This is a genomic window from Labrys sp. LIt4, assembly GCF_017813775.1.
GTDB classification, from domain to species: Bacteria; Pseudomonadota; Alphaproteobacteria; order Rhizobiales; family Labraceae; genus Labrys; species Labrys okinawensis_A.
Genome location: NZ_JAGIPY010000001.1, coordinates 453,082 through 565,250 on the forward strand (window position 1 = coordinate 453,082; position 112,169 = coordinate 565,250).

Annotated in this window: 106 protein-coding genes, 1 tRNA gene and 1 pseudogene (2 of these 108 only partly in view); 58 read left to right on the plus strand and 50 right to left on the minus strand. The window is 64.8% G+C overall.

From position 1 onward, the window contains the following. The 4 genes from J8I29_RS02105 to ftrA form a co-directional block, all read left to right on the plus strand. On the plus strand, positions 1–414 hold the 3' end of the coding sequence (locus J8I29_RS02105) for a lytic murein transglycosylase (RefSeq protein ID WP_209430452.1). 567 nt of this gene lie to the left of the window's left edge; only the last 414 of its 981 coding nucleotides appear in the window; its start codon lies beyond the left edge, outside the window; the stop codon is at positions 412–414. Positions 415–654: 240 nt separating this feature from the next. After that, positions 655–1,425: a transporter substrate-binding domain-containing protein gene (locus J8I29_RS02110; RefSeq protein WP_245196602.1), complete on the plus strand. Its 771-nt coding sequence runs from the start codon at positions 655–657 to the stop codon at positions 1,423–1,425. An 89-nt stretch (positions 1,426–1,514) separates the two neighbouring features. Then, on the plus strand, positions 1,515–2,348 hold the full coding sequence (locus J8I29_RS02115) for an amino acid ABC transporter permease (protein ID WP_209430453.1): 834 nt from the start codon (positions 1,515–1,517) through the stop codon (positions 2,346–2,348). A gap of 130 nt (positions 2,349–2,478) precedes the next feature. Then, entirely contained in the window at positions 2,479–3,477 is a 999-nt protein-coding gene (gene ftrA, locus J8I29_RS02120) for a transcriptional regulator FtrA (protein ID WP_209430581.1), read from the plus strand. 85 nt (positions 3,478–3,562) lie between these two features. Here ftrA and J8I29_RS02125 read toward each other — a convergent pair whose 3' ends face one another. After that, the gene (locus J8I29_RS02125; RefSeq protein WP_105861527.1) at positions 3,563–3,862 is read right to left on the minus strand and encodes a metalloregulator ArsR/SmtB family transcription factor; all 300 of its coding nucleotides are present in this window, start codon (positions 3,860–3,862) and stop codon (positions 3,563–3,565) included. A gap of 144 nt (positions 3,863–4,006) precedes the next feature. On the opposite strand from J8I29_RS02125, the gene J8I29_RS02130 reads away from it, so the two are divergent. Next, positions 4,007–5,071, plus strand: a complete 1,065-nt coding sequence (locus J8I29_RS02130) for an alkene reductase (RefSeq protein WP_209430454.1) — start codon at positions 4,007–4,009, stop codon at positions 5,069–5,071. 271 nt (positions 5,072–5,342) lie between these two features. Here the strand turns inward: J8I29_RS02130 and J8I29_RS02135 are convergent, their stop codons facing one another. Continuing rightward, positions 5,343–6,950 (minus strand): peptide chain release factor 3, encoded by a 1,608-nt coding sequence (locus J8I29_RS02135; RefSeq protein ID WP_105861529.1) that lies wholly within the window; start codon positions 6,948–6,950, stop codon positions 5,343–5,345. A gap of 222 nt (positions 6,951–7,172) precedes the next feature. On the opposite strand from J8I29_RS02135, the gene J8I29_RS02140 reads away from it, so the two are divergent. Together J8I29_RS02140 and J8I29_RS02145 are read left to right on the plus strand one after the other, a co-directional pair. Beyond that, positions 7,173–7,247, plus strand: a tRNA-Gly gene (locus J8I29_RS02140). Positions 7,248–7,397: 150 nt separating this feature from the next. Continuing rightward, complete coding sequence (locus tag J8I29_RS02145; RefSeq protein WP_209430455.1) at positions 7,398–7,862, plus strand: MerR family transcriptional regulator; 465 nt, start codon at positions 7,398–7,400, stop codon at positions 7,860–7,862. 123 nt (positions 7,863–7,985) lie between these two features. Here J8I29_RS02145 and J8I29_RS02150 read toward each other — a convergent pair whose 3' ends face one another. The 4 genes from J8I29_RS02150 to J8I29_RS02165 form a co-directional block, all read right to left on the minus strand. After that, positions 7,986–8,477, minus strand: coding sequence for a hypothetical protein (locus J8I29_RS02150; protein WP_209430456.1), 492 nt, complete (start codon positions 8,475–8,477; stop codon positions 7,986–7,988). A gap of 80 nt (positions 8,478–8,557) precedes the next feature. Beyond that, the gene (locus J8I29_RS02155) at positions 8,558–9,739 is read right to left on the minus strand and encodes a PLP-dependent aminotransferase family protein (RefSeq protein ID WP_245196604.1); all 1,182 of its coding nucleotides are present in this window, start codon (positions 9,737–9,739) and stop codon (positions 8,558–8,560) included. A gap of 231 nt (positions 9,740–9,970) precedes the next feature. Next, on the minus strand, positions 9,971–12,367 hold the full coding sequence (locus J8I29_RS02160; RefSeq protein ID WP_209430458.1) for a glycoside hydrolase family 15 protein: 2,397 nt from the start codon (positions 12,365–12,367) through the stop codon (positions 9,971–9,973). Further along, positions 12,364–13,272 carry an ROK family protein gene (locus tag J8I29_RS02165; RefSeq protein WP_209430459.1) on the minus strand — a complete coding sequence of 303 codons (909 nt, stop codon included), beginning with the start codon at positions 13,270–13,272 and terminating at the stop codon, positions 12,364–12,366. Before J8I29_RS02165 ends, J8I29_RS02160 begins: the two co-directional genes overlap by 4 nt. Before the next feature lie 332 nt (positions 13,273–13,604). On the opposite strand from J8I29_RS02165, the gene J8I29_RS02170 reads away from it, so the two are divergent. Continuing rightward, positions 13,605–13,769 (plus strand): DUF1127 domain-containing protein, encoded by a 165-nt coding sequence (locus tag J8I29_RS02170; RefSeq protein WP_082979645.1) that lies wholly within the window; start codon positions 13,605–13,607, stop codon positions 13,767–13,769. 218 nt (positions 13,770–13,987) lie between these two features. Here J8I29_RS02170 and J8I29_RS02175 read toward each other — a convergent pair whose 3' ends face one another. From J8I29_RS02175 to J8I29_RS02195, 5 genes are all read right to left on the minus strand, one after another. Next, the gene (locus J8I29_RS02175; RefSeq protein WP_105861535.1) at positions 13,988–14,200 is read right to left on the minus strand and encodes a hypothetical protein; all 213 of its coding nucleotides are present in this window, start codon (positions 14,198–14,200) and stop codon (positions 13,988–13,990) included. Continuing rightward, positions 14,197–14,913, minus strand: coding sequence for an aldolase (locus J8I29_RS02180; protein WP_105861536.1), 717 nt, complete (start codon positions 14,911–14,913; stop codon positions 14,197–14,199). Before J8I29_RS02180 ends, J8I29_RS02175 begins: the two co-directional genes overlap by 4 nt. A gap of 105 nt (positions 14,914–15,018) precedes the next feature. Next, the gene (gene mbfA, locus J8I29_RS02185; RefSeq protein WP_209430460.1) at positions 15,019–15,972 is read right to left on the minus strand and encodes an iron exporter MbfA; all 954 of its coding nucleotides are present in this window, start codon (positions 15,970–15,972) and stop codon (positions 15,019–15,021) included. 75 nt (positions 15,973–16,047) lie between these two features. Beyond that, positions 16,048–16,623 carry a Yip1 family protein gene (locus J8I29_RS02190; protein WP_209430461.1) on the minus strand — a complete coding sequence of 192 codons (576 nt, stop codon included), beginning with the start codon at positions 16,621–16,623 and terminating at the stop codon, positions 16,048–16,050. An 83-nt stretch (positions 16,624–16,706) separates the two neighbouring features. Beyond that, a complete protein-coding gene (locus tag J8I29_RS02195; RefSeq protein WP_209430462.1) occupies positions 16,707–17,870 on the minus strand; it encodes a dihydrodipicolinate synthase family protein in 1,164 nt (387 codons plus the stop codon). A gap of 328 nt (positions 17,871–18,198) precedes the next feature. On the opposite strand from J8I29_RS02195, the gene J8I29_RS02200 reads away from it, so the two are divergent. The 17 genes from J8I29_RS02200 to J8I29_RS02280 all read left to right on the plus strand — a co-directional run bounded on the left by J8I29_RS02200 (position 18,199) and on the right by J8I29_RS02280 (position 39,454). Continuing rightward, complete coding sequence (locus J8I29_RS02200) at positions 18,199–19,257, plus strand: LacI family DNA-binding transcriptional regulator (protein ID WP_105861540.1); 1,059 nt, start codon at positions 18,199–18,201, stop codon at positions 19,255–19,257. Further along, on the plus strand, positions 19,257–20,279 hold the full coding sequence (locus J8I29_RS02205) for a Gfo/Idh/MocA family oxidoreductase (RefSeq protein WP_209430463.1): 1,023 nt from the start codon (positions 19,257–19,259) through the stop codon (positions 20,277–20,279). Before J8I29_RS02200 ends, J8I29_RS02205 begins: the two co-directional genes overlap by 1 nt. A 4-nt stretch (positions 20,280–20,283) precedes the next feature. Beyond that, positions 20,284–21,876 (plus strand): acyl CoA:acetate/3-ketoacid CoA transferase, encoded by a 1,593-nt coding sequence (locus J8I29_RS02210; protein ID WP_209430464.1) that lies wholly within the window; start codon positions 20,284–20,286, stop codon positions 21,874–21,876. Between the two features lie 201 nt (positions 21,877–22,077). Then, positions 22,078–22,851, plus strand: coding sequence for an enoyl-CoA hydratase/isomerase family protein (locus J8I29_RS02215; RefSeq protein ID WP_209430465.1), 774 nt, complete (start codon positions 22,078–22,080; stop codon positions 22,849–22,851). An 80-nt stretch (positions 22,852–22,931) separates the two neighbouring features. After that, positions 22,932–24,377, plus strand: coding sequence for an aldehyde dehydrogenase family protein (locus tag J8I29_RS02220; protein ID WP_348535974.1), 1,446 nt, complete (start codon positions 22,932–22,934; stop codon positions 24,375–24,377). A gap of 54 nt (positions 24,378–24,431) precedes the next feature. Beyond that, positions 24,432–25,712 carry an ABC transporter substrate-binding protein gene (locus J8I29_RS02225; RefSeq protein ID WP_105861545.1) on the plus strand — a complete coding sequence of 427 codons (1,281 nt, stop codon included), beginning with the start codon at positions 24,432–24,434 and terminating at the stop codon, positions 25,710–25,712. Between the two features lie 137 nt (positions 25,713–25,849). Then, the gene (locus tag J8I29_RS02230; RefSeq protein ID WP_209430467.1) at positions 25,850–26,779 is read left to right on the plus strand and encodes a sugar ABC transporter permease; all 930 of its coding nucleotides are present in this window, start codon (positions 25,850–25,852) and stop codon (positions 26,777–26,779) included. Continuing rightward, entirely contained in the window at positions 26,779–27,714 is a 936-nt protein-coding gene (locus tag J8I29_RS02235; RefSeq protein ID WP_105861547.1) for a carbohydrate ABC transporter permease, read from the plus strand. The genes J8I29_RS02230 and J8I29_RS02235 overlap by 1 nt, the downstream gene beginning before the upstream one ends. A gap of 4 nt (positions 27,715–27,718) precedes the next feature. Then, positions 27,719–28,831: an ABC transporter ATP-binding protein gene (locus tag J8I29_RS02240; RefSeq protein ID WP_105861548.1), complete on the plus strand. Its 1,113-nt coding sequence runs from the start codon at positions 27,719–27,721 to the stop codon at positions 28,829–28,831. Between the two features lie 278 nt (positions 28,832–29,109). Next, positions 29,110–30,600, plus strand: coding sequence for a GMC family oxidoreductase (locus tag J8I29_RS02245; protein WP_209430468.1), 1,491 nt, complete (start codon positions 29,110–29,112; stop codon positions 30,598–30,600). 15 nt (positions 30,601–30,615) lie between these two features. Next, entirely contained in the window at positions 30,616–31,392 is a 777-nt protein-coding gene (locus J8I29_RS02250) for a 3-ketoacyl-ACP reductase (RefSeq protein WP_105861550.1), read from the plus strand. Between the two features lie 100 nt (positions 31,393–31,492). Continuing rightward, positions 31,493–33,124 carry a GMC family oxidoreductase N-terminal domain-containing protein gene (locus tag J8I29_RS02255; protein ID WP_209430469.1) on the plus strand — a complete coding sequence of 544 codons (1,632 nt, stop codon included), beginning with the start codon at positions 31,493–31,495 and terminating at the stop codon, positions 33,122–33,124. Between the two features lie 89 nt (positions 33,125–33,213). After that, positions 33,214–33,522 (plus strand): Dabb family protein, encoded by a 309-nt coding sequence (locus J8I29_RS02260; protein ID WP_209430470.1) that lies wholly within the window; start codon positions 33,214–33,216, stop codon positions 33,520–33,522. A 302-nt stretch (positions 33,523–33,824) separates the two neighbouring features. Beyond that, on the plus strand, positions 33,825–34,529 hold the full coding sequence (locus J8I29_RS02265; RefSeq protein WP_209430471.1) for a TetR/AcrR family transcriptional regulator: 705 nt from the start codon (positions 33,825–33,827) through the stop codon (positions 34,527–34,529). Next, positions 34,516–35,877 carry an efflux RND transporter periplasmic adaptor subunit gene (locus J8I29_RS02270; RefSeq protein WP_209430472.1) on the plus strand — a complete coding sequence of 454 codons (1,362 nt, stop codon included), beginning with the start codon at positions 34,516–34,518 and terminating at the stop codon, positions 35,875–35,877. The genes J8I29_RS02265 and J8I29_RS02270 overlap by 14 nt, the downstream gene beginning before the upstream one ends. A gap of 7 nt (positions 35,878–35,884) precedes the next feature. Next, complete coding sequence (locus J8I29_RS02275; protein ID WP_105861555.1) at positions 35,885–39,028, plus strand: efflux RND transporter permease subunit; 3,144 nt, start codon at positions 35,885–35,887, stop codon at positions 39,026–39,028. Positions 39,029–39,157: 129 nt separating this feature from the next. After that, positions 39,158–39,454, plus strand: coding sequence for a hypothetical protein (locus J8I29_RS02280; RefSeq protein WP_105861556.1), 297 nt, complete (start codon positions 39,158–39,160; stop codon positions 39,452–39,454). 22 nt (positions 39,455–39,476) lie between these two features. Here the strand turns inward: J8I29_RS02280 and J8I29_RS02285 are convergent, their stop codons facing one another. The 4 genes from J8I29_RS02285 to J8I29_RS02300 form a co-directional block, all read right to left on the minus strand. After that, a complete protein-coding gene (locus J8I29_RS02285) occupies positions 39,477–40,499 on the minus strand; it encodes a magnesium transporter CorA family protein (RefSeq protein ID WP_209430473.1) in 1,023 nt (340 codons plus the stop codon). Positions 40,500–40,533: 34 nt separating this feature from the next. Continuing rightward, positions 40,534–41,154, minus strand: coding sequence for a hypothetical protein (locus tag J8I29_RS02290; RefSeq protein ID WP_209430474.1), 621 nt, complete (start codon positions 41,152–41,154; stop codon positions 40,534–40,536). Positions 41,155–41,244: 90 nt separating this feature from the next. Next, a complete protein-coding gene (locus tag J8I29_RS02295; RefSeq protein ID WP_209430475.1) occupies positions 41,245–41,727 on the minus strand; it encodes an energy transducer TonB in 483 nt (160 codons plus the stop codon). Positions 41,728–41,940: 213 nt separating this feature from the next. Beyond that, positions 41,941–43,749 carry an ATP-binding cassette domain-containing protein gene (locus J8I29_RS02300; RefSeq protein WP_209430476.1) on the minus strand — a complete coding sequence of 603 codons (1,809 nt, stop codon included), beginning with the start codon at positions 43,747–43,749 and terminating at the stop codon, positions 41,941–41,943. Positions 43,750–43,981: 232 nt separating this feature from the next. Between J8I29_RS02300 and J8I29_RS02305 the strand changes: the two genes are divergently transcribed. The 3 genes from J8I29_RS02305 (at position 43,982) to J8I29_RS02315 (ending at position 47,325) form a co-directional block, all read left to right on the plus strand. Next, a complete protein-coding gene (locus J8I29_RS02305; protein WP_105861561.1) occupies positions 43,982–44,770 on the plus strand; it encodes a L,D-transpeptidase in 789 nt (262 codons plus the stop codon). Between the two features lie 292 nt (positions 44,771–45,062). After that, a complete protein-coding gene (locus tag J8I29_RS02310; RefSeq protein ID WP_209430477.1) occupies positions 45,063–46,124 on the plus strand; it encodes a sugar phosphate isomerase/epimerase in 1,062 nt (353 codons plus the stop codon). 28 nt (positions 46,125–46,152) lie between these two features. After that, the gene (locus tag J8I29_RS02315; RefSeq protein WP_105861563.1) at positions 46,153–47,325 is read left to right on the plus strand and encodes a Gfo/Idh/MocA family oxidoreductase; all 1,173 of its coding nucleotides are present in this window, start codon (positions 46,153–46,155) and stop codon (positions 47,323–47,325) included. A 263-nt stretch (positions 47,326–47,588) separates the two neighbouring features. Here J8I29_RS02315 and J8I29_RS02320 read toward each other — a convergent pair whose 3' ends face one another. Further along, positions 47,589–48,191, minus strand: coding sequence for a TetR/AcrR family transcriptional regulator (locus J8I29_RS02320; protein WP_209430478.1), 603 nt, complete (start codon positions 48,189–48,191; stop codon positions 47,589–47,591). Between the two features lie 122 nt (positions 48,192–48,313). On the opposite strand from J8I29_RS02320, the gene J8I29_RS02325 reads away from it, so the two are divergent. After that, on the plus strand, positions 48,314–49,531 hold the full coding sequence (locus tag J8I29_RS02325; RefSeq protein WP_209430479.1) for an MFS transporter: 1,218 nt from the start codon (positions 48,314–48,316) through the stop codon (positions 49,529–49,531). 3 nt (positions 49,532–49,534) lie between these two features. Here the strand turns inward: J8I29_RS02325 and J8I29_RS02330 are convergent, their stop codons facing one another. From J8I29_RS02330 to J8I29_RS02350, 5 genes are all read right to left on the minus strand, one after another. Beyond that, the gene (locus tag J8I29_RS02330; protein WP_209430582.1) at positions 49,535–50,485 is read right to left on the minus strand and encodes a branched-chain amino acid ABC transporter permease; all 951 of its coding nucleotides are present in this window, start codon (positions 50,483–50,485) and stop codon (positions 49,535–49,537) included. After that, positions 50,485–51,372 carry a branched-chain amino acid ABC transporter permease gene (locus tag J8I29_RS02335; RefSeq protein ID WP_105861567.1) on the minus strand — a complete coding sequence of 296 codons (888 nt, stop codon included), beginning with the start codon at positions 51,370–51,372 and terminating at the stop codon, positions 50,485–50,487. Before J8I29_RS02335 ends, J8I29_RS02330 begins: the two co-directional genes overlap by 1 nt. 89 nt (positions 51,373–51,461) lie before the next feature. Beyond that, positions 51,462–52,679, minus strand: a complete 1,218-nt coding sequence (locus J8I29_RS02340; RefSeq protein WP_105861568.1) for an ABC transporter substrate-binding protein — start codon at positions 52,677–52,679, stop codon at positions 51,462–51,464. Positions 52,680–52,710: 31 nt separating this feature from the next. Further along, positions 52,711–53,433 carry an ABC transporter ATP-binding protein gene (locus J8I29_RS02345; RefSeq protein WP_209430480.1) on the minus strand — a complete coding sequence of 241 codons (723 nt, stop codon included), beginning with the start codon at positions 53,431–53,433 and terminating at the stop codon, positions 52,711–52,713. Further along, complete coding sequence (locus J8I29_RS02350; RefSeq protein ID WP_209430481.1) at positions 53,426–54,181, minus strand: ABC transporter ATP-binding protein; 756 nt, start codon at positions 54,179–54,181, stop codon at positions 53,426–53,428. The genes J8I29_RS02345 and J8I29_RS02350 overlap by 8 nt, the downstream gene beginning before the upstream one ends. Positions 54,182–54,742: 561 nt before the next feature. On the opposite strand from J8I29_RS02350, the gene dhaL reads away from it, so the two are divergent. The 6 genes from dhaL (at position 54,743) to dhaK (ending at position 59,349) form a co-directional block, all read left to right on the plus strand. Further along, a complete protein-coding gene (gene dhaL / locus J8I29_RS02355; protein ID WP_105861571.1) occupies positions 54,743–55,354 on the plus strand; it encodes a dihydroxyacetone kinase subunit DhaL in 612 nt (203 codons plus the stop codon). Beyond that, complete coding sequence (gene dhaM, locus J8I29_RS02360; RefSeq protein WP_209430482.1) at positions 55,351–55,734, plus strand: dihydroxyacetone kinase phosphoryl donor subunit DhaM; 384 nt, start codon at positions 55,351–55,353, stop codon at positions 55,732–55,734. Before dhaL ends, dhaM begins: the two co-directional genes overlap by 4 nt. 16 nt (positions 55,735–55,750) lie before the next feature. Beyond that, positions 55,751–56,032: an HPr family phosphocarrier protein gene (locus J8I29_RS02365; RefSeq protein ID WP_209430483.1), complete on the plus strand. Its 282-nt coding sequence runs from the start codon at positions 55,751–55,753 to the stop codon at positions 56,030–56,032. A 126-nt stretch (positions 56,033–56,158) separates the two neighbouring features. Further along, positions 56,159–57,751, plus strand: a complete 1,593-nt coding sequence (locus tag J8I29_RS02370) for a putative PEP-binding protein (RefSeq protein ID WP_209430484.1) — start codon at positions 56,159–56,161, stop codon at positions 57,749–57,751. Beyond that, on the plus strand, positions 57,744–58,202 hold the full coding sequence (locus J8I29_RS02375; RefSeq protein ID WP_209430485.1) for a hypothetical protein: 459 nt from the start codon (positions 57,744–57,746) through the stop codon (positions 58,200–58,202). Before J8I29_RS02370 ends, J8I29_RS02375 begins: the two co-directional genes overlap by 8 nt. Positions 58,203–58,359: 157 nt before the next feature. Beyond that, positions 58,360–59,349, plus strand: coding sequence for a dihydroxyacetone kinase subunit DhaK (dhaK, locus tag J8I29_RS02380; RefSeq protein WP_209430486.1), 990 nt, complete (start codon positions 58,360–58,362; stop codon positions 59,347–59,349). A gap of 96 nt (positions 59,350–59,445) precedes the next feature. On the opposite strand, the gene J8I29_RS02385 is transcribed toward dhaK, so the two are convergent. Continuing rightward, complete coding sequence (locus tag J8I29_RS02385; protein WP_209430487.1) at positions 59,446–59,994, minus strand: cysteine hydrolase family protein; 549 nt, start codon at positions 59,992–59,994, stop codon at positions 59,446–59,448. Positions 59,995–60,098: 104 nt separating this feature from the next. Here J8I29_RS02385 and J8I29_RS02390 point away from each other — a divergent pair, with 104 nt between their 5' ends. From J8I29_RS02390 to J8I29_RS02400, 3 genes are all read left to right on the plus strand, one after another. Continuing rightward, a complete protein-coding gene (locus J8I29_RS02390) occupies positions 60,099–61,058 on the plus strand; it encodes a GlxA family transcriptional regulator (RefSeq protein ID WP_209430488.1) in 960 nt (319 codons plus the stop codon). A 110-nt stretch (positions 61,059–61,168) separates the two neighbouring features. After that, positions 61,169–63,856 (plus strand): tetratricopeptide repeat protein, encoded by a 2,688-nt coding sequence (locus tag J8I29_RS02395; RefSeq protein WP_209430489.1) that lies wholly within the window; start codon positions 61,169–61,171, stop codon positions 63,854–63,856. 238 nt (positions 63,857–64,094) lie between these two features. Next, positions 64,095–64,739 (plus strand): trimeric intracellular cation channel family protein, encoded by a 645-nt coding sequence (locus J8I29_RS02400; protein ID WP_209430490.1) that lies wholly within the window; start codon positions 64,095–64,097, stop codon positions 64,737–64,739. 286 nt (positions 64,740–65,025) lie between these two features. Here J8I29_RS02400 and J8I29_RS02405 read toward each other — a convergent pair whose 3' ends face one another. Next, positions 65,026–65,622, minus strand: coding sequence for a TetR/AcrR family transcriptional regulator (locus J8I29_RS02405; protein WP_209430491.1), 597 nt, complete (start codon positions 65,620–65,622; stop codon positions 65,026–65,028). 78 nt (positions 65,623–65,700) lie between these two features. Between J8I29_RS02405 and J8I29_RS02410 the strand changes: the two genes are divergently transcribed. Further along, positions 65,701–66,975 carry an MFS transporter gene (locus tag J8I29_RS02410; protein WP_209430492.1) on the plus strand — a complete coding sequence of 425 codons (1,275 nt, stop codon included), beginning with the start codon at positions 65,701–65,703 and terminating at the stop codon, positions 66,973–66,975. Between the two features lie 103 nt (positions 66,976–67,078). Further along, positions 67,079–68,524 (plus strand): aldehyde dehydrogenase family protein, encoded by a 1,446-nt coding sequence (locus tag J8I29_RS02415; RefSeq protein ID WP_105861583.1) that lies wholly within the window; start codon positions 67,079–67,081, stop codon positions 68,522–68,524. Here the strand turns inward: J8I29_RS02415 and J8I29_RS02420 are convergent. The 3 genes from J8I29_RS02420 to J8I29_RS02430 all read right to left on the minus strand — a co-directional run bounded on the left by J8I29_RS02420 (position 68,509) and on the right by J8I29_RS02430 (position 71,394). After that, entirely contained in the window at positions 68,509–69,147 is a 639-nt protein-coding gene (locus tag J8I29_RS02420; protein ID WP_209430493.1) for a hypothetical protein, read from the minus strand. The genes J8I29_RS02415 and J8I29_RS02420 overlap by 16 nt on opposite strands. A gap of 135 nt (positions 69,148–69,282) precedes the next feature. Continuing rightward, entirely contained in the window at positions 69,283–70,074 is a 792-nt protein-coding gene (gene attM / locus J8I29_RS02425; RefSeq protein ID WP_105861585.1) for an N-acyl homoserine lactonase AttM, read from the minus strand. Positions 70,075–70,107: 33 nt separating this feature from the next. Further along, positions 70,108–71,394, minus strand: a complete 1,287-nt coding sequence (locus J8I29_RS02430; RefSeq protein ID WP_209430494.1) for a hydroxyacid-oxoacid transhydrogenase — start codon at positions 71,392–71,394, stop codon at positions 70,108–70,110. A 256-nt stretch (positions 71,395–71,650) separates the two neighbouring features. Between J8I29_RS02430 and J8I29_RS02435 the strand changes: the two genes are divergently transcribed. After that, positions 71,651–72,436 carry a FadR/GntR family transcriptional regulator gene (locus tag J8I29_RS02435; RefSeq protein WP_209430495.1) on the plus strand — a complete coding sequence of 262 codons (786 nt, stop codon included), beginning with the start codon at positions 71,651–71,653 and terminating at the stop codon, positions 72,434–72,436. Positions 72,437–72,443: 7 nt separating this feature from the next. On the opposite strand, the gene J8I29_RS02440 is transcribed toward J8I29_RS02435, so the two are convergent. Then, positions 72,444–73,469 carry an extensin family protein gene (locus J8I29_RS02440; protein WP_105861588.1) on the minus strand — a complete coding sequence of 342 codons (1,026 nt, stop codon included), beginning with the start codon at positions 73,467–73,469 and terminating at the stop codon, positions 72,444–72,446. 144 nt (positions 73,470–73,613) lie between these two features. Here J8I29_RS02440 and J8I29_RS02445 point away from each other — a divergent pair, with 144 nt between their 5' ends. Both J8I29_RS02445 and J8I29_RS02450 read left to right on the plus strand, forming a co-directional pair. Continuing rightward, entirely contained in the window at positions 73,614–74,237 is a 624-nt protein-coding gene (locus tag J8I29_RS02445) for an NTP transferase domain-containing protein (RefSeq protein WP_105861589.1), read from the plus strand. 370 nt (positions 74,238–74,607) lie between these two features. Further along, entirely contained in the window at positions 74,608–75,783 is a 1,176-nt protein-coding gene (locus J8I29_RS02450; RefSeq protein ID WP_105861590.1) for a fumarylacetoacetate hydrolase family protein, read from the plus strand. 80 nt (positions 75,784–75,863) lie between these two features. On the opposite strand, the gene J8I29_RS02455 is transcribed toward J8I29_RS02450, so the two are convergent. Both J8I29_RS02455 and J8I29_RS02460 read right to left on the minus strand, forming a co-directional pair. Next, positions 75,864–76,769 carry a metallophosphoesterase gene (locus J8I29_RS02455; RefSeq protein ID WP_105861591.1) on the minus strand — a complete coding sequence of 302 codons (906 nt, stop codon included), beginning with the start codon at positions 76,767–76,769 and terminating at the stop codon, positions 75,864–75,866. Positions 76,770–76,931: 162 nt separating this feature from the next. Further along, positions 76,932–77,219, minus strand: a complete 288-nt coding sequence (locus tag J8I29_RS02460; protein WP_209430496.1) for a hypothetical protein — start codon at positions 77,217–77,219, stop codon at positions 76,932–76,934. 82 nt (positions 77,220–77,301) lie between these two features. On the opposite strand from J8I29_RS02460, the gene J8I29_RS02465 reads away from it, so the two are divergent. Both J8I29_RS02465 and J8I29_RS02470 read left to right on the plus strand, forming a co-directional pair. Further along, the gene (locus tag J8I29_RS02465) at positions 77,302–77,730 is read left to right on the plus strand and encodes an NUDIX domain-containing protein (protein WP_245196551.1); all 429 of its coding nucleotides are present in this window, start codon (positions 77,302–77,304) and stop codon (positions 77,728–77,730) included. Positions 77,731–77,970: 240 nt separating this feature from the next. Continuing rightward, the gene (locus tag J8I29_RS02470) at positions 77,971–78,468 is read left to right on the plus strand and encodes an N-acetyltransferase (protein ID WP_105861593.1); all 498 of its coding nucleotides are present in this window, start codon (positions 77,971–77,973) and stop codon (positions 78,466–78,468) included. A gap of 33 nt (positions 78,469–78,501) precedes the next feature. Here the strand turns inward: J8I29_RS02470 and J8I29_RS02475 are convergent, their stop codons facing one another. The 4 genes from J8I29_RS02475 to J8I29_RS02490 all read right to left on the minus strand — a co-directional run bounded on the left by J8I29_RS02475 (position 78,502) and on the right by J8I29_RS02490 (position 81,421). Beyond that, entirely contained in the window at positions 78,502–79,719 is a 1,218-nt protein-coding gene (locus tag J8I29_RS02475; RefSeq protein WP_245196553.1) for a CCA tRNA nucleotidyltransferase, read from the minus strand. Positions 79,720–79,832: 113 nt separating this feature from the next. After that, a complete protein-coding gene (locus J8I29_RS02480) occupies positions 79,833–80,093 on the minus strand; it encodes a DUF6111 family protein (protein ID WP_209430499.1) in 261 nt (86 codons plus the stop codon). Between the two features lie 64 nt (positions 80,094–80,157). Beyond that, positions 80,158–80,823, minus strand: coding sequence for a CoA pyrophosphatase (locus tag J8I29_RS02485; RefSeq protein WP_209430583.1), 666 nt, complete (start codon positions 80,821–80,823; stop codon positions 80,158–80,160). A gap of 1 nt (position 80,824) precedes the next feature. Then, on the minus strand, positions 80,825–81,421 hold the full coding sequence (locus J8I29_RS02490; RefSeq protein WP_209430500.1) for a DUF1285 domain-containing protein: 597 nt from the start codon (positions 81,419–81,421) through the stop codon (positions 80,825–80,827). A gap of 154 nt (positions 81,422–81,575) precedes the next feature. Between J8I29_RS02490 and J8I29_RS02495 the strand changes: the two genes are divergently transcribed. The 5 genes from J8I29_RS02495 (at position 81,576) to J8I29_RS02515 (ending at position 88,866) form a co-directional block, all read left to right on the plus strand. Further along, positions 81,576–82,574 carry a MoxR family ATPase gene (locus tag J8I29_RS02495; protein ID WP_209430501.1) on the plus strand — a complete coding sequence of 333 codons (999 nt, stop codon included), beginning with the start codon at positions 81,576–81,578 and terminating at the stop codon, positions 82,572–82,574. Positions 82,575–82,578: 4 nt separating this feature from the next. After that, a complete protein-coding gene (locus J8I29_RS02500) occupies positions 82,579–83,502 on the plus strand; it encodes a DUF58 domain-containing protein (protein WP_209430502.1) in 924 nt (307 codons plus the stop codon). A gap of 40 nt (positions 83,503–83,542) precedes the next feature. Then, complete coding sequence (locus tag J8I29_RS02505) at positions 83,543–86,332, plus strand: DUF4159 domain-containing protein (RefSeq protein ID WP_209430503.1); 2,790 nt, start codon at positions 83,543–83,545, stop codon at positions 86,330–86,332. Next, positions 86,332–88,407 (plus strand): hypothetical protein, encoded by a 2,076-nt coding sequence (locus J8I29_RS02510; RefSeq protein ID WP_209430504.1) that lies wholly within the window; start codon positions 86,332–86,334, stop codon positions 88,405–88,407. Before J8I29_RS02505 ends, J8I29_RS02510 begins: the two co-directional genes overlap by 1 nt. A 216-nt stretch (positions 88,408–88,623) precedes the next feature. Further along, on the plus strand, positions 88,624–88,866 hold the full coding sequence (locus tag J8I29_RS02515; protein ID WP_105861601.1) for a hypothetical protein: 243 nt from the start codon (positions 88,624–88,626) through the stop codon (positions 88,864–88,866). A 44-nt stretch (positions 88,867–88,910) separates the two neighbouring features. Here J8I29_RS02515 and blaOXA read toward each other — a convergent pair whose 3' ends face one another. From blaOXA to J8I29_RS02530, 3 genes are all read right to left on the minus strand, one after another. Next, positions 88,911–89,753, minus strand: a complete 843-nt coding sequence (gene blaOXA, locus J8I29_RS02520; RefSeq protein ID WP_209430505.1) for a class D beta-lactamase — start codon at positions 89,751–89,753, stop codon at positions 88,911–88,913. A 206-nt stretch (positions 89,754–89,959) separates the two neighbouring features. Then, positions 89,960–90,883, minus strand: coding sequence for an oxygen-dependent coproporphyrinogen oxidase (hemF, locus tag J8I29_RS02525; RefSeq protein ID WP_209430506.1), 924 nt, complete (start codon positions 90,881–90,883; stop codon positions 89,960–89,962). 76 nt (positions 90,884–90,959) lie between these two features. Next, a complete protein-coding gene (locus tag J8I29_RS02530) occupies positions 90,960–91,439 on the minus strand; it encodes a tRNA (cytidine(34)-2'-O)-methyltransferase (RefSeq protein ID WP_209430507.1) in 480 nt (159 codons plus the stop codon). 311 nt (positions 91,440–91,750) lie between these two features. Between J8I29_RS02530 and petA the strand changes: the two genes are divergently transcribed. From petA to J8I29_RS02570, 7 genes and pseudogenes are all read left to right on the plus strand, one after another. Continuing rightward, the gene (gene petA / locus J8I29_RS02535; RefSeq protein WP_209430508.1) at positions 91,751–92,305 is read left to right on the plus strand and encodes a ubiquinol-cytochrome c reductase iron-sulfur subunit; all 555 of its coding nucleotides are present in this window, start codon (positions 91,751–91,753) and stop codon (positions 92,303–92,305) included. Between the two features lie 11 nt (positions 92,306–92,316). Further along, positions 92,317–94,467: pseudogene (locus J8I29_RS30240) on the plus strand (cytochrome c1). Positions 94,468–94,738: 271 nt separating this feature from the next. Further along, positions 94,739–95,302 (plus strand): adenine phosphoribosyltransferase, encoded by a 564-nt coding sequence (locus J8I29_RS02550; RefSeq protein ID WP_105861607.1) that lies wholly within the window; start codon positions 94,739–94,741, stop codon positions 95,300–95,302. A gap of 211 nt (positions 95,303–95,513) precedes the next feature. After that, positions 95,514–96,134 (plus strand): 50S ribosomal protein L25/general stress protein Ctc, encoded by a 621-nt coding sequence (locus tag J8I29_RS02555; RefSeq protein WP_209430510.1) that lies wholly within the window; start codon positions 95,514–95,516, stop codon positions 96,132–96,134. Positions 96,135–96,303: 169 nt separating this feature from the next. After that, positions 96,304–96,906, plus strand: a complete 603-nt coding sequence (gene pth / locus J8I29_RS02560; RefSeq protein ID WP_209430511.1) for an aminoacyl-tRNA hydrolase — start codon at positions 96,304–96,306, stop codon at positions 96,904–96,906. A gap of 186 nt (positions 96,907–97,092) precedes the next feature. Beyond that, positions 97,093–98,190 carry a redox-regulated ATPase YchF gene (gene ychF, locus J8I29_RS02565; protein WP_105861610.1) on the plus strand — a complete coding sequence of 366 codons (1,098 nt, stop codon included), beginning with the start codon at positions 97,093–97,095 and terminating at the stop codon, positions 98,188–98,190. 186 nt (positions 98,191–98,376) lie between these two features. After that, positions 98,377–99,417 (plus strand): LacI family DNA-binding transcriptional regulator, encoded by a 1,041-nt coding sequence (locus tag J8I29_RS02570; RefSeq protein WP_105861611.1) that lies wholly within the window; start codon positions 98,377–98,379, stop codon positions 99,415–99,417. A gap of 21 nt (positions 99,418–99,438) precedes the next feature. Here the strand turns inward: J8I29_RS02570 and phnN are convergent, their stop codons facing one another. The 9 genes from phnN to phnG are packed head-to-tail and all read right to left on the minus strand — an operon-like array spanning position 99,439 to position 106,340. Then, positions 99,439–100,044: a phosphonate metabolism protein/1,5-bisphosphokinase (PRPP-forming) PhnN gene (gene phnN, locus J8I29_RS02575; RefSeq protein WP_209430512.1), complete on the minus strand. Its 606-nt coding sequence runs from the start codon at positions 100,042–100,044 to the stop codon at positions 99,439–99,441. Continuing rightward, positions 100,041–101,204: an alpha-D-ribose 1-methylphosphonate 5-triphosphate diphosphatase gene (locus tag J8I29_RS02580; protein WP_105861613.1), complete on the minus strand. Its 1,164-nt coding sequence runs from the start codon at positions 101,202–101,204 to the stop codon at positions 100,041–100,043. The genes phnN and J8I29_RS02580 overlap by 4 nt, the downstream gene beginning before the upstream one ends. A 15-nt stretch (positions 101,205–101,219) precedes the next feature. Beyond that, the gene (gene phnL / locus J8I29_RS02585) at positions 101,220–101,930 is read right to left on the minus strand and encodes a phosphonate C-P lyase system protein PhnL (protein ID WP_105861614.1); all 711 of its coding nucleotides are present in this window, start codon (positions 101,928–101,930) and stop codon (positions 101,220–101,222) included. Beyond that, positions 101,927–102,709, minus strand: coding sequence for a phosphonate C-P lyase system protein PhnK (gene phnK, locus J8I29_RS02590; protein WP_105861615.1), 783 nt, complete (start codon positions 102,707–102,709; stop codon positions 101,927–101,929). Before phnK ends, phnL begins: the two co-directional genes overlap by 4 nt. After that, a complete protein-coding gene (locus J8I29_RS02595) occupies positions 102,706–103,176 on the minus strand; it encodes a GNAT family N-acetyltransferase (RefSeq protein ID WP_209430513.1) in 471 nt (156 codons plus the stop codon). Before J8I29_RS02595 ends, phnK begins: the two co-directional genes overlap by 4 nt. Then, positions 103,173–104,153, minus strand: coding sequence for an alpha-D-ribose 1-methylphosphonate 5-phosphate C-P-lyase PhnJ (locus J8I29_RS02600; RefSeq protein WP_348535970.1), 981 nt, complete (start codon positions 104,151–104,153; stop codon positions 103,173–103,175). Before J8I29_RS02600 ends, J8I29_RS02595 begins: the two co-directional genes overlap by 4 nt. After that, positions 104,150–105,262, minus strand: coding sequence for a carbon-phosphorus lyase complex subunit PhnI (locus tag J8I29_RS02605; protein ID WP_209430514.1), 1,113 nt, complete (start codon positions 105,260–105,262; stop codon positions 104,150–104,152). Before J8I29_RS02605 ends, J8I29_RS02600 begins: the two co-directional genes overlap by 4 nt. Continuing rightward, a complete protein-coding gene (phnH, locus tag J8I29_RS02610; RefSeq protein WP_209430515.1) occupies positions 105,262–105,882 on the minus strand; it encodes a phosphonate C-P lyase system protein PhnH in 621 nt (206 codons plus the stop codon). Before phnH ends, J8I29_RS02605 begins: the two co-directional genes overlap by 1 nt. Then, a complete protein-coding gene (gene phnG, locus J8I29_RS02615) occupies positions 105,882–106,340 on the minus strand; it encodes a phosphonate C-P lyase system protein PhnG (RefSeq protein WP_280869739.1) in 459 nt (152 codons plus the stop codon). Before phnG ends, phnH begins: the two co-directional genes overlap by 1 nt. Positions 106,341–106,567: 227 nt before the next feature. Here phnG and phnF point away from each other — a divergent pair, with 227 nt between their 5' ends. Then, positions 106,568–107,296, plus strand: coding sequence for a phosphonate metabolism transcriptional regulator PhnF (gene phnF, locus J8I29_RS02620; RefSeq protein ID WP_105861619.1), 729 nt, complete (start codon positions 106,568–106,570; stop codon positions 107,294–107,296). 96 nt (positions 107,297–107,392) lie between these two features. On the opposite strand, the gene J8I29_RS02625 is transcribed toward phnF, so the two are convergent. The 5 genes from J8I29_RS02625 to phnC all read right to left on the minus strand — a co-directional run. Then, on the minus strand, positions 107,393–108,430 hold the full coding sequence (locus J8I29_RS02625) for a lysine-2,3-aminomutase-like protein (RefSeq protein ID WP_209430516.1): 1,038 nt from the start codon (positions 108,428–108,430) through the stop codon (positions 107,393–107,395). A 174-nt stretch (positions 108,431–108,604) separates the two neighbouring features. Then, positions 108,605–109,498 (minus strand): phosphonate ABC transporter, permease protein PhnE, encoded by an 894-nt coding sequence (phnE, locus tag J8I29_RS02630; RefSeq protein ID WP_105861621.1) that lies wholly within the window; start codon positions 109,496–109,498, stop codon positions 108,605–108,607. After that, a complete protein-coding gene (gene phnE, locus J8I29_RS02635; RefSeq protein WP_209430517.1) occupies positions 109,495–110,376 on the minus strand; it encodes a phosphonate ABC transporter, permease protein PhnE in 882 nt (293 codons plus the stop codon). The genes phnE (J8I29_RS02630) and phnE (J8I29_RS02635) overlap by 4 nt, the downstream gene beginning before the upstream one ends. A gap of 106 nt (positions 110,377–110,482) precedes the next feature. Continuing rightward, positions 110,483–111,415: a phosphonate ABC transporter substrate-binding protein gene (gene phnD / locus J8I29_RS02640; RefSeq protein ID WP_105861623.1), complete on the minus strand. Its 933-nt coding sequence runs from the start codon at positions 111,413–111,415 to the stop codon at positions 110,483–110,485. A gap of 61 nt (positions 111,416–111,476) precedes the next feature. Further along, positions 111,477–112,169, minus strand: the 3' portion of a protein-coding gene (gene phnC, locus J8I29_RS02645; RefSeq protein ID WP_105861624.1) for a phosphonate ABC transporter ATP-binding protein. It continues 114 nt past the right edge of the window; 693 of the gene's 807 nt are visible here — the last part of the coding sequence; its start codon lies beyond the right edge, outside the window; its stop codon occupies positions 111,477–111,479.

The following is a 112,169-nucleotide window of genomic DNA, read 5'->3' on the forward strand; positions in this document are numbered from 1 at the left end:
GGGGCCAATGTCGGCAAGTTCGAGAGCATCCGCTCGCTGGCGACCCTCTCCTTCGACTGCCGGCGCGGCGACAAGTTCCGTCCCGAATTGTTTGCCGCCCTCACCATCGTCGACAAGGGCGATGTGCCGCTGCACGAGATGCGCGGCGCCTGGGCCGGGGAGATCGGCCAGGTCCAGTTCATGCCGACCTCCTATCTCAAGCATGCGGTGGATTTCGACGGTGATGGCCACAAGGATCTGGTCAAGAGCCAGGCCGACGTGATCGGCTCGGTGGCCAAGTTCCTGTCGGGCCGCTGGCAGCGCGGTGCCGGCTGGAATCCCGGCGAGCCGAATTTCGATGCCCTCAAGGCCTGGAACGGCAGCGAACTCTATCGCAAGACGGTGGCGCTGCTCGCCAGCAAGATCGCGGAATAAAAGCGGAGCGCGGGCTTCTAGCCCGCTTCTTCCCTTCCCCTACGAGCCGCCGCAAGGGCGGACGTCGCGACATGCAGGCATGTCGCTGAGATGTCCCCGCTCCGGCCTTTTCCATGTGGGGACCGCGAAAATACCCTGTTCGGCATGAAACCCGCGTGGCAAGGTTGCGCCTCGAGCTTGCCACACCGGAGTTTCCCGATGCTTCGCCGCACCTTTCTCGCCCTTGGCGCCCTTGCCGCCATGGCCGTTCCCCTTGGATTGGCCCAGGGGCGGGCCGAGGCCCAGACGCTGCCCGACCTCAAGGGCCGCACCATCGTCGCCGTGACCGAGAACGCTTACTTCCCGCTGAACTTCACCGATCCCAAGACCGGGCAGGGCATCGGCTGGGAATATGATGCGATCAACGAGATCGGCAAGCGGCTCAATGCCAAGATCGAGTGGAAAACCTCGTCCTGGGACGCCATGATCCAGGCGGTGCAGAACGGCCAGTTCGACATCGGCATGGACGGCATCTCCATCACCGACGAGCGCAAGAAGCAGGTCGCCTTCACCGATCCCTATATGGTGTCCGAGCAATTCATGCTAGTGAGGGCCGACGAGAAGCGCTTTTCCGATGCCAAGAGCTTCGCGGCCGATGACAAGCTGCTCGTCGGCGCGCAGTCCGGCACCACCAATTTCTTCGTCTCGGTCACCGATCTGCTCGGCGGCAACGACAAAAGCCCGCGCCTCAAGCTGTTCGAGACGTTCGGGGCCTCGGTGCAGGCGCTCAAATCGGGCGACGTCGACACGGTGCTGATGGACAAGGCCGGCGCCGAGGGCAACATCGCCGCCTCGCCGGATAGCTTCAAGATCGTCGGCAGTGGCCTTGGCCATGACGAGTTCGGCTTCATCCTCAAGCAAGGCTCCGATCTCATCGGCCCGGTCAACGCCGCCCTGGCCGCGATGAAGGCGGACGGGACGCTGAAGGCCCTCGATAAGAAGTGGTTCTTCGACTACAAGACCGCGAACTGAGCCCGGATCGGTCTGCCGCAATGACGAAAATGTCCATCGGCGCCGGTGCTTGAGCCGCCTGCCTTACTCCAGGATCTCCCCGCCTTCATATGACGACGTCTCACGCGCCACCGCCGCCGCCCTCCTTTCTGTCGAAAGTCCCCTGGTGGCTGGTGATCCTCATCATCTTGGGGGCCGCCGTCCTGATCGGCGGTCTCGCCAGCGAGCAATATCGCATCATCTTCGGCGTGGTCGGGCAGGGCCTCTTCGTCACCATCCGGGTGACGGTGATCGCCTTCGCCGCTTCGCTGGTGCTCGGCACCATCCTGGCGCTTGGGCTGGTGTCGCAGTCGCGCTGGCTGGGGGAGGGGCTCAAGGCCTATGTCGAGATCATGCGCGGCGTGCCCATGATCGTGCTGCTCTATTATATCGCCTTTGCAGTCGGACCGGCCTTGATCGAGGGTTATGTCACCCTGTTCGGCCCGGCCATCGCCGCCGGCTTCATGCCGCAGGTCACCATCCGTGATTTCAGCTTCGAATGGCGGGCGATCTTCGCGCTGACGCTGGCCTATTCGGCCTTCATCGCCGAGATCGTGCGCGGCGGCATCCAGTCGATCCCGGCCGGGCAGTTCGAGGCGGCCCAGGCACTCGGCCTGACGCGCTTCAAGACCATGCGGCTGGTCGTGCTGCCGCAGGCCTTCAAGACGATGACGCCGCCGCTCGGCAACGACCTCGTCTCCATGCTCAAGGATTCCTCGCTCGTCTCCGTGCTCGGCATCGCCGACATCACCCAGAACGGCAAGACCTACACGGCCTCGACCTTCCGCTTTTTCGAAACCTATACGGTGGTCGCTTTCTTTTATCTGGTGATGACCATCGGCCTGACCCTCCTGGTGCGCCGGCTGGAGCAGCGCATGCGCCGCAACGAGGTGAGGCAGGACTGAGGGGTAGCGGAGGGTCGATCTCCAGATCGACCTCTTTACCCGCACGCTCGGCGTTTCCAAGAGGTCGATTTGGAGATCGACCCTCCAAGGCGGTTGAAGACCCGTACTCCCTTGCATCCGCTTGGCCAGGCTGCCACACTCCGTCAAGATCATGCCAAACATGCCCTCCCTCACCGGCCCCCTCGTGGCCGTCCTCGTCTATGACGGCCTGTGCACCTTCGAATTCGGGGTTGCCTACGAGGTCTTCGGCCTGCCGCGCCCGGAGATGGGTCCCTCCTGGTATCGCTACGCCACCTGCGGCATCGAGTCCGGCCCGCTGCGGGCGGCAGGCGGCCTGACTGTCGAACCCCACGCCGGGCTGGACTTGCTGGACGAGGCGGATCTCGTCGTCGTGCCGGGCTGGCGCGGCATCGACAGTCCGGTGCCGGCGGATCTCACCGCCAGGCTTCAGGCGGCACACCGGCGCGGCGCTCATCTGATGTCGTTCTGTTCCGGGATCGCCGTGCTGGCGGCCTGTGGCCTGCTCGACGGCCGGGAGGCGACCACGCACTGGCGCTATGCCGCCACGATCTCTGCCCGTCATCCCAGCATCGCGCTCCACCCCGACCGGCTCTATGTCGACCTCGGGGATGTGCTGACCGCGGCCGGCAGCGCAGCGGCGCTGGATCTGTGCCTGCATGTGATCCGGCGGGACTTCGGCCCGGATGCCGCCAATATGGTGGCACGCCGGCTGGTGGTGCCTCCGCATCGCGACGGCGGCCAGGCCCAGTTCATCGAGCGGCCGGTGCCGCGTGAGCGCGAATCCGCGCGGCTTGCGCCGGTGATCGACTGGCTGCGCCAGAATTTGGCTGCGCCCCATCGCATCGAGACGATCGCTGCGCGTTCCGGCATGAGCCAGCGTACCTTCCAGCGCCGCTTCGAGGAAACGACGGGGCTGCCGCCTGGCGAATGGCTGGTGGCCGAGCGCGTGCGACTGGCCCGCGAACAGCTCGAACGCAATCTCGGCGCTTCGCTCGGGGACATTGCCGCAAGCTGCGGTTTCAACTCGCTGGAGACGATGCGTCATCATTTCCGGCGTCGGGTGGGCGTCAGTCCTGCCGCCTATCGGGCGCGCTTCTGCGCGGAGTAACTCTTGGGATCGCAGGCTTCCAGCCTGCCTCTTCTTCGCCAGGGCGTCGCCAGGAGCAGGCTGGAAGCCTGTGGTCCTAAGAGAATTAGCCGGCAAACTTCAGCACGGACTGCAGCAATCCCGGGAATTTCTCCTCGACATCCGGACGCAGGGCAACGAAGCAGCGCGTGCCTTCCTTGCGATGGTTGACGATGCCGGCCTCGCGCAATTGCTTGATGTGATGGCTCAGGGTCGAGTTGGCGACCTGGCAATCGAATTCCGTCGATCCCTTTTCGCCTTCCTCGATCAGCGTGGTGACGATGTGCAGCCGCACCGGATCCCCCAGGGCGGCCAGAACGCCGATCAGATTGATGTCGTTCACATCAGGGTGAGGGTGTTGCTTCATGCGCTCTTCTACCTATATTCGACGAACATCGAACTTTGAAACTTTAACGCCTCGGCGAGCCAACCACCAGTTAAGTCTGTGTAAGCCAGGTGCAGGAGTGTCAATCGATCGCCCAGAAAAGCCATTTGGAACAAGGTTCTTCCAATGCCCTCCTTACTTGATCCTATTCGTATCGGCGCGCTCGACCTGCCCAACCGCGTCATCATGGCCCCACTGACCCGCACCCGGGCCAGCGAGGGCCGCGTACCCAACACACTGATGCGCGATTACTATGTCCAGCGCGCCTCGGCCGGCCTGATCCTGACCGAAGCCACTGCCGTCACGCCGATGGGCGTGGGCTATCCCGACACCCCCGGCATCTGGTCGCGGGAGCAGGTCGAGGGCTGGAAGGTCATCACCAAGGCCGTACATGAGGCCGGCGGGCGCATTGCCCTGCAGCTCTGGCATGTCGGCCGCATTTCCGATCCGATTTATCTCGACGGGGCCCTGCCAGTCGCGCCGAGCGCCATCGCTCCGGCGGGTCATGTCAGCCTGATCAGGCCAGAAAAACCCTATGTCACCCCGCGAGCGCTCGAACTCGACGAAATCCCCGCGATCGTCGACGCCTATCGCCAGGGTGCGGCCAATGCCAAGGAGGCCGGCTTCGACGGCGTCGAAATCCATGGCGCCAACGGCTATCTGCTCGATCAGTTCCTGCAGGATTCCACCAACAAGCGCACCGACGCCTATGGCGGCTCGATCGAGAACCGGGCCCGGCTGATGCTCGAGGTCACCGATGCGGTGATTTCGGTCTGGGGTGCCGATCGCGTCGGCATGCATCTCGCTCCGCGGGGCGATTCGCATTCGATGGGCGATTCCGATCCGCCAGCCTTGTTTGGCTATGTCGCCCGGCAATTGGATGCCCGCGGGATCGCCTTCATCTGTGCTCGCGAATATACCGACGGCTCCAGCGTCGCGCCGGTGATCCGCGGCAATTTCAAGGGTGTCTTCATCGCCAATGAGAAGCTGACGGCGGAAAGCGCCGAAGCCTTGGTCGAGAGCGGCGCGGCCGACGCGGCGGCCTTCGGCAAGCTCTTCATCTCCAATCCGGACCTGCCCAGGCGCCTGTCCCTCGGCGCGCCGCTGGCCCCGTGGAACGCCGCGACCTTCTACGCCAAGGGCGCCGAAGGCTATACGGACTATCCGGCGCTGGAAGAAGTGCCGGCGTGATCTTCCTGGGAGCGCAGACACCTAGTCCATGAGCGCTAACTTAAGTCGGACAAGGCATGACCATACCCTCCCCTCGATGGGGAGGGTCGACGCGTAGCGTCGGGGTGGGGTGACTTCTTTGCAAGAATCTACCGCTTCCGCTGTGGAGACCTGCGTATTTTCACCCCACCCCGGCCTTTCAGGCCGACCCTCCCCATCGAGGGGAGGGTAAAGAACCCGCGCCTCCAACCTTATGTTAGCGCCTATGGACACCCAGTCCGCGCTCCAGAAATCACTTCGCCTTCTTCACGTCCTTGATGTCGGCGAACACGATGGAAGGCGAGCGCTCGCCCTGGTAGCGCAGGTCGAAGGCGGATTTGGCCATGAATACCGGATCGCCGTCGAGATCGTCGGCGATCGAGAAATTATGGGAGGTGACGAAGCTGTCGAGTTCGGCCTTCGTCGGTGCCGAGATCCAGCGCGCCAGCGCGAATTCGGACGGCTCGAAGCGGATCTCCAGCCCATATTCGGCGGCAAGTCGGCCCTGCAGCACGTCGAGCTGCAGGGCGCCGACCACGCCGACCAGCGCCGGCGAGCCGTCACGCGGGCGGAAGACCTGCACCACGCCTTCCTCGGCAAGGTCCTGCAAGGCATCCTTGAGCTTCTTGGCCTTCATGGCGTCGGGCAGGCGCACCCGGCGCAGGATTTCCGGGGCGAAGCTGGGCACGCCGAGGAAAGCGATCTCCTCGCGCTCGGTGAGCGTGTCGCCGATGCGCAGCGCCCCATGGTTGGGAATGCCGACGACGTCGCCCGCATAGGCTTCCTCGGCCAAAGCGCGATCCTGGGCGAAGAAGAATTGCGGCGCGTTGAGGCTCATCGACTTGCCGGTGCGCACCTGCTTCACCTTCATGCCGCGCGTCAGCTTGCCCGAGCACAGGCGTACGAAGGCGATGCGGTCGCGGTGATTGGGATCCATATTGGCCTGGATCTTGAAGACGAAGGCGGAGAGGTTGTCCTCCGTCGCCTCGACCATGCGGGTGGCGGCTGCCTGGTCGCGCGGCTGGGGCGCGTAGTCGCCCAGGCCCTTGAGCAGGTCGCCCACGCCGAAATTCTTGATGGCCGAGCCGAAGAACACCGGCGTCATATGGCCCTCGCGGAAGGCGGCGAGATCGAACTCGCCGCAGGCTTCCTGCACCAGCGCGATCTCCTCCGAGGCCGCCTCGGCGTCGATGGAGGGCACGGCGCGGGCCAGCGCGGCCGCATCGCCGGCCTCGACCGGGATCGGCGCCGTATCCTTGTCGAGCAGGCGCACATGGCTGGCCGTCAGATCATAGGTGCCGGCAAAGTCCCGGCCGCGGCCGAGCGGCCAGGTCATCGGCACGGTGGAGAGCGCCAGCGTCTTCTCGATCTCGTCGAGCAGTTCGAAGGGGTCGCGCCCCTCACGGTCCATCTTGTTGATGAAGGTGACAATGGGAATGTCGCGCAGGCGGCAGACCTCGAACAATTTGCGCGTGCGCGCCTCGATACCCTTGGCCGCATCGATCACCATCACCGCCGAATCGACGGCCGTGAGCGTGCGATAGGTATCTTCCGAGAAGTCCTCGTGGCCCGGCGTATCGAGCAGGTTGAAGACCAGGCCCTCATATTCGAAGGTCATCACCGAGGTGACTACGGAAATGCCGCGCTCGCGCTCGATCGACATCCAGTCCGAGCGGGTATTGCGCTTTTCGGCCTTGGCCTTGACCTGGCCGGCGAGCTGAATCGCGCCGCCGAACAGCAGCAGCTTTTCCGTCAGCGTGGTCTTGCCGGCGTCCGGATGGGAAATGATGGCGAAGGTGCGCCGCCGCTCGACTTCACGGGCGAGGGGGGTGAGGGCCGAAGTGTGTGACAGATCGTTCAAGGCGGACCTAAGCAAAAGTTTGAAGCCCGGAAGGAGGGCCGATCATCGGGAATTGGCGCGCTTTTGGCACGAAACGGGGCTCGCGTCACCCCCGGCGATACCAGCGCAGCCTGTGGATTGATCACGCAATGCAAAAAAACTGAAACTTGCCTGTTGCAATCCGTCACGGGCTTTGGCATAGAGCGCCCACGCCGATGCAACGAGCATCTGCGGCCCACGGAAGCGGGTGTAGCTCAGGGGTAGAGCACAACCTTGCCAAGGTTGGGGTCGAGGGTTCGAATCCCTTCGCCCGCTCCAGTGGTCCCTTCGGGGAAAAACAAAAAAGCGGTCCTTCGGGGCCGCTTTTTGCTTTGGGGGGGCATGCTCGCGAACGCTCGCGTATGCGATCCGACGCGGCAGCAATGAAGTTACCATTGTAATCTTCCGGTTCACTGGTAGATTATATCTATGGCTGATAACCCGAAGAAATTGCGGTACACCACCGGCGATCTTGCCATGCGGGCCGGCGTGTCGGAGCGGACAGTCCGCTATTACCTGGAGGAGGGCCTCCTGCCGGCGCCGGCGGGCCGGGGCCGCGGCGCCCATTTCGGCGAGGGGCATCTGGTTCGCCTGCGGCTCATCCGGGCCATTCAGCAGGCCGGCAATGACCTTGAGACCATACGCGAATATCTGGACGAATTGGGGCCAGAGGATGCAAAGGCTGAGGCTGCCTTGCATGTCTGGGAATACCGCCAGGAACAGGCGCAATGGGGCGAGGCTTGGCGTGAAAGATTCGGAATGCCGGCCACGCTCTACCGTTACCGCATTGTCGACGGCGTCGAACTCCTGGTGGAGAGCAAAGCGGCGCCGAGCCGCGAGCAGATGCTTGCCATTCTGCGCGATCTTCGAAAGTCCTTTGCGGACGAGGAATGAGTCGTCATCCGCTATCGGCCGTTTGCCGCCACGTCTGCCATTTGCCGCACCGCTGCAAGAGTTCGCCGTGGTGCGCGCCAGGGTAATTGTGCAGAGGTTCGGGCTTGATTGCGCCCAGTCGCCTCACGGCCCGATCTGCCGGGCCTTGGCGAAGGCTTCGGCCTGCCGTTCTGCCTCTTCGCGCTCCGCCGCCAGGCGCTCGGCACGCTTTTCGCGCCGCCAGGCGATCAGGCTGTTGATGGTGAGCGCGGCGAAGCCGAGCGTGTAGACCGCAGCGACGAAGGCGCTGAACCAGGCATTGTTGTCGCCGGTCCGCAAAGCGCGCTGGATCTCGATGGTGGTGGCGATGCCGTAGATCAGCACCACCAGCATGATGAAGTTCTGCACCCGCGCGCCGAAGCGCCGGAGCAGCAAATGCAGGCACAGATAGAAGAACGGCATCACCACCGCATTGGCGACGATGCGGCCGATCGGGTGGAAGACCGCGGGCAGCATCTCGCCGAGCCAGCGTGCGCCGAAAAACGGGACGGCCAGGAGCAGGGCGTAGAGCAGGCCGAGGCCGGTCCAATCCAGCAGGCGATTGGAAAATGCCGGTCTCGTCGGTTCTGCCGTCATGTTCCCGTTCCGTGGACTGTAGCTGCTCCGGATTTAAGCACATTCCGGAGCTGATAACAGAGGAAACAGGGCCGTTGCGATCAGGCCGTGCCAGCTTCGCGGATGACGCGGCCGAGGCGCTCGATGCCTTGGTCGATCGCGGCATCATTGGCCAGCGAAAAGCTGAGCCTGAGCGTGTTGGCGCCCGAACCATCGGCATGGAAGGCCCGGCCCGGCACGAAGGCGATGCGGGCGGTCTCGATGGCGCGGGCGAGAAGGCGGGCACCGTCCATGCCGTCCGGCAGCGTCACCCAGACGAACATGCCGCCCTCGGGGCGCGACCAGTGCACACCCTCGGGCATGTGGCGTTCGAGGGCGGCCAGCATGCGGTCGCGCCGATGGCGATAGGCACCGCGGATCTTCTCGACCTGGGCGGGGAAGGCGTGCTCGGCCACATGGTGCATCACCATCTGGTTGATGGTGGGGCTGTGCAGGTCCGAGGCCTGCTTCATCAGCACCAGCTTGCGGATCACGCCGGCGGCGGCGCAGATCCAACCCATGCGCAGGCCCGGTGCCAGCGTCTTGGAGAAGCTGCCGCAGGAGATGGTGCGGGTCGAGTCGATATGGCCCTCGCGGGCAATGTCGAGCGCCAGGATCGGCGGCACGTCGGCGCCGTCATAGCGCAGCGACTGGTAGGCCGTATCCTCGATCACCACGATGTCGAGCTCGCGGGCGAGATCGAGCACGCGTTCTCTCCCGGCCCGATCCAGCGTCTCACCGGTGGGATTGGCGAAATCCGGGGTCAGATAGGCGAACTTCACCCGGCCGCCTGCCTTCGCGGCAGCGTCGGCATAGGCGGAAGGCGTCATGTTGCCTTCCACCGGTGCCAGCCTGTCATAGCGCGGCTCATAGGCATTGAAGGCCTGCAATGCGCCGAGATAGGTCGGCCAGGTGACGAGGGCGGTGTCGCCGTGCGAAAGCAGCAGTTTGCCGAGATAATCGAGCGCCTGCTGCGAACCGGAGGTGATCAGGATGTTCTCCGGGCCGCAGGCGACACCAATACGCTGCATCTGCCTGACCACCCAGTCGCGCAGCGGCGGAAAGCCTTCGCTGGTGGAATATTGCAGCGCTGCGCCGGCGCTGGCATCGCCGAGCACGCTGGCATAGGCGGCTCGGAAGGCTTCGTTCGGAAACAAGGCGGGGTCGGGAATGCCGCCGGCAAAGGAAATGATATCCGGCTGCTCGAGCAGTTTCAAAAGTTCGCGGATTTCAGAGGCACGCATCCGTCCCGCCCGCGTGGCGAAGATCGCTTCCCAGTCCAAGGTCCAGTTCTCCTGACAAACGGCGGCAAGGCGCATGCCGTCATACGATCACGGCATCGTTTCCTGGCGGGATTTGCCCCTTTTCTGGGCGCGATGCTCATGTTGCGTGCAGCATCCTCCCTGCGAAAAAATATGTCAATAATACTGACATATTTTTTCGCTTGTTGCGCTGCAAGGCCGCAGCGCGGCCGGTCAGGCCTTGACCGTCACGAGATAGTCCGCCTCCAGCCAGGGGCCGCCGATCGGGGCGAGGCGGAAGCGGATCTCGCTGCCCTCCGGCAGGGGCGAGGTCGGCAGGTCGAGGACATGGAGGGAGAGGCCCGCGTCATGGGTTCTGCCTTCGTCATGGCTCGCCCATCCGTCGAAGCTCCAGCGAATCGCCGAGAGGTCGGCAAGCTCGATGCGCAGGATCTGGCCGGGGGCAATGGCTCGGCGCCGATGGTTGAGCCGCCAGAAGCGGCGGTTGCTGATGGTCTTGCGTGTGAGATAGCGCTCGACCGTCTGGGGCGGAGTGTCGAACACGGCGCCGTCCCGCAGCGAGCGCAGCAGCTTGATATGCTCGCCATGGGCCCAGACCAGCGGCATGGCGCTGCCGGTCGGCTTGCCCAGGAAGAGTTCGTGTTCCGGCCTGTCGGTGCTGTCCCAGATCTGCTCGGGCAATTGGCCGCCGGGACCTGCCGACGCCTCCAGCGCGGCCAGCAGGCGCCGGGCTTCCTCGGGCCGGCCGGCGGCGAGTTCGTAATGCGCCCTCTCGCCGGTCAGAAGCGGCCAGAGCCGGCCGATGCCGGTGCCGTCGAAGGCAGAGCCGTCCTCATGCTCGCCATAGCCGTCATTGTTGTAGCGATACCAGCAGGGGCCGTTGGGCAGGTCGCGTTTCAACAGATGATCGATCGCCTTCACGGTCGCCACCATGCGCGGGTCGTCGGCGGCCCTGAGGCCGAAGCGCACCAAGGCGAGGGCATCGGGACTGAGCAGCATCTTGGCACTGAGCACGGCCTCCTGGGCGGAGCGGTTCTTGATGGCGACGTTGCCGCCGAGGCCGGGCCCGTCCTCGCCGTCGCCCGGACCGATGCGGACATAATAGCCGGGAATGTCGAGCGCCCTGGCAAGCTCGGTGTCGCTGGCGAAGGTCCAGTCGTCGATTTCGGCATGCCATGCGTCGGCCGTCTCGCGCAGCAGCGTTGCGGCGTCAGGGCGGTCCGCCGCGTCCATGGCGTCGGCGGCGGCGAGCAGGGCGGCGATCTCCACGGCAAGCGTGAAGGGCGAATAGCCGGCATCTTCTTCCCAGCGGTCCTCGTCGGTGACGGCGCCGTTGCGGAGCACGAAGCTCGCTGCGCGCTCCACCATCGGCAGGAAGCGCCTGGCCTCGCCGGCATCGAGGCTGTCGGCGCGCACCAGCATGTCGAAGAGCAGGATGGGAAAGGCGGTCTCGTCCATCTGGATGCCGTCCCAATAGGGATGGCCGTCGATCCAGTTGTTCTGGGCCCAGTGGCCATCGCCTTCCTGGATGGCGGCGAGATAATCGAGAATGCCGCGGGCGTCGGCGGGGCTGCCGGCCGCCAGGAACCCTCCGGCCGTCTCGACCAGGTCGCGCGGCCAGACCAGGTGGTAGCCGCCGAGGTCGTTGTCGCCCTTGTTGTAGCCCCAGGGCGTCGACAGGCTGGCGATGGCGCCGCCCGTGAAGGCGCCGGTGCGATGGGCGGCGAGCACGGCCGTGCTGGTTCGGTAAGTAGTGCCTCGGGCGGGGCTGACATGGTCGAGATCCTCGAGGCCCGCCTGCCAGCCCTGCCAGATGGCGCGCACGCGCCGGCGCGCGGGCTCGAGCCCCTGCTGCAGGCTGGAGATGGCGTTGAGGGCGGCCTCCTCCGGCCTGAGGCCGAGGCCCAGGGTGAGCAGCACGCGGCCCTGGCTGCCGCGAAGGTCGAGCGTGCCGCTCAGCGCGACATTGCCGTCCTCGGCGCGGAGCCAGGCGGAATTCACGCCTTCGCCCCGTTTGAGCGTCTGCCAGCCGTCGGAAAAGCCGACATAGCCGGCCGAGCGCGCCTGCCAGGGAACCGAGGCGGCGAGAGCGAGCGAATAGCCATAGCTGCCGCTGGCCATCAGCAGGCCGTGGCCCTTGTAGTCGTCGACCCAGGCGGTGTTGCGGCTGCCCTGGTTGATCAGATGGGGCGACAGCAGCACGTGCAGGCCGTAATCCTCGGCCTCGCCCTTCAGGGCATCGAAGCGGATGTCCTGCAACAGGCTGTCGCGAAAGGGATCGGCCAGGACGGTCTTGGTGATGCGGTAGCGCCCGTCCTTCGCCGTGTTGACGAGTTCGAAGATCGGGATGCCGTCGCTCTCCATGCGGATATCGCCGTCGGCGTCGCGCTTTTCTTCTGAAAAATAATCGGCTGCCGTGACCAGGAGGCCGCAATCCCGGATGCAGGCAAGGTCGATGCGTGGATAGTAGATCTCGTTGAGGATGCCGTGGCTGAGGGCGAACCAGACGCGGCTCGATGCGGAACCGGCCGTGCCGATGCCGCTCTTGGCGGCCGAGGTCCAGCGCGGTTCGACACCCGGGGCTCCGGGCGGTGGGGCGGTTTCGCTCATGCCTTGGCCTTCTTGCGGGCCAGGGCGGTCTTACCGGCTGGCTTGGCCCTGCCGGACGCCCCTGCTCGGGCGGGCGTCGAGGCCTTGGCGGCCGTCCCGGTCCTGGCGGTCATCCCGGTCTTGGCCTTCGTCTTTGCCTTGGCGGGCGCTTCGACCCTGGGGGAAGTCTCGGGTGCTTCCTCGGATTCGTGGAAATTCTTCAGGCGCCAGAGGGCAGCGCCGCCATCGAGGCCGGCATCGTTGGAGCCGAGCGTGACATTGGCCGGCAGAGCGAGCTTCACATGCTTGGTGTTGCCGCCGCCGAGATAGAGATGGTCGTAGTGGAACAGCACGAAGAGCACGTCGATGACGTGCTTCAGCCGCTTGTTCCAGCGCTTGTTGCCGATCTTCTCGCGGGCCGCCTCGCCGATATAGTCGTCATAGGTCTTGGAGCGGGTGATGGGGTGGTGAGCCAGCTCCATATGCGGCATCAACTCGCCGTCGCGGAACACGGCCGTGCCCGCGCCGGTGCCCAGGGTCAGGGCAAGCTCGATGCCCTTGCCCTTGATCAGCCCGAGGCCCTGGACTTCCGCGTCGTTGATCAGTCGTATCGGCTTGTTGCCGAGACGGGCCGCAAGCTTCTGGCCGAGCGGGAAGCCGGCCCAGCCATCGGGCGAGAGGTGCGGTGCGGTGAGGATGCGGCCATGCCGCACCAGGCCCGGAAAGCCCACCGAGATGCGGCCATAGGCCGGCAGGCTCGCGACCAGCTCCGCCAGCGTCTCGACCAGCAGATCGGGCGGGCAGGGATGGGGCGTGGCGACGCGCACCCTTTCTCCCTGCATCTGCCCGCTTGGATCGATGATCGCCGCCTTGAGGCCGGTGCCTCCAATGTCGATGGCGAGGATGTCGGATGTCTCCTTGGCCACGGGCAAGCTCCCTGATTGACGGCGATCCCAGCCTTACCGGATTTTATCGATGGAAAGGTGCAATTGTGGCTGGCTTGTGTTGCCGGCTTTATTTCGGTGACCATCCTAGCAGCTTGGTTACCCCTGCGGCAATTCGGAGGCGGAATCCGCCTCGCATCGCGCCGGGCATTCGATTGAGGCGGAATGTTGCCCTATTGCTAAGCGCTATGCACAAAATCCATGCAACCGCCGCATAGCGGGCATACGCGCCGGTCTGTGCGATTTTTTACCGTGCGGTGCAAAAGAGGAGTATATGCACTGCAACAAATCAATGTCTTCGGAAAGTAAGTGTCATGGTTCTCTTCGGTTTCGTTTCTTCGATCGCTTCTCGTTTCACGGCCTACCGCAATTATCGCCGCACTCTCCAGGCTCTGTCGGCTCTCGATGACCGTGAGCTGGCTGATCTCGGCATCTTCCGCGGCCGTATCGAGGAAATCGCTCGCGGCGCCGCTCGCTAATCAAGCTTAGCGTCCGCTACGGAAAGCAAAGCCGCCGGGATAGTTCCCGGCGGCTTTTTCTTTAGGCTCTGCTCGAAGCGATTTCGTGGAAAATGCTGGAACAGCCTATGCTGCACATGCGAAAAAAATGGGCTGCGTCCGTCACTGCCTAGACAATAGGCGCCCGCGCCCTGCGCATAGCTCGCTCAATGACAGCGCGCGTCTTCTTGAACGGTCCCTTAGGAGTCCAACTGGCGCTCGAACCAGGCCAGAGCTGGTTCGGCCTCGGTGAACTTGGCTTCTTCGTCCTGCTTCACCCGCTCGCCACCCTTCTGTTCGAAGAGGCGGCCGCGATAGAAGGTCGCCACGCCGCCGCCCGGAAGCGGCTTGTCGAGCTTCCACAATTCCGCCCTGGCGTTCTGGCGGATCCGGACCCAGCGCAGTGTCGTCACAGGCCCTCAATCCGCATCAGCGCCTCGAAATGCAGCTTGGCCTGGTGGTCGAGCACGGTCATCCATTCACGGGCGGTGCTCTCGATCACCTGCTGGGGAATGAGCTTGAGCGGCCGGCCGGTCGACATGGCCAGCACCTGCTGGCGGCAGGCGCGGTCGAGATAATAGAGGTCGTCGAAGGCGGTGGCGACGGACGGGCCGCCGACGATGACGCCATGATGGGCCAGGAAGACGATATCGGCCTTCTGATCCGACTTGGCCGAGCTGGCGATGCGCTCGCCTTCCTTCTCGCCCGAGGCGAAGCCGCCGAATTCGTCGTTGTAGGCGGTGCGGCCGTAGAAGCGGGCGGCCGTCTGATGCGCCATTTCGAGCCGGCCCCCTTCGATCATGGTGAGGCTGGTGGCCCAGGGCATGTGGGTGTGCAGCAGGCAGAGATGGCGCGGATTGGCACGGTGGCCGGCGATGTGAATGTTGCGCGCCGTCGCCTCCAGCTCGCCTTCGCCCTCCAGAATCTGTCCCCGCCCATCGACGAGAAGTAGATCGGCCGGCCGCATCTCCGACCAGTGGACCCCATAGGGATTGAAGAGATAGCGCTCTTCGGCGCCGGGGACCTGCACCGAGAAGTGGTTGCAGATGCCCTCATTGAAGTCGAACTTCGCGGCGAGGCGGAAGGCGGCCGCGAGTTCGCGGCGATAGACGTCGATATCAGGCATTGCATTTGTCCGATCACGGGATGGAAAGCTTCCTTATCTCGTGATGCCAGGCGAACGGCAACGGCTATGTTGCCGCATTGCCCTATGTGGCCGTCCGGCCGCCCCCTACTGGCTCCCGATCAGGATACCGGTGAGCAGCACCAGGATGCCTCCGAGGACGACCTGCACGATCGCGGAGGTGAAGGGCGTGGCCATGAAGCGGGTACGGATCCAGGCGATGGCGATGAGCTCCAGCACGACCACGCAGCCGGCGACGCCGGTCGCCACCCAGAAATCGGGGATGAGGTAGGGCAGGGTGTGGCCGAGGCCGCCCACCGTGGTCATCACGCCGCAGGCCGCACCACGTACCCAGGGATGGCCGCGCCCGGTGATCTCGCCATCGTCCGACAACGCTTCGGTCAGGCCCATGCTGATGCCGGCGCCGATCGAGGCGGCAAGGCCCACCAGGAAGGCGTCCCAGGAGTTCAGGGTGGCGAAGGCTGCGGCGAAGATCGGAGCGAGGGTGGAGACCGAACCGTCGATCAGGCCGGCCAGGGCAGGCTGCACGATCTGCAGCACGAACAGGCGCCGGGAGGTCTCGTCCTCGCTGCGCTTCTGGTCGGCCGGAAGCTTGGACTCCAGCGTCTCGGCCAGGCTTTCATGGCGCTTTTCCTCTTCGGCGAGATCGGCCAGCAGGGTGCGGATTTCGACGTCATGAGCCCGTTCCGCCGCCTTGGCGTAGAATCGGGCGGCTTCCAGCTCCATGGTCTCGGCCTGCTCGCGCACGGTCTCGATACGCAGATTGTCGAGCAGCCAGATCGGGTTGCGCTTGAGGAATCCGCTGACGTCCTGGCGGGTGATGTAGGGAAGGGTATCGCCGAACTTGGCCGTGTAGGTCTCCAGCAGGCGGTGGCGATGGCCATGCTCTTCCTCCGCCATCGCCTCGAAGATCTTGGCGGAGCCGGGAAAATCGGCGCGCAGGCGATTGGCGAATTGTAGGTAGATGCGCGCATCCTCCTCCTCGTTGGAGATGGCGAGCGCCAGGATCTCGGCCTCGTTCAGGTCGGAAAAGCGTTTCATGGCGAACTCAGATTAGAATAATTCTAAATTAAGCCTCTTCTATCCCGCCAGTCGGTTTCTGTCGAGACAAATCCCTCATCCCGGGAAACCAGGCTGCACGAACAACGCCGCCAGCATCGAGCCCACCAGATAATTGAGGAGCAGGCCGATCAGCACCACCGCGATCGTGTAGATCGGCGCCTTCATGGCGGGGAGCCGCATCAGCACGGGAGCGCCGATGAACAGGAGATAGACGCTGTAGAGACCGACGATGGCGAGCAGGGCCAATGCCGGAATGATCGTGAAGACGTTGGCGAGCCAGGCCGCCGTCATGCTGTAGGCGGCAAGCTTGAAGGCGCTGAGGAAGTCGGACCTGCCGCCGAAATGGGGCGCCAGCCGGTCGATCACGATCGCCATGACATGAAGCATGGCAAGGGTGATCCCATAGCGCAGGACGGCCAGCACCAGGCCGCTGGCCAGGCCGATGCGGGCGCCTGCGATGCCGATCAGCGAGGTGCCGATGAAGCCTGCGATCGGCCCGATGGCAGCGAGATAGAGGACATAATCCCGATAGATGCGCTCGACGCTGGTCGCCTCGGCGGCGATATTTCGCCATTCCGCTCCCGGCGACAGCAGCAGGTTTCGGGCTCGCGCCACGATATCCATGACCATGGGGATGACATCTCCGATCGACCGCTCCCCCTGCATAGCACGGGGCGTGGCGACGTCATGGTCCGTCGCGGGTGCTTGGGGAGTTATCCAATACCGTTCAGGGCGCAGAGCAGCTTCATGCGATGGGCCGCCTTTTCGGGATCGATGAGGAGCTGGGCCTTGTCCGCCAGCCGGAAGATGTCGGCGTAATGCGCGATGCCGCGCGCCGATTCGGCGCCGCCCACCATGCGGAAATGCGACTGGAAGCCGTTCAGCCAGGCCATGAACACCACGCCGGATTTGTAGAACTGAGTCGGCGCCTCGAACAGGCGGCGCGCCAGGCTCACGGTCGGATCGAGGATGACGCGATAGCCTTCCTCGTTGCCGGCGGCGAGCCGGTCCATCGCCGCGGCGGCGGCCGGTGCGATCGGATCGAAGATGCCGAGCAATCCATGCGAAAAGCCCTGCAGGTCGCCCTGGATCAGTTCGGCATAGTTGAAATCGTCGCCGGTATACATCACCACGCCCTCGGGCAGCAGCCGGCGCAGGGTGATTTCCTTTTGGGCGTCGAGCAGGGAGATCTTGATGCCGTCGATCTTGCCGGCATGGCTGCGGATCAGTTCGAGCACCGTCTGCATGGCGGGCTCGAAGGCCTGCGAGCCCCAATAGCCTGCGAGCGCCGGATCGAAGGCTTCGCCGAGCCAATGCAGGATGACCTTGTCGCTGACCTGGCCGATCAGGCGGCCATAGACGGCGAGATAATCGTCGGGGCCCTTGGCGACACGGCAGAGCGCCCGGCTTGCCATCAGGATGATGCGGCCGCCATGCTTCTCGACATGGGCGATCTGCTCCTCATAGGCGCGGATGACGTCGTCGAGCGTCTCGGCGCCCTCGGGGGCGAGCTGGTCGGTGCCGGCGCCGCAGGCCAGATCCGCCCCAGGAACGCCGCGAGCCTCGGCCAGCGAACGCTCGATCAGCTCGGCGGCGCCGGGCCAGTCCAGGCCGAGACCGCGCTGGGACGTATCCATGGCCTCGGCTATCTTGAAGCCGAGCCCCCACAGGTGATGGCGGAAACGCAAGGTCGCATCCCAGTCGATCGCCGGTTTGCGCCAGGGATCATCGAGTCGGCGAGGATCGGCGACGACATGGGCGGCAGCGTAGAGGGTGCGCGGGAAATTGCCGGCATGGACAAGGGGATAGGGAGAGGAGGGGCCATAATGGTAGGCCTCCAGCCCGCCATCGACAGTGGGCAATATCAGTGCGCTCATCGGGCTCTCCTCGTTCCTCTCTCATCCGGCTTCTTCGACGTCCCGGCGATTTTACCGGTCGCGGGATTGTCGGGCAGAATCTGCTCTAAAGCAGGATCCAACACATCGTCCCAGGATGTCGGTGAAAATTGGCCAAGGCGTCGCGACCTTGGGGACAAACATGTCAATTAGAACGTTCCAAAGTCAAGAATATTTCACTTTGGATAAGATTTATTCTTTTGCATCAATAGGTTCCCCTCCAATCGAAAGCGGTATTGACAGAGCTGTAGGAACGTTCCAAAAATATTGCTCACCGGCCCGGTTAGAGGCCGGCCGAGGGAGCGCGAGGATGGGCGGAGGCAAGCGCGGCGTAAGCCGGGCCACGACGATCATCGATATTGCCAGGGCCGCCGGCGTGTCGAAATCGACCGTGTCGCTGGTGCTCAAGGAATCCCCGCTCGTCAAGTCGGCCACACGCGATCGCGTCATCAGGGCCATCGACCAGCTCGGCTATGTCTATAATCGCTCGGCCGCAAGCCTGCGCACCGCCCGTTCGAGCTTCGTGGGCATGGTGATCTCCGACCTGATGAACCCCTTCTTCACCGAGCTTGCCGTCGGCATCGAGGACGGGCTGCACAATATGGGCTTCGTGCCCATCCTGGCCAACACCAACGAAGACGTCGAGCGCCAGACCCGCGTGCTGCAATCCCTGCGCGAGCATGGGGTTGCCGGCATCATCATGAGCCCGGCTCGCGGTACCGATGTCTGGTCGCTGGCCGAGACCCTGCCGCGCTCCCTGCCGATGGTGCTGACCATGCGCCGGGTCGAGGGCAGCAGCCTGCCCTATATCGGCCCCGACAACCGCACCGGCGCGTGCGAGGCCGTGAGCCACCTGATCAATCTCGGCCATCGCTCGATCGCCTTTCTCGGTGGCTTCGGCACCATGACCACCCAGAATGAACGCATTTCCGGCTATCGCGACGCGATGATCGCAGCCGGCCTGCCGCTGCGGGACGAACTGATCTTCGAAGCGATGCCGACGCGTGCCGGCGGCGCCGAGGCGATCACCGCGGCCTTGGCCAGCATCCACAAGCCGACCGCCGCCTTTTGCTACAACGACATCGTGGCGATGGGAGCGACCCGAGCCCTCGGCTTGCGCGGCATTCGTGTCGGCATCGACTTCGCCGTGATCGGCTTCGACGACATCGTCGAGGCCGAGCACAATGCGCCGCCCCTCACCACCGTCAATGCCGATACCAGGATCATGGGCACGCGTGCGGCCCGCAGCCTGCTGGGCCTGATCGACGGAGCCGATCCCGAGGCGATGTCCTTCATCGGCACGACCCGCCTGGTGGTCCGTGAATCCTGCGGCGCTCATGGACGTACCATCCTCAAGGAGACGGCATAATGGCCCAAGGCGTAACGAGAAGAGGCTTGCGCTGGGGAATCGTCGGCGCCACGACGATCGCCAAGGAATGGATGATCGGGGCCATCCGCGAGACGGGCGGCGAGATCGTCAGCGTGATGTCCTCCGATGCCGAGCGCGGCAAGGCCTATGCCAAGGCAAACGGCATCCCCCACTCGACCCGAAGCCTGGCGACCCTGCTCGCCAAGGATATCGATGCCGTCTACATCGCCACAACCAACGAAAAGCACAAGGCGCAGACCCTGGCCGCTGCCAAGGCCGGCATCCACGTGCTGTGCGAGAAGCCGCTGGCGCTCAAGCTGTCCGATGCGCACCGCATGGTCGCCGCCTGCAGGGAAGCCGGCGTCCTCATGGGCACCAACCACCATCTGCGCAATGCCGCCGCCTTCCGCGCCATGCGCGAGGCCGTCGCCTCCGGCAAGATCGGCAGGCCGCTGTTCGCCCGGGTCTTCCATGCGGTCTATCTGCCGCCCCATCTGCAGGGCTGGCGCATTAGGGATGCCAAGGCCGGCTCCGGCGTGGTGATGGACATCACCGTGCACGACGCCGACACGCTGCGTTTCGTGCTCGGCGAGGAGCCGGTGGCGACAACCGCTTTCACCCAGCAGGGCGGCATGGGCGGCGCCGGCATCGAAGACGGCGTCATGGGCGTGGTGCGCTTCGAAAGCGGGCTGCTGGCTCAGTTCCATGACGCCTTCACCACGGCCTATGCCAATACGGGCTTTGAAGTGCATGGCAGCGAGGGCTCGCTGATCGGCACCAATTGCATGACGCAAAAACCCGTCGGCGAGGTCGTGCTGCGCAATGCGTCCGGCGAACACAAGCTGCCGTTGGAGCCCGAAAACCTCTATGTCCGCAGTGTCGCCAATTTCCAGAACGCCGTGCGCGGCAAGGGAACGCCGTCGGCCACCGGCGAAGACGGCATCCGCTCGATGGCACTGGCCTTGGCCGTGCTGAAATCGGCCCAAACCGGCCGCGAAGTCGCCGTCGAGCCGGGGCTCTGATCCGATGGCCTTCCCGAAAGTCCTTTCCGCCGACCAGGCTGCCGCGCTCATACCCGACGGTGCCGTGGTGACCGTGTCTTCCTCCTCCGGCCTGGGCTGCCCGGACGCGATGCTCGCCGCCATCGGCCGCCGTTTCGATGCAACAGGGCACCCGCGCAACCTCACCACGTTGCACCCCATCGCGGCCGGCGACATGTGGGGCATCAAGGGCGTCGATCATATCGCCAAATCAGGCCTGCTCGCCCGCATCCTCGGCGGCTCCTATCCGTCCGGCCCCTCTTCGGCGGAGCCGCCGGCGATCTGGAAGATGATCACCGGCAACGAGATCCCCGCCTACAACATCCCCTCCGGCATTCTGTTCGACATGCATCGCGAGGCGGCTGCCAAGCGGCCGGGCGTGCTCACCAAGATCGGCATGGACACCTTCGTCGATCCGGCTCGCGAAGGTTGCGCCATGAACGAGCGGGCGGCCGAGACGCCGATCGTGCGCAAGGTCGAGTTCGACGGCGAGGACTGGCTCTATTTCAAGACCATCGTGCCCAAGGTCGCCATCATCCGCGCCACCACGGCCGATGAGCGCGGCAATCTCTCCTATGAGCATGAAGGCGGCTATCTCGGCCCGCTCGACCAGGCGCTGGCCGTGCGCAACAATGGCGGCCTCGTCATCGCCCAGGTGAAGCGCCTTGCCGAAAGCGGCACGCTCAAGCCCCAGAATGTGCTGGTGCCGGGCGTCCTGGTCGATGCCATCGTCGTCGCGCCGGACCAGATGCAGACGACGCAGACGCCCTACGAGCCGGCAATCTCGGGCGAGATCTTCCGCCCTCTGTCGAGCTTCGAAATCCCCGAATTCGGCGTTTCCAAGGTGATTGCCCGCCGGGTGGCGCAGGAATTGCGCCATGGCGATGCCGTCAATATCGGCTTCGGCATTTCGGCCAATGTGCCGCGCATCCTCATCGAGGAGGGGCGGCATGGCGAGGTGACCTGGGTGATCGAGCAGGGCGCCGTCGGCGGCGTGCCGCTGCTCGATTTCCAGTTCGGCTGCGCCTCCAATGCCGAGGCGATCATGCCGTCGCCCTATCAGTTCACCTATTTCCAGGGGGCCGGCTTCGATGCCTCGCTGCTCTCCTTCCTGCAGATCGACCGCGAGGGCAGCGTCAACGTCTCCAAGCTCGGCGTGCGCCCGCATGTGACGGCCGGGGCGGGCGGTTTCGTCGACATCACCGCGCGGGCCCGGCGCATCATCTTCTCCGGCTTCTTCACGGCTGCCGCCGGCCTTGCCGTCGAAAACGGCGCGCTGGTGATTTCCAGGGAAGGCAAGGTTAGGAAGCTGGTCGAGGCCGTGGAGCACGTCTCCTTCTCCGGCCGCCGTGCGGTCGCGCAGGGACAGGACATCACTTATGTCTCCGAGCGCTGCGTGCTCAAGCTGACCGATAAGGGGATCGTGGTCACGGAAATCGCGCCCGGCGTCGACCTCCAGCGCGACGTGTTGGCCCAGGCCGAGTTTCCGCTCGGTGTCGCCGACGGCCTCAAGGTGATGGATGCTGCGCTGTTCCGGCCGGAGCCAATCGGATTGGATCTGGGGGGAGGACAGCTGTGATGGGTCGGCGTTTTTACCCCTCATCCCCCTGCCGGGACCTTCTCCCGCAAGGGGAGAAGGCATTGGATTGGGTAGGGTGGTCGCGTTTGGTCGGCTTTCAACCTGCTTTTCGCCATCCAAATAAACCTCCTTCTCCCCTTGCGGGAGAAGGTCCCGGCAGGGGGATGAGGGGTGTGAGCGCGACACCGTCGAGGATTCGATATGTCTGACCCCATCCGCCTCGACATCGAAGACAGCATCGCCATCATCACTTTGGCGCGGCCCGAAAAGCTCAACGCCCTCGACGAGGCGATGATTGCCGGCCTTGCGGCAGCGGCCGAGCGTATCGATCGGCACGGCTCCATCCGGGCCGCGATCCTCACCGGTGAGGGCAAGGGCTTCTGCGCAGGCGGCGACATTGCCGCCTGGGGCAAGGTTTCGCCCCTCGACATGGGCCAGCGCTGGGTGCGCGACGGCCATCGTGTCTTCGACGCCCTGACACGGCTGCGCGCGCCGCTGATTGCCGCGATCAACGGGCATGCGCTGGGCGGCGGCCTCGAACTGGCGGCGACGGCCGATATCCGCATCGCAGAGGAACAGGCCAAGTTCGGCCTGCCGGAGACCGGTATCGGCATGGTGCCGGGCTGGTCCGGTACGCAGCGCCTCGTCACCCGCTTCGGCGCGGCCGCGGTGCGCCGCCTTGCCCTCACCGGCGAGATCGTCACGGCCGAGCGGGCCCTGCAACTCGGCCTGATCGACGAGATCGCACCCAGGGGGCAGGGGCTCGAGCAGGCGCGCGAGCTCGCGCGCAAGATCTCGGCGCGCGCGCCCGTCGCCAACGCCGTGGCCAAGCAGATGATCAATGCGGCGGAGGGCGAGGATGCCGCCGCCGCCATCGAGATACTCGCCGGATCGCTGGTTTCCTACACCGACGATCTCAAGGAGGGCGTCGCCAGCTTCGTCGAGAAGCGCCCGCCCCAGTTCAAGGGACAATGACCGTGACGATCGCCGTCCGCCTCGACAAGGCTCGTTTCGCCGCAGCGCTCGCCGGCATTCCCCGCGAGCATCAGCTTTTCATCGCCGGGACCTTCGGGCCTGCCGCCGAGGGGAAAACCATCGAACGTCTCAGCCCCGGTCATGGCGAGCGGGTGGGCCTCTATCCGCAGGCGGGCGCCGCCGATCTCGATCGTGCCCTGGCTGCCGCGCGCAAGGCCTTCGACGAGGGGCCGTGGCCTTCGATGACCGGCGCCGAGCGCTCGCGCCTCATCCACAAGGTGGCCGACCTGATCGAGGAAAGGCTCGAGATCTTCGCCACGCTCGACAGCCTCGAAGCCGGCAAGCCGATCAGCCAGGCCCGCGGTGAAATGGCCGGCGCCGTCGACATCTGGCGTTATGCGGCAGGCCTAGCCCGCGACCTGCATGGCGAGAGCTACAACACCATCGGTGCCAACAAGCTCGGCCTGGTGATGCGCGAACCCATCGGCGTGGTCTCCATCATCACGCCCTGGAACTTCCCGTTCCTGATCGTCAGCCAGAAGCTGCCTTTCGCCCTTGCGGCCGGCTGCACGGCGGTGGTCAAGCCGAGCGAGATGACCTCGGGCTCCACCCTGCTGCTCGGCCATCTGCTGGCCGAGGCCGGCCTGCCCGAAGGTGTGGCCAACATTCTCTCCGGCTACGGCCCCGAGATCGGCGGGCCGATGACCACGGATCACCGTGTCGACATGGTCTCCTTCACCGGCTCCACCCGGGTGGGCAAGGCGGCGATGGCGGCGGCCTCCGGCACGCTGAAGAAGCTGTCGATGGAGCTTGGCGGCAAGAATCCGCAATTGATCTTTCCCGATGCCGATCTCGATGCGGCGCTCGATGCCGCCGTGTTCGGCTCCTATTTCAATGCCGGCGAATGCTGCAATGCCGGCAGCCGCCTCCTGGTGCACCAGGACGTCGCGGCCGAGTTCGAGGCCGAATTCGTCAAGCGCTCGCGCGAGGTCGTGGTCGGCGACCCGCTGGATCCGGCCACGCTCGTCGGCGCGCTGATCTCCCCGCAGCATCTCGCCCAGGTCGAGGGGCATGTCGCCGCCGCCAGGGCGGAGGGGGCCGAGATCGCGCTGGGAGGCAGCCGGCTCGAGAGTGATGCCGGCCAGTTCATGGCGGCCACGGTCGTCGCCGGCGCGCGCGCCTCCATGGCGATCGCCCGCGACGAAGTGTTCGGGCCCGTGGCGACGGTGATGCACTTCGCCCGTGCCGAGGAGGCCATTTCCATCGCCAATGGCGTGGATTACGGTCTGTCGGCCAGCGTATGGAGCCGGGATTTCGACACGGCGGTCGGGGTCTCCAGGCGACTCAAGGCGGGCACGGTATGGACCAACACCTTCATGGACGGCGCTGCCGAGCTGCCCTTCGGTGGCTTCAGGCAATCGGGGATCGGACGGGAACTCGGCCGCAATGCCGCGGCTGACTACACCGAGGAAAAGACGATGCATCTTCATTGCGGACCGCGTACGGCCTGGTGGCTGCCACGGTAGGCGATTGAGACGTCGCCGGAACGTATCCGGCAATCATGGTCATGGGAGGATTAGATGACCGTTCGTACCAAACTGATCGCAGGCGTGGCGCTTGCCGCTGCAAGCCTTGGACTTGCGAGCCTGGGCCTTGCCGGCGCGGCGCAGGCGCAGACCAAGGAAGTGCAGATGCTGCACTGGTGGACCTCCGGCGGCGAGGCCGCGGCCCTCAGCGTGCTCAAGAAGGATCTCGCCGCCGAAGGTTATGCCTGGAAGGACGTGCCGGTGGCCGGCGGCGGCGGTGACGCTGCCATGACCGCGCTGAAGGCCATGGTCGCCAACGGCAACAACCCGACCGCATCGCAGATGCTCGGCTATACCGTGCTCGACTATGCCGCCGCCGGCAAGATGGGCGACCTGACCGAGCTTGCCAAGTCCGAAGGCTGGGACAAGGTCGTGCCGGCGCCGCTGCAGAAGTTCGCCGTTTCCGACGGCAAGTGGGTCGCGGTTCCCGTCAATGTCCATTCGGTCAACTGGCTGTGGATCAACAAGGCGGTGATGGACAAGATCGGCGGCACCGAGCCGAAGACCTTCGACGATTTCATCGCGCTGCTCGACAAGGCCAAGGCGGCCGGCGTGACGCCGCTCGCCCTCGGCGGCCAGGATTGGCAGGAAGCCACCATGTTCGACTCGGTCGTGCTCTCCACTGGCGGCCCCGAGTTCTACAAGAAGGCGATGAACGACCTCGACGAAGCCTCGCTGAAGTCGGACACCATGAAAAAGGCCTTCGACAACCTGGCCAAGCTCAAGGCCTATGTCGATCCGAACTTCTCGGGCCGTGACTGGAACCTGACCACCGCCATGGTGATCAAGGGCGATGCCCTGGTGCAGGTGATGGGTGACTGGGCCAAGGGCGAGTTCAAGGCTGCCAGCAAGACCCCGGGCACCGACTATATCTGCATGCGCTTCCCCGGCACCGACGGCAGCGTCGTCTACAACTCCGACATGTTCGGCATGTTCGCTGTTCCGGACGATCGCAAGGAAGCCCAGGTCGCGCTCGCCAAGGCGACGCTGTCCAAGTCTTTCCAGTCCTCCTTCAACGTGGTCAAGGGCTCGGTTCCAGCTCGTACCGACGTGCCGGATACCGACTTCGACGCCTGCGGCAAGAAGGGTATCGCCGATCTGAAGAAGGCCAATGACGGCGGCACCCTGTTCGGTTCGCTCGCCCAGGGCTATGGCGCCCCGCCCGCCATCGCCACTGCCTACAAGGACGTCGTGGACAAGTTCTTCAACGGCCAGATCAAGACCTCGGACGAGGCCGTCGCCCAGCTCGTCAAGGCCATCGACGAAGCCAAGTAAGCGTGACCGAGAGCTCTTGTGACATCGAGAGCCACGGAATTCGAGATCGTCATCCCCGGCGCCACCTGCGGTGGCGCCGGGGATGACAGCGCGCCTTTTGCGGGTTGGGCTCAAAGAACAAAAAGCGGGGAACCTTCATGACATTGGCTACGACGAGCGCGCCGCCTCGCGCGGGCTTGCGCGAGAAACTTCAGGACGCCTTGCCCAAGATCGTGCTGGCCCCGAGCTTCGCCGCGATCCTGGTGTTCGTCTACGGGTTCATCCTGTGGACGATCTATCTGTCCTTCACCAATTCCAAGACCTTCCCGAGCTATGAGCTGACGGGAGGCCTCGCTTATCAGCGCCTGTGGGGCTGGAGCTTCGAAAGCGATCCGCCGTCCAGCTGGTATTATTCGATCACCAACATGGCGGTCTTCGGCGTACTCTATGTCGGCATCTGCATGGTGCTCGGCCTGTTCATCGCCATCCTGCTCGACCAGCGGATCAGGGGCGAGGGCATATTGCGCCCGATCTATCTCTATCCGATGGCGTTGTCCTTCATCGTCACCGGGGTCGCCTGGAAATGGTTTCTCGACCCCGGCCTCGGCCTGGAGGCGACCCTGCACAATCTGGGTTGGACTAGCTTCCATTTCGACTGGATCAAGAACAAGGACCGGGTGATCTACACGGTGGTGATCGCCGGGGTCTGGCAGGCTTCCGGCTTCGTGATGGCGATGTTCCTGGCCGGCTTGCGCGGCGTCGACGGCGAGATGCTCAAGGCCGCCCAGATCGATGGCGCCTCGACCTTCCAGGTCTATTGGCGCATCGTCATCCCGATCCTGCGCCCGGTCTTCCTGTCCGCCTTCATCGTGCTCGCCCATATGGCGATCAAGTCGTATGACCTTGTGGTCGCCCTGACCTCGGGCGGGCCGGGGGGCTCGGCCTGGCTGCCGTCCAACTTCATGTATGAGTACACCTTCAAGCGCAATCAGATGGCGATCGGCTCGGCCAGCGCCGTGATCATGCTGATGACGATCAGCGCCATCATCGTGCCCTATCTCTATTCCGAATTGCGGGAGAAGAAGTGATGAGCGCCGCCACCCGGGACGTTTCGGGGCCGGTCGGCTCCAATTGGGTCAGCCGCGTCGTGATCTACGGCCTCCTGCTGATCTTCGCCTTCGTCTATCTCGTGCCCCTGTTCGTGATGCTGACCACCTCGTTCAAGACCATGGACGAGATCCAGGGCGGCAACATGCTCGCTCTGCCGACGTCACCGACGGTGCAGCCCTGGCTGAAGGCGTGGAACGAGACCTGCGTCGGCCTCACCTGCGCGGGGATCAAGGGCTATTTCTGGAACTCGATCAAGATGGTGGTTCCCGCCGTGGCGATCTCCACCATACTCGGCGCGCTCAACGGTTACGTGCTGACGAAATGGCGTTTTCCCGGCCACAAGCTGGTCTTCGCCATGATGCTGTTCGCCTGCTTCATCCCGTTCCAGTCGGTGCTGCTGCCGATGGCGACTGTGCTCGGCAAGTTCGGTGGTGTCGGCTCCTTCCTGCAGTCGGCCATCGGCACCTCGCTCGGCTTCGGCTCCTCCACCTTCAACCTCGTCTTCGTGCATGTGGTCTATGGCCTCGGCTTCACCACCTTGTTCTTCCGCAATTACTACGAGGCGTTCCCCAACGAGCTCGTGCGGGCGGCGATGGTCGACGGCGCCTCTTTCTTCCAGATCTTCCGGCGCATTCTCCTGCCCAATTCGATCCCGATCTTCGTGGTCACGGTGATCTACCAGTTCACCAACATCTGGAACGACTTCCTGTTCGCCTCCGCCTTCGCCGGCACCGGCGACGTGATGCCGATGACGGCGGCGCTCAACAACGTGGTCAACACCACCACCGGCGCGGTCGAATACAACGTCAACATGGCGGCAGCGATGATCGCCGCCCTTCCCACCCTCTTCGTCTATATCGTCGCCGGCCGCTATTTCGTGCGTGGCCTGATGGCGGGCGCTGTGAAAGGCTGACCCAATGGCGTTCCTGGAAATCAACAATCTCAAGAAGCGCTACGGCGCCGTCGAAATCCTCAAGGGCATCAATCTCGACCTCGACAAGGGCGGCTTTCTCGTGCTGGTCGGCCCCTCCGGCTGCGGCAAGTCGACCCTGCTCAACACCATCGCGGGGCTGGAGAACATCACCGAAGGCGAGATCCGGGTCGACTCGAACAAGATCAACGACCTGCATCCTTCCAAGCGAGACATCGCCATGGTGTTCCAGAGCTACGCGCTCTATCCCAACATGACGGTGGGGCAGAACATCGCCTTCGGCATGGAGATGCGCGGCGTTCCCAAGCCTGAGCGCGACAGCGCCGTGGCGCAGGTCGCCAAGACGCTGCAGATCGGCCATCTGCTTGACCGGAGGCCCTCGCAGCTGTCGGGCGGCCAGCGCCAACGTGTCGCCATGGGCCGGGCCCTGGTGCGCGATCCCAAGCTCTTCCTGTTCGACGAGCCGCTTTCCAACCTCGATGCCAAGCTGCGCGTCGACATGCGCGTCGAGATCAAGCGCCTGCATGCCACCACCGGCAAGACCATCGTCTACGTGACCCATGACCAGATCGAGGCGATGACGCTGGCCACCAAGATCGCCGTGCTCAAGGATGGCGAGTTGCAGCAGGTGGGTACCCCCGCGGAGATCTACAACAAGCCCAACAACCTCTTCGTCGCCGATTTCATGGGGTCGCCCGCCATGAACCTGATCCAGGCCAAGGCGGCGCGGGAAAACGGCCGGACGGTGCTGAAGATCCTCAACAAGAGTGGAGGCGGCGTCAGCCTGCCGGTGCCCGAAGAGATCGCCGGCGAGCCGCTGGAGGATGGCCGCGAGCTGATCTTCGGCATCCGGCCCGAAGCGATCACCGACCATGACAGCGCCGATCGCAATTCCAGGGCGATCGAGACGGTGAGCGCGGTGGTCGACGTGGTGGAACCTGCGGGGGCCGACACCTTCGTCGTCACCCATCTCGGCGGCAAGGAGGTGACGGCGCGCATGCGCTCCGACGCCGCGGTGGCGCCGGGACAGGAACTGCCCTTCGCCTTCAATCTCGACAAGGCCGTGGTGTTCGATCCGGCGAGCGGGAAGAGGCTGTAATTCACTCGTTACACCACTTCCATGCGGATAAGAGGTAGCTGAAGGGTTGAGCGAGATGGCAGGCCAAAGAATATGGCTGGACGTTTGCGCCTCCTCGCCCCGTTTACGGGGAGAGGATAGAGGTGAGGGGCGGCGCAATCCTCTATTCTGCACGCGCTATACGGCCCCTCATCCCTCGCCCCTGCGAAGCAAGGGCGGACTTCTCCCCGCAACAACCGGGCGAAGGACGCGGCTGGCGTCGCGTTCTTCATCACCTGCGAGCGCCGATTGGAATCTGCATGCCTTCGCCTGATATCGTCATCATTGGCGCCGGCATGGGCGGAGCGACGATCGCTCATGCCCTGGCGCCGAGCGGGGCGGAGATCCTCATCCTCGACAAGGGTGGCCAATTGCCAGCCAGGCCCGAGAACCGGGATGCCCGCGCGATCTTCCAGCGGGGTTTCTTCCGCCCCGAGGAGAGCTGGTACGACAGCGACGGCCGGCCGTTCAATCCGGGCAATTACTACTGCAATGGTGGCAACTCGAAATTCTACGGCGCGGTGCTGCTGCGCTACCGCGCCGAGGATTTCGACGGCATCGCCCATGCCGACGGCGATGCTCCCGCCTGGCCGTTCCGCTATGGTGAACTCGCGCCTTACTACGATGAGGCCGAGCGGCTCTTCAAGGTGCGCGGCAAGGCCGGCGAGGACCCCACCGAGCCGCCTCGCAACGGCGACTACGCCTTTCCGCCCGTGCCGGACGAGAGGGCGATCGCCGAAGTGCGTGAACGCCTTTCCCGCATCGGGTTGAAGCCGTTCTCCCTGCCGCTCGGCGTCGATATCGACACCTGGCTCTCCCATGGCCGCACACCCTGGGACGCCTTTCCCGATGCGCGCACCGGCAAGATGGATGCGGAGACCTGCGCCCTGCTGCCGGCACTCGAACATGCCAATGTCCGGCTGAAGAACCATTGTGAGGTGCGCCGCCTGATCCCGGCCTCCGACGGAAGGCGCATCGAGGCGGTGGAATATCGGGAGGCGGGCGAACTCAAGCGCGTCACACCGCGCCTCGTCGTGCTGGCCGCCGGGGCGGTGCGCTCGGCGGCGATCCTGCTGGCATCGTCGCCCGAGGGGCTCGCCAACCGCTCCGGCATGGTGGGCCGGCATTTCATGAACCACAACCTGTCGGCGATGATCGGCGTCGATCCGCGCTTCACCAACGATTCGATCTACCAGAAGACCTTCGGGCTCAATGATTTCTATCTCGGGGACGGCAAGGGCGGTCCGCCGCTCGGCAATGTCCAATTGCTCGGCCGCGTCTCCGGGACAATCCTGAAATCGGACCTGCGCAAGGTGCCCGAATTCATGCTGAACGCGGTTGCCCGCAAGACCATCGACTTCCTGATCATGAGCGAGGACCTGCCGGATCCCTCGAGCCGCGTCCGGCTGGACGGTGAGAAAATCGTGCTGGAATGGCGCCGCTCCAACATGACCGCGCATGAGGGGCTGAAGGGGGTGATGCGCCAGGCGCTGAAGCAGGCCGGCTTTCCGATCGTGCTTACCCACCTGTTCGATCGCAAGACCCCTTCGCATCAATGCGGCACCATCCGTATCGGCGTCGATCCCCGGGAGGCGCCGCTCGACCCCTTCGGCCGGGCCTTCGACCACCCCAATTTGTTCGTCGCCGATGCCTCGACCCTGGTAACCTCGGCCGCCGTCAATCCGTCGCTGACGGTGGCTGCCCTATCCCTGCGGACCGCCAGGCATATTCGTGAACATGCATATTCGTGAAACGGAGCTGAACCGATGAGCCGTCCCGTTGTTCTCGTCACCGGTGCCCGTCGCGGCATCGGCCTTGCCATCGCGGTGGCCTTCGCCGAAGGCGGCTATGACATCGCCTTCACCGATATCGTCGACAATGACGACATCGACGATGCCGAGTTGGCGATCGGCCAGGCAGGCGGCGCGGCGCTGTTCTTCCAGAACGATGTCGCGGACCTCGCCAGCCATCAGGGCCTGGTCGACGAGGTGCTGTCGAGCTATGGCCGGCTCGACTGCTTCGTCTCCAATGCCGGCATCGGCTCGCCGGTCCGAGGCGACCTGCTCGACCTCGAACCCGGCAATTTCGACCGGGTGATGAACGTCAACATGCGCGGGGCGATGTTTCTCAGCCAGGTGGTTGCCCGCACCATGCTGAAGCTGCCGCCGCCGCAAAAGCCCGTGCGCAACCGCTCCATCCTGTTCATCACCTCGGTCAGCGCCGAAATGGCCTCGCCCGAGCGGGCCGACTATTGCGTCTCCAAGGCGGCGCTTTCGATGTGGGTGAAGAATCTCGCCGTCCGCCTGGCGCCGGACAGCATCCCCGTGTTCGAGATCCGCCCAGGCGTGATCCGCACCGACATGACGGCCGTGGTCGCCGACAAGTACCAGGCCGTGATCGACCAGGGCGTGGTGCCGGCCCGGCGCTGGGGGGAGGGCGCTGACGTCGCCCAGATGGCGCTGGCGCTCGCCGGCAGCTCCTTTGGTTTCGCCACCGGCAGTGCCATCGCCTGCGACGGCGCGCTCTCGATATCGAGGCTGTGATGACGCCCGGGTGCGCGGACATCTTGTCCGCCCTTCCAATGCACAAGCGCACCGTTTCCAAGAGCGGGCAAGATGCCCGCGCACCCGGAGAGCGCGCGCCATGACCGACTACATCATCGTCGGCGCCGGTCCCGCCGGCTGTGCCCTGGCGGCAAGGCTGAGCGAGGATCCGGGCGTCAAGGTCCTCTTGATCGAGGCGGGCGGGCAAGACAGCCACCCCTTCTTCCACATGCCGGCCGGCTTTGCCAAGATGACCAAGGGCATCGCCAGCTGGGGCTGGTCCACGGTGCCCCAGAAGCATCTGGATGGGCGGGTGCTCTGGTACACCCAGGCCAAGGTCTTGGGCGGCGGCTCGTCCATCAATGCGCAGATCTATACCCGCGGCAATCCGAGCGACTACGATCTGTGGGCCTATGAGCATCGCTGCGCCGGTTGGAGCTATGCCGAGGTCCTGCCCTATTTCAAGCGGGCCGAGGACAATCAGCGCTTCATCGACAGCTACCATGCGGCCGGCGGGCCGCTCGGCGTCTCCATTCCCATCAATCCGCTGCCGATCAACGAGGCCTTCATCCGGGCCGGCCAGGAATATGGCCTGCCCTACAATGCCGATTTCAACGGCGCCAGCCAGGAAGGCGTGGGGCACTACCAGGTGACGGTGCGCGATGCCAGGCGTTCCTCCGCCGCGGCAGCCTATCTGAAGCCGCTCAAGGGCAAGCGGCCGAATCTGAGCATCCGTACCGACGTGATGGTGACCCGCATCCTGGTCGAGAAGGGGCGGGCCGTCGGTGTCGAGATCGCCGGGCAGGGCGGCAGGAGCGAGCTGCGCTGCGAGCGCGAGGTCATCGTGTCCTCCGGCGCCATCGGCTCGCCGCGCCTGCTGATGCTCTCCGGTATCGGTCCGGCCGCGCATCTGGGCGAGGTCGGCATCGAGGTGGTGCACGATCTGCCGGGCGTCGGCGAGAATTTGCAGGACCATCTCGACCTCTATGTCATCGCCGAATGCACCGGCGACCACACCTATGACAATGTCGCCAAGCCGCACCGCACCGCCTGGGCCGGGCTGCAATATCTCTTGTTCAAGAAAGGGCCGGTGGCCTCCACTTTGTTCGAGACCGGCGGCTTTGCCTATGCCGACAAGGGCGCCCGTTCGCCCGACATCCAGTTTCATCTCGGTTCGGGTTCGGGCATCGAGGCGGGCGTCGCCCGGCTGCGCAATGCCGGCGTGACGCTGAATTCGGCCTTCCTGCAGCCGCGCTCACGCGGCACCGTGCGGCTCAGATCCGCCGACCCGGCCGATCATCCGCTCATCGATCCCAATTACTGGTCCGATCCCTACGACAAGGCGATGTCACTGGAGGGGCTGCGCATGGCGCGCGAGATCCTGCGGCAGAAGGCACTCGCCCCCTTCATCCTGGCCGAACGCATGCCGGGCCCCGACAAGGTCAGCGAGGCGGATCTGAGCGACTATGCCTGCCGGACCTGCAAAACGGACCATCATCCCGCCGGCACCTGCAAGATGGGGATCGACGATATGGCCGTGGTGACGCCCGAACTCAAGGTGAGGGGGCTGGAGGGATTACGCGTCTGCGATTCCTCCATCATGCCGATCGTCAATTCCTCCAACACCAATGCGCCGACCATCATGATCGGTGAGAAGGGGGCCGATCTCATTGCCGGCAAGCAGCCGCTCCCCGCCGTCAATTTCGGACCCCAGCGTGTTTTCCAGAGATAGGCTTTTCGTTCAAGAAATCGCGTTAAAACAAAGAGTTAGAGGAAATGACGATTCGTGGAAAGTCATTTCGAACTGAGTAGGAGAGCACCATGATCCGCCATATCGTTCTGGCCCGCCTGCGGACGGATCTGCCGCAGGCCGAGACCGAGGCCTTGCAGGCCGCCATCCGCGGTATGAAGACCGAAATTCCGGGCATCCTGCAGATAGCGGTCGGTGCCGACAACAGCCCCGAAGGCCTGGCGCGTGGCTATAGCCACGCCTTCACCGTGGACTTCGTCGATGCTTCGGCCCGCGACGCCTATCTGCCCCACCCGCATCACGCCAAGGTGGCCAAGGCACTCGTCGCCGCGACGCAAGGCGGTGTCGATGGCCTGCTGGTGCTCGACTTCGAAGCCTGATCGCGAGTTCGGGCCCGTCTCTATCCTCATCCTCCGGCCGGGTACTCGGCCTGGCTGAGTCGAGTGCCGGGGCCACAACTCCCTGTTAACTGCGATATCAAGCGCCTCTCGCATTGCCGAGGGGCTTTTTGCGCTGGTTTCGGTGAATCTGGCGGGCGTTCTCGCGCGGATGTACGCCTTTCGCCTTATTTCCGCCGCTGCTTGAGAAGCATGATCCCGCCCGGTCGTAAGGGTGTGGCTTGGCTTCCTGCACAATCTCTGATAATGAGAATGAACGTTCATTCTCATTAGAGGTTGCGATAGTGGCGATCGAAGCAGGGGTGGCACCGCCGCTGCCCGCGGGTGCAAAGGGAATCGACGCGCGTCGAAATCACATTCTCGATGCCTTCGAGGTGTGCATCCAGCGCACCGGATTTCACCGCACCACCATGCAGGACGTTGCCAGGGAAGCCGGCATGAGCGCCGGCAATCTCTACCGCTACTTTTCCTCCAAGGAGGCTTTGGTGTCGGGCCTGATTGAGCGCGATCGCGAACGTTTCAGTGCCGATTTCATGAATGTGGCGCGTTCCAGCGATGTTATGGGGTCCTTCATCGCGCTGGGGCGCAAGCATTTCCTCGAAACGCCGCGCGAGCGCTGCGTTCAGTTTATGGAGATCTGGGCGGAAGCCAGTCGCAACCCGCAGGTCGCGGAGATGTGTGCGGCGGTCGACAGGGAGGTGAACGACTTCATGGTCGCGATCCTGAATGCGGCCAAGACCTCCGGCCAGATACCTACATCGGTGGACAGCGCCGCCGTGATCACCGTGCTTTCGGCGATGGGAGACGGGCTGTTCACCCGCCGCGCCCTCGAACCCGATTTCGACGTCGAGGAAGGATTCCGGCTTTTGGTGAACGTCATGGACGCCTTGCTGTCGGGAAAGATCGAGCTCGACCGTCCTTTGTCTGCGATTTCAGATTCTTCGGGCGCACCGCCCGTTTCGGAAGGAAACCCTCATGTCCGCGGTTGAAAAGCAGAACCGGCCCGTGCGCGATGGCGAGCGGCAGCGGCGGGAGGAAGGCTTTGCCGACGAGGCGAGCCTGGCGGCGATGCGCCTGTCCGGCCGGTCCCATGCGGAGGCGGGGGAATATCGCCGCACGCCTTGGTATACCAAGCTTACCATCCTGATGCTCGTCGTCATCATCGCGGCAGCGGTTCTCTATGCCTATCGCGAGCCGCTGATGGCCCGTCTCAACCCGCCGCCGCCGCCCGTGGTGGTCACCAAGCCGCCGGCCGTCACCGTAACCTCGGCCGTGACCGGCGCCATCACCGAGCATGCCGTGGTGACCGGCAATCTGGTGGCCCGCGAGGAAATCATGGTCTCTCCCCAGATCGAGGGCTATGCCGTCGACAAGATCATGGTGGAGGAAGGAGACCGCGTGAGTGAGGGCCAGGTGCTGGCCGAGCTCTCGACCACCACCATCGATACTTCGCTCGCCCAGAACGAGGCGCAGACCGCCAGGGCGGAGGCTGCGATCGCGCAGGCCGAGAGCGCCATCGCCGAGGCCAAGGCCAATCAGGACCAGACCGCCAGTGCCTATGCGCGTTCCAAGGCCCTGGTCCGGACCGGCAACACCACGGCCGAACAGCTCGACCAGCGCGAAGCCGCCGCCAAGATGGCGGATGCGCGGGCGGCATCGGCCGAACACGCTTTGACCGTGGCCAAGGCCGACAAGAAGCTCGCGGATGCCCAGCGTTCCGAATTGATGGTGCGGCTCGAGCATACCAAGGTGCGCGCGCCGGCGGCGGGCGTGATCAGCCGGCGGGCCGCCCGCATCGGCGCGATCGCCTCAGCTTCCGGCGACCCCCTGTTCCGTATCATTCGCGACGGCGACATCGAGCTCGAAGCGGATGTACCGGAGGCAACTTTGGCGCGGATGCGGCCCGGCATGACGGCCGAGGTCACCACCGCGGGCCGCAAGGAGCCTTTCACGGCCCGCGTGCGCCTGGTTTCGCCCGAGGTCAATTCGGTCACGCGCCTGGGCCGTGTGCGCATCGCCATCGATCAGGCCCCGGGGCTGACGATCGGTGCCTTTGGCCGCGCCAGCGTAGCGGTCGCCAGCCATACCGGCGTGCTCGTGCCGCAATCGGCGGTGCTCTATACCGAGGATGGCGCGACGGTGCAGATCGTGCATGACGGTGTCGTCGCGACCACCCCGGTCAAGCTTGGCCTGCGTACCGAAAAGCAGGCCGAGGTAGTCGAGGGCGTCAAGGCCGGCGACACGGTGATCGCCACCGCCGGCACCTTCGTGCGTGACGGCGACAAGGTCAGCGCCGTCGCGGCGGGCACCGCCCAGCCCGGCACCGAGTCCAAGTGAGGCGCCGATGTCTTTCAACGTCTCCGCCTGGTCCATCCGCAATCCGGTGCCTTCGATCGTCCTGTTCGTGGTGCTGATGGCGCTTGGCTGGGTCTCGTTCCAGAACCTGCCGATCACGAAATTCCCCAATATCGACATTCCCGTGATCACCGTGACGGTGACCCAGGTCGGCGCCGCGCCTTCCGAGCTGGAAACGCAGGTGACGCGCAAGATCGAGGATGCCGTCACCAGTGTCGCCGGCGTCAAGCATGTGCAGTCGACCATCACCGACTCCACCTCGACGGTCGCCATCGAGTTCTGGCTGGGCACCAACACAGACCGTGCCCTCGACGACGTCAAGGATGCGGTGACCAAGATCCGCACCGAACTGCCCCGCGACATCGAGGAGCCGGTGGTCGCGCGCCTCGAAATCGAGTCGCAGTCGATCATGACCTATTCCGCCACGGCGCCCGGCATGACGCTGGAGCAGCTGTCCTGGCATGTCGACAATGTGGTGAAGCGGGATCTGCAGAGCCTGCGCGGGGTGGGCCGCGTCGACCGTATCGGCGGCGTGACGCGTGAAATTCGCGTCGCCGTCGATCCGGATCGGCTGCTCTCGCTCGGCATCACCGCCGCCGACGTCAACCGCGTGCTGAAGGCGACGACGGTCGATCTGTCGGGCGGCAAGGGCGAGGTCGGCAATCGCGAGCAGGCCATCCGGACCCTGGCCGGTGCCCATACGATCGACGAGCTCAAGGAGACCAAGATCACGCTGCCCGGCGGCCGGCAGGTACGGCTCAACGAGATTGCCGACATCACCGATGCCTATGCCGACCAGACCTCGTTCGCGCGCATCAACGGCTCGACGCCGATCGTCGCCTTCTCGGTCTTCCGCTCCAAGGGCGCCAGCGACACCACAGTCGCGGCGGCCGTCGCCGCCAAGATCAAGGCCCTGCACGACGCCAATCCGGAAGTCAGCTATGCGGTGGTGGATGACGGTGTCGCCTCGACCTATGGCAATTTCGAAGCGGCGATGCAGACCCTGGTCGAAGGCGCCATTCTCGCCGTCATCGTCGTGCTGATCTTCCTGCGCGACTGGCGGGCCACGCTGATCGCAGCCATCGCCCTCCCGCTCTCGGCCATCCCGGCCTTCTGGGCGATGAGCATGATGGGCTTCTCGCTCAACCTCGTCAGCCTGCTCGCCATCACGCTGGTCACGGGCATTCTGGTCGACGACGCCATCGTCGAGATCGAGAACATCGTCCGGCACATGAAGATGGGCAAGTCGCCCTACCGCGCCTCCATCGAAGCGGCGGACGAGATCGGCCTCGCGGTGATGGCGATCACCATGACGATCATCGCCATTTTCGCGCCCGTGAGCTTCATGGGCGGCATCGTCGGCCAATATTTCAAGCAGTTCGGCCTGACGGTGGCGGTGGCGGTATTCTTCTCGCTGCTGGTGGCACGCCTGATCACGCCGATGATGACGGCCTATTTCCTCAGGCCGCACGCCCATGTCGAAGCACGGGATGGCCGGATCATGCGGGCCTATACCCGCTTTCTGGAAATGACGCTGGCGCGCTGGTTCTCGCCCTACCTGACCATCGTCGCCGGCTTCGGGCTCCTGGTCGTGACGTTCGGCCTGATGGGCCTACTGCCTCAGGGTTTCATTCCGCCCGAGGACAACGCCCGCGTCGTCATCTCCGCCGAGCTTCCGCCGGGCGGCAAGCTCGAGAATACCCAGGCCAAGACCGACGAGGTGGTCGCCGCCATCCGCAAGATCCCGGAAGTCGAGCAGGTCTTCGTCATCGGCGGCACCTCGCCGACCGGGCAGCTCGACCCGCGGCGCGCCGCGATCTATGTCAAGCTCACCAAGCGGGAGACGCGTGCGCGCCATCAACTCGCCATCCAGGACGACATTGCGCGCATCCTCACCGCCATTCCCGACATGCGGGCCTGGCGCGTCAACGACAATGGCGAGCGCGACGTCAACCTGGCGCTGAAGAGCAATGATCCCAAGGCCCTCGCCCTGGCGTCGTCGCGCCTGGAAGGCGCCATGCGCCATGTGCCCGGCTTCAACAATGTCGCCGCCAATACCGGTCTCGAACGACCGGAAGTGCGCATCCTGCCGCGAACCGACGATGCCGCCCGCTACGGCATCACCACCGAACAGATCTCGGAAGCGGTGCGCGTGGCGACCATCGGCGATATCGACGCCAATCTGGCCAAGTTCAATGCCGGGGACCGGCTGGTGCCGATCCGCGTGCAGCTGACCGAGGAGTCCCGCGGCAATCTCGGCCTGATCGAGGCGCTGAGCCTGACCACCGCCTCCGGCGGCAGCGTGCCGCTGTCGGCGGTGGCGGATGTCGAGTTCGGCCAGGGGCCGACCTCGATCGAGCGCAACGACCGCGAGCGGCAGATCAAGATCGGCGCCGACCTGCGCAAGGGGCTCGAGATCGGCGAGGCGCTGGAATTGGCGATGGCCCTGCCGGAGGCCAAGAACCTGCCCAAGGGCGTGGTTTTCGCGCCGACCGGTGACGCCGAAGTGATGGCCGAGGTGTTCTCGGGCTTCGCCATGGCGATGGGGACGGGCCTGCTGATGGTCGCGGGCGTGCTTGTGCTGCTGCTCGGCAGCCCCTTCCACGCCATCACCATCCTGCTCTCGCTGCCGCTGTCGCTGCTCGGGGTGGTCCTGGCGCTGCTCGCCACTCACAACTCGATCTCGATGCCGGTGGTGATCGGCATCCTGATGCTGATGGGTATCGTCACCAAGAACGCCATCATGCTTGTCGACTTCGCGGTGGAGCGGGTCAAGCACGGCATGCACCGCCACGACGCCATTATCGATGCCGGGCGCAAGCGCGCGCGGCCGATCGTGATGACCACCATCGCCATGGTGGCCGGCATGGTGCCGACGGCCCTGGGGCATGGCGACGGCGGCGAGTTCCGGGCGCCGATGGCGATCGCCGTGATCGGCGGCCTGATCGTCTCGACCCTGCTATCGCTGATCTTCGTACCGTCCTTCTATGCGGTCATGGACGATCTCACCCGCGGCATTTCCTTCCTCTTCGGCCCTCTGGTGGGGCCGAAGGACGAAACACCGGCAGCCGGTGCGCCGGCCGCCCTGGATGGCGGCCATGGCGGCAGGGGCACGGCCGCGGCGGCGGAATAGAGCGGAAACATCCAATGTCCTCCAGCCGCTTTGGACATTTCGTCGGCGCCCCGTTCGAGGCGTCGGTCATTACCAACTCCTCACGATTCGGCAGGCGCCGGCATCATCGAAAGCGACATAGGGACTGTCATGAACTTCATGCCCTTGCCGGACCGCGATCCAACCCCTCGCGAAAGAGCTTATCTGACGGCCCTTGAAGCAGGGGAACTGAGGCCCTCCATCAGCGGGCAGGCCGGACATATGTGCCGGAAGTTCGGCTGGTGCGAGGCCGTCTTCCAGCTGCCGGACGGTTCGCGGAAAACACGATCGGAATTGCCCAGCCAGATGGATTCGATCGCGGTGATCAAGGCGGGCTACCGAGCCATCGGCTATTGCCTGACCCCGCGGGGCCGGGCGGCCCTGGCGAAGCCCGCCGCAAACAAATAGCGGATTTTGCCGGCGGCTTGTCCTACAGCCAGTTCTTCCAGCGGAACAGCACATAGGGAGCGATGGCGACCACCACCATCAGGATCAGGGCCATCGGATAGCCATGCGCCCATTTGAGCTCCGGCATGTACTCGAAATTCATGCCGTAGATCGAAGCTACCAGCGTCGGCGGCATGAAGATCACGGCCATCACCGAAAAGAGCTTGATGATGTTGTTCTGTTCCAGATTGACCAGGCCGAGCGTGGCGTCGAGCAGGAACTGGATCTTGCCCGACTGAAAGGTCGCGTGCTCCTCGAGTGACTGCAGGTCGCGCAGCGTCATCTTGACCTCCTCGCGCAGTTCCGAGGGCACCTTGGCGGCCTTGAGGCCCGCCGAGAACCACAGCAGCACCCGCTCGATCGAGACCAGGCTTTCACGCGATTTCGAGACGAGGTCGCCATGCCGGCCGAGCGCCTGCAAGGTGCGCTGCAGGGTGGCGTTGCGATTGCTTTGCTTGACGGCATCCTTGAATACGCCGCGCGAGAGCGCATCGAGCCGCTCGCCGGTGTCCTGCAGCACCTCCGCCGCCCGGTCGATGATGGCATCGATCAGCCCGGCCATGATCGCCTCGGGGCTGCCCCCGCAGCCGCCGGCCTTGACCGCGTGGCCGGTATAGGTGGTGAAGGATTTCGGCTCGCTGTAGCGCACAGTCACCAATACGTTGGCCGTGAGGATGAAAGTCACCGCCGAAATGTCCGGCTCGCTGGTGTTGACGTTCACCAGGAGACGGGTGGTCATGTAGCGCGTGCCGTTCTCCGACCAGATCAGTTCGGAGGGTTCGATATCGTCCATGTCCTCGTGGGTGGGTATGGCGATGCCGAGCAGCGTCTCGACCTGCTGGTCCTCCTCGCGCGTCGGGTTGAGCAGGTCGATCCACAGGACGTCCCCCGCGAGGGGCTCACCGGGTTGCAGCGTATGGGGCAACAGCCTGTCCTTGGTCGTCGGGCACAAGCGATGTGTGATGATCATAGCAGGCCCTGCGACAAGGGTATGAGGGTTGACCATCCCGCTAGCGGGGAAAGAGGGCGCCGGCGTGATTTCAATCGGTATCGGTCACGGCCAGCAGAAAAAGCCGCCGACAGCGCTTGTCAAGCACGACGAAAGTCTCATCCCAGGCAATGTCGTAGAACCAGTCGGTCCAGGCCTTGCCGCTGGTATAGACCGCGATCTCGTCGAAGCGCAGCTCGAACAGGGCATCGCAGAAGCGCAGGGCCAAGGTCTTTTCCGGCATGCCCGAGCCGGTGGCGTGCCAATAGGCGCCGCCATGGTAGAGCGCCCTGGCGAGCAAGCCGTCGATCTCCAGGCCGTCACGAGGTTCCAAGCCGATGTCGGGAAGTGGTACGGCAGTATCGATCCTCAGATCCGGCAGGCCGGCCCGGATGGCCGGGTGGACCAGGAGACGCGCTAGAATGCCGTCGAGATGCAGCTGGCCGCGTGCGACGTACCAATCCAGAGCCGGTTCGGCGCCGATCTCGAAAGCCGCAAACAGGGCGCCGCCATTGCAATGCGTCTGCCGAAACCGGGCGAGCACATCGTCGATCGCCGCAGCCATGTGGGTGATGGGCACGATCGCGACATCCGCCAGGGCACGCTCCAGCTCGGCTTTCGTCGGCCGCCGGCCGATATCTCCGGATCCCGAGGGTGTCAGGGTTCCTACCATGCTCGATTCCGTCGCATCATCTCCGCGCGGGGCGGCCTGCCGTCGATTCAGCAGCCGCCAGAATGAAGCACGATGCCGGGCCTGTCGCGCTCAATTTGCGCGAGGCGGCGTGCCCTTGGGCGTATTCTGAGGCTGGGACCCGCCCCTGAAGACTATCGGGAGCCGGAGCGAGAAGCTCTCTCCCGTCACATTGGCCGGCGGTTTGGGGAGGGGCGTGGCCCGCTTGAGCGCTTCCAGCGCGGCCTGGTCGAATTCGCTCCGGCCGGACCCCTGGATCACCGTGGCCGAATGCACCTGCCCGTTGCGGTCGAGGACAAACTGGATCGTGACCTGTCCGGATGGCAGGGGCGGAGGCACCTCACCCTCCTTCAAGGGAGGCTGAGGCAGGTTCGGAAACCGGGTGCTGGCCGCCACCTGCCTGAGCAGGGCGGCATGCCAGCTCTTGGCATCGGTGATCGGCGGCGGGGCGGGAGCCGGCTTGGATCGGGCCCAAGCGGGAGAAGCGGCCAAAAGCGCTCCCTGGGGCGCTCCGAGCAAGGCCAGGATCAGCGCGTAACGTCGGAAGGCAGACATGGTTGTTCCGGGAAGCTGAAGCGCCTTGCGGCTGGCGAAATCGCCAAGGGTCGCAAAGACGCGTTGAACCGACGAGCGAGAGCAAAACAGCGTTTCCATCCAAACGCGCCATGCTCCGGGGAATACACCCTTGTTGCCTTTCCAGGGGAATTGCAAGCTTTTGATTTTACTATGGAATAATTCTCATCGGGGCGATCATTCGGCGAAAGCCGGTCATCCCTCGATTTCCTCGCGCAGCATTTCCAGGGTCAGCCATTCCTCCTCGGCCTGCGCCTTCTCGGCATCGAGTTTGGCGAGCTGCTGGCTGAGCTCGGCGAACTTTTTCGAATCCCTGGCGAAAAGATCGGGGTCGTCAAGCCGCTCCTGCAGGTCCGCGGCCTTGGCGGCAAGCTGGTCGATCTTGCCGGGCAAGGTCTCGAGAGCGTGCTTTTCCTTGAAGGAAAGCTTGCGCTTGCCGGTTCGCTCCGGTGCCGCACGGTCCGCCGCAGCCGGCCTGGGCGTCTCGGCCTTCTCCGCCGCCTTGCGGGCGACGCCCGCACCGCGCTGGGCAACCATGTCGCTATAGCCGCCGGCATATTCCGTCCAGCGCCCGTCACCTTCGCTCATCAGGATCGAGGTCGAGACCCGGTCGAGGAAATCACGGTCATGGCTGATGACGATCACCGTGCCTTGATAGTCTCCGATCATCTCCTGCAAGAGATCGAGCGTCTCTAGGTCGAGGTCGTTGGTCGGTTCGTCCAGCACCAGGAAATTGGAGGGTTTGGCCAGGGCGCGCGCTAGCATCAGCCGGCCGCGCTCGCCGCCCGACAGCACGGAAACCGGCGTGCGCGCCTGCTCCGGCGGGAACAGGAAGTCGCGCATATAGCCGATCACATGCTTGCGCTCGCCGCCGACTTCGACATAGTCGGAGCCCCCGCCGGTGAGCGTGTCGCTGAGGGTGGTCTGCGGGTCCAGGCTCTCACGGCGCTGGTCCAGAGTCACCATCTGCAGGCTTGCGCCCAGCTTCACCACGCCACTGTCCGGCGGGACGGCACCGGTGAGCAGGTTGAGCAGGGTGGTCTTGCCGGCGCCGTTGGGGCCGACGATGCCGATCCTGTCCCCACGGGCGATGCGGATGGAGAAATCCCTGACGATCGGCGGGCCGCCCCAGTCCTTGTTCACGCCGATCGCTTCGACGACGAGCTTGCCGCTTTCCTCGCTCTCCGTCATCGTCAGCTTCACCGCTCCGGTGACGCGACGGGCATCGCGGCGCTCCTGTCTGAGGGCGGCGAGATTGGCCATGCGGCGGACATTGCGCTTGCGCCGGGCGGTCACGCCATAGCGCACCCAATGCTCCTCGGCGACGATCTTGCGATCGAGTTTCTGACGGTCGCGCTCCTCTTCTTCCAGCACCTGGTCGCGCCATTCCTCGAAAAAGGCGAAGCCGCGATCCGTGCGCCGGGTCTGGCCGCGGTCGAGCCAGACGGTCGCGCGTGACAGGTTCTCGAGGAAGCGCCGGTCATGGCTGATCAGCACCAGGGCCGAGCGCAACGAGCCGATTTCCTTTTCCAGCCACTCGATGGCCGGCAGATCGAGATGGTTGGTCGGTTCGTCGAGCAGCAGGATGTCCGGCTCGGGGGCGAGCACGCGGGCAAGCGCCGCGCGGCGGGCTTCGCCGCCGGAGAGGTTCTCGGGGCTCTCCTCACCGGTCAGGCCGAGTTCGTTGAGCAGATAGAGGGCGCGATAATTATCGTCGCCCGGTCCGAGGCCGGCCTCGACATAGGCGAGCGTGGTGGCAAAGCCGCTGAAATCCGGCTCCTGCGGCAGATAGCGCACCGTGGCGCCGGGATGCACGAAGCGCTCGCCGCGATCGGCCTCGATGAGGCCTGCGGCGATCTTGAGCAAAGTCGACTTGCCGGAACCGTTGCGGCCGACGAGGCAGAGCCTCTCGCCCGGGGCGATCGACAGATCGGCTCCCTCCAGGGTCGGGGTGCCGCCGAAGGTGAGATGGACGTCGCGCAGGAAGAGCAGGGGAGGAGCCATGCGCGCCTTGTGCAGGCGGGCGCGGGACGGGTCAAGCCTTCATTGGCAACGCCATGCGCTCAAAGGCACATCGCATTCAACCTGCGGGGGGTAGATGAAGCCAATGTGAACGGACGGCCGTTCACGAGAACGCGATATAAAGAAATCCGGAACGTTGCAGCAAAGGCACAGCCGAACACTCAAGTCTTGCTTATTGTATGCGGCGGTTCTCCCGATCCCAGTAGGATGTGTAATGTCGTCTCTCTCCCGCCGCGCCTTTCTTGTGGGCGCTTCGCTAGCTGGACTGGGCTTCAGCCTGGCCAGTTGCGTGACCGATTCAGCCGCAATCAAGCCGGTGGTCGTCGCTTCGGCCGACCCGGCAACGCTGCCGGCGGTGCCGGTAGATGGCCGGCCGACCGATGAAATCACGCAGCCCGAACAGCCCCTCACCCCTGAGGGTACTTATGACTACAAGGCGATCTACGGTCAGATGACCGACGGTAAATTCGTCGTGCCGGCCGTGGATACCAAGCGTATCGGCCCGCAATTCTTGCGCGCCGAGGTCGATTATCCGACCAGCGAGCCGGCGGGCACCATCATCGTCGATCCCAGGGCGCATTATCTCTATTACGTCATGGGCGGCGGACGGGCGATGCGCTACGGCGTCGGCGTCGGCAAGCAGGGCTTCGGCTGGTCGGGCACGGCGGAAATCCGCTACAAGCGCGAATGGCCCGATTGGTATCCGCCCAAGGAAATGATCGCCCGCCGTCCCGATCTCAGGCCGAGCCTCACCCAGCTGCAGAGCGGTGTCGGCGTACGCGGCGGACCGCGCAACCCGATCACCGGACGTGCCATGTATCTGTGGCAGAACAACAAGGATACGCTCTATCGTATCCATGGCACCAACGAACCCTACAGCATCGGGCACAATGCTTCCTCGGGCTGCATCCGCATGATCGTCCAGGACGCGATCGACCTTTACAAGCGCGCGCCTCTCGGCGGCCGCGTGGTGGTCCTGGGTCCCGGCATGTCGGAAGCCTGAGCGGACGTCGATTTCCCCACATTGCTGTGTTTGTGCAAGGCCGGGCTTTATGTCCGGCCTTTGCCTTATGAGCTTGACCCTGCCTGCCGGGGCGTCTGAAGGGAGGGCGCAGATAGTCTCGCCTTTCTCTGGTGTACGTACATCAAATCGCCGTTGCGCAGTCCGGAAGGATTTGCCATGGTGAGGCAAGCCGAGGGACGGGTCAGACAAATGGTCCCAGGCCGAAGGGGCGAGCCAGCATGCCAGCGGCTCTGGACCTGCGGCCCGAAGGCATCACCTTAGGAGACGCAGCATGGCGGGCACGATCAAGGGACCGGCGATCTTTCTCGCCCAGTTCGCGGGCGACGCCGCGCCCTTCAATTCGCTCGATTCCATCTGCAAATGGGCCGCTTCGCTCGGCTATAAGGGTGTGCAGATCCCGAGCTGGGACGGTCGTCTGTTCGATCTGAAGAAGGCGGCTGAGTCGAAGTCCTATTGCGACGAGGTCGCCGGTATCGTGGCCAGGCATGGCCTCGCCATCACCGAATTGTCGACCCATCTGCAGGGCCAGCTCGTCGCCGTGCATCCGGCCTATAACGAAGCCTTCGATGGTTTCGCACCGCCGGAAGTGCGCGGCAAGCCGAGGGAGCGCCAGGCCTGGGCCGTGGAGCAGCTGAAAGCTGCCGCAACCGCCTCGCGCCACTTGGGCCTCGATGCCAGCGTTACCTTCTCCGGCGCCCTGGCCTGGCCCTTCGCCTATCCCTGGCCGCAGCGGCCGGCGGGCCTCATCGACGAGGCGTTCGGTGAGTTGGCCAAGCGCTGGAAACCCATCCTCGATGCCTATGACGCCGTGGGCGTCGATGTCTGCTACGAGCTGCATCCCGGCGAGGACCTGTTCGACGGCGCCACCTTCGAGCGCTTCGTCGACCGGCTGAAGGGGCACAAGCGCGCCAACATCAATTACGATCCGTCGCATTTCGTGCTGCAGCAGCTCGATTATCTCGCCTTCATCGACATCTATCACGAGCGTATCAAGGCCTTTCACGCCAAGGATGCAGAGTTCAACCCGACGGGGCGCCAGGGCGTCTATTCGGGCTATGCCTCCTGGACGGAGAGGGCAGGGCGCTTCCGCTCGCTGGGCGACGGCCAGGTCGACTTCACCGGCGTCTTCTCCAAGCTCGCGCAATATGACTATGCCTCCTGGGCCGTGCTCGAATGGGAATGCTGCCTCAAGCACCCCGAAGACGGCGCGGCGGAAGGAGCGCCCTTCATCGCTGCCCATATCATCCGGGTGACGGAGAAGGCCTTCGACGATTTCGCCGGCGGCGGCACCGATCGCAAGGCGGTGCGGCGCATGCTCGGCCTTGGCCGGTAGGCGGGCGGTTATTTCAGGGAGACAGCAGATGGCGATCGAGGGCCGTTCGGACAGCAAGGCAGGCGGGCGCGTGCGCTATGGCATGGTCGGCGGCGGTGAGGGCGCCTTCATCGGCGCGGTGCATCGCCTCGCCGCGCGCATGGACGATGATTATGTGCTGGTGGCGGGCGCCCTGTCGTCCACGCCCGAGAAGGCCCAGCGTTCGGGCGAGGCGCTCGGCCTCGATCCAGGCCGGATCTATCCCGATTTCGAGACGATGGCGCGCAAGGAAAAGCGCCGCAAGGACGGCATCGAGGCTGTCTCCATCGTCACGCCGAACCACATGCATGCGCCCGCCGCCGAAGCCTTCATCAAGGCCGGCATCCATGTCATCTGCGACAAGCCGGTGACGACGACGCTGAAGGATGCCTTGCGCCTGAAGAAGCTTGCCGCCGACAAGGGCGTGATCTTCGCGGTGACGCACAACTACACCGGCTATCCCCTCATCCGCGCCGCACGCGAGATGGTGAAGTCGGGGCAATTGGGTGCCATCCGCCTGATCCAGGTCGAATATCCGCAGGACTGGCTCACCACTCCGATCGAGCAGAGCGGCCAGAAACAGGCCGACTGGCGCACCGATCCCAAGCGTTCCGGCGCCGGCGGCGCCATCGGCGATATCGGCACCCACGCCTTCAACCTGGCCCAGTTCGTGGGCGGGCTGGAGGTTTCGGAATTGCTGGCCGAACTGACCACCTTCGTGCCCGGCCGGGCGCTCGACGACAACGTGCAGATCCTGCTGCGCTATGCCAATGGCGCCCGCGGTGCGTTGTGGGCGAGCCAGGTGGCGCCCGGCAACGAGAATGGCCTGATGCTGCGCGTTTATGGCGAGAAGGCCGGCTTCCATTGGCGTCAGGACAACCCGAACTATCTCTATTTCACCCCGCATGGCGAGCCGACCCGCATCATTACCCGCGGCTCGGCTGCAGCCGGCGAGGACGCCGCGCGGGTGACGCGCGTGCCGCCCGGCCATCCCGAAGGCTATCTGGAGGGCTTCGCCAATATCTATGCCGAGATCGCCCGTGCCATCCGGGCCGCCCGCAGCGGCGAGGCGCTCGATCCGGCCGTACTCTTCCCCGGCATCGACGACGGCATCGCCGGCATGGCGTTCATCGAGGCGGCGGTGAAATCCTCCAAGAAGGGCGGCGTCTGGGTGAAGCTGTAGGATGCGGTTCGCTTAACCGTTTTCGAATTGCACAGCCTTGGTCATTGCCGGGCTCGACCCGGCAATTCAGCGCCTTGTGGCTTCTGGATAACCGGTCAAGCCCGGCTATGACAGATCGAAGCGCATTCCCGATACGTGAATCGCCCTACACCAATGACAATGAACTTTGACCGACCGGGACCAGCACGCCAGTCATCCCCTTCCCCTCGCGGCGCTCGGCCGGAATGACGGATCGAACATCACTGTCATTGGCATGAGACCCGCTATCCGGCCCTGACCTCGGCGGAGACGACGAGCGTCTCGATCCGGCGCAGGAGTGCCTCGTCGGCCTCGATCTGCCAGGTCAGCAGGTGGTACCAGTTGAACCCCGCCCATAATGCGATGCGTTCGTCGATCAGTTGGGCAGGAAATTCGCCGCGCGCCGCAGCCCGCTCGAAGAGATGGCGCGCTGGCCGGAACAGCACGGGCAGAAACTCGTTGCGCAGGCGCGAGCCCGCCGCCTCGCTCGCTTGGGCCTCGGCGAGCAGCGCCCTGAAGGCGCCGCCTGGCGGTGTCCGCCAGAAACGCCAGAGGTCGGCGGTGTGCTGCACCAGATCCTCGATCAGGCTGCCTGTATCCGGCAGGCTTATCGCCCGGGCCTTTTCGGCGCCATACGCCGCCATGAACAGATCGGCCTTGGTCGGCCACCAGCGATAGACGGTGGCCTTGCCGGCACCGGCTCGACGGGCTGCCTCCTCGATGGAAAATCCGGCATAGCCTCGATCCGCCAGAAGCTGTCGTGCGGCCTCGATGATGGCGGTCTCGGTCTGCGGATTGCGGCGGGCGCCGATCGAGCGGCGCCTTGGCTGCGTGGCTTTCGTCTCCATATGGTGCCTCCCCATCTTGACATAACGAAACGTATCGTTTTATTCAATGGTAACGATACGTATCGTTTCGTTAATTGGCAAATACATGCCATCGGGCGCCTGCCGTGAATCATAAGCATCAAATGGAAAATACCGTCGCCGCCGCCGCCGTCCGGCAGGCTGCTCCCGCCCTGGTCCTGACCCTGGCGATCGCAACCGGGGCCATCGTCGGCAATCTCTATTATGCCCAGCCTTTGGTCGCCAAGATCGCGCCGGCGATCGGCATAGGCCCGGATCTCGCCGGCGCCATCGTCAGCCTCACCCAGATCGGTTACGGCCTCGGGCTCATCCTGCTGGTGCCTCTGGCCGATCTCGTCGAAAACAAGGTCCTGGCCCTGGCGACGCTCGTTTGCGCGGCTGCCAGCCTGCTCCTCGCGGCGGGTGCGCAAGGCGCCGTGGCCTTCCTGTTCGCATCGCTCGCCATCGGCATATTCTCGGCCGGCGCCCAGATCCTGGTGCCGTTCATCACGCATTTCGTTCCGCCCGAGCGCCGTGGCCGCGCGGTCGGCCTGGTGATGGCCGGTCTGATCACCGGCATCATGCTGGCAAGGCCGGCTGCGCTTTTCGTGGCGGCCTATCTGGATTGGCGGGCGGTCTTCCTCGCATCCGCCGTGCTGATGATCGGGATCGGCGCTGTCCTGTGGCGCATGATGCCACGCTATCAGCCATCTGGCACCAGCCATTACGGGGCCGTGCTGGCCTCTCTGCCCGGCCTGGTGCGGAACACGCCGATCCTGCGCCGCCGCGCCCTCTATCAGATGCTGCTGTTCTGCGCCTTCAACCTGTTCTGGACCGCAGCGCCGCTGATGCTGACGGAACGGTTCGGCATGTCCGACTATGCGATCGGGCTCTTCGCCCTTGCCGGGGCGGGTGGGGCCCTGGCCGCGCCGCTGGCGGGACGCCTTGCCGATCATGGGCATGGCCGCATGGCGACCTATGGCGCGATGGCGGCCCTGGCGCTGGCCTTTCTCGCAACGGCCCTTGGCGAACACACCCTGTCGCTTCTGGTGCTGATCGTCGCGACGCTGGTCATCGACGCGGCGGTGCAGACCAACCAGATCGTCAGCCAGCGCACCATCTTCTCGACGGCTCCAGCTGTTCGGGCGCGCATCAATGCCCTCTACATGACGACGGTGTTCATCGGCGGAGCCTTGGGGTCGCTGATGGGTACGCTGACATACCATGCCGGTGGCTGGGTGCTCACGGCCGCGACCGGCGCCGTACTCGGCATTGCCGGTCTGGTTGCCTTCGCAACGGAACGGCTCGAGCATCGCCCTCCTGACGAAGGAGGGCCGCGATAGCGGCTAGCCGCTCTTGCGCAGCAGCTTGCCCAGCGTGCCGGCGATGCCATCGCGGAAGGCGAGCACGCAGATGACGAAGACGGCGCCCTGGGCCACCGTCACCCAGGAGCCCAGCGGGGCGAGATAATGTTCCATCGTCACCACGACGAGGGCGCCGAGCATGGGGCCGAACAGAGTGCCGGTGCCGCCAACCAGCGCCATCAGCACCACCAGGCCGGACATGGTCCAATGGACGTCCGTGAGCGAGGCGATGCGCACCACCAGCGCCTTGGTGGCGCCGGCGACGCCGGCCAGAGTTGCCGAAAGCACGAACATCAGGAGCTTGAAGCGTTCTGCGTCATAGCCCAGCGAAAGGGAGCGGGGTTCGTTGTCGCGGATTGCCTTCATCACCTGGCCAAAGGGCGAGTGCACGATGCGGTGAATGGCGAACAACCCCGCCAGCACGATCACGGCGACCAGGATATAGAGGACGCGGTCGTCGGAAAGGTCGATCGCACCGAAAAGCCTGCCCCGCGGCACGCCCTGAATGCCATCCTCGCCACCGGTGAAGTCGGCCTGGGTGGCATAGAATTGCACCATCTGCGCCAGGCCGAGCGTGATCATGGCGAAATAGATGCCCTGGCGGCGGATGGCGAGCGCCCCGACCACCAGGCCGAGCAGAGCCGCCACTACGGCGCCCGAGAGGATGGCGAGCTCGGGTGTCAGTCCCCAGACCTTGGCGGCATGGGCACAGACATAGCTCGCCAGGCCGAAAAAGGCGGCATGACCGAAGGAGAGCAGGCCGCCATAGCCGAGCAGCAGATTGAAGGCGCAGGCGAACAGGCCGAAGCACAGCACCTGCATGACGAAGAAAGGATAGGCCACGAACGGCGCCACGGCGATCAGTGCCACCATGGCCAGAGCGACGAAGCGCTCGTCCCTGACGAGGCTGGGGAGGGAGAGGGAGCCGGCCATCACGAAGACCTTCCGAACAGGCCGGCAGGGCGTACCAGCAGCACAAGCACCATCACCACGAAGACCACCACCGAGGAGGCCTGCTGGTAGAAATTATTGACGACGCCTTCGATCAGGCCGAGCAGGAAACCGGTAATGATCGAGCCCATGATGGACCCCATGCCGCCGATCACCACCACGGCGAACACCACGATGATGCGGTCGGCGCCCATATTGGGGCTGACATTGGTGGTGGTCGCAGCCAGCACGCCGGCAAGTCCGGCGAGGGCGACGCCGAAGCCGTAGGTGAGCGTCCGCAGGCGCGGCACGTTGATGCCGAAGGCTTCGACCAGAGTGGGATTCTCGGTGGCCGCACGCAGATAGGCGCCGATTTTCGTCTTCTCGATCACCAGCCAGGTGGCGAGGCAGATGGCGAGCGAGAAGGCGATGACGAAGACACGGCTCTTGGGCAGGAACATGAAGCCGAGATTGACGGCTCCCGTGAGCGAGGGGGGCGTGCTGTAGGGCACGCCCGAGACGCCATAATAATTGCGGAAGACACCCTGGATGATCAGCGCCAGGCCGAAAGTGAGCAGCAGGCCATAGAGGTGATCGAGTTTGTATATCCTGGAAATGAAGACCCGCTCGATGGCGATGCCGACCAGGCCGACGCCGAGCGGTGCGAGGACGAGCGCCGGCCAGAAGCCGATGCCGGCATAGTTGAGCAGCATCCACGCCGCGAAGGCCCCCATCATGTAGAGGGCGCCATGGGCGAAATTGATGACGTTGAGCAGGCCGAAGATGATGGCAAGGCCCAGGCTGAGCAAAGCATAGAAGGACCCGTTGATCAGGCCCAGCGCGAGCTGGGCCATGATACCTTGCAGGGGAATGCCGAAAATCGTCGTCACCTTATGGGTCCTTCAGCGCGAGGGTGCGTGGAGTGCCATTCATTGTTGGGCCGCGGAACCTCTCAGTCCCTCCACCCCACACCCGGAACTCACTTCACCAGCGGGCAGCCGGCCTTGTCCATGGGCTGGAAGGCCTCGGCGGCGGGGATGGTGGCGAGCAGCTTGTAGTAGTCCCACGGTCCCTTGGATTCGTCGGGCTTCTTGACCTGGAACAGATACATGTCGTGGGTCACGCGCCCGTCCTTGCGCACTTCGCCCTTGCCGAACAGGGGATCATCGGTGGGTGTCGCCTTCATCTTGGCCATCACTGCCGCAGCGTCCTTGCTCTTGGCCGCCTCGATGGCCTTGAGATAATGCAGGACGCCGGCATAGACGCCGGCATGCACCATGGTCGGCATCTTGCCGCCGCTCTGTTCGGCGAAGCGCTTGGACCAGGCACGGGTGCCGTCGTTGAGATCCCAGTAGAAGGCTTCCGTCAGAACCAGGCCCTGGGCCGCCTGCAGGCCGAGCGCATGGACGTCGGAGATGAAGATCAGCAGGCCCGCCAAGCTCTGGCCGCCCTGGGTGATGCCGAATTCGGCGGCCTGCTTGATGGCGTTGACGGTGTCGCCGCCGGCATTGGCAAGGCCGATCACCTTGGCGCCGGAGGACTGGGCCTGCAGCAGGAAGGAGGAGAAGTCGGAAGTCGGGAAGGGGGCCTTGATCGAGCCGAGCACCTTGCCGCCAGCAGCCGTGACGATGGCGGTCGCATTCTCTTCCAGCGACTTGCCGAAGGCGTAGTCGGCGGTGATGAAGAACCAGCTGTCGCCGCCCTGCTTGACCATGGCGCCGCCGGTGCCCTTGGCCAGGGCATAGGTGTCATAGGTCCACATCAGCGTGTTGGGCGTGCATTGCTTGCCGGCGATCTCGGTGGACCCGGCGCCGGAATCGATGAAGATCTTGTTCTTTTCCTTGGTGACCTGGCTGACGGCGAGCGCCACCGAGGAAGTCGGCACGTCGAAGATGGCATCGACGCCGTCCTGATCGTACCATTGCCGGGCGATGCCGGCCCCGATATCGGGCTTGTTCTGGTGGTCGGCCGAGACGATCTCGACTTTCAGGCCTTTCTCGGCGGCCTTGAAGTCTTCGACCGCCATCTTGGCGGCGATCACCGAGCCCTCGCCGGAGAGGTCGGCATAGACGCCCGAACGGTCGTTGAGGATGCCGAGCTTGACCGCGATGTCCTCGGCGCTGGCCGGCCCCAGCGCCGAGCCCGCGAAGACCGCGGCGAGGGCTGCTGCTGCGAGCAGGGTCCGTTTTGAAATCATAAGCGTCTCCCGTTCAGCTTCTTGATTGGCGTCACACGCCCAGATAGGCGTGCAACTTGTCGCTGTTGGCTTCCAGCTCGGCATTGGGGATCATGTCGATCACCTTGCCCTGCTCGACGACATAGTGGCGGTCCGCCACTGTCGAGGCGAAGCGGAAATTCTGTTCGACCAGGATGATGGTGAAGCCGCGCTGCTTGAGGCTGGCGATGGTGTGCCCGATCTGCTCGACGATCACCGGCGCGAGCCCTTCGGTGGGTTCGTCGAGCAGCAGCAGGTTGGCGCCGGTGCGCAGGATGCGGCCGATGGCCAGCATTTGCTGCTCGCCGCCCGAGAGCTTGGTGCCCTGGCTGGTGAGGCGCTGCTCGAGGTTGGGGAACAGGCTGAAGATCTCGGCCACGCTGAGGCCCCCGGGCTTGACCACCGGCGGCAGTTCGAGATTCTCCTTCACCGACAGGCTGGAGAAGATGCCGCGCTCTTCCGGGCAATAGCCGATGCCGAGCCGCGCGATGTGGCGGGAGCCGAGGCCGATGGTTTCCTGGCCGTCGAACCGGATCGAACCCTTGCGTTTGGCCATCACGCCGATGATCGATTTCATCGTGGTGGTCTTGCCCGCGCCGTTGCGGCCGAGCAGCGTCACCACCTCGCCGGCATTGACGTCGAAATCGATGCCGTGCAGCACATGGGACTCGCCATACCAGGCCTCCAGGCCGCGCACCCGAAGCAGGGGATCGGGCTTGTTCGAGGAATCAGGCATGGCCGCTCCCGATATAGGCCTCGACCACGCGCGGGTCGCCGGAGACGGTTTTGTAGTCGCCCTGCGCCAGCACCTTGCCGCGCGCCAGCACGGTGATGGTGTTGGAGAGGGTGGCGACCACCGAAAGATTGTGCTCGACCATCAAAATGGTGCGGCTTGCCGCGATCTTGCGGATCAGCTCGGTGGTGCGCTCGACATCCTCGTGGCCCATGCCGGCCATCGGCTCGTCGAGCAGTAGCATTTCCGGATCGAGCGCCAGCGTCGTCGCGAGTTCCAGGGCACGCTTGCGGCCATAGGAGAGTTCCTTGGCCGGCCTTGGGAGGAAGGATGACAGGCCGACACTGTCGGCGAGTTCGGCGGCTTCCTGGTTCAGCTCGGCGAGGATCCGTTGCGAGCGCCAGAAATCGTAGGAATGCCCGCGCCGGCGCTGCAGGGCGATGCGGATATTGTCGTTCACGCTCATTTCGCCGAACACGGCCGAAATCTGGAAGGACCTGACAAGGCCAAGCCGGGCCACGGCGGCCGGCTTCATGCCGGTAATGTCCTGCCCCTTATAGGTGATGCGTCCGGCGGACGGAGAGAGGAACTTGGTCAAGAGATTGAAACAGGTCGTCTTGCCGGCGCCGTTCGGACCGATCAGAGCATGGACCGTTCCGCGCAGGACCGAGAGATCGACGCCGTCGACTGCCCGGAATCCCCTGAAATCCTTGGTCAGGCCTTCGGCTTTCAGGACTGTATCTGTTGCCATCAAGCGGAGCGTTTCCCTGGGGCGTGTCGCCAGTTATGGGTTCGGGTTTGACGGGAGCTCACCGGCCAAAGCGCCCGCCGCTTCGCGGTGAGGTGAAAAATGGTCGTCTGCAGCGTCGCTTCGCTTGCCAAGACGAAAGTCTTGGCAGCGCTGGCTCCTCCCATCCAGCCATTTTTGACCTCATCAAACGCCAAACCATAACTGGCGACACGCCCTAGCGCTTCTAATCTTGCTTGGTTCTAGTCTTGGCTGTCCGGGCAAGCTTCGTCAATGGCGATATGGCATCATTACTGACGTTAAGATAGGCACCTGCATATGCGGCCGGGGATACAGGAATATGACGCAAGGTGGGGATGCGCTTGCCCGGGCGTGGTCGAAGGTGTACCGCGCGGCCATCGCGGGAATGTTCAGTACAGGTGGGTCGCAAGAGTTCCTGGGTCCACCGCTGCGGGCGATAGTTTTGCTTGCAATGTTTAGGATTAAGTGGTCAACTAAACAAATAAGCAAACTGCGAGCCGGCAGTTGCCGGCCGTCACAAGAGTGCGGGGCGGAGGCGTGGCAATGGACAGCCAAGCAAGAGAGCAGCTCATTCGCGCGGTTGCGGCAACCATATTCCAGCATTCCGAAGAACTCACCGCGCTCGATCAGGCGATCGGCGACGGCGATCATGGCCTGAATCTCAAGCGAGGCTTCGAAGCCGTCACAGCCGAGCTGCCCGGCCTTGCTGAAAAATCCTGGCCGGATCTGCTCAAGGCCGCCGGGATGGCGATGGTGATGAAGGTCGGCGGCGCGTCCGGCCCGCTCTTCGGTACCTTCTTCATGGAGCTGGGCAAGACGGTGGGGGCCGAGCCCGACAGGGCCGCGGTGGTCGCAGCCTTCGGCAAGGCCGTCGAGGCCGTGAAGGCGCGTGGCCGCTCGGAAGCCGGGCAGAAGACGCTGCTCGATGTCCTCGTCCCGGTCCAGGCCGCTCTTGCTGCCGGCGCCGATGCCGCCGCGATCAAGGCGGAGGCGATTGCCGCCGCCGACAAGACGGTGCCGATGCAGGCGATCCGCGGGCGTGCATCTTTCCTCGGCGAACGCTCCGTCGGCCATATGGACCCGGGCGCCCGATCCTCCTCGCTGATCATCGCCACGGTGGCGGACGAACTCAACAAGCAGGGGCTGATGCCATGACCGTGAGCCTGGTGATCGTATCGCATTCGCCCAAGGTCGCCGAAGGCGCCGCCGACATGGTCAGGCAGATGGTGGGCGACAGCGTCCGCGTCGCCTGGACGGGCGGCGACCCCGGCGGCGGGCTCGGCACCGACGTCGCCAGGATCATCGCCGCCATCGACAGTGTCTGGTCTGAGGAAGGCGTTGCCGTCCTCGTCGACCTGGGCGGTGCCGAAACCAATGCCGAGATGGCCGTCGAGATGCTCGACGAACACAAGCGCGACCTCGTGGTCATCTGCAATGCGCCGGTGGTGGAGGGAGCGGTCATCGCCGCGACCGAGGCTTCCGGCAATTCCTCACTGGCCGCGGTTCGCTCCGCTGCCGAAGATCTCTACGGATAGGATTGATATGCCGGACATGAACGGAGCATTGACGGGCAAGGCCGAGCTGACCAACGCAATCGGGCTGCATGCCAGGCCGAGCGTGAAGCTGACCCAGCTCGCCAAGAGCTTCCAGTCGAGCATCGAACTGGCCACCGATGCGGCGGGACCCTGGGTCGACGCCAAGAGCCCGGTCAAGGTGATGCGGGTGAAGGCGCCCAAGGGCACCGTGCTGCATTTCGCCGCGAACGGACCCGACGCAGAGGCGGCGCTGTCGGCCATTCTGGGACTGATCGAGGAAAAGTTCGGGGAAGAGTGACGATGCCGGAGCATTTTCCAGAAAAGTTGCTAGGCTTTTCGATCAAGAAAATGCGTCGAAACAAAGAGTTGAAGACGAATTGCGGTTTGGCGAGATCGCGATTCTCTTCAAAGGCTGGGGGCTGTCATGACTGAGCGGCGGATGACGGGACGTCCTGCCTCGCCGGGGCTGGCTTCCGGCCCTGTCTTCATGATCGGCAAGCCGAAGCTCCGGGCTGAGAAGGCTTCGGCAGCCCAGGAAGACGGCGAGACCATCCTGCGCAACGCCATCGATGCGGCGCTGGTCGATCTGGTGTCGCTGGTCGAGACGGTCGATGAAGAGGGGGCCGACATCATCGGCTTCCAGATCGCCATGCTCGAAGACGAAGCCCTGTCGGAGGGCGCCTTCGACGCGATCGCCGTCGGCGTGCCGCCTGTCCACGCCTGGCGTTCGGCCCTCGATGCGGAGATCGCCGATTACGAACGCAGCGAGGATGCCTATTTCCGCGCCCGCGGCACCGACCTTGCCGATATCCGCGACCGCGTGCTCGCCCATCTCAGCGGTGTGGCCGAAAGCGAGAAGGTGCCCCCGGGTTCCGTGCTGGTGGGCGAGGATCTGCCACCATCCCTGTTCCTGTCGGTCGACTGGAGCCGGGGCGGCGCGATCGCCCTGGGAGCAGGCTCGCCATCCTCCCATGTCGCCATGCTCGCCCGCAGCCGCCGCGTGCCGATGGTGACCGGGCTGGGTGTGCTCGGGGAGGCGAGCCAGGCCATCGTCGATGGGGCGGCGGGAACGGTGACCTTCGATCCCGACAGCGCCTCGCTCGCCGATTTCGGCCCGGCCCTCGCGCGCCGGCACGAGGCCGATGCCCGGGCGGAAACGATGAAGACCGAACCGGCGTTCCTGCCCAACGGCACCCGGGTCGACATCATGATCAACGTCGCTTCGCCGGATGACCTCAAAGGCATTTCGCCGGAGATCTGCGACGGCATCGGCCTGGTGCGCAGCGAGTTCCTGTTCGAGCCGGGGCGCCCCCTGCCGGACGAGGAGGCGCAATATGCCGCCTATGTCGCCATCGCCGCCTGGGCTGACGGCCGTCCGGTAACCATCCGCACCCTCGATGCCGGCGGCGACAAGCCGATCCCCGGGGTCACCAGCGACGGCGAATCCAATCCCTTCCTGGGCCTGCGCGGATTGCGGCTGTCCCTCGCGCGGCCGGAAACCTTCCGCGTCCAGCTCAGGGCCCTGGCCCGGGCCAGCCTGCATCATGAGATCCGCATCATGCTGCCAATGGTGACGGTGCCGGGAGAATTGGCCGAAGCGTCCGCCCTGCTTGACGAGGTGGTGGCCACCCTCATTGCCGAAGGCACGCCCTGCCGCCGGCCGCCGCTCGGCATCATGGTCGAAGTTCCCGCCGCCGCGCTCGGCGCCCTGCGCTTTCCCGCCGATTTCTATTCGATCGGCTCCAACGATCTGACGCAATACACCATGGCTGCCGCCCGTGACATCGCCGACGTCGCCGGCCTCAACGATGCCGGCGATCCGGCGGTGCTCGAATTGATGGCCCGCACGGTCGGGGCCGGCAAGGCACGCAAAGTCCCGGTTTCGATCTGCGGCGATGCCGCGGGCGAACTGCGCCTGGTGCCGAAGCTCATCGGTGTCGGCCTGACCTGCCTGTCCGTGCCGCCCGCTTTGGTGGGGGCCGTCAAGGCCGCAATCGCGGATCTCAAACATGTCTGATGCCCGCGATGCCAGCACGCGTTCGATAGCGGCCTACAAGGCGCTGCTGCGGCGCGCGCTGGACAATCGCCCTTCCGGCACGAGGCTGAAACTGGCGGCCGCTCTCGGCACCAACAGATCCTTCATTTCGCAGATCACCAATCCCGGCTACCCCATTCCGATCCCGGCCCAGCATCTCGACGTCATTTTCGAGGTCTGCCACCTCGCGCCGGCGGAGAGGGCGGAGTTCCTCGAGGCCTATCAGGCCGCCCATCCGGGCCGGACGCAGGCCCAGGGTAAGGCGGCACAGGGGCGCAGCCTGACGCTGACCCTGCCGGATCTCGGCGACGCCAGGCGCAACCAGGCGATGGACAAGGCTATTCTCGATTTCGTCGCGAGCCTGGTCCAGTACACGCGTACACTCGATCGCAAGAGCAGGGGGGAGGAGGAGCCGGCGCCGGATCAGCCATAGCATTTTGCTCGAGGCATTTTGCGATTTCACGGGATCGCCTGGAACCGCAAAAATGCATCGAAACAAAGAGTTACCGCGCAAATGCGGTTCTAGTTGAGTCCGGATATCGGTTCCTGCAGCGGCCCGATCAACGAATGAACGAAGGGAGGCCCATGGAATGAAAAAGCTCATCAATGCAGTCGACGACGTGCTGGCGCAGAGCCTGGATGGGTTCGCGGCGGCCCACGCCGACATCGTCACCTTGGCCGAGGAGCGCAAATTCGTGCGCCGCCGCCAGGTCAAGCCCGGCAAGGTGGCCCTGATTTCGGGCGGCGGGTCCGGCCATGAGCCGCTGCATGCCGGCTTCGTCGGCTTCGGCATGCTCGACGCCGCCTGCCCCGGGCAGGTCTTCACCTCGCCTACGCCTGACCAGATGATGGCGGCGGCCGAGGCCGTCGATGGCGGAGCGGGCACGCTCTATATCGTCAAGAACTACGAGGGCGACGTGATGAACTTCGCCATGGCGGCGGAGATGGCGTCCGGCCCGGTCGAAAGCCTGATCCTCGACGACGACGTCGCCGTGGAGAACTCGACCTGGACCACCGGCCGGCGCGGCGTCGCCGGCACGCTGATCGTCGAGAAGATCGTCGGCGCCGCTGCGGAGCGCGGTGACGATCTCGCCAGCCTCAAGGCGCTGGGTGCGCGCGTCAACAGCCATACGCGCTCGATGGGCGTGGCGCTCACCTCCTGCACCGTGCCGGCGGCCGGCAAGCCGACCTTCAGCCTCGGCGAGGACGAGATGGAGATGGGTGTCGGCATCCATGGCGAGCCCGGCCGGCGGCGGGTCAAGCTGGCTTCCGCCGATGCCATCGCCGAGGAGATGCTGGGCGCCATCGTCGGCGACCTCTCGCTGACTTCGGCCACCGAGGTGCTGCTCTTTGTCAACGGCTTCGGCGGCACGCCCCTGATGGAGCTCTATCTGATGCAGGATCGGGCACGCAAATGGCTCGACGGCAAGGGCATCAAGGTCGCCCGCTCGCTGACGGGTTCTTATGTGACCTCGCTCGACATGGCCGGCTGTTCGCTGACGCTGTCCGTGCTGGACGAGCAGGCCAAGGCGCTGTGGGACGCGCCGGTCCACACGCCGGCCCTGCGCTGGGGTATGTGAGGGACCGTAGACGTAAACCTGGCAAGGTGAGGCGCGGCCAGCCTTCCCGGCTTCGCGGGGAAGGCTGGTCGCGCCCCTATTGGAAAGGTTGTGACCTCAACCCGCCAGCACTTCCTCCGTCGAGGCAAGCTTGGCGTAGCCGAAGGCGAGCGAGGCCATTGCGGCGGCGTGGACCTGCGCCGCCGGCACGGTGACGCCACCGAATTCCAGATCCCGCGTGGCCGCCGCATCATGAGCGACCGTGACCGCATAGCCGAAATCGGCTGCCGCCCGCGTCGTCGCCTCGATGCACATATGGCTCATCGCGCCGGCTACCAGCACGTCGGTGACACCGGCATCGTCGAGCAGCTTCTTGAGTTCGGTCTGTCTGAAGGAGTTGGGAAAATTCTTGACGACGACCGGTTCGCCGGCGCGGTTGGCCACGGCCTGGTTGATCTCCGCCCCCGGGGTGCCGGCGACGAAGAAAGGGGCGTCCGGCCTGACCGCTTCATGGCGGACATGCACCACGAGTTCATTCTTGGCCCGGGCTGCCCCCAGGAGGCGCGCGGCATTGGCGGCCGCCGCCTCGATGCCGGCCAGGGTCCATTTGCCGCCCGGGAAATAGTCGTTCTGAATATCCACCAGGATCAAGGCGCGTTTGGACATGGGGTGTTTCTCCAGTTTCAAAAGACGTTGTGATTGCTGGAATAGGACGCCCGGGGCAGAATGCCGATTGGCACATGTGACAAAAATCAGGGCGAAAGTGACAAATGACGACGGCTCCTTCCGAGATCGGCCTGCTGGCCTATCCCGATGTTCAATTGGCCGCGCTCTATGGCCTCGCCGATCTGTTTTTCATCGCCGACAGGATCGCCCGGGAGCGCCGGGAGGCCGCCGGCCCGCTGCTGCGGGTAAGCCGCTGGGAGTGCGATGCCAATGGCCGGATTCACAATCGTGACGGTGCGGACAGTGCGATCCCGAGCATGATCATCGTGCCGCCGAGCCTGGCAAAGCCGCCGAGCGAGGCCTGGACCGCCAGCCTGGCAGCCTTTTTGCGCCGCTGTCACGCAGGCGGCAGCGTGCTGGCCTCCGTCTGCATCGGGGCGTTCCTGCTCGCCGAGACCGGGCTGCTGGACGGGCGTCAGGCGACCACCCATTGGAGTTATGCCGATGATCTCGCCGAGCGTTTCGACAAGGTCCGGGTGGATTCGGCCAAGATCGTGATCGACGACGGCGACATCATCACCGCCGCGGGATTGATGTCCTGGACCGATCTCGGCCTGAAGCTGGTGGAGAAACTGCTCGGAACCAGCGTGATGGTGGAGACGGGACGCGCCATGCTGGTCGACCCGCTGGGGCGCGAGCAGCGCCATTACAGCGTGTTTTCGCCTCGGCTCAACCATGGCGACGAGGCCATCCTTTCGGTTCAGCACTGGCTCCAGCAGGCCTATGCCGGCGAGGTCGACGTCAACGCCATGGCGGCCAAGGCAGGGCTGGAGCGACGCACCTTCCTGCGCCGCTTCGGCAAGGCGACCGGGCTCAGGCCGGTTGAATATTGCCAGCAATTGCGCGTTGCCAAGGCTCGCGACATGCTGGAGACGACCCGGCTTTCCTTCGACCGTATCGCCTGGAATGTCGGCTACGGCGATCCGGTCTCCTTCCGCAAGATCTTCGTGCGCACCATGGGATTGACCCCGGGCGACTATCGCCGCCGCTTCGGGGCGGTGTGAACTTGGGGTGTGTCACACCCGGACAAGTGTACTTCGGGGTACAGCGGCGGGATTTCGCGTCAACTATCAAGTTGGCAGCGAAGGTTCGGATTGTGCTCGGGGGATTGGCTGTGCGCAGGATCCGCATTCTGATCGCAGGGTTGCTTTTCTGGACTCTGCTCGGCCCCGCCCAGGCCGGTATCGCCGACGACATCTATGCCCAGGGCAAGTATGTGGAAGCCTTCGGGCTCTACAAGGTGCAAGCCGAAAAAGGCGATGCGGGTGCCCAGTTCAAGATCGCGATGATGCTTCATGAAGGCCAGGGCGTTGCGCGAGACAACGTCCAGGCCGCAGCCTGGATGCGCAGGGCCGCCGATCAAGGCAATGCCGATGCGCAATACGCTCTTGCCTCCCTCTATCGCAAGGGGGACGGCGTGCCCCAGGATTATGGCCAGGCCGCCTCCTGGTATCGCAAGGCTGCCGACCAGGGACACGCCGGGGCGCAAAATGACCTCGGCTTTCTCTATGTCAAAGGCTGGGGGGTACCACAGGATTTCGGCCAGGCCCTGCAACTGTTTCGCAAGGCGCTGGCGCGGGGGGATGCCGACGCTCAATTCAATCTCGGCACTCTCTACGAGCGCGGCCAGGGCGTGGCACGCAATAGTGCCCAGGCGGCTGCCCTTTTCCGCAGTGCCGCGGCACGGGATCATGTCAAGGCGCAGTTTGCGCTCGGCACCCTCTATGCCGAGGGGCGGCAGGGTTTGGCACAGGACTATGGCCAAGCCGCCTTCTGGTTCCGCCGTGCCGCCAACCGGGGCAACGCCGAGGCACAATACAGTCTCGGCCAGATGTATTTTCAAGGCAATGGCGTAACACGCAGCGACAGCCAGGCGGCCGATTGGTTCCGCAGGGCGGCAGACCAGAGCCTAGCCGCTGCGCAGAACAGTCTAGGTTTCCTTTATGCCGAGGGCCGGGGCGTGCGGCAGGAATTTGGGCAAGCTACCGCCTTCTTCGGCAAGGCCGCCGAGCAGGGGCATGTCGAGGCGCAGTTCAATCTTGGCCTCAGCTATGCCAAGGGCCTGGGCGTGCCTCAGGCCTTCGATCAGGCGGCCTTGTGGTATCGCAAGGCTGCGGATCAGGGCCATGCCGGTGCTCAAACCAATCTCGGCCTGCTCTATCACAATGGCCAGGGCGTGGCCCGGGACTACGAGCAGGCGGCAGCGTGGCTCGGTAAGGCGGCGGCCCAGGGGGATGCCGATGGCCAGAATAGTCTCGCCGCGCTCTATGTCGAGGGCCGGGGCGTCAAGCAGGACTATCGCCGGGCGGCCGACCTTCTCAGCAAGATCGCCGAAAAGGGGCACGCCGGAGCGCAATATAATCTAGGCTCCCTTTATGAAAAAGGGTTAGGTCTCGCCCAGGATTACGGACAGGCCGCGTTCTGGTTTCGCAAGGCAGCGGATCAAGGAGATGTGGGGGCACTCAACGAACTGGGTTCTCTCCATGCCTTGGGGTATGGAGTGGCGAGGGATTATGCCAAGGCTGCCGAACTCTTTCGTAAGGCCGCTGATCGAGGCCTTGCCAAGGCGCAGTATAATCTCGGTATTCTCTACTGCAGTGATGGGGGGATGCCACGAGATTATGGCCAGGCAGCCTTCTGGCTGAGCAAGGCTGCGGACCAGAACGATCTCAACGCCTTGGTGGACCTGGGCGTGCTTCATGCCAATGGCTGGGGGGTGAAGCAAGACTATGCCCGAGCCAGGGAGCTCTATCGCAAAGCCGCCGCTCAGGGCTTGGCCAGGGCGCAATATTATCTCGGCGATCTCTATGAGAACGGTCGCGGGGTGCCCCGCGACTATGTCCTGGCCGGCGACCTCTATCGCAAGGCGGCCGAGCAGGGCGATGCCGAAGCACAGAACAGACTGGGCATCCTTTACGCCAATGGCTGGGGCGTCACCCTGGACCTGGAACAGGCGGCCGCGCTCTACCGCAAAGCTGCCGAACAGGGCAATGCCAAGGGGCAGTTCAATCTCGGCACGGCTTATCTGCAAGGCAAGGGCGTCGCACGAAGCCAAGATGACGCGGCCCTCTGGTTTCGCAAGGCGGCCGAGCAAGGCGATCCCCTCGCCCTGAACGCCCAGGGTGTCCTCTATGTCAATGGATGGGGGGTGGCGCGGGACTATGCCCAGGCCGCGGCTCTTTTTCGCAAAGCCGCTGACCGGGGCAATGCCCAGGCGCAATTCAATCTCGGTCGCCTCTATGCCACCGGGCAGGGGGTGGGGCAGGACTATGCCCAGGCCGCAGCGCTCTATCGCAAGGCTGCCGACCAGGGTGACGTCGATGCACAGAACGACCTCGGGGCGTTCTATGTCTACGGCCAGGGCGTGGTACGGGACCCAGCGCAGGCCGCAGCGCTCTACCGCAAGGCAGCGGCCCAGGGCCATGTTACCGCACAGGTTAATCTCGCCGCCCTCTATGTCTACGGCCAGGGCGTTCCACAGGACTATTACCAGGCTGCCTTCTGGTTCGGTAAGGCAGCCATACAGGGTGACGCCGCTGGGTCGGACGGTCTCGGCACCCTCTATGCCAATGGCTGGGGCGTGCCGCAGGATTACGCCATGGCTGCTGACCTCTATCGCAAGGCTGCCGATCAGGGGCGTGCCAGCGCGCAATATGCGCTCGGCACCCTGTATGCGCGGGGGCTGGGTGTAGCCCGCGACAAGCAGCAGGCTTTGTTCTGGTTTGGCAAGGCTGCAGACCAGGGCCATACCAAGGCGAAGGCTGAGCTGCAGGCGGAAAAGTCGGCGGCACCGAAGCCCTGAAGCAAAGCCCGTAGATTTCCTGGCAAGCAAGGATAACTATACCTGCAACGGTGCAGGCGCCAGACGTTACAGCTGTAGTTAATCCGTCATATTCCAGCTTCCGAAGAGCTTGGCGTAGCAATGTCCGGCCAGAGCGGATACTCAAGAACCGCCAGGCCTCGCGCCGAGACTGCGACCGGCCGGCGCGGTCCTTGAATATCGAGTCGGCAATTCCGGGAGACAGCACAAGGTAGCCTTGATGGATTCGATAATCGGGACTTCTGAGCAAATACTGCATGTGCTCTACATGATCGGCATTGTTGCAGAAGCCGTTACGGCGGCGTTGGCAGCAGGAAGGCGGTCGATGGACTGGATGGGCGTGGCCATGCTCGGCCCGGTCACAGCTCTTGGAGGAGGAGCCGTCCGGGACGTCCTTCTCGGACACTATCCGCTCTCTTGGGTTGAGCATCCATCCTATCTGCTCATCACGGCAGGGGCTGCCTTGGCGACGATTGCCGTCGCCAGGCACGTATATCATCTGCGTAAGATCTTTCTGTTTCTCGATGCGGTTGGGCTGGTTGTCTTCACCGTGGTCGGTTGCAACGTTGCCATTGCGCTGGGGCTGCCCGTCGTGATCGTGATCGCATCAGGCATGATCACGGGGTGCGCAGGAGGTGTTTTGCGGGACATTCTCTGTGCGGATATTCCGCTTCTCTTTCGCGCCGAGCTTTATGCAACGGTCGCAATTCTCACAGGTGTCCTCTATGTGGGCGGTCAATGGGTTGGACTGGCCCACGACATTTCAATCGCGCTCGCAATGATCGCGGGCTTGGCCCTTCGTATCCTGGCTCTTCGCTTTGGATGGAGTATGCCGAAATTCGTTTATACTCATACGCTGCATTAATCCGCCTTCGTCGAAGGCAAGAGTCCGAAGACATACCTAAGCTGGACCAATCTTTTGGTTCAGACCGATGCCGCAGGGATTTGGCAAGTTGGCCTAGAGCAAAGCGCGTTCAAGCGTGAACGCTAATTTGCTCTAACTCATTGTTCTGACGCGTCTTTGCGATTCTAGGTGACTCCGTCTAATCGCAAAACGCTATAGGCGTCTCTGCCTGGTCAGGAGCCGATTGCCGGTCTGTTCCGCGTTTCCCGAGTGATAGCGTGTTAAGCCCGCTGGGCTTGGCTACGGCTCAATTCTTAAGGCTCGCTTCGATCAGCATGTCGGCGATCACGGCGACCGAACCGGCCGGCCCGCCCTCGTGGAAGATCTGGCCGCTGACGAAAGCACCTTCGATCAGCAGCAGCAGCCCGTCGGCGAGCAGGCCCGGATTCCTGGCGCCCATGCGCGCCGCCATGCCTTCCAGGCGCTCGCGCAGCAGCACCTTGCCGCCCTCGGCGACCATGCGGGCGGGGTTGTCCTCCTCCGGATATTCCACGGCGGCATTGCTCAGCCCGCAGCCGCGGTAGCCGGCCTGGGTGGCCCTTTCGCCGAGACCCGTCAGGTAGTTGCGCAGATGGGTCCGTGGATCGTCCTCGAAGCCGACGCCCGCGCCCTCGAAGCGGGCCCAGAATTCGGAGTCATAGACTCGGACATAAGCAGCCGCCAATTCGTCCTTCGAGTTGAAGCAGCGGTAGAGCGTGGGCTTGGTCACCCCCGCTTCCGACGCGATGGTGTCAACGCCGACGGCTCGGATCCCTTCTTTGTAGAAGAGTTCGCGCGCAGTCTTGAGGATGCGGTCCGCCGCCCTCGGCTGCGGTGAGGGACTGACATTTTCCGGTCCGGCCATTTGCCTCTTTCCAATATTCGAGAACGATGTTACAGACCGGTACGTATCAAGTCAATCTCGACACCTACAGGTCTCCCGATGCAGCGCGTCAGCCGCCGGCCCTTTGGCCAGAATTATGCATTCGTCGTCGTTGCCGTCATCTTTCTCTCCCTGCTGGTGGCGGCCGGCGTGCGCGCCGCGCCCGGGTTGCTGCTTCAGCCCCTGCACAAGGCCTTCGGCTGGGGCATCGATACGATCTCGCTCTCCGGATCGATCGGCATCCTGCTCTACGGCCTGGTCGGCCCCTTCGCCGCGGCCCTGATGAACAAGTTCGGCATCCGCCGGGTGCTGGTGATCGCGCTGACGCTGATGGCGGGCTCCATCGGGCTCAGCCTGTTCATGACCCAATCCTGGCAGTTGATCGCCACCTGGGGCGTGCTGTCCGGGCTCGGCTCGGGCTGCGTCGCCATGGTGCTGGGCGCCACCGTTGCCAATCGCTGGTTCAAGACCAATCGCGGCCTGATCATGGGGCTGATGGCGGCGAGCGCCGCGACGGGCACGCTGATCTTCCAGCCCGGTCTCGCCAAGCTTTCCGAGATCGGCGGCTGGCAATGGGTGGTGGCGGCGGTGGCGATCGCCTGCGCCGTACTGGTTCCGCTGGCCTTCTTCCTGGTGCCCAACCAGCCCAGCGACATCGGCCAGCGCCCCTATGGCGCCGACCCCTCTGCGCCGATCGAACCGGTACAAGCGCAGACGGGCCTGATCGATGCCTCCCTCGGTGCGCTGGTGCGGGCGGCCCGTACGCGCACCTTCTGGTATCTGTTCGCCACCTTCTTCATTTGCGGCTTCACCACCAACGGCCTGGTTGGCATGCATCTGATCTCCTTCTGCGGCGACATGGGCATCCCCGAGGTGCAGGCGGCCGGCCTGATGGCAATGATGGGGATTTTCGATCTGTTCGGCACCACCTTCTCGGGCTGGCTGACCGATCGCTATGATCCGCGCAAGTTGCTCTTCATCTATTATGGCCTGCGCGGCATCGCCCTGATCTACCTGCCCTTCAGTGGCTTCAACATCTATACGCTCACCATTTTCGGCGTGTTCTACGGGCTCGACTGGATCGCCACCGTGCCGCCGACCGTTCGTCTGACCAACGAGGCTTTCGGCGACCGCGATGCCCCCGTGGTGTTCGGCTGGATCGCGGCGGGCCACCAGATCGGTGCGGCCAGCGCCGCGGCCCTGGCCGGCTATATGCGGGTGCTGCAGGGAAGCTATGTCGAGGCCTTCCTGTTCTCGGGGCTCACCGGTATCGTGGCTGCGCTGATCGCGCTGCTGATCGCGCGCCAGCGCGTGACGGCAGTTGCGGTGGCCTGACGGGTACGACCAGAAAATTGCCGGCCGCGTCAAGCTGCCGGTTTGCGTCGGGCATTTGTTAGACTAATGTCCGCCCAGTTTCGTTATCTCTAGGATCTTTTCGATGACACTGCATGCCCGTAACTTCATCGCCGGCGAATGGGTCGCCTCGTCCGATCTCGCACCGGACGTGAATCCCTCCAACACGGCCGAGATCGTCGGGCACTTTCCCCGGGCGACCAAGGCCGAGGCCGAAAAGGCCATTGCCGCCGCCAAGGCCGCGTTCCCGGGCTGGAGCCGCTCGACGCTGCAGGAGCGCCACGACGTGCTCAAGCGCATCAGCGACGAGATTCTGGCGCGCAAGGACGAACTCGGCGCCATCCTGTCGCGCGAGGAAGGCAAGACCCTGCCCGAAGGTATCGGCGAGGTGGCGCGTGCCGGCCAGATCTTCGGATTCTTCGCCGGTGAAGCCTTGCGCCTGGCCGGTGAGATCATTGGCTCGGTGCGTCCCGGTGTCGGTGTCGAGGTCACGCGCGAAGGCGTCGGCGTGGTCGGCCTGATCACGCCCTGGAACTTCCCCGCGGCCATTCCGGCCTGGAAGATCGCGCCGGCGCTCTGCTACGGCAACACCGTGGTGCTGAAGCCGGCCGACCTCGTGCCGGCCACCGCGCATGCCCTGGGTGAGATCATCGCGCGCTCCGGCCTGCCAGCCGGCGTGTTCAACCTGGTGATGGGCCGCGGCTCGGTGGTCGGCGAGGCGCTGCTGTCCTCGCCCGACGTCGACGCGATTTCCTTCACCGGCTCCGTCGGTACCGGCCGCAAGATCGCGGCGACCTGCGTCGCCTCTTCGCCGATGAAGAAGGTGCAGCTCGAAATGGGCGGCAAGAACCCCTTTGTCGTGCTCGACGATGCCGACGTCAAGGTGGCGGTGGAAGCCGCCGTGAACGGTGCCTTCTTCTCCACTGGCCAGCGCTGCACGGCCTCTTCGCGCCTGATCGTCACCGACGGCATCCATGATGCCTTCGTTGCCGCGCTGGTCGAACGCCTCAAGGGCGTCACCGTCGACGATGCCATGAAGGCCGGCACCCATATCGGTCCGGTGGTCGACCAGAGCCAGCTCGACCAGGATCTGAACTACATCAAGATCGGCAAGGAAGAGGGCGCCACGCTCGCCTTCGGCGGTGATCTGGTGAAGCGCGAGGCGCCCGGTTTCTATCTGACGCCGGCTCTGTTCACCGGTGCCAGCAACGACATGCGCATCGCCCGCGAGGAGATCTTCGGGCCGGTCGCCGCCGTGGTGCGCGTCAAGGATTATGACGAGGCGCTGGCCGCCGCCAACGACACCGAATTCGGCCTCTCCGCCGGCATCGCCACCACCAGCCTGAAATACGCAACGCATTTCAAGCGCAATGTCCAGGCCGGCATGGTGATGGTCAACCTGCCGACGGCGGGCGTCGACTATCACGTGCCGTTCGGCGGGCGGAAGGGCTCGAGCTACGGCCCGCGCGAGCAGGGCCGCTACGCCGCCGAGTTCTACACCACGGTGAAGACCAGCTATACGCTGGCCTGAGGAGGCTCGTCTTCCGTCAACTTTGCGAGGGAGCGCGCGAGATTAGCGCGCGCTCCTTCCTCCAGCTTTTCGGCGAAGAGATCGCTGAAATAAAGCCGCCGCCGAGCCATGAAACGTTGCAGCACGGCAGCCCGCCCGGTGCGCCAGGCTGCCTCCGGCACATGGGCATATTCGCGTCGCACCGCCGCCTCATAGGCATCGAAGCGTGCAGCCTCCGCGCCGAGGATCTGCAGGTCGAGATCGAGGAAATAGGCCATATCCGATTCTGGCCGGCCGGCCAGGCCTGCAAGCTCATGCCTCCGGGTCGCCAGGATCAGTGCCGCGACCTGCTCCAGCCTTTCCTGTTCCAGTTGCCCTGCGAGAACCTCCCGGGCGAGGTCGGCGCTGCGCTCCTCATTGTCCGGCGACGCCGCATCATAGACCGCGTCGTGGAACCAGATCGCGAGTTCGACAGCCTCGGCGTCATGGAGAAGCGGACGGCAATCCTGAAGGCCCGCCAGCATGGCCTCGATGTGGCCGAGACCGTGATAATGCCGCCGCGGGTCCCGGTAGGCCGCGAGCAGATCGACAAAAGCCGGTTCCGGAATGGCGGGCGGCCTGGGAGGACGATCACCGGCTTTCATGGCAGCAATTCCCGATGCGCCTATTCGGCAAGACCGGCATTATCATCGCGCTCGTCAATGGCGCCATATGCAATCTTGCCGCTCCCTGCTTTCGAGCTCGGCTCTCGCCCTGGATCGCCCGCCCGCCACTCGGCGTCAGTCGTAGAAGCCGGGCGACTGCTTGAAGCCCGGCCAGGCATCCGGGTCATGGCCGGTGACCACCTTGGCGTCCGTCTTCGCCGCCAGGGCGCGCAGCTTCTGCACGGAGCGCACCGTATCGACCGTCGAGGCGAGGAAGCCGGGCAGGGCCTTCTCGTTCCAATGGTCGAGCGTATAGGCGGCATCGACCGCCAGCAGGATGGCGCCGCTCTTGGGCAAGGTGACCAGGAAGGATTGGTGGCCCGGGGCATGGCCGGGGGTGAAGATCATCTTGAGCGTGCCGTCGCCGAACAGATCGTAGCCATCGGTGGCCTCGGCCTCCAGGAACTGCCATTTCAGGCCCGGCCGATCGAAATCGTTGCGGATATAGCCGCCGGCGGCGAACCAGTCCGGCGCATAGGCATATTCATATTCACGGCGCTGGACGACATGCACGGCATTGGGGAAACGGCCGATCGCGCCTGTGTGGTCGAGATGCAGATGCGATTGCACGACATGGGTAACGTCTTCGGGCCGGATGCCCATGGCGCCGAGCTTCTGCACGCAGCCATCGCTTTCCTGCATCACCGGCCAATAGGTCTTGGAGATGCCGCCCCAATAGCCGCGCGGATCGCTGGCGCATTCGACGGCATTGCCGCCATCGATCACCACCAGCCCCTTTGGATGCTTGAGCAGGTACCAGGGGACGGGGATCTCGTAGTCGGTATTGGCGCCCTGGTTCATCTTGATGTTGTGCAGCTTGCACTTCAGTGTGCCGCACTGGAACATGTGCAGTTCGATCTCACCCATCGTTTCCTCCTGTTCGTCTTCCGTCCGGCCCGCCTACCAGTTGCGCAGGGACTGGCGCATCACGGCCTCGATCCCGGCGGCATCGATGGCCTTGGGGGCGCCAACCAGGAGGCGCTGCTGCTTGAGCGCGCCCTGCACCAAAGCGGGAATGTCTTCCTCGCCATAGCCGAGCTCGGCGATGCCCGACGGCGCTCCCACCGCCTTCATCAGCCGGATCAAGGTATCCGGCAGCGAGTCCGGGCCGGGATTGGTGATCGGGCCGGCATTGAGGAGCTCGGCAGCCTGGATATGCTTGTCGGGGGCCGCATCATAGGTGAAGCGGAACACCGCCGGTGAGGTCACGATCACCGAGAAGCCGTGCGGCACGAAATTATGGCTCGTCTCGTAGCCCAGCGCGCTGTAGCTGTGCTTGAGGCCGGCGAGGGGATAGGCGCAGGCGTGCGGGATGTGTACGCCGGCCGTGCCGAAGCCGATGCCCGCCATGGTGGCGCCGAGCATCATGGTGCCGCGCGCCTCCAGGTCGTTGCCGTCGCGGACGGCGCGCTCGAGGAAGCGCCCGCCGAATTCGATCGCCTTGAGGGACCAGATGTCGGCCACCGGATTGCTGCCCTGATAGGGCGGCCGGTCGTCGGGCGTCGCCGGGCGAGGCCTGGCGTCGAAGGGGCGGGAGATGAAGGATTCCACCGCGTGGCAGACGACGTCGAGGCCGCAGGAGGCCGTGACCGCTCCCGGCGTGGTGCGCGCCAGTTCGGGATCGACGATGGCCAGCGTCGGCCGCATATAGCGATGCGAGATGCCGGTCTTCATCTTGAGTTCGGGAATGTCGAGCACCGCCACCGTGGTCGCCTCGGAGCCCGAGCCGGAGGTGGTCGGGATGGCGATCAGGGGGCGCAGCGGAGAAGGTGGCTTGCGACCGCCGCCGACGGGTGCGTTGACGTAGTCGATGATGGCGCCGCCATGGCTGCGGATGAGATTGGCGACCTTGGCGGTGTCGATTGTGGAGCCGCCACCCAGGGCGACGAAGCCGTCGACGTCCCGGGATGCGGCGAAGGCGGCGGCTTCCCCAAGCGACTCGATGGTCGGCTCGACCAGGATGTTCTCGAAGACACTGATCTCGACGCCGGCGCGCGCGATGATATCGGTGACGCGTTCGGTCATTCCCAGCCGGCGCAACCGCGGGTCGGCGACCAGCAAAATCTTGCGAAGCCCGAGGCGCTTGAGTTCCCAGTCTAGTTCTTCGACGGCGCCATTGCCGAATTTGAGCTGCGTTGCCTCCAGGGTGAAGACGGTCTCGTTCGCGCCCCGATCATTGGGTGCCATCGTCATGTCCTCCTGCGCCGGCGATCGTTCCGCTGAGCCCAGGCGGCGGAGCCGCGCGGCCAGTCGTGATCGGCTCGTGTGTCCTGACTTGCGTAGTTGGCCGGAGGCTTCCACAATGATAGAAATATGTCAATATCACATAGTGACATGGTCATATGATGAATTTGACGTTATGATGTTTTGAGGCGCGCCATCGATCCGCGTAATGTTTCCAATCCGGGCGATAGTCCGCTCGAGCACCCACGAGGAGGCGCATTTGGCCCTCAAAGAGCGAATGCACCCGGCCCCGGAATCCGAGGGGGCCGCCGGCGACGGGAATAGACGCATCGGCAGACCCCTGCAGCTGGCCGATCGGGTGGTCGCGGCGCTGCAGGAGGACATCGAGAAGGGACGCTTCGAAGCCGGCGCCCGCCTGCCGACCGAGCCCGAACTGGCGGCCAGCTTCGGCGTGAGCCGCACGGTGATCCGGGAGGCGGTGTCTCGTCTCAAGGCCGATGGCATCGTGGTCAGCCGCCAGGGAGCCGGGGTCTTCGTCAGTGATGCCCCCCTGCAGCGCTCCTTCCGCATCCGCGACGCCGAAGTCGGCAGCGGCGTTGCCTTGCGCGAGATCTTCGAGTTGCGCCTGTGTCTGGAAGTGGAGGGCGCCGGGCTTGCCGCCGTTCGCCGCTCGGAGGCCGATCTCGTCTTGCTCCGGCATTGGCTGCAGGAAATGGATCGCACCAAGCTCGGCCAGGATCTCGGCGTTGGCGCCGATATCGAATTTCATCGTGCTGTCGCGGTGGCGAGCGGCAATGGCAAGGTTGCCGATTTCCAACGCTATCTGTCTCTGCTGCTGCACCAGAGCGTGACCATCGCCCGCAACAATACCCTGCAGAAAGGCCCGGCTCACGTCGACAGCGTCATCGGGGAACATGGCGACATCTACCGCGCCATCGAGACCGGTTCGGCTGCGAATGCGCGTAGCGCCATGCGCCGCCATCTGCTGCTGGCGGCGGCTCGGCTCGGCGTGATCGGAGAGGAAGAGGCGGCGCTTCTGGCTTAAAGCGCCGTCATTCGTCGTAGCCGCCGGCCGGCACGTCCTGGATCGAGCCCGTATAATCCTCGGAAGGCGGTGGTGCGCCGCCTGCACCGCGCTGCGCGGCGGCAACCCAGCCGGCGGGAGCGCGGGGACGGCAGACGCTCTTGCTGCGCACGCCGTGGCGGGCGAGATCGAGATGCAGATGGTTATCGTGCAGAGGTGCGCCGGGGCCGAGCACGGTGGTGAATTTGGCGCAGGCGCCAAAGGCGATGTCGCGCCAGAAGCCGCGCTCCTGGGCCGAGCCGCGCCAGCCGGTCAGGATGCGTGTCTCGCGGCCGTCGGCCAGCTTGAAGCCCTTGACGTCGACGGCATTGGCGAAAGCATGCTCGGACATGCGGCCGAAATGGCCATTGTTGCGGCGCCGGCAGGAATAGCTGCCGAACGTCGTCATCTCCACGATCGGGGAGCCGAAATTGGCCATCGCCGCCGGCTGCACGTCCTGGACCAGCCAGCGCGTCATGGCGGGGATCATCGAACAGGACAGCACCAGGCTGCGGTCCATCGAGACCGAGAAGGGGCCGCCGTCGGCGATGCGAACCGGACCGGGCGATGGGGTGGCCCGGTAGGACATTGGAGCCGATGCGTCGCCGTCCCCGATCGCACCCGTCTGGTCGCCGACCGATGCGGGCGGCAGCAGTCCATCCGGAGCGTCCGAAGGCTGCGGGGCATATTGCGGCTGGGGCGCATCATTGGGCTGGGGCGCCACGGTTGCCGGCGCGCGGGGCTGCAAGGCAGCGTAGACCGGCGCGGCAGGTGCCCCGGTGGTGTTCAGGGCGGTGACGCGGAAGGGATGGTCGACGCCGCAGACACCGGGTCCCTCGATGGCCTGCGCAATGCGAATGCCGGCTGTTTCCCGGACCTCGCCGGAAGCAAGACATTGGGCCTCGACCTGTGCACGCCAGGGCTCTCGCTCTTCGAGATTGAAGAACGATCCGCAACCAGCCAGGCTACCGAGAACCGTACCCAGCACGAGAGAACACGCAACGCGACGCAACATGGCCGCAGCTTAAGGGGTATTTTCAAAAAGAAGCGTTAACCGCACGATCGGATCGATTTCAGCGCTGCAGATTGCTTCCGCGATGGCCAAGTGCGGCAAAAGCGTGTATGCCGCTGTACCTTATCCAAAGAGCAAAGTGTCATCATGCTCGCGGACGATGATCTGCCTTTGGCGAACTATATCGCGGTCGTCCTCGCTGGCGGCGAAGGGCGGCGTATGGGCTGCAACAAGCTGTTGCTCGATATTTCTGCCCGCCCGATGATCCGCCATGTCGTCGAGACCATCCGCGGCGTTATCGCCGATGTCGTTGTGGTGACCGGCTATCAGCAGGAACGCATCGAGGAGGCGCTGATCCGCACGCCAGTCGAATTCGTGGATTCGCCGCCTTCCGAAGGTGCGGCGACGGCGATCCGGCGCGCCTTCGAGCGGGCCCGCCTGTTGGCGGGCACGAGGAATTGCGACGGTATCATATTATGTGTCGGCGACCAGCCGCGCCTGACGGAGCGTGAAATAGCAGGCTTGATCGAGCAGTACCGCGCCGGCGACCAGCGCAAGGCGCTGGTTCCGTTACGTGGCGAGCGACGGGGTTACCCTGTGATTGTACCGACGGATTTTGACGTAGAGAGCATTGATCTATCGAGTGAAAGTCTGATCGCGGATTATCCCGACCAAATCGCAGCTTTTCCCACGCGCAATCCTGTCTATGATTCGAGCTTGGACACGCCGGAAGATTTTCGAACCTTTTTTGCGATCTCGGAACTTCGTTAGCACGTACTTTAATACCTAAAATGCTCCGTACCGAGTTGCGTTTGTCCGACTAGCCGCAGGCAAGAAATGGCCGAGTGTGGACGTAAACGCTAGTTTTTTTGTGTTAAACTTTTGGAACAAAATCCAATACGGAAATATTGGCGTCTCATTTTTTGAAACAGTTTGTATTTAACTCTCGATATATTGAATTAATTCCCAAAATATTGGGAATATGTGGCTAGTCAATTTTGCGTATGGGCCTATACTTGTGAGGCTAATCCACATTCGTAGGGCGCATATCTTTGTATACCGCTTATGCAAGTCTTGCCCATTGGCACGGTTGACGCTAAGGGCAGGGTACTAGAGCTCTTTCCCAGCCGCGAGGTCCGCAATGCCATTCACGCTCACCCCCGAAAATACTCTCCCGGTGGACGGTGTCGCCGGGACATTGATCGGGCGTGTCTGGCTGCCGGATGCCGAGGGACCAGCCGTCGTGGTTGCCAAGGAGGATGGCCTGCACGATATCACCTCCAGCTTTCCGACGGTCAGGGATCTTTGCGAGGCGCGAAATCCGGCCCAGGCTGCCAAGGCGGCACCCTCGACCGAAATCGGCTCCCTGGCCGAAATTCTTGCCAATACGCCCCCCACCGGCCGCGACTTGCGCAAGCCCTGGCTGTTGGCGCCCATCGATCTCCAGGCCATCAAGGCGGCCGGCGTCACCTTCGTGGTTTCGATGCTCGAACGGGTGATCGAGGAAAAAGCACGGGGAAACTCGGCCGCGGCCGCTTCCCTTCGAGCGGAGATCGTCAAGCTGGTCGGTGACGACCTCGCGCGTTTGCGCCCCGGCTCGGCCGAAGCGGCACGGCTGAAAGAAGTACTGATCGCCCAAGGCGCCTGGTCGCAATATCTGGAGGTGGGCATCGGGCCGGATGCCGAGATCTTCAGCAAGGCCCAGCCCATGGCGGCCGTGGGCACGGGCGCCGATGCCGGCCTTCATCCCAATTCCACCTGGAACAATCCCGAACCCGAAGTGGTGCTGGTGGTATCCTCGGCCGGCAAGATCGTCGGTGCGACGCTGGGCAACGATGTCAATCTGCGCGATTTCGAGGGACGGTCGGCCCTGCTGCTCTCCAAGGCGAAGGACAACAATGCCTCGGCAGCGGTCGGTCCCTTCGTGCGCCTGTTCGATTCCACCTTCTCGCTCGACCATGTCAGGCGCGCCGACGTGACGCTGGAAGTGCGCGGCCCCGAGGGCTACCGGCTGACGGGTATGAGCTCGATCTCCAAGATCAGCCGCGATCCCGGCGATCTCGTCTCCCAGATGATCGGCGTCAATCATCAATATCCCGATGGTGCGGTGCTTTTCCTGGGCACCATGTTCGCCCCCATCGACGACCGTGACGAGAAGGGCAAGGGCTTCACCCACAAGATCGGCGACGTCGTCACCATCGCGGCCCCGGAACTCGGCTCGCTCACCAATCGCATGGTACGCAGTTCCGATGCGCCGCCCTGGACTTTCGGTGCCAGCCATCTCCTGCGCAACCTGGCCAAGCGCGGCTTGCTGTGACCGCCATAGGCGGGTTCCAGCTTAACGGCCGATCGGGCTGAGGATCAAAGGGGGCTCTCTTTCGAGCGAGCCTGCTGCCGTCAGGCCAGTTCCTGCGAGCGCAACTGCTCCGGCGGATGGCCGGCGGCTACGAAGCCCCGGACTGTCAGGCCGATCTTCCAATTCTTCTGCTTGCCGGTGATCGAGAAGAGATTGTAGGAGGCCGGCCAGCGGGCACGCTCCGGCGCGGCCGAGGCCGAGGGCGTGCACACCACCGGTATCGGCCCCTTGGGGCCCTTGATGCGATGCACCAGCCCGGTATGGATATGCCCGTGCAGGACGAGTTCCGCCCCGGTGCGGCGCAGCACGGCGTTCAGTCGGTCGCAATCGATCAGCATCGCGGTCGGCCCGGCATCCTGACGCCGCACGGGATGATGCAGCATGACCACGCGGCAATAACCCTCATGTTCCAGGTGCTCGAGGATGGGGCCGAGCTTGGAGATCTGGCGCGGGCCGAGCTTGCCGGTCGCCATGAACGGCGCGGTCGGAATGGCGCTGGACAGCCCGACGAGAGCCACTTTTCCGCGGATGCGCACATAGGGAAAGCGTTCGTCCTCCTCGAGCGGATGGGCGCCGGTATTGTCACCGCGCATCCAGGGATCGAAGGCCGAGAGCAAATGGAGGGCGCCGCCCTTGGTGTAGGCGTCGTGATTGCCGGGTACCAGCGAGACGAAATCGGGGGCGCCGACGGTTTCGAGAAAGGCACGGGCCGCCGGATATTCGCCGGGCAAGGCGAGGTTGACCACATCGCCGGTCAGGGCGATGTGGTCGGGTGACTGCGCATGCAAATCCGCGAGGAGCTGCTGCAATACGTCCATGCGGTGGACATCGCGGCGCCCTCGGTTCCAGTTGATCCAGCCCAGAACCCGCTTTCCCGCCAGTTCCTTGGCCCTGGCTCGCGGCAACGGCCCGATATGGGGGTCTGAAATATGCGCGAGCTTGAACATGAGGAGGCAATCGGAAGGCGAGGTATCAAGAAGCGACAATCGACGACGCTAGCGTGGCCATATGACCTGCCTCTGTCAACGCAAAACGCCTGCGCGTTTTTGCGAACGGCAGGCGTCATCTGGGTTGAGATCATCGACCGCCGGCAAGTGGCGGGACGATCGTTAAGCTTTGCTGAAGGTCAACAATGCGACAGTGTCGCGGGTAGCCTGGGTCTTGGCATGGATACGAACGGCGCTGGCAAGCAGCCGGAAATAGGTCAACATCGAACTGTACCGGGGCGAAGGCCCCTGGGTCTCCTCTATTAGGGTAGCGCTCCAATAGCGTAAAAACAGGTATTTTACCAGCCGGTAAAGGCTGCTTGCCGCGCTGGACAGCCATGCGCGGGCGGGATGGCGGGAGATGAGAAGTGTTTTGACCCCGCCGTTTTGAAAAAGGCCTTGCCGCTTCATTTCCAATCACTGAGCACGGCGGATGATTTCTTCCTCGATTACATTGCGACAGAAGGTCGGGCGTCTGGTGACTCCGCTTTTCATGATCTATTCCCGAATGCAGCGCGGCATGACTTTGGGCGTGCGCGCTGCCGTGCTCGACGGGCAGGACCAAGTCTTTCTGGTGAGGCATACTTATGTGCCGGGCTGGTATCTTCCGGGCGGTGGCATCGAGACGGGGGAAACCGCGCTGGAGGCCCTGGCCCGCGAGCTCGAGGAGGAGGGGCACATCCATCTTGAAGGACCTCCCGAGCTGCAGGGGCTCTATTGGAACCGGGAGGTCAGCGGACGTGACCACGTCGCCTTCTTCGTGGTCCGGCACTACACCCAGACGCAGCCCCGCCTGCCGGATCGTGAGATCGCCGAGGCCGGTTTCTTCTCCCTCGATGCCTTGCCGGAGGAGACCACCAAGGCGACACGCCGCCGGCTCGACGAAGTGGCGGGACGGCGCCAGCCGGACGGCTTGTGGTGACAGGCTGCCCCATGCCGGCGGCAATCCCAGCGTGCCGGTTCTCGGAATGGCACAATTCGTGCCGCAAAATGGCGTCCGATCGATAAATCCGGTTGTAAGGCGCCCGCTTTTGCTGTACGCGCCGGCCATGATGACGAAGAGCCTTCAGCTGCGACGACGAACCGTGGTTTCGCCCCACTCCCTTTTGCGCGCCTGAACGGTCGAACCGGCGGGCGCCCCCTGCCTGCCGGAACCATCGCAATGCCTGAAATCGCCATCGACCTCACCCCCGAGACGCCTGACGACGGCGCCGTCATCGACAAGCTGCATGAACGGGCCTTCGGTCCCGGCCGCTTCGCCCGCACGGCCTTTCGCCTGCGCGAGGGAGTGCCGCCCCATCCCAAGCTGTCCTATGTGGCGCGCATCGGTTCGATGATCGTGGGTTCGATCCGGCTGACGCCGATCCATGTCGGGGAGGCCTCGGCCCTGCTGCTCGGGCCCCTGACGGTGGAGCCGGCCTTCCGGTCGCGCGGCATCGGGCTGACGCTGATGCAGGCCAGCCTGACCGAGGCCGCCAAGATCGGCCATCGGCTCGTCATCCTGGTGGGCGACGAGCCCTATTACAGCCGGGTCGGTTTCAAGCGCATCGCGCCGGGACGCGTGGTGCTGCCCGGGCCGGTCGACCCGCTTCGCCTCCTGGTGAAGGAACTGGTCGAGGGAGCCTTCGAAGGGGTCTCGGGCGCTGCGCGCGGCGGCTGATCAAGGCCGCGACTTTTCAAGATATCGCACTTGTCATGCGGTCGTGCGTACAGCTTCCTCCAGGATCGCCTGGCGTTGCGAGCTGTCACGACTGAAGCCGCCATCGATCCAGGCTTGTTCGGCGCGGGCGAGAATGCGGCCGATGCGCGGGCCGGGCTTGATGCCGAGCTGTGCGAGATCCCTGCCGCTGAAGGGAGGGGCGGGAACGCTCCAATGCTCCGGTAAAGCCAAGGCTTCGGCAAAATCGGCCTCGGCGTGATGCGCGGCCGTGACCAGCATAGCGTCGCGATAAAGCTCGGAACCGAGGCGATAGAGCCATTCCCTGGCCTTGGGAAGCGGGGGGGCGTGCCTGACGCGCTCCAGCACCAGGGCAATCGTTGTCAGGCGCTTGGCCTCGGCGTTGGAAAGGCGCAGCCGCACCGCCAGCCTTTCGGCATCATGGCGCGTGAACAGGCCGAGAGCTGCCAGCCGCCGGACCGCATCGGGTTCCGCCCCGCTCCGGGTTTCCAGATCCGTGAGGCGTTGAAAAGCTTCGACACGGGCAATGCCTCCCAACAGAATGCCGAGAAAGCCGGCAGCGTCGATCTCGGCGAGGACCTCTGCCGCCCGTGGCGCCGTGAGCAGTTTGAGAAGCTCGGCCCTGATGCGTTCGGCCGAGAGCCGGCGCAGGCCGCCGCGCCCGCGTATCGCCGCCTCGAAACTCGCTTTGTCCAGCTGTCCCTTCCCGAAACGGGCATGGAAGCGAAAAAGGCGCAGAATGCGCAGATAATCCTCGGCGATGCGCCGATCGGCATCGCCGAGGAAACGTACCCGCCGCTCGGCGATGTCGGCGAGGCCGCTGGCATAATCGTGCAGCCGGCCGTCCGGGGAGAGCGAGAGGGCGTTGATGGTAAAGTCGCGCCGGAAGGCATCGGCCCGGAAATCGCGGCCGAAATGCACCACGGCGCGGCGGCCATCAGTCTCGATGTCCTCGCGCAACGTCGTCACTTCGAGAGGATGGCCATCGATGACCACGGTCACGGTGCCGTGCTCGATGCCGGTGGGCACCACCTTCCAGCCCTGCGCTCGGGCCCGGGCCTGGGTCTCCACGGGCAGGGCCGTGGTAGCGATGTCCCAGTCGGCGACGGGCTCGCCGAGCAGGGCGTTGCGCACGGCGCCTCCTACCACCCGCGCCTCTTCCCCGTCATGATTCAGGGCCGCGAGCAGCGTCGACAAGGGCGGCTTGTCGAGCCAGGGGAAACGCTCATCCATCCGATCAGGCATCCAAAAGCATCTTCCAGGAAAGTCGCCGGGCTTTCCAGCTGAGAAAATTCGTCAAAACAACAAGTTAGTGAAAAAATCCGATTCGGAGAATGCACTTCGCTCTATCGCGTCTCGGGCTCGATCAGCTTGCCATTTTCCATATGCGCGGGGGTATAGCCGCTTCCGGCAGGAGCTCCGCCATAGTGGGCGAAGAGCGCCAGACCGACCGCCATGCATATCACGCCCAGCGCAATCAGCCGCAGCAGCGGCATTCCCGTCCGCTCGGGGAGCCCGGGCCGCTTGCCGCGCAGCAGCACCCAAACCCCATAGACCAGGAAGGGCAGGATGAACAGCACTGCCTCGAACAGGAAAGGCCGGAACATGAGGGCGTATCGTCAGCTATGGTTTCGGGTTTGACGGGAACGATTTGGCCGGGGAGAACCAGCCTCAGCCATAGATCCGCTCATAAAGGGTATGGATGATCCCCGCCGTCGCCCCCCAGATATAGTGCCCCTGCCAGGGAATTGCATAATATTGGCGCATGGCGCCGCGCCATTCCCGGCTTTCGGAAAGGTGATTGGCCGGATCCATCAGGAAGGCCAGCGGGCATTCGAACACGCTGTCGACTTCGGCGGGATTGAGGTGCAGCACCATGCCCGGGTCGGCCAGGGCTACCACCGGTGCGATGCGGTAGCCGGAACCCGTGAGATAGAGATCGAGATAGCCGACCGGCTTGACCAGGCTGGCCGACAGGCCGACCTCCTCCTCGGCCTCGCGCATGGCGGCTGCCAGCGCGCTTCCATCACCGGGATCGATGCGCCCGCCCGGAAACGCGATCTGGCCCGAATGGTTGCGCAGTGCGCTCGAGCGATGGGTGAGCAGCACCGTTGGCCCGTCGGGCCGGTCGATGAGGGCGATCAGCACGGCTGCCGGCTTGGCGGGCGCAGCGGGCAATTCGGCAAGCAGGCCGGGAGAGAAGCGGTGGTCGCCATGATCAGGCACGCTGTCGAGATGCAACCCCGCCGGCGGCTCGGCGGCAAGACGGTGCCGGGCTCGTTCGAGAAAGGCCTCGAGCTCGGGATGATGGGTCGAAGGGGGTAGGGCGGTCAGCATGTCAGGGGGCGGCGTCTCGGGGAGCGGCACCGATTTCGTCGGCAGGGGCCATGGCAAAGAAACTGCCGCCCGAGGCGACACCGAACATGGCGACGCCGTCGATCTTCCGGACTTCGCCGAGATCGGCAAGATCGTAATACAAGGCACGGTTGACCCGGGCCCACAGGCCGGCCCGCACATGCACATAGGGCTTCAGCCCCTCGGACGCGCCGATCTCGAACCGCATGGGATGATCGGGGCCGGCCTCGGTCCAGTCGTCGACATTGGTTCGGAAGGACAGGATTTGCCCGCCAGCGCCCGTTTTCACGCGCATTTCCACGGCAACGAAAGGCACGTCGTCCACCGCGATGCCGACGCGCTCCACCGGCGTCACCAGCACATAGCGATCCTCGTCGCGGCGCAGGATCGAGGCAAACAGCTTGACGAGCTCGATCCGCCCGATGGGACTCTTCATGTAATGCCAGCTGCCATCGGCCGCGATGCGCATGTCGATATCGCCGCAGAACGGGGGGTTCCACAGATGCACCGGGCGGGCCCCGGCATGCTTGCCGGTTTCCTTGACGGCCTTGGTCAATCCGGCCAGATCGGTCTGGACCATATTCGAGAACACTCGGTGATAAAACGGACGTGAAAACGACAGAGAAGCTCTCGCTCCTGCCTTAGTTGCTCTCTAGTATCCTGCGATACAAGGGAATCGCGCAAGCTTTCCCATTATCCAGCGCCCCTGTCCGGCGCGTTTCCTGCGAGGCATGATGACGGCCGATACCGCCACCAATCTCGACGAAGCCATCATCCGCTCGGCCGAAACCACGGCGGATCTGATCAAGCGGGCCCGCGAAGCCGTGCATGGCGTCATCTTCGGCCAGGAGGCCGTGGTCGATGGCGCCCTGATCACTTTGCTGTCGGGCGGGCACGGCCTGCTCGTCGGCGTGCCCGGGCTTGCCAAGACCAAGCTGGTCGAGACGCTCGGCGTGGTGTTGGGGCTCGATGCCAAGCGCGTGCAGTTCACGCCGGACCTGATGCCCTCGGACATACTGGGCACCGAGGTGCTCGACGCCAGCGAAAATGGCAAGCGCAGCTTCCGTTTCGTGCGCGGGCCGGTTTTCGCCCAGTTGCTGATGGCGGACGAAATCAACCGCGCCTCGCCGCGCACGCAGTCGGCCCTGCTGCAGGCGATGCAGGAATATCACATCACCGTGGCGGGCGAGCGCCATGACCTGCCCAAACCCTTCCATGTCCTGGCGACGCAGAATCCCCTCGAGCAGGAAGGCACCTATCCCCTGCCGGAAGCCCAGCTCGACCGGTTCCTGATGCAGATCGACGTTCCCTATCCGGACCGAGAGGACGAGAAGCGCATTCTGCTGTTCACCACTGGCGCCGAAGAAGCCCCGGCGCGGCCTGCCATGAGCGCGGAGGACCTTCTGGGCGCGCAACGCCTGGTCCGGCGGCTGCCGGTCGGCGAATCCGTGGTCGAAGCCATCCTTACGCTGGTGCGCTCGGCCCGTCCCGGCGAGACACCCGACCTTGCCGGGAAGATCGCCTGGGGTCCGGGCCCGCGCGCCAGCCAGGCCCTGATGCTGGCGGTGCGCGCACGTGCCCTGGTGCAGGGCCGGTTCTCTCCTTCGATCGACGATGTCATCGCCCTCGCCGAACCCGTGCTCAAGCACCGCATGGCCCTCAGCTTTGCTGCCCGAGCCGATGGCGAGAGCGTCGAGGGCGTGATCGGACGCCTCGCGCGCAAACTGGGCTGAGCGGATGGCGGTTTCCACGCGGCTGATCGACGAGCACAAGGCGGTCAGGTCCGCCGGCCTGCAGCAGGCGGCGCTCGATCTGGCCGAAGCCATGCCCAGACTTGCCCTGGAGGCGCGCCGCGTGGCGGCGACGGCGCTGCATGGCCTGCATGGCCGGCGCCGGGCCGGGCAGGGCGAGAATTTCTGGCAGTTCCGCCATTTCGCGCCCGGAGAGGCGGCCGCCAATGTCGACTGGCGCCGCTCGGCGCGCGGCGACGAACTCTATGTGCGCGAGCACGAATGGGACGCGGCCCAGACCCTGTGGCTGTGGGTCGACCGTTCGGTCTCGATGAATCTGGCGTCCAATCTGGCGCAGACCTCCAAGCTCGAACGGGCGCTGGTGCTGTGCCTGGCTTTTGCCGATCTCCTCGTGCAGGGCGGTGAACGCGTCGGGCTGATCGGCCTGGCACGGCCGACCTCGCAGCGGGCGATCATCGAAAAATTCGCTCTCGCCTTGATCGCGGCGGCCCCGCCCGCCACGGCGGAGCGCAGCGGCCTGCCCGAGCGGATCGCGCTCGGGCCCCGCAGCGAGGCCATCCTGATCGGCGATTTTCTCGACGAGCCTGAAGTAACGGGCGGCGCCATTGCCGCCCTGGCGGCCCGCGGCGCGCGCGGCCATCTCCTGGTCGTCGCCGATCCGATCGAGGAGACCTTCCCGTTTGCCGGCCGCACCGAACTGATCGATCCCGAGACGGGTGCGAAATTCCAGGCTCCGCGGGCTCAGGACATCCGCCAGGCCTATGAGGCCCGGCTTGCCGCCCATCGCGACGCCTTGCGGGCGATCACGCACCGTTATGGCTGGAGCATGACGCTGCACCGCACTGACAAGCCGGCCTCGCAGGCCGTGCTGGCCCTGCATCCGCTGTTGCAGCAGGGGGAGGGGATATGAGGGCGGCGACTGAGAGGCTCAATCCTCCGAGGCTTGATCGATGCTAGGCTCGTTGGCTCTCGCCTCGCCCTGGATGCTGGCGGCCCTGGCCTTGCTGCCGGCGATCTGGCTCCTGCTGCGTCTGGTGCCGCCACGGCCGCAGCGCGTTGACTTTCCACCCTTGCGCCTGCTCTACGGCTTGTTGCCGCGCGGGCGGGTGGCGGCGCGCTCGCCCTGGTGGCTGACGGCTCTGCGTCTCATCCTGGCGGCCCTGGTGATCGCCATGCTGGCCGTGCCGACGCTTCGGCCTTTCAATCAGTCCGGAGCGACCCGTGTGACGCCGCTCTTGTTCCTCGTCGACAATGGCTGGGGCTCCGCCGCGACCTGGACCAAGCGGCGGGACGTGATCCAGGCCGCGCTTGCCGCAGCCGAGCAGGATCGCCGCCCGGTCGCCCTGGCCGCCCTGGCCGAGCCGCTCACCGATCTGTCGCTCAGCCCCGCCGCAAGCCTCGGTCCGCGCCTTGCGGCGCTCGCTCCGCAGCCCTGGCAGGCCAATCGCGGCGCCTATGCGCCCGCCATCGCCTCCTTCCTGCGCGCGGCGCCGGAAGCCGAGATCGTGTGGTTCTCGGACGGCCTGGCCGGCGATGGCGACAATGGCTTTCTCTCCGCTCTGTCGGAAGCCGGCAAGCAGGGACGCGTGACGGTCTACCGCGACGATGCCCGCAGTTCCCTCGCCCTAGCGGGTGCGGCCAATGCGCCGAGCGGCATCTCGGTGCGCGTCCTGCGCATGGGCAAGCTCGACCGGGCCTTGTCCGGCACGGTCAGGGCTGTCGACCTCAAGAACCTGCCGGTCGGCCAGGCCGATTTCAGTTTCCCGGCAGGCGCCGGGGAGACGACCGCGCAACTCGACCTGCCCGTCGACATCCGCAACGATGTGGCGCGGCTGGAAATTGTCGGCGACGCCTCGGCCGGTGCGGTGCAGTTGCTCGACCGCACCTGGCGACGCCGTACGGTCGGCATTGTCTCGGGGCAGGACAAGGATGTCAGCCAGCCCTTGCTGTCGGCGAACTATTATCTCACCCGGGCGCTCGAACCCTATGCCGATGTGAGGACCGCCGAGGGGACGTCTCCAGCCGAGGCGATCGGCCGCTTTCTCGACGACAAGCTGCCGGTTCTGATGCTGGCCGATGTCGGCAATCTCGGCGATGCCGAGGCCAAGCTCTCCACCTGGATCGAGAATGGCGGCGTTCTGGTGCGCTTCGCCGGATCGCGTCTCGCGGCCGCCGAGAATACGCTGCTGCCGGTGAAGCTGCGCCAGGGCGGGCGTACCCTGGGCGGGACGCTCTCCTGGGAGAAGCCGCAGAAGCTGGGCAGCTTCGATGCCAACGGTCCCTTCGCGGGCCTTGCCTTGCCGGACGACGTCAGCGTCAAGCGCCAATTGCTCGCCGAGCCCGATATCGATCTGCCTGGCCGGACCTGGGCCGCCCTGGCGGACGGCACGCCGCTGGTCACGGCCGAGAAACGGGGCAATGGCGTCATCGTGCTCTTTCATGTGACGGCCGACACCACCTGGTCCAATCTCGTCTTGTCGGGAAGCTTCGTGGAGATGCTGCGCAAGGTGGTGGGGCTTGCCAAATCTGCGCCGGCCACGGGTGCTGTCGCAGCGCAGGCGGGCGCCGCGGCCCCGGTCTATGCGGCGCCGAGCCGGACGCTCGACGGTCTCGGAGCCTTTCAGGTTCCGCCGGCGACCGCCCAGCCCGTGCGGGCGGACCAGCCCGGCATCGGCCGCCCCGATCATCCGCCCGGCTTCTACGGGCCGCCCGACGGCCTGGTGGCCGTCAACGCATTGCCCGCCAATGCCGTGTTGAAACCCCTGGACTATACCGCCGTGAATGCGTCCCTGGCCGATTATACGGTTGCCAAGCCGATTGCCCTCGGGCCTGCCCTGCTGCTGGTTGCCCTGGCTTTGTTGCTGGCCGACGCGCTGATCGTCTTCTTCATGGCGGGCGGCTGGACGCGCCTTGCCCGCCCCGGCGTGGGGTCGGCGGCCCTCGTCGTGCTGGCGCTTTCCCTCTCCCTGTTGGCACCGCCCAATGCGCAGGCGCAGAACCGTCCCTTCGATGCTGCATTGAAGACGCGCCTTGCCTATATCGTCACCGGCGACAAGGAAACCGACGACACCAGCCTCGCTGGCCTCAAGGGCCTGACCGCCTATATCGCCGAACGCACGGCGCTGGAGCCGGGACCGCCCGATGGCATCGATCCCGCCAAGGACGAACTCGCCTTCTACCCGCTGATCTACTGGCCGATCGTGCCGGGCAAGGAACCCCCGCCCCCGGCGGTGATGGCGCGCATCGACGCGTTCATGAAGTCGGGCGGCACCATCATTTTCGATACGCGCGATGCCCTACAGCAGGATGCCGGCGGGGCTGCCACGCCGGCCGGCGAAACGCTCAAGCGCCTGCTCTCCGGGCTCGACATCCCCGAGCTCGAACAGATTCCAGCCAAGCACGTGCTGACCAAAACCTTCTACCTGCTCGACAAGTTCGTCGGGCGCTATGACAATGGCGAGACCTGGGTGCAGGCTACCGCGCCGACATCCGAGGACAGCGACAAGCCCGTCCTGGGGGGAGACGGCGTATCGCCCTTGATCATCACCTCCAACGATCTGGCCGCGGCCTGGGCCGTCGATGCACAGATGAACCCGCTCTTTCCGGTTTCCACGGGGCTGGAGCGCCAGCGTGAGCTGGCCTATCGCGCCGGCGTCAACATGGTGATGTATGCCCTGACCGGTAACTACAAGGCCGATCAGGTGCATGTGCAGGATCTCCTGGAGAGGCTCGGACGCTGATGAGCGATTTCTCCCTGCAGTTCCTGCCGCTGCTGTCATGGCCGGTCGTCATCGGGGTGGCCGTGCTGGCGGCTGCTGTCGCGGCGCTGTGCCTGCTGGCGCGCCTGCGCGGGGCCTGGCTTCGCACGCTGGTGTTGGGCCTGTTCGTCCTCTCTCTCACAGGCCCCATCCTGACGCGTGAGCAGCGCGCGGTGCTGCCCAATGTGGTGGCCCTGGTGGTCGACCGTTCCGCCTCCCAGTCGCTGGACGAGAGGACGCGGCAGACGGACGCGGCGCGCGACGAACTGAGCCGGCAGATCAAGGCGCTGGGCAATACCGAGTTGCGCGTGGTCGAAGCGGGCGGCGGCGTCAAATCCGGTGCCGACGGCACCCAGCTCTTTGCCCCCTTGGCGACGGCCTTGTCCGACGTGCCGCCGGATCGCGTCGGTGGCGCCATCCTGCTGACGGACGGCGTGGTCCATGATGTGCCGGCACGCGCGGCCGCGCTCGGTTTCAAGGCGCCGCTCCATGCCTTGATCACCGGCCGGGAGGACGAACGCGACCGCCAGATCAGCCTGGTCGAGGCGCCGCGCTTCGGGCTGGTGAAGCAGGCCACCACCATCCGCTTCCGCGTCGTCGATCGCGGTCCGAACATGCCCTCGACGGCGGGCGTGATCCTGCGCCGCGATGGCGAAGAGATTGCACGGACCACCGTGCCGGTCGGCGAATTGTCCTCGCTGCAGGTGCCGATCGAACATGCCGGCGTGAATGTGGTCGAACTCGAAGCCGAGACCGTGCCGGGTGAACTCTCGCCGGTGAACAACAGGGCCGTGCTGCAGATCGAGGGCATTCGCGAGAAGATGCGTGTCCTGCTGGTCTCGGGCGAACCCAATGCGGGCGAGCGCACCTGGCGCAACCTGCTCAAGGCCGACGCCAATGTCGAGCTCGTGCATTTCACCATTCTCCGGCCGCCGCAGAAGGGCGACGGCACCCCGATCAACGAACTCTCCCTGATCCAGTTTCCGACCCATCGTTTGTTCGACGAGGAGATCAACCGCTTCGACCTGATCATCTTCGACCGCTATGCGCAGGAAGGCCTGCTGCCGGCCGCCTATTTCGACAATATGACGGAGTTCGTGCGCAATGGCGGCGCCATCCTGCTCGCATCGGGCGCCGATTACGCCTCCGAGAACAGCCTGTGGGGCACAGGCCTTGCCGAGATCCTGCCGGCCTCGCCTTCGGGCAACGTGCTCTATCAGCCCTATCGGCCGGAGATCAGCCAGCTCGGCAAGCGCCATCCGGTGACGCGCGACCTGCCGGGCGGCAACGTCAATCCACCGGCCTGGGGCCAGTGGTTCACCACGGTGGAGACCAAGCTGCGCGAAGGCAGCGCCGTGATGACCGGCGCCCGCGGCGATCCGCTTCTCGTGCTGGCCCATCAGGGCAAGGGGCGGGTGGCCCTGCTGCTGTCGGACCACGCCTGGCTGTGGGCGCGCGGCTATGAGGGCGGCGGGCCCCATGTCGACCTGCTGCGGCGCCTGTCGCACTGGCTTTTGAAGGAGCCCGATCTCGATGAGGAGGCTCTGCGCGCACGGGCCGTCGGCCGCGACATCACGGTGGAGCGCCAGACCATGGCGGAGACGGCGGCGCCCGTCGAACTGACCGGCCCGAATGGCGAAAAGGTCCGGCTCGCCCTCAAGCCGGAGAAGCCCGGCCTGTGGAGCGCGGTCTATTCCACCGACGTGATGGGGCTGTGGCGGGCAGAAGATGGCGCCTTGCAGGCGATCACCAATGTCGGCCCCGCCAACCCGCGGGAATTCCAGGACCTGCTCTCCACGCCGGATCGGCTGAAGGGCATCGCCGGCGAGACCGGCGGCAGCGTGGAGCGCCTCGCCACTGCGTCCGGCCTGTCGATACCGGCGGTTCGCGCGGTCGGCGCCGGCTCCGCCTATGGCGGCAGCGGCTGGATCGGCCTCAAGCGCAGCGAAGCGTCGGTCGTGCAGGGCATCGACACCATCCCGCTCTTCGCGGGCCTGCTGGGCCTTGCCTTGCTGCTTGGCGGCGTCACCCTGCTCTGGGCTCGCGAGGGCCGGTAGCTTTCTGAAGCGGAATGTGGTTTCCGCAAACAGGTCCCCTTGACCCCTCATCCCCCTGCCGGGACCTTCTCCTGCAAAGGGAGAAGGTCCCGGCAGGGGGATGAGGGGAGCTTGAGTCTTACCCTTGCGATTCGACTCTTGAGCCGGGAGGCCCTAAATTGCAGATGCAGGTTTCCGACCGGGCCTGCCTCAACGGAATGGGCCGAGGATACGAGAATGCGTAGCGACGAGATCCGGCCAAGAACGCTGGCCAAGCGCCATGCAGACCGACGGTCGCAGACGTCGCTGGGGTTCCGGCGCGAGAGCTTTACTTTGCCGCGTGAGGAAGCACGTGCTAAGGCGCGCGATCTGTTTACCCGCTATCCCAAGGCGGCCTATATGACGGAGATCGAATACTGGGAAGAACTGCCGGACGGACAGATCTTCGTCACCATGCGCCATTTGCCGACGGCCGACTGAGAGGGACGGTTTTCGCAGGTTGGTTCTGCTCTGTATGGAGCGGATTACAGCCTGTCCAGCAAGTCGGGCAGCTCCGCCAGGAAGGCGTCACGTGCCTGCAGTCCGGCCCTCAGATTGCCCCTGCCGTCCATCTGCACCTGGCGGACGAAAGCAATATTGCGGCCGTCCCTGTTGGCCCAGCCCACGAACCAGCCATAGGCATGATCCAAGTCGAGCTTGCCGTCGGAACGCCGGGGCGCGCCCGAGCCGGTCTTGCCGTGAATTTCCCAGCCATTGGGCAGGGGCGCCAGCACCAGGATGCGGGCGGTCATGTCGTAGGCGTGATTCGAAACCGGCAATTGGTGACGCACCATCCGCTCCAGGAAGTCGAGCTGCTGGAGCGGCGTGATCTTGAGGGACGAGCTCAGCCAGGCCTGGGTGAGGCCGTTCTGCTTGCCCGGATCGCCCGAGACGTCCCGATTGCCGTAATCGAATTCAGCGACGTAGCGCTTGAAACGCAGCTTGCCGAGGCTGCGGGTGATCTGCTGCGAATACCAGACCACCGAATTCTTTATCCAGCTCGCCGGATCGGTGGTGGTGCGCCATTCCGGCAGCCAGTCGGCATAGCCTTCGCGAAAAGGTAGGGCAGGCACATGTTCGTTCTTCAGCAGGCCCGAATCGTAACCCATCAGGCTGATGGCGATCTTGAAGGTCGAAGCCGGCGTGATCGGCTTGTCGCAGCTCCCTTCCTGCCTGAGCAGCTTGCCGGTCGCGACGTCGGCCAGCAGCGTGCAGGCGCTGGCGACGGGTGCCCCCGACGGCTGGGCCAAGGCGCCGCCGCCTCCAGCCGATATCGTCGAGAAGACAGCGGTGGCAAGAGCCACCAGAGCGGTCGTCGGGCGGGGCATGCGGCAGGGTCTCCGAGGGGCGACACGCATCTGTCAGAGACATTGTGGCCCGATCTTGTCGATGGCAGCAACGGGCCGCATCGCGCCTGGAGACAAAGTGCGATTCGAAGTGATTCCGTCAAATCGCAAAACGCTTTTGCTGAAGGACAGGCTGCGGGCCTATCCCCCTGCAACCCGATGATAGGAAGAGGGCAGGCCCTGGCAGGTCAGGGCCATTTCACAGTGGGGGGCATCGAGGACAGGATCGAGGCGACATTGCCGCCGGTCTTGAGGCCGAACAGCGTGCCACGGTCATAGAGCAGGTTGAATTCGACGTAACGTCCGCGGCGCACCAACTGCTCTTCGCGCTCGGCTTCCGTCCAGGGCTTTTCGAAATTGCGCGTCACGATCTCGGGATAGATGGCGGCGAAGGCGCTGCCGACTGTCTGGGTGAAGGAGAAATCGGCCTGCCAGTCGCCGCTGGCCAGCCCATCATAGAAAATGCCGCCGATGCCGCGCGGTTCGTTGCGATGCTTGAGAAAGAAATAGTCGTCACACCATTTCTTGTAGCGATCATAGTCGGCGACCGCGTGTGCCTCGCAGGCCCGGCGCATGGCCTCATGAAAATCTCGGCTGTCCGGGTCTTCCTGCGTGCGGCGCCTGTCGAGCATCGGCGTCAGGTCGGCGCCGCCGCCGAACCAGGCCTTGGTGGTCACCACGAAACGGGTATTCATGTGCACGGTGGGCACGTGAGGGTTCCAGGGGTGGGCGATCAGGGAGATGCCGGAGGCCCAGAAGCGCGGATCTTCGGCGGCGCCCGGAATGTCGGTGCGAAATTCGGGCGAGAACTCGCCGTGGACGGTCGAACAATGCACGCCCACCTTCTCGAAAACCCTGCCATGCATCATCGCCATCACGCCGCCGCCGCCGGGGCGGCCGGTGTGGTCGGTGCGTTGCCAGGGCGTTCGCTTGAAGCGTCCCGCGGCAGTACCGGCCGGAAGATCGGGCTGGGCCTGAGCCTGGGGCAGCGTGTCCTCGAGTGTCTCGAAGGCGGCGCAGATCTGATCGCGCAGGAGCTCGAACCAGGCACGGGCCTCGGCCTGACGGGGGGCGATCTCGGCGGAAAGGGGGGCGGAACCGGGCTTTGTCATGCTGCCTCTATAGTCCGTTTCCACCGGCAGGCAATTGCGCAGGATCAATGAAAGCCCGCAGGAAGCCGGTGTTCGATCAAGGAGAATCTGCCGTGGACGGGAAGCCATCGGTCTGGCGCAGGGCCTCGCCCAGCACCATGGCGGCGGCAACGGCCACGTTCAGCGAGCGCAGCCCCGGACGCATCGGCACGAACACCCGCGCATCGGCCGCGGCATGAACCGCATCGGGTACGCCCGCTGATTCCCTGCCGACCATGAGGATATCGTCGGGCTGAAAGGCATGGCCGCTCAGGGGCACCGCGCCCTTGGTCGTCAGCAGCACCAGGCGTTGTCCGCTCACGGCCCGCCATGCCTCGAAGGCCGGGAAGGAAACATGGCGGTCGACGGTGAGATGGTCGAGATAATCCATGCCCGCGCGGCGGAACGCCCGGTCCGACACGGGAAAGGCGGCCGGCTCGATGATGGCCGCCTTCACGCCGAGGCAGGCGCATAGGCGCAGCATCGTGCCGGCGTTCTGGGGGATGTCGGGCTGAAACAAGGCGAGGGTGAGCGGCATGGGCGATCGGCAGAGCAGGAACGGAAGCGTTCTTCATAGGGTACGCTGCCGGCATCGGGGATAGAGAATCTGCATTTATGGCGTTGATGTCATGCGACATAGCGCCATTTGCGGGCTGCACGATCTAGACAACTTCGCAACAGAGTGGCATGAGCCCCTTGATAAGGTTTGCCCCAGTTTCGCCGCGATCCGGTTTGGCGCGGCTGGGGTGGCCGAGATTTGGCAGAGTATGGATGGTGCGGGGCTGATACGTCCGGTTCCTCCATCATCCCGGCGGCGGCCGGGATGCGACGTATGAGAAGGATCGATCCGTGGCAGTCACGAACGAACACGCCGCAGTGCCCACTCGTCGCGATTTCATTTACATTGCCACCGGCGCGGTCGGTGCTGTGGGTGTCGCTGGCGCAGCTTGGCCTTTCATCAGCCAGATGAATCCGGACAAGGCGACCATCGCGGCGGGCGTGCCGGTCGAGGTCGACCTGACGCCGATTCCCGAGGGGCAGTCTGTGAAGATCTTCTGGCGCGGCAAGCCGATCTTCATTCGTCACCGCACCAAGGCCGAAATCGCGGCGGCCGAGGACGTCAAGCTGACTGACCTGAAGGATCCCCAGGCCGATGCGGACCGGGTCAAGAAGGACCAGGCGCAATGGCTGGTCGTGGTGGGCATCTGCACGCATCTGGGCTGCATCCCGCTGGTCAACGAGGGCTCCTATCACGGCTGGTTCTGCCCCTGCCATGGTTCGGTCTACGACACCTCGGGACGCATCCGTCAGGGTCCGGCTCCGCTCAACCTGGAAGTTCCGCCCTATAATTTCGAGAGCCCGACCAAGATCATGATCGGCGCCGAATCGAACGCACAAGCTTAAGGTCACAATTCATGAGCGGAACCTCGACCTGGACTCCGAAATCCAGCCTTGGACGGTGGTTCGAGAGCCGCCTGCCGATCGGCGGGCTCGTCCACTCCTCGTTCATCGCCTATCCCACGCCGCGCAACCTCAACTATATGTGGACCTTCGGCGCCATCCTGTCCTTCATGCTGGGTGCGCAGATCCTCACGGGTGTGGTGCTGGCGATGCACTACGTCTCCGATTCGAGCCTGGCCTTCACCTCGGTGGATCTGATCCGTCGCGACGTGAACTGGGGCTGGCTGATTCAGAAGCTGCACGCCAACGGCGCCTCGATGTTCTTCATCGCCGTTTATCTCCACATCGCACGCGGCATGTATTACGGCTCCTATAAGGGCCCCCGCGAAGTGCTGTGGCTGCTCGGCGTCGTGATCTTCTTGCTGATGATGGCGACCGGTTTCATGGGCTATGTGCTGCCCTGGGGCCAGATGTCGGGCTGGGGCGCTACCGTCATCACCAACCTGTTCTCCGCCATCCCCGTGTTCGGCAAGTCGATCGTGACCTGGCTGTGGGGCGGCTATGCGGTGGGCAACCCGACCCTGAACCGCTTCTTCTCGCTGCACTACCTGCTGCCCTTCATGATCGCGGGCGTCGTCGTGCTTCACATCTGGGCGCTGCATGTGGTCGGCCAGAACAATCCGGCCGGCGTCGACATCAAGACCCCGAAGGATTCGGTGCCCTTCACGCCGCATGCGACGCTGAAGGACGCCTTCGGCATCGCCTGCTTCCTGATCTTCTTCATGTATTTCGTGTTCTACATGCCGGATTATCTGGGTGATCCGGAGAACTACATCACCTTCGATCCCGGCAAGACGCCCGCGCATATCGTGCCCGAATGGTACTTCCTGCCCTTCTACGCGATCCTGCGTTCCATTCCGGACAAGCTGCTGGGCGTCATCATGATGTTCGCTGCGATCGTCATGCTGGCGCTGCTGCCTTGGCTCGATACGTCGAAGGTGCGCTCGGCGGTCTATCGCCCGGTGTTCCGCTGGGTGTTCTTCATCTTCGTGGCGATCTGCATCGGTCTCGGCTGGATCGGCTCGCAGCCGCCGGAAGGTTCGAAGGTGGTGATCGGCCAGATCCTGACCGCGCTGTATTTCGCCTACTTCCTCATCGCCTTGCCGTTGCTGGGGTTGTTTGAGCAGACCAAGCCGGTTCCCGCTTCGATCGCCGATGCCATTCTGGCGAAATCGGGCGGCATCCCCCTGCCGGCCGCAAACACCGCCGAATCGCAAAGCAAGGGTTGAGGGGCGAACGAGATGATTGAGATGTTCAAACCTTCACGCATGGCCGGCCTGGCGGTCGCCCTCGCCACCCTGTTCGGGGCTGCCGGTCTCTCCCAGCCCGCCTGGGCGGAGGGGGGCGAGCAGCCGACCCGCCAGCAGTGGAGCTTCGCCGGCCCGTTCGGCCGGTATGACCAGGGCCAGCTGCAGCGCGGCTTCAAGGTCTATCGCGAGGTCTGCTCGGCCTGCCATAGCCTGCACCGCGTTGCCTTCCGCACCCTGTCCGATCCCGGTGGCCCGGGCTTCACTGAGGGACAGGTGAAGGCCCTAGCGGCCGAATACACCGTCATGGACGTGCCCAACGACAAGGGCGAGGTGCTGGAGCGCAAGGGACGTCCGGCGGATTACTTCCCGCTGGTCTATCCCAACGATCAGGCCGCCGCCGTCGCCAACAATGGCGCGGTGCCGCCGGACATGTCGCTGCTCGCCAAGGCGCGCGGCGTGAAGTCCGGCTTCCCCGGCTTCATCTTCGACATCTTCACCCAGTACCAGGAGCAGGGGCCCGATTACATCCACGCCCTGATCACCGATGGTTATCTGAAGGATGACGAGAAGCCCCCCGAGGGCGTCACCATTCCGCCGAACGGGCATTACAACAAGATCTTCGGTGGCTCGATCGGCATGGCCAAACCCCTGGCCGATGGCCAGGTGGAATATACCGACGGTACGCCGCAGACGGTCGACCAGTACACGCGCGACGTCGCCGCCTTCCTGGCCTGGGCGGCCGATCCTTCGCTGGAGAAGCGCAAGCAGACCGGCTTCGTGGTCATCATCTTCCTGATCGTGCTGGCCAGCCTGCTCTACTACACCAAGAAGAAGATCTGGGCCGACGCCCATTGAGGCTTCGTCCGATCGCTGATTGAGCAAAGCCGGGGATCATCGATCTCCGGCTTTTGCACGCCGCCTTTCATGTAATACCAGCGGTCGCGATGTTTGACTCTCGCGTCATTGCGAGCGTAGCGAAGCAATGACGGGCCTGGTCGGTCAAGCTGCAATACCGTTGGTGTAAGGCGGTCTTAGCCTCGCTGCCCGGCCTCGTTTCCTGGTCCTGGCCTCGACTCTTGGCGCCGGGCATGGTCTTTTTCGGCATCAAATCCGCGCAGGGCAGATCATGACCGCCACGACAGAACTTTCCGGCTCGACCGCCCGCATCCTCAAGGATGCGATCCGCACCATTCCCGACTACCCCAAGCCGGGGGTGGCGTTTCGCGACATCACCACCTTGTTGGGCGATGCCTGGGCTTTCCGGCGGGCCGTGGACGAACTGGTGCAGCCTTGGGCGGGCGCCAAGATCGACAAGGTTGCCGGGATCGAGGCGCGTGGCTTCATTTTGGGAGGTGCGCTTGCCCATCAGCTTTCCTCCGGCTTCGTGCCGGTGCGCAAGAAGGGCAAGCTGCCGCATGAGACCGTGCGCATCGCCTATTCGCTGGAGTATGGCCTCGACGAGATGGAGGTCCACAAGGATGCGGTGAAGCCGGGCGAGCGGGTCATCCTGGTCGACGACCTCATCGCCACAGGCGGTACCGCGGAAGCCGCGGTCAGGTTGTTGCGCGAGATCGGCGCCGACGTCCTGGCGGCGGTCTTCATCATCGACCTGCCCGAGTTGAAGGGGGCCGACAAGATCCGGGCGCTCGGCGTACCTGTGCACACGCTGGTGTCCTTCGAAGGCCATTGAGGCTTGGGGCGGCTCTCCGGGGCCGCCTGTCCATCCGGCGGGCGTGGCGTTTGCGGGCTGGTCCGAAGACAACCCCCGTGTTGCTTGCTTTTCGGCCACGATGCGTCTAAGAGAACCCCGTTCCGCGACCAGACACCCCTGGAGGCAATGCGGAACGAACGAACCGGCCGCGCCTGCGGCCTTTTTCTTTGAACAACCCTGGGAATATACAATGTCCGTGAAGCAGATTTCCGCCACGGCTCGCACGCAAGTGGGCAAGGGGGCCGCGCGTGCCGTTCGTCGTGAAGGCAAAGTGCCGGCCGTGATCTACGGCGCCGGCAAGCCCCCCGTTTCCATCGCGCTCGATGCCAAGGAAGCCAACAAGCTGGTCTATGCCGGCCACTTCCTCACCACCGTGTTCGAAATCGAAGTGGATGGCAGCAAGACCCGCGCCATTCCGCGCGACTATGCTCTCGACCCGGTCAAGGACACCGTCGAGCATGTCGACTTCCTGCGCGTCGATGTCGGCTCGCGTCTGCGCGTCGATGTTCCCGTGCATGCCGTCAACGCTTCGACTTCCGTGGGCGTGAAGCGCGGCGGTGCCGTCAACATCGTGACGCACTCCCTCTCGGTTCTGGCTCCCGCCGACAAGATCCCCGATTCGATCGATGTCGACGTGGCCGCTCTCGATATCAACGATTCGGTCCATGTCTCGCAGATCAAGCTGCCGGAAGGCGTTTCCTACGCCGGGCAGGACGATGCGACGCTGGTCTCGATCGTGCCGCCGGTCGGCGAAGAGGCTGCTCCCGCCGCCGAGGCGGCTGCCGAGCCCGCCGACGCTGCCAAGAAGTAATCCGGCTGCATATTCCATTGCTGCGATGGCCGGGCTCGTCCCGGCCATTCGTGCTTTCATAGCGTTTGGCGATTTGATGGAGTCACCAAGAATCGCAAAGACGCGTTCGAACGAGGAGCTGCAGCAAAACAGCGTTTTTGCTTAAACGCGCTTTGCTCCAGAGACGATCATGCGTCTGTTCGTCGGGCTCGGTAACCCGGGCGCCAAATATGCCGCCAACCGGCACAATATCGGCTTTCTCGCCATCGATGAAATCGCGCGGCGCCATCGCTTCGCGCCCTGGCGGTCACGCTTCCAGGGCCAGATCAGCGAAGGCAGCGTCGGTGGCGAGCGGGTCATGCTGCTCAAGCCCCAGACCTACATGAACGAAAGCGGGCAGTCGGTCGGCGAGGCCATGCGCTTCTTCAAGATCGGCCTTGCGGACCTCACTGTCTTCCACGACGAGCTGGACCTGGCACCTGCCAAACTCAGGGTGAAGGTCGGCGGCGGCAATGCCGGCCATAACGGCCTGAGATCGATCACCGCCCATTGCGGCAACGAATATCGCCGCGCCCGCCTCGGTATCGGTCATCCCGGTGACAAGGCGCTGGTGCATCACTTCGTGCTCAGCGACTTTGCCAAGGCGGAATGGCCCTGGGTCGAAGATCTGTGCACGGCCTGCGCCGATGCGGCCCCGCTTCTGGCGGGTGGCGAGGATGCGAGCTTCCAGAACAAGGTCCATTTGTTCATGGAGGCGAGAGGCCACGGTGCGGCCAAGCTGGCGGGAGCGTGAGCGGCAGGAGCTATTGGGTGTGCCGATCTCCAGATCGGCATGATCAGCGCGAGGGATGCCGATCTGGAGATCGGCACACCAACTGTGCTGACCATTGACGTTGCGCTGCTTCCTATCTACCCAGCACCCTAACGGATTTCGTCGGCGGCACGAGCGCGCCGGCTACAAGATGAACGAGCGATCACCATGGGTTTCAAATGCGGAATCGTCGGCCTGCCCAATGTCGGCAAGTCGACCCTGTTCAATGCGCTGACGCAGACCGCGGCAGCGCAGGCGGCCAACTATCCCTTCTGCACCATCGAGCCCAATGTCGGCGACGTGGCGGTGCCCGACGAACGCCTGGAGAAGCTCGCCGCCATCGCCAAATCCGGCACGATCATTCCCACCCGCCTGACCTTCGTGGACATCGCCGGCCTGGTGCGGGGCGCCTCCAAGGGCGAGGGTCTCGGCAACCAGTTTCTCGGCAATATCCGTGAATGCGACGCGATTGCCCATGTGGTGCGCTGCTTCGAGGATGGCGACGTCACCCATGTCGAAGGCAAGATCGACCCGGTGGCCGACATCGAGACCATCGAGACCGAGCTGATGATCGCCGATCTCGACAGTCTGGAGCGCCGCGTGGTGGCGCTGGAGAAGAAAGCGCGCGGGGGCGACAAGGAAGCCAAGGAAAGCCTCGACCTGATCAATCGGGCCCTGGTGCTGCTGCGCGAAGGCAAGCCTGCCCGTCTGGTCGAGGTCAAGCCGGAGGAGCGGCGCGCTTTCGACATGCTGCAGCTCCTCACCGCCAAGCCGGTGCTCTATGTCTGCAATGTCGAAGAGGCCTCGGCCGACAAGGGCAATGGCCTGTCCGACAAGGTGAGGGCCCGCGCTGCCGAGGAGGGCGCCAAGGCCGTGGTGGTCTCCGCCAAGATCGAGAGCGAGATCGCCATCCTCCCGCCGGAGGAGCAGAAGGACTATCTCGACGCCATCGGCCTGAGCGAGCCCGGCCTCAACCGTGTCATCCGCACCGGCTATGAGCTGCTCGACCTCGTCACCTATTTCACGGTGGGCCCCAAGGAGGCCCGGGCCTGGACCATCACCAAGGGCATGCGCGCCCCGCAGGCCGCCGGCGTGATCCATTCCGATTTCGAGAAAGGTTTCATCCGTTCCGAAACCATCGCCTATGCCGACTATGTCGCTCTCAACGGCGAAGCGGGGGCCAAGGAAGCCGGCAAGTTCCGCCTGGAAGGCAAGGATTATGTGGTCGCCGACGGCGATGTTCTGCATTTCCGCTTTGCGACTTGAGTGCAAATAAATCGCGCTCAATCCGAAGATCTTGAAAAGATCTTTGTTTGTCTGTGATCCGGCATAATTTAGTATTGTGACATGCCAATTGGCGGTTCTTGATTGAATGCTGCCGATTGACAGAAGAAAATCGATTTATCTGTGCTATGATGGCGTGAGTGTTCGTTCGTGACAGGGGCGGGGGCCATGCAATCCAACGAGCCGCCACGCAAGACGCCGGGCGAGCGGGCCACCATTCACGACGTTGCCCGGCTCGCCAATGTTTCGCCCGCCACCGTTTCCAAAGTGCTGCGCGGCCTCGGCGCAGTGAAGGCCGAGAGCGTGGCGCGCATCCATGCTGCGGTGCGGGAGCTCGGTTTTCGGGTCGACCCGCTGGCGGCCAATCTGCGCCGCTCGCGCCGCTCGATCGTCGGCCTGATCGTTCCGGACTTCCGCAATCCGTTCTTTGGCTCGATGGTGGCCCATTTCGAGCGCCTGGCGGAGGGCAGCGGCTATCGTCTGGTGACCGTTTCGAGCGCCGAGAAGACCGAGCGGGAGGCCGCCCAGACCGAGGCACTGCTCGACTGGCGGGTCGCCGGCATGATCGTCGTGCCAACGGATGGGCGTCCGGCTGCAGAAGCTTCCTTGCTCGATCAGAAGGTTGCCACGGTCCTGCTCGACCGTGTTCCCGACGAGACCGGCTTCGATCGCGTCAGCGTCAACAATGTCGAGGCCAGCGCTGCCGTCATCCGAGAGCTCGTGGCCCGCGGGCACCGGCGTATCATGCTCGGCCCTTCCTCGCTCGACCTCACCAATATGCGCGATCGCGTCAACGGCGCGGTGGCCGCGGCGCAGCAGGCCGGTATCGCCGACGATATCGAAGTCCTGCTGTGCGGCCCCGATGTCCCCTCGGCCCTGGAGGCGATGGCTTCGCGCTTCGATCGGGGTGGGCTGCCGACGGCCATCTTCACGCTTTACAGCCCCGCCACGCTCGCGGCGTTGCGGGAGGTCGAGAGGCGGGGCCTCGTCATGCCTCGCGACCTGTCGATTGTCGGGTTCGACGACATCGAGTGGATGCAGGTGACGCACCCGCCGATCGCCGCAGTGATACAGCCGGTCCAGGCGATCGCCGAGGTGGCCTGGGCCCAGCTCATGCAGCGCCTTGCCGAACCCGGCGGGCCGCCCCGGACGGTCGAGGTGCCCTGTGAGCTCGATTTGCGGGGCTCGGTAGCCGGTCCGCGTGCCTGATCGAACGATCCGACGATCGATCTATTCCGCCGCCTGCGCCAGTCCGGAGAGTTCGGCCTGCAGATGGGCGATCAGCCTGTTTGTTGCCGCTTCCACCGGGCCGTCATTGCTGATGATGAGGTCGGGGGCGAGGGTGTCCTCGCGATCGATCTTGCGGGCCAGGCGGGCGCGGATCATCTCTTCGCTCTCCCGGCCGCGGGCGGCCAGGCGCTGAGCGATGATCTCGGCCGGCGCGGTGACCAGCACCACGCTGAGGCCGGCGAAGCGCTGGCGCGCTTCCGGCAGGCTGGAGCGGGAGAGGTTGCACACGGCGTGGCGTCCTTCCTCGGTTGCGCGCCGTACCTCGAGGGGCAGGGCATAGCTCAGGCCATGCGCGCGCCAGGAGAGTGAGAACCCTCCCTCGGCTTCCAGTTCGGCAAAACGCTGCTCGCTGAGCGTCTCGTGGTCTTCCGCCGAATTGACTTCCCGCGTGATGACGCGGCGCGGGAAGATCAGGCCGGGATGCCCGCTGAAATGGAGACGGGCTGCGTCGATCAGGGTGTCCTTGCCCGCTCCGCTCGGCCCGACGATGGCGATCAGCTTGCCAAGGCGCGGTTTGGGCTGGATCAGGGCGGGCTCGTCGGTCATGCCGCGATCCTGCCTTCGCTCCAGACACGGCGGATGATCGGCGTGGCGCCAGATCCCGAGGTGACCTGGGTCACGCGCACCAGATCGGCCCGCCGCCCCGTTTCCAGGCGGCCGCGATCGTTGAGGCCCGTGGCGCGGGCCGGGGTGTCGCTCACCATGCGTACGGCCGCCGGCAGATCGATCGATGGCACCCGCTCGGGCAGTTGGAAAGCGGCGAGCAGCAGGCTGGCAGGCACGTAATCGGAGGAAAGAATGTCGAGCACACCCTCGCCGGCGAGGTCGGCCGCCGCGATGTTGCCGGAGTGGGAACCGCCGCGCACGACGTTAGGCGCGCCCATCATCACGCTGATGCCGGCCGCGTGCGAGGCGAGGGCGGCTTCGAGCGTGGTGGGAAATTCGGCGATGGCGACGCCGTCCGCCACTGCTTCCTCCACATGGCCGGCGGTGGCATCGTCATGGCTGGCGAGCACGATGCCGTGTTCGCGCGCCAGCGCCACCAGGTTCGTGCGGCTGTGCACCGCGAAGCGAGCATGCCTGTCGAGCTTGGCCTTGATGTAGCTTTCGACATCGGTTTCCCCGCGCACGCGGCGCGGGAAATAGAAGTTCATCCAGGTGTCGAGATCGCGGAACTGGCGCTGGCCGGGGGTATGATCCATCAGCGAGGCCAGGTGCACGGGGTAGAGTTCCCGGAAGGCCTGGAAGGCCGTGAGAACGTCGGGCGTGGCGAGTTCGCAGCGTATATGGGTGCGGTGCTCGACGCGCAGATGGCCATGCTGGCGTGCCTCTTCGAGGGCGCCCGCCAGAGCCGTGCCCTCCTTGGAAATGGTGCCTTCTTCCGTTTCGGATCCGAGGCGGATGGAGTCGAACACGGTCGTGATACCCGCCGCCGCGATTTGCGCGTCATAGGCCATCACCGCGCTGAGGGCATGCCAGCGCACCGAGGGGCGCGGCGAGTAATGGGCTTCCAGGTGGTCGGTATGAAGTTCCACCAGGCCGGGCAGGATATGGTCTCCCGCCATGTCGAGACCCTTTTCCGGTGCTTCTCCCTCGCCGATCTCGGCGATACGGCCCTTGTCGACGGCGATCCAGCCCTTGTCGATCACGCGGTCGGCCAGGACGAGGCGGGCATTCGAGAGAACAAATTGCTCAAGATCAGGCATGGTTGAAACGTCCGTTCAGGCGGCAAGAGAGGCTACGGAAAACCGGGTGACGTCGACGACTCGGTCGGCGACTTGGCTACGCACATCCTCATCATGGAAGATGCCGACAATTGCGACGCCATTTTGTTTCTTGGCGGTGACGAGGTCGACGACGACCGCCCGATTGGCGGCGTCGAGCGAGGCGGTCGGCTCGTCGAGGAGCAGGAGCGGCCGGTCGGCGGCGAGGCCCCGTGCGATATTGACGCGCTGCTGCTCGCCGCCCGAGAAGGTTGCAGGCGGCAGGCCCCACAGCCGTTCCGGCACGTTGAGCCGGTGGAGCAGTTCCTGGGCGCGCCTGGTGGCTGCGTCCTCGGCCAGCCCGGTCTCGCGTGCCGCTTCCGCCACGATGGCGAGGGCGGGAACGCGTGGGATCACGCGCAGGAACTGGCTGACATAACCCATGGTGCGGCGGCGCAGTGCAAGCAGGCGGCGGGGTTCGGCGGTGGCGATATCGACGACCTCGTCGCCTTCCCGCAGCAGGATCGCGCCGGTATCGCAGCGATAATTGCCATAGATCATCTTGAGGATCGAGGATTTGCCTGCGCCGGACGGCCCGCCGAGCACGACGCATTCGCCCGGGGCAACGGCGAAGTGCACATCCTGCATCACGCCGATGCTCTGGCCACCTTGGAGATGCAGGGTGAAGCTTTTGGAAACGCCTTCGAGGGTGAGGATGGGGGAGGTCATGCTGCCAGCACCGAAGAAACCAGAAGTTGGGTGTAGGCCTCGTGCGGATCGTCGAGAACCTGGTCGGTCAGGCCCGTCTCGATCACCCGGCCCTGCCGCATCACCATGATGCGATGCGATAACAGCCGTGCGACAGCGAGGTCATGCGTGACGATGACGACCGCAATGCCGAGATCGGCGACGAGGCCGCGCAGGAGGTCGAGCAGGCGGGCCTGCACCGAGACGTCGAGGCCGGAAGTGGGCTCGTCCATGAAGACGAGGCGGGGGCGGGTCACCAGGTTGCGGGCGATCTGCAAGCGCTGGCGCATGCCGCCGGAAAAGCTGGCAGGGGTGTCGTCGATGCGATCGGCCTCGATCTCCACCCGGCCGAGCCAATCCAGCGCCGATTCGCGAATGCGTCCATAGTGCCGCGCGCCCACCGCCATCAGGCGCTCGCCGACATTGGCGCCGGCCGAGACGCCCATGCGCAGCCCGTCGCGTGCATCCTGGCGCACGAAACCCCAGTCGGTGCGCAGGAGAAAACGCCGCTCGGCCTCGCTCAGCGCAAAGAGGTCGCGGACGGCGCCATCGCGCATGCGATAATGCACCGACCCGGCGGTGGGCTCGACTTCGCTGGACAGAAGGCCGAGCAGGGTCGATTTGCCCGAGCCGGATTCGCCGACCACGGCAAGGACCTCGCCCTCATAGAGGTCGAAGGAGACGTCGGCGCAGCCCAGGCGCATGCCGTAATGCTTGGTGAGCCCGCGTGCCTGGAGCAGGGGGGAATCGTTGTGGGTCATGCGGCTTTCTCCGGCAAGGACAGGCGGAAGGACACGCCGTGGCGCTCGAAGCCGAGCGAATCGTAGAAGGCATGGGCGCGGCTGTTGTGCAGGCTGGAGGCGAGAATGGCCTTGTAGCAGCCCTTCTCCTGGGCCAGGCGGAAAGCGGCCTGCAGCATGAGCCGGCCGATGCCTTCGCCTTGTCGATCGGAAGCAACCACGACATTCTCGACGACGGCAAAGGGAGTGCCGCGCCGCGCCAGGTTGTCGACGGCCATCAGACAGAAGGTGCCGACGAGCATATCGTCCTGCTCGGCCACATAGAGCCCGTAATCGGGATAGAGGCCGAGGCGCTCGAGCTTGGCCTCGGCTTCCTCGATCGTCAGGACGTTGTCGCCGTTGAAATCGGGCTGTCCGTAGAGGGCGAGCACGGCCGGCAGGTCCGCCTTGCCGCCGACGCGTACGGACAGAGGAGGGGCGACGCTCATGGCCCGGTCTCCCCGGGAGCGGGGACGTCCTCGTCCGCTCTTGGAAACGATGGGCTCGACGAGGATGTCTGCGCTCCCAGGGGCGATGCACCCAGCATCTCGCCCTTGTGCCCGGCGGCTCGCCTCGTCTCGCAATGGTCGGTATCCGAACACACGAACATGCGGCCGCCGCGATCGTCGAGCACGACCTCGTCGAGATAGACGCCCTGTGCAGCGCACAGGGCGCAGGGCTGCTTGAAGCGCTGTACGCTGAAGGGATGGTCCTCGAAGTCGAGGCTCTTCACCCGCGTATGCGGCGGCACCGCATAGATGCGCTTCTCGCGCCCGGCGCCGAAGAGCTGCAGCGCCTCGCAATCGTCGATCTTGGGATTGTCGAATTTCGGCGTCGGCGAGGGATCCATGACATAGCGCCCGGCTACCTCCACCGGATAGGCATAGGTGGTGGCGATATGGCCGTGGCGGGCGATGTCCTCGTAGAGCTTCACATGCATCAGGCCGTAATCGGCGAGGGCATGCAGCTTGCGGGTCTCGGTTTCGCGTGGCTCGAGGAAGCGCAGCGGCTCGGGGATCGGGACCTGATAGACCAGGATCTGGTCGGGCTTGAGGGGGGCTTCCGGCACGCGGTGGCGCGTCTGGATGATGGTGGCATCCTGCGTGGCGGTGGTGGTGGCGACGCCGGCCGTCTTGGCGAAGAAGCGGCGGATCGAGACGGCATTGGTGGTGTCGTCGGCGCCCTGGTCGATCACCTTCAGCACGTCGTCGGGGCCGATTACCGCAGCCGTCACCTGAACGCCTCCGGTGCCCCAGCCATAGGGCATCGGCATCTCGCGCGAGGCGAAGGGCACCTGATAGCCGGGAATGGCGATGGCCTTGAGGATCGCCCGACGGATCATGCGCTTGGTCTGTTCGTCGAGATAGGCGAAATTGTAGCCGTTGGGATTGGTATCGCGGGCGGGATGATCTGATGGGGTGCTCACGCTGCATCCTCCTGCCGGGTTTCGGCCAGCGCCGCCTCGCGGCGCTCGGCACGCTCGGCCCTGAGGCGTCTGACAAGGTCGAGCTCGGCCTGGAAGTCGACGTAATGGGGCAGTTTCAGATGCTCGACGAAGCCGGTCGCCTGCACGTTGTCGCAATGGGACATCACGAATTCCTCGTCCTGGGCGGGGGCGGTCCTCTCCTCGCCGAACTCGCGCGCCCGCAGCGAGCGGTCGACCATCGCCATCGACATCGCCTTGCGTTCGGCCTGGCCGAAGACGAGGCCATAACCGCGGGTGAATTGCGGCGGAGCCTCGGCTGAGCCGGCGAACTGGTTGACCATCTGGCATTCGGTGACGGTGATCGACCCCATCGGCACGGCAAAGCCGAGCTCCTCGGGTACGAATTCCACCTCCACTTCCCCGAGCCGGATTTCGCCGACGAAGGGATGGGTGCGGCCAAAGCCGCGCTGGCTGGAATAGGCGAGCGCCAGGAGGAAACCTTCATCCCCGCGGGCGAGCGCCTGCAGCCTGAGGTCGCGGTCGGCCGGGAAGGCCAGGGGTTCGCGGGTGAGGTCGCCGACTGGCCGCTCGGGGTCGGGGGTAGCATTGCGCTCGATCAGGTCCTCGCCGCCGAGGAGGTCGCTGACGCGCGGCGTCTTCTCCTCCGCGGCGGGCCTTTCCTCGGGCGGGCCGACCTCGGCGCCGGCGGCCAGCATGAAGTCGAGCAGGCGGTGCGTATAGTCGAAGGTCGGGCCGAGCACCTGGCCTCCCGGCAGATCCTTGAAAGTCGCCGATATGCGCCGACGGATGGCCATGTCGTCGGTGTCGACGGGCACGCTGACACCGAAACGCGGCAAGGTGGTGCGATAGGCGCGCACCAGGAAGATCGCTTCGACCAGGTCCCCCCGGGCCTGCTTGATGGCGAGGGCGGCCAGGTCGCGGTCGTAGAGCGAGCCCTCGGCCATCACCCGGTCGACACCGAGCGTGAGCTGTTCGCGGACCTGGTCGGTCGAGAGGTCGGGCACCGCCTTGTCGCCGCGCCGGACATGGGCGAGCAGGCGATGGGCATTGTCGATGGCTTCCTCGCCACCCTTGACGGCGACATACATCAGGCTTCTCCACGTATTTGGGACGAGCGCGGCAGGCCGGCGATCCTGCCCGGCGCCGTGAAGACGATATCGACGCCGCGTGGAAAGGCGGCATGGTTGGCGGCAAGCTGCCGGCGGAAGTCGGCGGGAAGCGGCGCGAGCGCCAGACCTAGATCCGTCAGACCTGTATCGGCCTTGATGCCCGGCCCGGCAAAGGCGAGATCATGGCCGGGTTCGAGCCGCTCCAAGGCGATAAGCAGCGTGGTCGAGCGGTCGGGATATTCGTCACTGCCCTGGGCGAAATGGGCAAGGTCGGGACAGGCGGCCGCGTCCGCGATGAGGGCAAAGGCCGCCTCTTGCGGATCCTCCGTCAGGCGGGCTCCGGTATGGAAAGTGAGATAGGCCCGCACCGCCGGTGTCCGCAGCCCGGCATCGAGCCAGAGCGGAGCCTCGTGATCGGCCAAGGCAAGGGCGAGGCCGGCCAGTTCCGGCGTCAGCGGCGGCGGCGGCATCAGGCCCGTTTCAAGGGGCTGGGGACGGGCCGGCCGGGCCAGCGCATTCATGCAGGCCCGGAAGATCGCCTGGGATTCGAGGGCCGCATCCGCAAAGCCGGGCGCGAGATCCTGTGCAAGGCGCATCATTAGTCCTCTCCCCGCACCATGGTGAAGAAATTGACCCGGGTTGCCGCCGTCTGCCGGGCTGAAACATCCGCTTCGGCATTCAGCCGGGTAGCCACCGGTCGCAGGGCCCGCTCGACCGCCTCGCGGCGGGTTTCGTCCTGCCAGAGGGCGTCGAGCAGGGCGGCGGCGCTGGCCTTGGCGCTGTTACGGCCGAGATGATAGGCAAAGCCGACAGGCCCGTTCTCGATCCGGACGGTGGCGCGCGAGGTGCTCGCCTCGCCCAGGTTGAAGGCGGCGCCGTCGCCGCCGACCCGGCCTTGCAGCATGACCAGGCCCGTTACGGCCGGTCGCAGTGCTGCATGAGCCGGCAGGGGAGCCAGCGCCGAGAGGGCCTGGTCGAGTTCGGCGCCGGTGGCGTGGGCGCACAGATGCATGACGGCTTGGCGTGCCTTCAGTCCGGCAGCCGGTTCGGCCGCCATCTGGCGATGACGACCTGGAGAGGATTCATTCATATCGAAACCATTGCTCGGCTCTGGGTCACAACAGGCTGGCGAAGCATGTTGTCTAGTGATATAGACAACTATATGAGAAACCTTGCAACGCTTCCATGACAAAACCAGTGCCACCTCGAAATTTTTCGCCGCCAGGCTCTGCGGGCGATCCCGCCGCAGCGGAAGCCGCCGTTTCCAGAGGTGACGGCGGCGCCATGGATGGCGCCGTTTTTCGCGGAGACGGCATCGCCGCCTGGCGCAAGATCGCGGATCTCCTCGAGGCAGAGATCGTCGGCGGCATGTTGGCCCCCGGCACGCAATTGCCGACGGAGGCCGCGCTGGCTGCCCGTTTCGGCGTCAACCGGCATACAGTGCGCCGGGCGCTCGGCGAGCTGGCCGGCAAGGGCCTGGTGCGCACCGCGCAGGGCAGGGGGACCTTCGTCGAGCTTTCCCGCCTCGCCTATCCGATCGGCGAGCGCACGCGTTTCAGCCAGAACATGGCGCAGGAAGGGCGCGAGGCCGGGGGCATCGTGCTGGAGGCCGTCGAAATCGAGGCCGATCCGCGCCTTGCCGGGTTGCTGGACATCGCGCCGGGCAGCCCGGTGCTGAGACTGCTGACCCTGCGTTCGGCTGATGACGTGCCCATCGCCTTCGGCAGTTCATATTTCCCGCTGCCGCGCTTTGCCGGCTTCGCCGAGGCCTATCGGCGCCTGGGGGCGGTGACGCCGGCCCTGGCGGCATGTGGCGTCGACGACTACAAACGGCAGGCAACCCGGGTCGGCGCCCGCTTTGCCTCTCCCGAGGAGGCCGCCAGGCTCGATATTGCGGTTGGCCGCCCTTTGCTGACGGTCGAAAGCGTCAATGTCGATCTCGATGGCATACCGATCCAGGCGACCTTCGGCCTGTTTGCCGCTGACCGGACGGAGATCGTGCTCCAGAGCTGACGAAATGGAGTGTCGATCTTCAGGTCGGCAAACCTGGAACACCGCACTTGCCGGCAAGCGGAATTGTCGATCTGAAGATCGACGTTCCAGGAGGTCTTACCCGCGATAGTCGTGCCTGTTGCCGCGCGGATCCGTTACGATATAGCCGTTCTCGCCGTCGTCGAGATAACCCGGCCCGATCGGCACCTTGCCGTGTCCGCCGGGAATGTCGAGCACATAGGTGGGCTGGCCGAGGCCGGTGAGACTTCCGCGCAATTGCCGCATCACCGCCTGGCCCTCGGCGATGGTGGTGCGGAAATGGCCCGTGCCCTTGGCGAGGTCGCCATGGTGCAGATAGTAGGGCTTGATGCGCAGGCCGAGCAGAGCGCGGAAGAGAGCCGATAACTCCTCGGCGCTGGCGTTCACGCCCTTGAGCAGCACGGTTTGGCTGATCATGGCGATCCCCGCCTTCACCAGCCGCGTGCAGGCCGCTCCCGCGGCAGGCGTGAGTTCGCGAACATGATTGGCGTGCAGGGCGACGAACACGCCCTTTGGGCTGTCGAGACTTTCGATGAGCTCGGCCGTGATGCGTTCGGGCGCCACCACCGGCACGCGCGTATGGAACCGGATCACGCCGACATGGTCGATGGCCGACAGCGCCTTCACGATCCGGCCGATGCGCCGCGGCGATAGCGCGAAAGGATCGCCGCCGGTGACGATGACTTCGAAGATGGCCGGATTGTCGGCGATATAGGCCAAGGCTGCATCGAGCTCGCTGCTGGCGAGCATTTCGCCTTCCGGCCCCACCATCTCGCGTCGGAAGCAGAAACGGCAATAGACGGGGCAGACATGCAGCGGCTTGAGCAGGACGCGGTCGGGATAGCGATGAACGACCCCCTTGACCGGCGAGAAGGCGTCGTCCCCGATCGGGTCCGAGAGCTCGTCGGCACTCCAGACCAGTTCACGGCCGGTCGGCACGAACTGGGCGGCGATCGGATCTTCCTGTGGCGAGCCCTGAATCAGCTCGGACATTGCCGGCGTGATGGCAACGGAAAAGCGCCGAGCGACGTCCTCGATGTCGAGGCGTTCGAGCGGCGAGACGAGGCCGGCAGCCTCCAGATCGGACGCGCTCCTGAGACTGGAATGCTTGTTCATGTAATCGTTTGGGCCGGGAGATCCGTTTTGGTCAGTCCCGGAAATCCTGTAAGGTTTCAAAATCCGGCCCAGTTCTTAAACCGTCTGGCTCCCTTTCGAAAGGCGAAAGGCAGGAATCGCCGGGGCAATCCTATGAAGCCTCTACGGTGATCCCGGACGCGCCATCAACAATCGTCAGGGCCTTTGCGGCTGGCCGATGATCGCGAGCCGCAGGCGCGACGAGATCACGTCGATGACGGCAACGGTGACCAGGATCATGAAGATCAGCACGCCGAGGGGCGGCAGATCGAGCACCCGCAGCAATTCGGCGAGATACTGCCCGACGCCGCCGGCCCCGACGATGCCGATGATGGTCGCCGAGCGCACATTGGATTCGAAGAAATAAAGCACCTGGCTGGCCATCACTGGGAGGACCTGCGGGATCAGGGCGAAGCGGATGCGGTGGATGCGGTTGCCGCCCGTGGAGAGCACGCCCTCGCTCGCCCTGTTGTCGGTGGTCTCGATCGCCTCGGAGAACAGCTTGCCCAAGGCGCCGAAGTCCACGCAGATGATGGCGAGCACGCCGGCAAAGGGACCGAGACCGACGACACCCACCCAGACGAGCGCCCAGATCAGCGCATCGACGGAGCGGATCACGTCGAGGCCGCGGCGCACCGCGAACCGGACGAACACATTGGGAATGACATTGCGGGCTGCCAGAAAGGCCACGGGTGCGGCCAGCACGGCCGCGGTGAGCGTGCCGGCAAAGGCGATGGCAAGCGTTTCGGCGAGAGCCTTGACGAAGAACCAGAACTTGCCCTCGTCGTTGGGCGGGAACATCTGCACCACGAAGGTGCCGAGACGGGAAAGACCGCTGAGGAACCGATCCGGTGTGACCTCGAGCCGGATCATGGCGACGACGGCAAGGGCGAGCAGGATGGCGATCACGCCGCCCGCCAGGAAACGCGTCCGCCAGGAAGTTTCGAAATGGGCGCGATGGCGGGCCGCCACGGAGGCGAGCCTTTCGGAACCGAGAGGGGGCAGCGGGCTTGCCGAATGCGGCGCCGGGCCGTTGACGCGGTTGTTCATGGTGTCGCCTCCTGACCGATCAGGCGGTGGCGCAGCTTTTCGGTGGCGAGGTCGATGATGAAGACGGTGACGATGATCATCAGCAAGATGGCACTGACGTCGGCATAGGCGAAGGTGCGGATGGCCACCAGGAGTTCCTGGCCGATGCCGCCCACGCCGATGAAACCCATCACGCCGGCCTCCCGGACATTGATCTCGAAGCGGAGCAGGGAATAGGAGGCAAAGTTCGGCAGGGTTTGCGGCATCACGGCAAAGCGTATGCTCTCCAGCCAGGAGCCTCCGGTGGCGACAGTACCCTCGACCGGCTTCATGTCGACATTTTCGACGACTTCGGCAAACAGCTTGCCGAGCGCGCCCATGGTATGGATGGCGAGCGCCAGCGCGCCGGCCATCGGTCCGGACTTGAAGGCGATCAGGAAGATCATGGCAAAGACGATGGTGGGTACCGTGCGGCAGAACTCGAGCCAGCGGCGGACCACGGCGCGCAGAAGCCGGCTAAGCGTCAGGTTCGCGGCGGCCATGAAGCACAGGACCAAGGCGCCGAGCACGCCGAGCAGCGTGCCGAGATAGGCGACGAGCAGCGTATCACCGAGCAGCACCAGCCACTTGCCGAAGCCCCAATACCACTCCCTGACGTCGCCGGCGAAGTTGCCGAGACTGAGGGGCGGGGCGATACGGCTGAAGAAGGAGGTGAAGTTGCCGATATGCGTCCAGAGGAAGCCCGGACGGATCGACGCCACATGCGCCGACAGCGCGTAGAGGGCGATGCCGGCCGCCACGGCGAGCCAGATCCGTCGCTTCCTGACGGCAACAGTTGCCTGATAGGCCTGCAGCAAGGCCCTGGCCTGCGCCTCCGGCAGGCTATTGATAGCCGGCAATGTTATATCCTCCTGCCTGGACGAGCCAGCGGCCCTCGGTGAAACCCGCCTGTGCAAAGGGCGCGCACCTTGCAGTGCGCGCCCTCTCTTGTGGTCGTGACTGGCCTTACTGGGTCTTGCGGAGCGTGTCGTTGAATTTCACCATGTCGACGATCGGCTGGTATTCCTTGGCGCTGATCGCGGTGAGTTCGAGATCCTTGCCGTCAGAAAGCTTGTCGAAATTGGCCTTGTCGTTCTTGGCGTAGTCGATCAGCGCGGTGGCGATCTTCTTCTTCAGCTCGTCGGGCAGGGAGGCAAGCACCGTATAGGGCCCCTCGGGCAGGAAGGGGGTCTTGTAGATGATGCGGAAGTCGGCCTTGGTCATCGGGGTGCCGTCATCCTTCTTGAGGATGCCGCGGCTGAGCATGCGGGTGAGATTGGAATCGTCTTCCGAGTTCCAGCTGTTGGCCGCGGCGTCGGCGGTACCCTGGGCGAGGGCGAGCACGGCATTGTCATGGCTGCCGGCGAAGACGACGGAGGAGAAGAACTTGTCGACGTCGATGCCCTGGCTGTGCAGGCCGAAGCGCGGCGCGTTGTTGCCGGAGGTCGAGTTGGGATCGACCAGGGCCAGCTTCTTGCCCTTGAGATCCTCGATGGTCTTGTAGGGGCTGTCGGCTTTCACATAGATCACGGAGTAGTAGCCGGTGAGGCCGTTGTTGTGGCGGGGAACGGCGACCGGCTCGGTGGCGACGCCGGTGATGATGGCGCGGGCATAGGAAGCCGGGCCATACCAGGCGATCTGGGCAAAGCCGGCGCGCTGGGCCTCGATCACCGCCGCATAGTCGTTGGCGATGTTGAGTTTGACCGGCACGCCGACCTGCTTGGCGATGTAGTCGGCCAGCGGCTGGTAGCGATCATTGGTGGTGGAGGCGTTTTCGGCCGGGATGACGGCGAGCGTCAGTTCCGGATACTGGGCCTTCCAGTCCTCGGCATGGGCGGCGCTGGCGGCAAAGCTCATGGCTGCTGCGGCAAGGCCGAGCAGCGTGCGGCGCGAAAGCATAGGTCTCTCCTGTCGGAAACGATTTGTTCTTGCGGCTCTGAAAGAGAGCGAAGCCGGCCTGTCAGGCGGCGGCGCTGGCAGGGCGAGCCTGACCTGCCCATTTCACGTCGGCATCGGCGTCCATCACCTCGCCGGCCTCGAGGCCGTAAAGATCACGCGCGGCATCGGCCGTCAGCGCCGCGGGGGCCCCGTCGAACACCACCCGGCCGGCGGACATGCCGATCAGGCGGTCGCAATAGCCGCGGGCGAGATCGAGCGAATGGAGGTTGCAGATGACGGTGATGCCGAAATGCTTGTTGATGCGTAAGAGCGCATCCATCACGACCTTGGTATTGCGCGGGTCGAGCGAGGCGATCGGCTCGTCCGCCAGGATGATCGAGGGTTCCTGCACCAGGGCACGGGCGATCGCCACGCGCTGCTGCTGGCCGCCGGACAGGCTGTCGGCACGCTGGCCGGCGAGATTGGCGATGTCGAACTGTTCCAGTGCGGCGAGCGCCATGGCCTTGTCTTCGAGGCCCCAGAGCTGCAGCACGGCGCTGGCCGTCGAGACCTTGTTGAGGCGGCCCATCAGCACGTTGGTGAGCACGTCGAGGCGCCCGATCAGGTTGAACTGCTGGAAGATCATGGCGCAACGCGCGCGCCAGTCCCGCAAGGCCTGCCCGCGCAGGGCCGTGACATCGACGCCGTCGAAGGAGATCGTGCCTTCGCTCGGGTCGACGAGGCGGTTCAACATGCGCAGCAATGTCGACTTGCC

Coding starts and splice junctions, on each gene's coding strand:
- J8I29_RS02225 (WP_105861545.1), top strand. CDS start 24,432: ATGACCGTTCGTACCAAACTGATCGCAGGCGTGGCGCTTGCCGCTGCA.
- J8I29_RS02625 (WP_209430516.1), bottom strand. CDS start 108,430: ATGAACAAGCATTCCAGTCTCAGGAGCGCGTCCGATCTGGAGGCTGCC.
- J8I29_RS02530 (WP_209430507.1), bottom strand. CDS start 91,439: ATGCCGCTCACCCTCGCCTTGTTTCAGCCCGACATCCCCCAGAACGCC.
- ychF (WP_105861610.1), top strand. CDS start 97,093: ATGGGTTTCAAATGCGGAATCGTCGGCCTGCCCAATGTCGGCAAGTCG.
- J8I29_RS02215 (WP_209430465.1), top strand. CDS start 22,078: ATGTCTGACCCCATCCGCCTCGACATCGAAGACAGCATCGCCATCATC.
- J8I29_RS02295 (WP_209430475.1), bottom strand. CDS start 41,727: ATGTCTGCCTTCCGACGTTACGCGCTGATCCTGGCCTTGCTCGGAGCG.
- attM (WP_105861585.1), bottom strand. CDS start 70,074: ATGGGTGAGATCGAACTGCACATGTTCCAGTGCGGCACACTGAAGTGC.
- J8I29_RS02275 (WP_105861555.1), top strand. CDS start 35,885: ATGTCTTTCAACGTCTCCGCCTGGTCCATCCGCAATCCGGTGCCTTCG.
- J8I29_RS02285 (WP_209430473.1), bottom strand. CDS start 40,499: ATGGTCAACCCTCATACCCTTGTCGCAGGGCCTGCTATGATCATCACA.
- J8I29_RS02450 (WP_105861590.1), top strand. CDS start 74,608: ATGCCATTCACGCTCACCCCCGAAAATACTCTCCCGGTGGACGGTGTC.
- phnE (WP_105861621.1), bottom strand. CDS start 109,498: ATGAACAACCGCGTCAACGGCCCGGCGCCGCATTCGGCAAGCCCGCTG.
- J8I29_RS02500 (WP_209430502.1), top strand. CDS start 82,579: ATGGCGGTTTCCACGCGGCTGATCGACGAGCACAAGGCGGTCAGGTCC.
- J8I29_RS02510 (WP_209430504.1), top strand. CDS start 86,332: ATGAGCGATTTCTCCCTGCAGTTCCTGCCGCTGCTGTCATGGCCGGTC.
- J8I29_RS02245 (WP_209430468.1), top strand. CDS start 29,110: ATGCCTTCGCCTGATATCGTCATCATTGGCGCCGGCATGGGCGGAGCG.
- J8I29_RS02255 (WP_209430469.1), top strand. CDS start 31,493: ATGACCGACTACATCATCGTCGGCGCCGGTCCCGCCGGCTGTGCCCTG.
- J8I29_RS02190 (WP_209430461.1), bottom strand. CDS start 16,623: ATGGTCATGGATATCGTGGCGCGAGCCCGAAACCTGCTGCTGTCGCCG.
- J8I29_RS02595 (WP_209430513.1), bottom strand. CDS start 103,176: ATGAGCGTCGCCCCTCCTCTGTCCGTACGCGTCGGCGGCAAGGCGGAC.
- J8I29_RS02125 (WP_105861527.1), bottom strand. CDS start 3,862: ATGAAGCAACACCCTCACCCTGATGTGAACGACATCAATCTGATCGGC.
- J8I29_RS02420 (WP_209430493.1), bottom strand. CDS start 69,147: ATGAAAGCCGGTGATCGTCCTCCCAGGCCGCCCGCCATTCCGGAACCG.
- J8I29_RS02180 (WP_105861536.1), bottom strand. CDS start 14,913: ATGCCTGATATCGACGTCTATCGCCGCGAACTCGCGGCCGCCTTCCGC.
- J8I29_RS02430 (WP_209430494.1), bottom strand. CDS start 71,394: ATGGCACCCAATGATCGGGGCGCGAACGAGACCGTCTTCACCCTGGAG.
- J8I29_RS02200 (WP_105861540.1), top strand. CDS start 18,199: ATGGGCGGAGGCAAGCGCGGCGTAAGCCGGGCCACGACGATCATCGAT.
- phnF (WP_105861619.1), top strand. CDS start 106,568: ATGGATGGCGCCGTTTTTCGCGGAGACGGCATCGCCGCCTGGCGCAAG.
- J8I29_RS02160 (WP_209430458.1), bottom strand. CDS start 12,367: ATGAGCGAAACCGCCCCACCGCCCGGAGCCCCGGGTGTCGAACCGCGC.
- J8I29_RS02465 (WP_245196551.1), top strand. CDS start 77,302: ATGATCTATTCCCGAATGCAGCGCGGCATGACTTTGGGCGTGCGCGCT.
- J8I29_RS02320 (WP_209430478.1), bottom strand. CDS start 48,191: ATGGAGACGAAAGCCACGCAGCCAAGGCGCCGCTCGATCGGCGCCCGC.
- J8I29_RS02110 (WP_245196602.1), top strand. CDS start 655: ATGGCCGTTCCCCTTGGATTGGCCCAGGGGCGGGCCGAGGCCCAGACG.
- J8I29_RS02400 (WP_209430490.1), top strand. CDS start 64,095: ATGGATTCGATAATCGGGACTTCTGAGCAAATACTGCATGTGCTCTAC.
- J8I29_RS02475 (WP_245196553.1), bottom strand. CDS start 79,719: ATGGATGAGCGTTTCCCCTGGCTCGACAAGCCGCCCTTGTCGACGCTG.
- mbfA (WP_209430460.1), bottom strand. CDS start 15,972: ATGAAACGCTTTTCCGACCTGAACGAGGCCGAGATCCTGGCGCTCGCC.
- J8I29_RS02345 (WP_209430480.1), bottom strand. CDS start 53,433: ATGCCTGATTCCTCGAACAAGCCCGATCCCCTGCTTCGGGTGCGCGGC.
- blaOXA (WP_209430505.1), bottom strand. CDS start 89,753: ATGCCCCGCCCGACGACCGCTCTGGTGGCTCTTGCCACCGCTGTCTTC.
- dhaL (WP_105861571.1), top strand. CDS start 54,743: ATGGACAGCCAAGCAAGAGAGCAGCTCATTCGCGCGGTTGCGGCAACC.
- dhaM (WP_209430482.1), top strand. CDS start 55,351: ATGACCGTGAGCCTGGTGATCGTATCGCATTCGCCCAAGGTCGCCGAA.
- J8I29_RS02505 (WP_209430503.1), top strand. CDS start 83,543: ATGCTAGGCTCGTTGGCTCTCGCCTCGCCCTGGATGCTGGCGGCCCTG.
- J8I29_RS02130 (WP_209430454.1), top strand. CDS start 4,007: ATGCCCTCCTTACTTGATCCTATTCGTATCGGCGCGCTCGACCTGCCC.
- J8I29_RS02445 (WP_105861589.1), top strand. CDS start 73,614: ATGCTCGCGGACGATGATCTGCCTTTGGCGAACTATATCGCGGTCGTC.
- J8I29_RS02325 (WP_209430479.1), top strand. CDS start 48,314: ATGGAAAATACCGTCGCCGCCGCCGCCGTCCGGCAGGCTGCTCCCGCC.
- J8I29_RS02260 (WP_209430470.1), top strand. CDS start 33,214: ATGATCCGCCATATCGTTCTGGCCCGCCTGCGGACGGATCTGCCGCAG.
- J8I29_RS02280 (WP_105861556.1), top strand. CDS start 39,158: ATGAACTTCATGCCCTTGCCGGACCGCGATCCAACCCCTCGCGAAAGA.
- J8I29_RS02370 (WP_209430484.1), top strand. CDS start 56,159: ATGACTGAGCGGCGGATGACGGGACGTCCTGCCTCGCCGGGGCTGGCT.
- J8I29_RS02480 (WP_209430499.1), bottom strand. CDS start 80,093: ATGTTCCGGCCTTTCCTGTTCGAGGCAGTGCTGTTCATCCTGCCCTTC.
- J8I29_RS02415 (WP_105861583.1), top strand. CDS start 67,079: ATGACACTGCATGCCCGTAACTTCATCGCCGGCGAATGGGTCGCCTCG.
- J8I29_RS02340 (WP_105861568.1), bottom strand. CDS start 52,679: ATGATTTCAAAACGGACCCTGCTCGCAGCAGCAGCCCTCGCCGCGGTC.
- J8I29_RS02605 (WP_209430514.1), bottom strand. CDS start 105,262: ATGTATGTCGCCGTCAAGGGTGGCGAGGAAGCCATCGACAATGCCCAT.
- J8I29_RS02490 (WP_209430500.1), bottom strand. CDS start 81,421: ATGGTCCAGACCGATCTGGCCGGATTGACCAAGGCCGTCAAGGAAACC.
- J8I29_RS02580 (WP_105861613.1), bottom strand. CDS start 101,204: ATGCCTGATCTTGAGCAATTTGTTCTCTCGAATGCCCGCCTCGTCCTG.
- J8I29_RS02375 (WP_209430485.1), top strand. CDS start 57,744: ATGTCTGATGCCCGCGATGCCAGCACGCGTTCGATAGCGGCCTACAAG.
- J8I29_RS02310 (WP_209430477.1), top strand. CDS start 45,063: ATGGCGGGCACGATCAAGGGACCGGCGATCTTTCTCGCCCAGTTCGCG.
- J8I29_RS02515 (WP_105861601.1), top strand. CDS start 88,624: ATGCGTAGCGACGAGATCCGGCCAAGAACGCTGGCCAAGCGCCATGCA.
- dhaK (WP_209430486.1), top strand. CDS start 58,360: ATGAAAAAGCTCATCAATGCAGTCGACGACGTGCTGGCGCAGAGCCTG.
- J8I29_RS02570 (WP_105861611.1), top strand. CDS start 98,377: ATGCAATCCAACGAGCCGCCACGCAAGACGCCGGGCGAGCGGGCCACC.
- pth (WP_209430511.1), top strand. CDS start 96,304: ATGCGTCTGTTCGTCGGGCTCGGTAACCCGGGCGCCAAATATGCCGCC.
- J8I29_RS02305 (WP_105861561.1), top strand. CDS start 43,982: ATGTCGTCTCTCTCCCGCCGCGCCTTTCTTGTGGGCGCTTCGCTAGCT.
- J8I29_RS02300 (WP_209430476.1), bottom strand. CDS start 43,749: ATGGCTCCTCCCCTGCTCTTCCTGCGCGACGTCCATCTCACCTTCGGC.
- J8I29_RS02440 (WP_105861588.1), bottom strand. CDS start 73,469: ATGTTGCGTCGCGTTGCGTGTTCTCTCGTGCTGGGTACGGTTCTCGGT.
- J8I29_RS02205 (WP_209430463.1), top strand. CDS start 19,257: ATGGCCCAAGGCGTAACGAGAAGAGGCTTGCGCTGGGGAATCGTCGGC.
- J8I29_RS02470 (WP_105861593.1), top strand. CDS start 77,971: ATGCCTGAAATCGCCATCGACCTCACCCCCGAGACGCCTGACGACGGC.
- J8I29_RS02330 (WP_209430582.1), bottom strand. CDS start 50,485: ATGGCCGGCTCCCTCTCCCTCCCCAGCCTCGTCAGGGACGAGCGCTTC.
- J8I29_RS02115 (WP_209430453.1), top strand. CDS start 1,515: ATGACGACGTCTCACGCGCCACCGCCGCCGCCCTCCTTTCTGTCGAAA.
- J8I29_RS02365 (WP_209430483.1), top strand. CDS start 55,751: ATGAACGGAGCATTGACGGGCAAGGCCGAGCTGACCAACGCAATCGGG.
- J8I29_RS02555 (WP_209430510.1), top strand. CDS start 95,514: ATGTCCGTGAAGCAGATTTCCGCCACGGCTCGCACGCAAGTGGGCAAG.
- J8I29_RS02410 (WP_209430492.1), top strand. CDS start 65,701: ATGCAGCGCGTCAGCCGCCGGCCCTTTGGCCAGAATTATGCATTCGTC.
- J8I29_RS02495 (WP_209430501.1), top strand. CDS start 81,576: ATGACGGCCGATACCGCCACCAATCTCGACGAAGCCATCATCCGCTCG.
- phnH (WP_209430515.1), bottom strand. CDS start 105,882: ATGATGCGCCTTGCACAGGATCTCGCGCCCGGCTTTGCGGATGCGGCC.
- phnK (WP_105861615.1), bottom strand. CDS start 102,709: ATGACCCACAACGATTCCCCCCTGCTCCAGGCACGCGGGCTCACCAAG.
- J8I29_RS02150 (WP_209430456.1), bottom strand. CDS start 8,477: ATGACGGCAGAACCGACGAGACCGGCATTTTCCAATCGCCTGCTGGAT.
- J8I29_RS02405 (WP_209430491.1), bottom strand. CDS start 65,622: ATGGCCGGACCGGAAAATGTCAGTCCCTCACCGCAGCCGAGGGCGGCG.
- J8I29_RS02460 (WP_209430496.1), bottom strand. CDS start 77,219: ATGAAGCGGCAAGGCCTTTTTCAAAACGGCGGGGTCAAAACACTTCTC.
- J8I29_RS02230 (WP_209430467.1), top strand. CDS start 25,850: ATGACATTGGCTACGACGAGCGCGCCGCCTCGCGCGGGCTTGCGCGAG.
- J8I29_RS02235 (WP_105861547.1), top strand. CDS start 26,779: ATGAGCGCCGCCACCCGGGACGTTTCGGGGCCGGTCGGCTCCAATTGG.
- J8I29_RS02145 (WP_209430455.1), top strand. CDS start 7,398: ATGGCTGATAACCCGAAGAAATTGCGGTACACCACCGGCGATCTTGCC.
- phnD (WP_105861623.1), bottom strand. CDS start 111,415: ATGCTTTCGCGCCGCACGCTGCTCGGCCTTGCCGCAGCAGCCATGAGC.
- J8I29_RS02385 (WP_209430487.1), bottom strand. CDS start 59,994: ATGTCCAAACGCGCCTTGATCCTGGTGGATATTCAGAACGACTATTTC.
- J8I29_RS02210 (WP_209430464.1), top strand. CDS start 20,284: ATGGCCTTCCCGAAAGTCCTTTCCGCCGACCAGGCTGCCGCGCTCATA.
- phnN (WP_209430512.1), bottom strand. CDS start 100,044: ATGACCGACGAGCCCGCCCTGATCCAGCCCAAACCGCGCCTTGGCAAG.
- J8I29_RS02155 (WP_245196604.1), bottom strand. CDS start 9,739: ATGCGTGCCTCTGAAATCCGCGAACTTTTGAAACTGCTCGAGCAGCCG.
- J8I29_RS02350 (WP_209430481.1), bottom strand. CDS start 54,181: ATGGCAACAGATACAGTCCTGAAAGCCGAAGGCCTGACCAAGGATTTC.
- J8I29_RS02550 (WP_105861607.1), top strand. CDS start 94,739: ATGACCGCCACGACAGAACTTTCCGGCTCGACCGCCCGCATCCTCAAG.
- J8I29_RS02390 (WP_209430488.1), top strand. CDS start 60,099: ATGACGACGGCTCCTTCCGAGATCGGCCTGCTGGCCTATCCCGATGTT.
- J8I29_RS02195 (WP_209430462.1), bottom strand. CDS start 17,870: ATGAGCGCACTGATATTGCCCACTGTCGATGGCGGGCTGGAGGCCTAC.
- J8I29_RS02170 (WP_082979645.1), top strand. CDS start 13,605: ATGGTTCTCTTCGGTTTCGTTTCTTCGATCGCTTCTCGTTTCACGGCC.
- J8I29_RS02290 (WP_209430474.1), bottom strand. CDS start 41,154: ATGGTAGGAACCCTGACACCCTCGGGATCCGGAGATATCGGCCGGCGG.
- hemF (WP_209430506.1), bottom strand. CDS start 90,883: ATGACAAAGCCCGGTTCCGCCCCCCTTTCCGCCGAGATCGCCCCCCGT.
- J8I29_RS02250 (WP_105861550.1), top strand. CDS start 30,616: ATGAGCCGTCCCGTTGTTCTCGTCACCGGTGCCCGTCGCGGCATCGGC.
- J8I29_RS02485 (WP_209430583.1), bottom strand. CDS start 80,823: ATGCTGACCGCCCTACCCCCTTCGACCCATCATCCCGAGCTCGAGGCC.
- J8I29_RS02240 (WP_105861548.1), top strand. CDS start 27,719: ATGGCGTTCCTGGAAATCAACAATCTCAAGAAGCGCTACGGCGCCGTC.
- phnG (WP_280869739.1), bottom strand. CDS start 106,340: ATGGCGGCCGAACCGGCTGCCGGACTGAAGGCACGCCAAGCCGTCATG.
- J8I29_RS02270 (WP_209430472.1), top strand. CDS start 34,516: ATGTCCGCGGTTGAAAAGCAGAACCGGCCCGTGCGCGATGGCGAGCGG.
- J8I29_RS02455 (WP_105861591.1), bottom strand. CDS start 76,769: ATGTTCAAGCTCGCGCATATTTCAGACCCCCATATCGGGCCGTTGCCG.
- J8I29_RS02315 (WP_105861563.1), top strand. CDS start 46,153: ATGGCGATCGAGGGCCGTTCGGACAGCAAGGCAGGCGGGCGCGTGCGC.
- phnL (WP_105861614.1), bottom strand. CDS start 101,930: ATGACCTCCCCCATCCTCACCCTCGAAGGCGTTTCCAAAAGCTTCACC.